The following is a 115,343-nucleotide window of genomic DNA, read 5'->3' on the forward strand; positions in this document are numbered from 1 at the left end:
TAAAGTGGGTATTCTGGTTAGATTCCATTGCAGGAAGCCACAATTTCAAAAATAAGATGGCAAAAAGCCCGATCACCGCCACAATAGCAAAATACAGCCTCCAGTGAAAGGTATGTCCGATATAAGTAACCAGAGGAACCATGGCAAGATTGGCGACTGTGAGCCCTGTAAACATCATGGATATATAAAAAGCTTCCTTCCCTTTTCCTGCCATTCGTGAAGCCACTACCGTTCCTACTCCGAAGAACGCACCGTGAGGAAGTCCGGACATAAAGCGGATCACCAGCATACTGTTGTATCCCGGTGCAATAGCCGAAAGTGCATTAAATAAGGTAAAAAGGATCATAAAAGCCATCAGAACCTTTTTCGGAGGAAATTTTACGGAATAGCCAATCAGAATTGGAGCACCTATAACCACCCCCATTGCGTAGGCAGAAATTAAATGTCCGGCTTGCGGAATAGTAATCTGCAGTGTTTTGGCTATATCCGGAAGTAATCCCATGACAGTAAATTCCGTAGTTCCTATCCCTAAACCACCAATAGCCAGCGGTATTATTCTTTTATCAATCTTCATTGTATCTAAATCTTTTTTTCTGAATTATTTTTTACAAATTAAGAGACAGCCTATCTCTTTTATTTTGAAAGTGCAAAATTCGATAGAAAGTTTGAATTTCACACCTCTTTCAATGATAAAAATTTGCTCCATATTAACCTTTTTATTTACATTTAAATTCAGAAAACATCAAATCAGAACAAAATGAAAATCCAGAAAGAAATTATCGAATTTGAACAGGGAAAATCATTCAAGCTGTTTTCTCCTTCTCTGAAAAACTGTTTTTTCTGGCATTATCATCCGGAAATTGAACTGGTATATGTAGAGGCTGTGAACGGAATACGGCATGTTGGAAAAAACATTTCCGGCTTTACAGACAGCGATCTGTTACTGATTGGTTCCAATGTACCTCATCTTAATTTCGACTACGGTATCCAGACGGAATGCAGACAGCTTGTTTTGCAGCTTCGTGAAAGTTTTCTGCAGGATATTATTCTTCCTGTCCCTGAATTTGAAAATATTAAAACCCTTTTGGAACGGTCATATCTTGGACTTTCATTTTATGGAGAGACCAAAGAAACGGTAGTGCAAAAACTGCAGATCATTAAAGATAAAAATGCTTTTGAATCGCTGGTGGGATTGATTGAAATTTTGCAAATTCTCGCTGACTCTTCCGAAGTAAAAGAGCTGAATAAGGAAGATACCCGTATTAAATGGTTTTTGAATGATAAAATCAGAATGGGAACTATCTACGATTATATTCACGAAAACTACGACAGAAAACCAAACGTCAATGAAGTAGCCCGAATAGTCAGTCTGAGTACTCCTGCTTTCTGCCGGTATTTTAAAAAGCAGACGAATATGACGTTTACAGATTTTGTCAACAATTACCGGATTAATCAGGCTAAAATATTTCTGCTGAAAGATCAGTCTGTTACGGAAGTCTGTTTTCAGGTGGGTTTTGAAAGCCTTTCTTATTTTAATAAATTATTCAAACAGCATACCGGGGAAACCCCTTCTGAGTTCAAGAAGAAACATTTCAGACCCATTGAAATCAATGGAAAGATTGCACCTATTACCAAGGAGACGGCTTGTAATAAATAATTCGAGGAAAGTTATTTTATTTAAAATCTGTAAGCGGAGTAAAACGCGTTGTCAGTGATATCTTGACGGGTACTGTAAAGACCACCCCGGAAATGATAGAGGCCGTTATTGCACCGATTGCAGTTTCTGCTAACCAATCTCTGTCCACCTAAAAAAACAAAAAACCGCTCATTGCTGAACGGTCTGTATTTTAATGAATATGCTTTTCTGCGTGGTAAGAACTTCTTACCAGTGGAGAACTTTCAACGTGTCTGAAACCAAGGCTTCTCGCAAAATCTCCGAACTCATCAAATTCTTCAGGAGTGATAAATTTCTTTACCGGAAGATGCTTTTTAGTCGGCTGCAGATATTGTCCAAGAGTGATGACATCTACGTTGGCATTTCTTATATCTTCAATGGTCTGGAAAACCTCATCTTTAGTTTCACCTAAGCCAAGCATAACTCCTGTTTTGGTTCTTCTCTGTCCTGCTTCTTTCAGGTATCTCAATACTTCAAGGCTTCTTTCATATTTTGCCTGAATTCTTACTTCTCTGGTCAGACGTTTTACAGTTTCCATATTGTGAGAGATCACTTCCGGGGCCACTTCTACCAGTCTGTCAATATGTTTGGTGATACCCTGGAAATCAGGAATCAGAGTTTCCATGGTGGTTCCCGGTGAGATTCTTCTTACAGCATTCACGGTTTCTCCCCAAAGAATAGATCCCATATCTTTCAGATCATCACGGTCTACAGAAGTAAGAACGGCGTGTTTGATCTTCATTAATTTGATGGATCTTGCCACTTTTTCAGGCTCATCCCAGTTGACATCAAGCGGTTTTCCTGTTTTTACGCCGCAGAATCCACAGCTTCTGGTACAGATATTTCCTAAAATCATGAAAGTGGCTGTACCTTCTCCCCAGCATTCTCCCATATTCGGGCAGCTTCCGCTTTGGCAAATGGTATTTAATTTATATTTATCAACCAATGTTCTCAGCTCTCTGTAATTCTTTCCGGTAGGAAGTTTTACGCGGATCCATTTTGGTTTTTGAACGGTAGTGTCTTGAACTGAATTTTCCATTTCTAAAATTGAAGTTCAAAGTTAAGGATTTTTTAATGGAAACCATCAACCGGAACTATTGATGAAATTGATCATTGAAATTTCCTTTGTATATTTATCTCCTCAAATTATTTTTATGAGAAAAACATTGTTTCTTTTATTCGCGGCATGGGGAACACTTTGCCTTGCCCAAAAACAATTTCAGCCCGCAGGTTCCACCATCATCGAAACGGTAGACGGAGATCTTGACGGTGATAAAATTCCTGAAAAAGTAATTATCTATAATACAAAGGATACAACTGATATGGGAAATATCCGCGAAATTCAGATCCTGAAAAAAACAGGCGGAGCATGGACTGTGCTTGAAAAATCCAGAAATGCAGTGATGGAAAGCAGTGCCGGAGGAATGATGGGTGATCCTTACGGAGAAACAAAAATAGAAAAAGGAATTCTGATCATTTCCCAAAACGGGGGAAGCAGCTGGAAATGGGATGTAACGGACAAATACAGGTTTCAGAACGGCCATTTTGAACTTATAGGAACTTCCGCAACTTCAGGAAGACCAGGCGACTACTGGAAGGAGGTGGATTTCAACCTTTCAACAGGACAGTTAAACTATTCAAAAGAGGTAGAAAATACAGCTGAATATGGTAAATCTTTAAAGGAAACCTATATTAAAAAAGGGCTGAAGATCAATTTACAGAACAGAAATCAGGAAAAGCAGCAAAAAATAGTTCTTCCAAAGACAAAAGAAGAAGTCTATTTCTAAGTAATGTCTTTGAAATGTAAGTTTTAGCTAAAGCCTATTTGAATTTTAATTTTTAGCGAACGGGCTTCCTTCGTCTCCGCTCAGGATAATAGCCCATTTTCTATTGAATAGTATGTATTAAGTTATTGAGCTTAATGATCATCAAACTCATTATTCTTCAACAGTTCGGCTAAGACTTTTTTCGCCCGCATGACTCTTACTTTGGTATTGGCGACGGAAATTCCCAGCTCCTCGGCTATTTCTTTGATGCTTTTTTCTTCAAAAAATCTCAGTTTGATAATATCCTGATAGTTGGCATCCAGGGATTCTATTGTTTTAATGATTTTCTTTTGTTCTTCTTCGGAGATCAGAAGCTCTTCCGGGGATTTTGCATATTGATTTTTGACTTCATCAAGGTTTTCAACAGCATCCTCATTATCACGGTTTTTTTTTCTCCAAAAATCAATAACCGTATTCTGGGCAATGGTCAGAATCCAGGTTTTAAACTGAAAATGAGGATCAAACATGTCCAGCTTCGACAATACTTTCGAAAAAACATTCACGGTGATTTCATCGGCATCATTTTCATCTTTCACTTTTTTCATCACAAAAGAGAAAACATCCACCCAAAAAACATTAATGAGTTTAGTCTGGGCCTTCTGGTCTTTATCCTTGGCCTTCTGTATGAGCAGGAATAGCTGTTCGTCGTTCATTAATAACAAATATAGCGTATTTACGATGAAAAACAAAGGATAAAAGGCCAAGCTCTCCTATTTTCAGGGTAGCCTTCAAAAAGTTTTTATGATCCTTTTGTTTAGATTTCTGCCCCATCGTCACATTGCTTTTTTTCCTTAATACTTCTGAATTTACTATCTTTGCCTCTTAAAATTTTAAAGTTAAAAATCAATGAATTCCTTTATAGAAGAACTGAAATGGCGTGGTCTGTTTGCCGATATGATGCCAGGAACCGATGAACAACTGAATAAAGAGGTAACTACTGCATATATTGGTTTTGATCCTACAGCCGATTCTTTACATATCGGAAGTCTTATCCAGATAAAAATTTTAGCGCATTTCCAGCTGCACGGCCATAAGCCGATTGCTTTGGTAGGAGGTGCTACAGGGATGATCGGAGATCCTTCCGGAAAGTCTGCTGAAAGAAACCTTCTGGATGAGGAAACTCTTTTACATTACGTTGACTGTTTACAGAAACAGCTTTCAAGATTCTTAAATTTCGAAGGAAATGAGCCTAACAAAGCTGAGCTGGTGAACAACTATGACTGGATGAAAAATATCTCCTTCCTGGATTTTGCGAAAAATATCGGGAAAAACATCACGGTCAACTATATGATGGCTAAAGATTCTGTGAAGAAGAGACTTTCCGGAGAAGCAGGAGTTGACGGAATGAGTTTCACGGAATTTACTTACCAGTTAATTCAAGGGTATGATTTTCTTCACTTATACCAGAATAACAATGTAAAACTGCAAATGGGAGGTTCTGACCAGTGGGGAAATATCACCACAGGAACAGAATTGATCCGTAGAAAAGCACAGGGTGAAGCTTTCGCATTAACCGTTCCTTTGATTACAAAAGCAGACGGCTCCAAATTCGGAAAATCTGAAAGCGGAGAAAACTACTGGCTGGATAAAAAGAAAACTTCTCCTTACAAATTCTACCAGTTCTGGCTGAATGCTACAGATGAAGATGCGGAAAGATTTATCAAATTCTATACTTTCTTAGGAAAAGAAGAAATTGATGCTTTAATTGAAGCGCATAAAACTGCTGCTCACGAAAGAAAACTACAAAAGAAACTGGCAGAAGAAGTAACCGTTTGGGTTCACGGAAGAGAAGAGTATGAAAAAGCACTGAAAGCTTCTGAAATCCTTTTCGGACGTTCTACAGCAGAAGATCTGGTAAGCCTTGACGAAGAAACCTTCCTGGAAGTTTTTGACGGCGTTCCTCAGAAAGAAATTGCAAAAGCAGATGTTCTGGGAATAAATATTGTGGATCTTCTATCCGAAATGTCTGGATTCTTAAAATCTAAAAGTGAAGCTCAAAGAGAAATTAAAGGGAATTCAATCTCCGTAAATAAACAGAAAGTGAATGATACTTTTACAGCCAATGAAGGTGATCTTATTGACGGAAAATTCTTATTGCTTCAAAAAGGTAAGAAAAGCTACTTTATTGTAAAAGTAGATTAATCTGAAAATACTATAAAAAAACGGGCGCTGAGATGAATCTCAGCGCCCGTTTTTTCCTAAATAAATTTAATATTAAAATGTGTAGCTTGCAGAAGCTGATAAATACTGCCCGCTGGAGGTTCCTTCTTTTTTAAGCTCTCCGTCTACCCAGATCTGAACCTTCAAAGTAGCAGAAGCACCAGGGCCTACAGCACTCACAGCAACATTTGCACTGTATGCTCCCGGCTCTGAAGTAATTTCAGGACTGCTCCATGTTGATCCGCTAAGGCTTGACGCTGTGGTAGGGTTGCCATCAATTCCGTATACTGCTACATCAATATTACTTCCTGAAGAAGCGATTGCTTTAAAAACCACTTTATGGCTTTTCCCTGCCCCATTTACATTATTGTCATCATTGTCTTTACTGCATGACGCTGTAAACCCGATAAGCATTGCTGCCAGTACTGCAACGAATGCGCCTCTTAACAGCTGATTCATTCTCATTTTTTTCATAATCTTTTTGTTTAAATTTTAATTACTATATTGAATATTCTATGATTCGTGATTGATGTTTGCAAAGCTATGAGCATCCTCCATGTGTATCAATCCGGAAAAACCAGTAATTTTTTCTACCTGAATACCGGTATTTTTTATCCTAATATTTTTAATTAAATTGAGCGTTTAAAAAAATATTTTACAGAATTGATCCATAATGAAGAGATTTCTTGTCCTGTTGAGCCTGTTCCTGTCCTTTCAATTACAATCGCAGCAAATCATTCCACTTCACGAGAAAGCTTATACAGACAGCCTGCAAAGCATTACAAGAGGAAAACTCCCTGATCCTTCAAAAGCCAATGCCTTTTTCCTTTTATCTAATTATTACAGAAACAGTGATTCGGTTTTGAGTAAGAAATATCTCGATACCGGAAGAATACTGGCTCAAAACCATCCTTTTTTTACTGCAAAGTATTATTACTACGAAGGACAATACAATCTGGACAGAAATAAAAAGAAAGCATCCGTTTCTTATCAGCAGGCGATCCGGTCTTTATCGAAATTCAAAAATGAAGAGTCTGATTTTCTGCAGGCGCTTGCCTGGTACAGCTACGGAGTTTCACAGAAGGATAAAGACGGCTACGTACCTTTGGTTAAGATGATGCTTGAAAAAAGTATTCCACTGGTAAAAAAATATAAAAACAGCAGAAATTTGGGTTTCCTGTACACTCAGCTTGCTGTGATTCTTACGTATAATGCCCAGTTTAAAAAATCAGAAGAATATAATAATAAAGCTTTGGAGATCCTGGAAAAAAACTACCCGGATTCTGCCGAATTGTTTTTTACCTACCTCAATTCTGCCAACAATTTCTGTTATCAGGCCCATGGTGATGAAGCTGAAAAGTTCTTAAACAAAGCAGAAAAACTCATCAGTCCCTACCCGGAATCTTCATCCAATGCCTTTTATTATTACAGCAAAACCCTGCTTTATATTACCAGACAAAAAAATGCAGAAGCACTGTCTGTTATCGACAAAGGAATTTTCTACGCAAAGAAATTTAATCAGAATCTGCTGGCTCAAATGTTTTATTTCAATAAATATGACATTTTAAAAAAGCTTAAAAGATACAAGGAGGCCAAGGCTACGCTGGAAGATGTTCTCACAGAAAAATCTTTAGCCATTGACCTCAATAACAGAAAAACTTTTTATAAGCAGCTTTCTTTGCTTAATGAAGAACTAGGCAATACGAAAGAAGCTCTTATGTGGGAGCAGAAATACTCCAGGCTGAATGACAGTCTGAATACAGAAAATGTAAAAATTGAAATCAATAAACTGGAATCAAAATTCAATACCGCTGAAAAAGAAAGAAAAATAGCCACATTAAATGCCGAAAAAAATCAAAAAGATCTGGAAGTAAACAAGAAAAACTCTTATTTATGGGGAATGAGCCTCGTTTTACTGCTGGCTTTCAGTCTTTTGATCTTCCTGTTTATTATTTTCAGAAAAAATAAAAAAATAAGTGAGCAAAAAATAAAAGAGATTAAGCAACAGGAAGAATTGTCTTTAACCAAGGCCATTCTTGATGGTGAAGAAAGAGAAAGAGAACGGATCGCAAGAGATCTTCATGATGGTCTCGGAGGGATGCTCGCAGGGGTTAAAATCAATTTTTCTACATGGTCTTCCTCTCACTTACATCCCGAAAAAGATCAGGAATTTTACAGGATCTTAAGCCAGCTGGACCATTCGGTAAGTGAGCTGCGACATGTCGCCAGAAACTTAATGCCTGAATCACTGCTTAATTTTGGCTTAGAAACAGCCTTACAGGATTTATGTGAATTCTACATCAGAAAAAACCTGGACATTGATTTTCAGGCTATTGATATCGAGAGTAAACTACCTTTAAATGTCCAGCTTAATATTTACAGAATTGTACAGGAATTACTGGCCAATGCTGTAAAACATGCCGGAGCCAGCAGTATCTTGCTTCAGTGCTCACAATCCGGCAAAAATTTTATGATCACGATTGAAGATAACGGAAAAGGATTCGATAAAAATATTGAGAAAACCAGCAAAAGTATGGGACTTCGTAATCTTAAAAACAGAGTCAGCTATTTGAAAGGGAAAATGGAAATCAATTCTGACCAACAGGGAACAGCAATTAACATAGAACTCAACATCCATGGAGAATGAAAAAATACATATCGTCATTGTAGATGACCACCCTATCGTCATTGAGGGGCTGAGACTGATGCTGAACAGCCAGCCTGTTTTTAATGTAGCAGGAAGTTTTGCATCCGGTGCGGAAACAATCAGTTTTATTCAGTCTGAAAAGGCTGATATCATTCTTCTGGACATTACCCTTCCTGACGCCAGCGGAACAGAACTTTGCCGGGAAATTAAAAAAATATCTCGGGGCACTTCGGTCATCATGTTCAGCAACCGATCCGAACGAAGCATCATTATGCAGTGTATACAAAATGGAGCCAGCGGATATCTTCTTAAGAATACTTCACTTGATGATCTTATTCTGTCCATTAGAGGTGCACTTTCCGGCGATATTGTTTTCTGTAATGAAACCAAGCAGATCATCAGCCGTCCCAATCAAAAAGACATTCCTATACCGAGGGTTACAAAAAGAGAAAAACAAATTCTACAGATGGTAGCACAGGGAAAAACCAGTAATATGATTGCTGAAGAGCTTTTCTTAAGTCCGCTTACTGTAGATACCCACCGTAAGAATCTGCTTCAGAAATTTCAGGCAAGAAATTCTACGGAACTTATCAATCTCGCGGTACAGCTGCAGCTGATTGAAGGATAAAAACTACTCTGGAAAGTTTTTTATGTATCATCCTGAAAGATCAGAAATATTTATCAGCTGTACGCATTTAAATTTTATTTGAACTCCACATTATATTTTGCAGTGACCTCAAGGTTTTGGCCTTTGGCTATCTCTTCCTGCCTCAAAACTCCATCTATATAAATCTGAACCTTTAAAGTAGAAGTAGCATCTACACCTGTTGCTTTTATAGTCACACTCTTAATCTGATTCATTGTCTTCCCTGCTGGTAATTCTTCCGAATGAGTATATTCCGGACTTGTCCATACCACACCATTAAAATTACTTTCATTAGCTTCACCGTTCACATTATCCAATACATATATAATATTTGAGCCTGCTGATGCTTCTGCTTTAAACATTATTGTATGGTAAATAACATATTCCTCTTCACCAAAAAAATTGTTAATAAGAATATTCTGATGATCTTTTGAAATACTTTTGTCTATTTTTTCTTTCATATAATTTCTAAGCCACTGTCTAATTTTTCGCATCTAAAAACTTATAAAAGTTTATAATGCTTTTCCATTTCTACAGCTTAATACTTTGTGTGTTTTGATTTTGTAATGTTATTAAGATAAGTTTTTTAATGCAAAAAAAAGGCTATGACAAAAGTATTACAGAGAAGTAACACATGATTTTAAATACTATATATCAACATATTAACTCCCAGCAATAAATTTAAACTGTAAATGTATGTTACCTCAATTGTACGTAATCATATGCATGTAATATGTATAAAATAAAAAAATCCGTCTCAATATGAGACGGATTTTATATCAATAATTAAAATAATTTTATGGCTCTAAGAAGCTGTAATCGATAGAAGCAACCAATACTCCTTTCCCTTTTTTCTTCACAGTTCTTGCAACTTCTCCATCTATGTAAAGCGTAATTGTCAATTCAGAGTTATCATCCGGCATTGACGCGTTAGCATCCAGATTCAGCTGTGCCTGGCTGGAGTTTACAAAGAATTCTCCGCTTGTCCACGGTGAAGTCACAGGATTTTGTGGAGTATTGTAAATCGTATTCTGAGCTGTACCTACCTGGGTTACAACACTTATAATATTTCCTCCGGCAGTGGTCTTCACTTCGAATTGAACCACATGATCCTGAAATTCTTCATCATCATCTTTTTTACAAGAATTAACAACGGTAATTACAGAAAATAATAAAACGAATAAAAAAGAAAGTCTAAGTAAACTTTTTGAATTGTAAAATTGCTTCATTTCTCCAAATAGATTTTTTAATGTTTCAAATATAAGTTTTTTATTAATATAAAAATAACTTTTATGAAAAATTTCCAATAAAGATTTCTAATTAATATCAAATCAACAAAAATAAAAACACACCGTTAAAGTCCAAAAACACAGTACAAAGAATTAATCATTACACATACGGTATAACCTATTAAACTTCATTGTACGAATAATAAAAGTGAAGACTTTGGTGGTAATTTAATTATCTTTGCGGTATGAATTTAGATTATCTAGTACGAGAGCCGGAAAATATTACTTCCCAAACTCCCATTCTTTTTATGCTTCATGGCTATGGCAGTAACGAGCAGGATCTTTTCAGCTTTAGGGAAACTCTTCCCAATGACTGGATTATCGTGAGTTTCAGAGCGCCGCATGATACTCAATTTGAAGGATATTCCTGGTATGATATTAATTTCAATGATCCCGAGAACTTTATTGATGTTCCTCAGGCAAAAGAATCTTTACATGCAGTGCTGGAAAGCATGCTGAAGATCATCAATCACTATGGCCTGACGGAAAGCAAAACGCATCTGTGCGGTTTCAGTCAGGGAGGAATATTATGCTATGCTTTAGCATTGAAACATCCTGAACTGTTTACTTATGTTGCGTGTCTGAGCAGCTATCCTGAAGAGAAAATTCTGGATGGTATTGTAAAAGACAAAAAGAAGCTGGAGGGGCTTCGTTTCTTCGTTTCGCATGGTACTGATGATGCTGTGATTCCGTTAGAATGGGGAAGAAAAGCGGCAGATCTTCTTTATGACCTTAGCTGTTACTTTACTTTCAGAGAATATATGAGCGGACATGGCGTTAATCAGAAGAATTATATGGACCTGATGGAATTCTTTTCCAAATAAGGAGCGTTCCGTTTGAAATAAATTCAATAAAAAATACTACTTCATTGTAGTTTATATAAACATTCCAGCTTTTGGAATGTTTTTTTTTATCATAACGATAATTTCAGTAAATTCAGTAAATGAAATTTAAATTGCTTTTACTGGTATTATTTCTTAGCATTTTTATCAATGCCCAGAATTCCTTTGAATTAATTAATACAAAAAAAGCGGTTATTCCTTTTCAGCTTATCAATAATCTTATCTTCATTCCCATTAATGTAAATGGCGCAGAGCTTACCTTTCTGCTGGATACGGGTGTTTCGGAAACGATTCTTTTCAGTCTGGAAAATAAGGAACTTAAACTGAGCAGCGTGGAGAAAGTAAAGTTTTCCGGTCTTGGAGGCAGTATAAGTATCGATGGGTTAAAATCTGAGCGTAACGTAGGCAAAATTGGCAATGAAGTTGTCAATACGTCTATGTCTCTTTATATTATTATTGATGAAGAATTTAATATTTCGCCCCACGTAGGAATTCCTGTAAACGGAGTTATCGGATATCACTTTTTTAAGAATCATCCCATTTACATAGATTACAGTTCAAAGAAAATTACCATCTATGAAAATACGGATGCTGTGAAAAAGAAAATCAAAAGATTTGAAGAATTTCCGATTACCATTGAGAAGGACAAACCTTACCTGTACGGTGGTGTAGAAATGACGAATGAAAAGAAAGATTCCAAACTGCTGGTTGATCTGGGAAACAGTGATGCGATCTGGCTCTTCCCCACCCTTATTAAGAATTTTGTTTATAACAGACCCAATATTGATGATTTTCTGGGCCGGGGCTTCAATGGAGATATATATGGCAAAAGAAGCCGTATTCATAATTTTTATCTTGGAAAATATAAATTTGAAAAACCTCTTACCGCCATGCCGGACGAGTTTTCTATACAGCATGTCAATTTAGTTGAAAACAGAAAGGGTTCCATAGGCAGCGAAATAATGCGTAGATTTACTGTAGTATTTGACTATACCAATAAAAAGCTCTATTTAAGAAAAAACAGGAATTTTGACGATCCGTTTCATTTTAACATGAGCGGCCTCGACTTCAAGCAGGACGGATTGGAATGGCAGGAAGACCGGGTAAAAATTGAAACCCAAAAATCTGCTATGGTAGCTACTGAAGTTTATAAGGATGCTTTTCAGTATAAGTTTAGTTTAAAACCTATATTTTCCATTGCCGGCGTAAGAAAAGATTCTCCCGCTTATAAAGCAGGCCTGCAAAAAGATGACAGAATCCTAACCATTAATGGAGAACGGACCTCGGATATGACTCTGGAAAAAATAGTAGAGCTTATGAAATCCAATGAAGGCAGAAATATTAATATGGTCATTCAAAGAAAAAATCAAAAACTTACATTGAGTTTCGCTTTGGAAGATCCCATTCCCTATCAAGAATAATAATATGAATACTGAAGAAAGCACCTTAGACAGGATCAGAACCAGACCCAGATTTAAAATGTTTACGCATCTTACCAAAGAAGAATATGCAGAAAATCTGAAGCAATATATGGAAGCACATAAAGATGAGTTTTCAGGCAATATTAATAAAGAAGTTGCTACCATCCGGGTAAAAACAGAATATGATAATTACTGGAAACCCTGCCTTGCTTTACGCATTGAAGCGGAAGATGAGCATACAGCCATACGCGGTGTATTTGGCCCAAGCTCTGCAGTATGGACGTTTTTCATGTTCCTGTATTTTTCCTTTTCTATACTTTGGATGACTTTCTTCACCATGTATTATGTAGAAAAACAAATAAAAAGCGCCGAATACCCCTGGGCACTGAGCGCTTCTTTTGTGATGTTATTCTTGATTCTTCTTACATATATTGCAGCCAGATTCGGGCAGCATAAAGGAAAAGAAGAAATGCTTAAGCTGAGAAGATTTGCTGAAGAATCTACACTGCAGTTTGAAAAGAAAATCAATTAGACTGCGGTTCTACAGGTCTTTCGTTCTGAATTGGGGTAGCAGCAGCTTTAGCTGCTTTAATGGAATCTACAACTTTCTCCCTGTTGCTTTGTTCTTTAAGCATTTTCGGAACCTCCGGTTCAAGCAGCCTGGTTAATTCTTCAACAGAAATATTATTGGCGTTAGGATCGTCGAGAAGTTTTCTCCATGGTTTTCTTCCGCCCCATTTATAATCCCCGAATACCATTACCGCTGTACCTCTGGCTTTTGTAGTAGCACCACCGGGATTCAGAATCCAAGTATCTGCATAAGAATACAGCCATTTGGCATCTTTTCTCAGCAATCGTAAACATGAGTGTGAAGCAGGATATCCCGGAAGCGTATATTCATGCCACCCGATTCCACCTAAATTATGAATATTAAAATTATAAGGAAGTTTCCACTCACTGCTCACTGTAGAAATAGCCAGTTCCTTTTTCCAGTTGGCAAAAGTAAGTCCTCTCGTTGTCTGAGCTGTTTTTTTACCCATACTTGTAGGCCCCCATTTCACAAGGCTTCCGTTGGAATATACTCCAAAAGCCTGTATAGGGTAGGAAAAGATGACAAACTTCTTCACTCCGCTCAATATGTCCAGCTGCATCGGAAAAGGTGAATAGGCCATTAGCGTTGTATCTATTTTGGCCGGAACTACCAGGGTGTCAGCATTCCATTTGCTTTTGGAATCCAGTCTGTTTAATGCTAAAATAGCGGTACGTTCTGCTACACTATATTTTTTACTGTATTCTGCATAGATGGAATCCCGCATCTTCTTGTCTTTGGGAAGAACAAAAGCATTATAAAAACCATTTTCCTGCATGACAGGCGGAACAGATTCTTTCTTTACCACAGGAACAGAATCTTTTTTTATAGAATCCGTTTCTGCCTCCTGAACTTCAGAAGAAGAAACTGTATCTTTAAAAGTATCACCTATCTTCTCTATTTCCTTTTTACAGGAAACTAGGAAAATACTACATAAACAAGCATAAAGAAAGGATTTTTTCACAGATATGTTTTTCATAAATAAAATCGGCCATTTAGTTTGGCTACCCAGTACAAATATCAGACCTAAAATTGAATCGTAAAAGACATTATTAAAAATACCGTAAAAAAACGGAGGTAATATCCCTATAAATGAGGAGTTATAGTTAATGAATTTCTTATTATTACTTATTTTAAAGGAATTTTCACATTTTACTGAAACCTCCTCAATTACAAATCTCACCATCTATAAAAGGACCATCAGCAACAACATCAAAACTGAACTTTACGAACATTTTTAGTACTGGATTTTCAAACTGAGATCCGCATTATCAGTCATCGTCACTTCTGAAAAATTCTTGTGCCAAATCACTGCTACACCAGCCCTTCCAATTGCCGTAAAATAGGAATAAGAGATTTTCCTTTTTCTGTAAGATGGTATTCTATATGTAAAGGCTTTTGTTTTATAATGATCCTTTCCAATAAGTCCATTTCTTCCAGTTCCCTCAGAGCAGTTGTTAATGTCTGCTTATTAGATCCTTCAATATCGCGGAGTAAGCTGCTGAAACGTAAAGTGGATTGAGATGCAAGAAGAAAAATTTCCAGTTTTAATTTACCCGAAAGTGCTTTTAACAGCTTCTGTACAGGACATATTTCCGGCCCGTCAGCCGGGCTGTTATTAGTCAGATTTTTTTGACTCATTGTGTGTTTTTTTTAATATCGTAACTTTGCAAACATAGTGGTTAATAAGTAAATTAATATCATATTCACCACACATTTAACAAAAAACATTACAAAAAGCACAAAGATTTTAGTAGAAATTTCTCATTAAAAAACTCATGTTTTTATGATATTTCACTCAATTTTAATCTAATTGCAAGGTTGAATAAAATATAATTTATTATCACTTATATTTTATAAAATCAAAAAAAAACTAAAAACCTAAAACACAAATATGAAAAATGAGATTTTTATCTTCAAATTAGGCTATACTATATATTATTCCACCAGCCTTTTTTTATTTGCAGCACAGCACAAGCCCGAAAACCTGTACTATTTATATCGGAAAGCTTTCAGATAGAAAAGCAATTCCGGCTATTTATCATGGCTGTAACAGAAATAACGATTGTAGTGAACAGTCGGTTTCAGAAATCTGCTAAAGCCTGAAATATCGGATTCTTGTGCAGCGGTTGCAGTACCCAAAGTGCATCTGTCTTTTGTATTCTATTCATTTCTGATAAGTTATAAAAATTGAATAAAAGTTATTCAAAAATAGAATTTAATCATCTAAAAAAACATGCGTATGAGAAAAAAATCAATTTTAACCATCTGGGCTGTATGCTGCTCAGTTGCATCCGTGTACGCCTCCTCAAGAGGTGACACATACCGGCGGTCCTCTGATGACGGTTTTATATTGGAAAGTCGTCTTCCAGTAACCACTCTCACTTATGATCTGGGTCCCGTAATGTCTATTTCACAAAACCTCAATGAAAAAGGAGCGGTTGTGATGAGCGGGCAGATCAACAAACCTGTTACCACCAGCGATGTTCTGATTTCCGTTAAATATCAGAATGCCTTGGGAGAATGGGTTACTGCGTGGTGCAAAACATTATATGCCAGTAATCTGTATAATGAAAATCTTAATGCTACCTTTGAATTACCAGCTTCTGCAAGCAGCAGCACATATAATTTAAAAGTTGTGCTGAGTTCAGAAACAGATAACTTCTCCGGAATCACATGGAATAAAGCGGTGAGCCATTACAAATTCGGAGATTATGCTGCGGCCACGTGTGAACTGGATGAAAATGAATACACGATACTTTTCACTCCGAAAAAAAGTGGTACAGTATTATTTAATCCTAACGGAAGTGTTTCCGGTGTGAAAGACAGGGTAAAATCACAGCATCTGACAAAGAAATTGGATGATATCGTATTATCTGTTAATGCTAACGGTACGCTCGATACCACTAACCCCAACGCGCCTGTCATCAATATTGAAAACCCTAATAATCTCAGTACCATTGCCAGCTCGCAGAAATACATCTATCAAGGCAGTGACACAAGCCCTTTTGAGTTTTCTTACCATGATCCTGTTTACGTGTTTGCCGGTAAATTTTCAAGTTCCGGCTTCTTTATCAACTTCAGTAACTGGTTTTTACCTCCTGAGGAGGGCGGAGAAGCCTGGGGCAGAGGGTACCTGGATTTTACAAACCCTAATGCTTTAGTGAACAGGTATTACAACCTTTATAATTACATCAACGAGAAACTGACCGACATTATTTCGGATCAGGAGCCTGTAGTTATTGTTGTTAGCAAAATAACAGGTTTCAGGGTCTACAAATCTACCGGACAGTATATCACCGTCAATGCATTAAGCAATTATAATACAGTGAATGATTTCGGTTACCCTCCATTATATGATAAACAGAGAGGCCCCGGATCTGAAAATTTCTTTCTGAGCAATACTCCTAAAGCTTCTTTATATGGTATCGGAGCGATCAGAAACAGAAAAGTATTATCTAACTGGAACGGGCCCATGAGACCGCTTTCGGAGGTAGAGGCGGAAATCAAAAAGTTTATCAAATATGTAGGAGTTTTTGGAAACTCAACAGCATATGATTCTGCAGACTGTTCCAATAACTGTTTTACCATTAATGCAGGAGCACAGCCGGATAATACAATATCTGACTGGACAAAAGCTCCTAACAGCTATATTTTCACAGGGAAAGATAACAGTGGGAATAATGCAGACGGATTGTACATTCCTGTAAAAAAAGCCTACGAAATGTGGAGGAACGGAAATTACATGAAAGGAACTGATGTACCTTCCGGAGTAATTACGGCTGATGTATTGTGGGAAGACACAATGGGACTGATAAAATCTAAGGAAAATTATGCTCTTGATATCATCGGCTCCGGAGAAACTGCCAAAATAAAAGTTCCTGTCAACAAAGTAAAAAAGGGAAATGCAGTAGTAGCTTTTAAAGTAGATGGACAGATTTTCTGGTCCTGGCACGTTTGGGTAACAGACGATCCTACCAATGGCTCCACCTATAAAAGTTACGATGATGTAAAAAGACAATTAAGCAACGGTACTGTAGAAACCATTCCTAATTCTGAATGGGGATGGATGGACAGAAACCTTGGTGCGCTCGGAAATTCTCTTAATGGAGAAGGATGGCACAGAAACGGCGGTCTTTTATACCAATGGGGAAGAAAAGATCCTTTTCCATCTTTAACGTATAGTGATGCTACTTTTTATCAGGTGACAGGAAGTATAGGAAAAGTGATCTATGATGATGCTGTTCCAAGACTGAAATTTACCAATAGTCCTTTCAATGATTATAAAAACTTTAATGACCTGAGATTGTTTGTCAATAAATCAACGGCAAATATTACGGATAACATCAGAGCATCGGTTAAAAATCCATTAAGCCTGATGTATGTGAACGATGACGGTACTACTACTCCATCTACTTATGGCACTGTGAGCGGTGTTCCATACTATTATAACTGGTTTGGGCAGGTCCCTGGTTTGCAGACCAGTGAGCTGAGTAAAGTTAATTTATGGTCGGATAACTCGCAGGGAGTGCAGGCAACAGATATTTCTATTCCGCAGCCCTACAGGGATAAGTCTTCTTATGACCCTTGTCCGAATGGATGGAGATTACCTTCCTTATTGGTAGCATCATCCACAAAAAATATGAGAATGGATTTTACTCCTTTTGGAGCGAAAGTAAACAGCCCGTTATCTGCACTGAATGGTGCTCAGTCCAATATTCCGCCGGGATTGTCGAACTTAAAACCCTATCTGGCTGGGATAAAAGTATATCCGCAATATGGGTTTGACATGACCAATGTAGGGGGTAATAATATCGGAATATTCCCCGGAACAGGATGGATTGGAAGAGGAGCAGCCGGTGACGGAAGATACCACACCAAAGCCACCTTTACAGATCAGCTTGAAACCTATTTATGGACATCTACCATGACAAATTTCGGTGGTTATTCATCAATAGCAAGCGCATTACGATTAATCCCGTCTTCTGACCAGATTGTGAATAATTACAGACCGGATGCAGCCAACTATCCTACTGTATACGGCTTATACAATTATAAACCTGCCGAAGATTATCCAACCAATAATGCACAGGCATGCAGATGTATTAAAGATCCGTTATTTGTAAAAAATAACTATAACTTTGAAACCGCTTTCTTCAGTGAAACTGAAACCTATAAAACAGGATTAGACAATCCTAATACATATATGGCCACAAAATCTACTGCAGATCAGATTATTTCGGTCCCGGTAAGCAAAGCCTTCTCTGTACAAAGCAATTATTTGGGAAATACTCAGATCCTGAATACCACAAGCTTTAATGATTTAAAAGCCAATGTACTTTGGACGGATAATCCTGCTTTGGTAACACAATTAGCCATAGATAATACTTCCTCCAAAGATGCCAATATTAACGTAAAGGTAAACGCGAACCAATCAGGAAACGCTGTTGTTACATTACATAATGGATCAATCAGCAATCCTGTATACTGGAGCTGGCATATCTGGGTAACCAATAATGCCGTAAGCTCTTTTACACATGTAAATGATACCCCGGTTACCACAGATAACTACGTAAATTACACCCAGTATGGAACGATCATGAAAACAGCTGTCATGGATAGAAACTTAGGAGCTGTTGAAGCAATGCCGGGTACTTATAACCCAACTGTTGCAGCACAGGTAAGCCAGCTGAACAGCTCGCAGGGATTACACTACCAGTGGGGAAGAAAAGATCCACTGCCTGTTTTTAATAATATCAACGGATCCAAATACAATATATTTCTTGGTACAACGAATAGCAGCGGTGCCGTAACGTATGCTACCTTTACGGAAGCCAATTATAACTCGAGCAGCATCGTTAATTACAACACCTATAAAAGCAGCATTAACGCAGCAGACAAAATAGATGTAAGAATAGAAAAGATTCTGGGATATTCCGTTGCCAATCCATTAAAGCTCATGATGCCGGTAACTGCATACCCCTATCGCGGAGACAATACACCACACTATACACTGGCTTCAGACTGGCTGTTTGATACCCAATATCAGGGATTATACGATGAAAGATGGGGCTTAGGAGGTAAAAAATCTGTATTTGATCCTTGCCCGAATGGATGGAGAATTCCGGAAGTTCTTGGTAAAGGCACAAACAAAACCTCACCATGGAGCCTTAAAGGCAACCCTGAAACACTCCGAGCCATTGACGGTACAGAAGCAGGGTATTACGGAGCTCCTATCTATAGTGTGACGGCACCTAGTTTCTGGGGCAAAACCGTAGGATATTCATTCACAAACAGTTTGTATAACATAGGAAATTATCCAAAAGCCGTTAGCAGGGGAAGCAGAAGCGTAATGTATGCGGGAGCCATCAATACCACTGTTAGTCCATCGGGAGGAGTATGGTACGCCAATCTGAATGGTGAAATGACGGGAAGAGCTTCTTATATGTATTTTGATATTTACAGCAGAAATAATGTGAAAAATGTTGATATAGATCCTTTCGCTTCTCTAAGCTGCAGATGTGTAAAACAGGAAGATAACGGAACACCGAGAGGTCCGCTTCCAGGAATTCCTGTAACGCCAAACTCAGGAGCTCAGGCCAGAACAGCGTTAAACAAAACTGTTATTGAAGAAAAGGTAAAAGATGACAAGGTAATTCTTTATCCTAATCCGGTAAAAGACATCCTGTATATTGACGCAAAAGATGACAAGGATTATTATTATCAGATTTATAATATGTCCGGGCAGCTGATGAAAGAAGGTAAATTTACCAATAAGCAGACAGATGTTACTTCACTATTAACCGGAGCTTATCTGGTAAGAATTAACAATTCTGAAACGATTGTAAAAATTATTAAAAGATAATTACAATACCACTGCTGAAAAGCAATGATGGCCGGAATTTCTTCCGGCCATTTTTATTTTAAAAAGGCTATAAACTCTTAGAGCTTACGCTTGAAATTTGAGGTATTTATTAAATATATTAAAAAAAAGCTGAAAACTCTTTTTCTTAAATCATTTCTCGCAGTTTTATCAAAATTATTATTAGTCAGTTATTTTTGACTACTTGTGCATATATTTCAATACATTAATTTTGCAAACACAATAAATATAAAACATTAAAACCAAATAAACATACCAATTTAACAACATAAGATGTAAAAAAAATAAAAAACCCAATAAAAAAATACAATTAACGCAATGTAGTTCTGTAATATTTTCACTCTAACTGCAGGTTTAAATAATTGTAATATTTGATTATCTATTTTTTATAAAAACTAATAATTAAAAAACACAAATTCAAAAAAAATTATGCCTAATCTCAATCATAACCACAATACCCTTTTATCACATTACCTTATACTTTGCTACTTCATTGCAGCAACATCATAAAAAGGAACAATTGTAATAAGCAGTCGATTTCAAAAATCTGTTACTTCAATATTATCTGATTTTCCTTACGTTTTATTTACAAAATGTGAATCTTATTAATTCCACTCTCCTATTACCCTGATTATAAAACATAAAATTTGAATAATAGTAATTCAACTAAATAAACCCTAAAAAACATGTGTATGAGAAAAACATTAATCCCATCAATTTGGGCTGTATTATGCCCAGGTGCAATCGTCAACGCTTCCGCACGAGGCGACACAAATCTACCACACCATATAGTTATCAAACAATTATTAAAACAAAAGAAAATTAATTAATGAAGAAAAAACTACTAAAGATTTTTATCTTTTTATTTTTTACGTCATGGTTTACAGCCTTTGCACAAAGCAATATCTGTTTCAACCGCTTACATAGTGGTTTTGCAGAAATCATGATCCCCGTAAATGAATGGCAAGGAAATTCTGTAATATTAACGGCTTATAGAACTACAGGAGCTTTTGCATTATCTCCTGTTACATTAAATACAACAGATCTGCCAAAAGTTACAGCCGCCAACGGAACACAATATTATTATATTAAACGTACCTCTGGATATCCCACAGAAGATCTTGTTTTTGAAGTAAGTAGTCCATTAGATTCCACTGTATCCCATGCTTTACCAGCTTTACCACAAAGCCAATGGAATACAGCAGGAACAGCTGATGCCTGTGGAGTAGCTAAAGCTGACGCCTGTTTCACTCGTCTGCATAATGGTTTCGCCGAAATTATGATTCCCATTAGTCAATGGAATGGAAATACTGTAATAGTTACAGCTTATAGAACTACAGGAGGATTTGCATTATCTCCTGTTACATTAAATACAGCAGACCTGCCAAAGGTTATCGCTGCCAACGGAACACAATATTATTATATTAAACGTACTTCCGGATATCCCACAGAAGATCTTGTTTTTGAAGTAAGCAGCCCATCAGATGCCGCCGTATCCTACACCCTGCCGGCTCTGCCACAAAATCAATGGAATACAGCAGGAACAGCTGATGCATGTGGAGTTTCTAAGGCTGATGCATGTTTCAATCGTCTGCATAATGGTTTTGCTGAAATTTTAATCCCTGTAAATCAATGGCATGGAAACACTGTAATAATTACAGCTTATAGAATTACCGGAGAATTTGCATTATCTCCAGTTACATTAAATACAGCAGATCTGCCAAAAGTTACAGCTTCCAACGGAACACAGTATTATTATATTAAACGTACTTCAGGATATGCCGCAGAAGATCTTACTTTTGAGGCTAGTAGCCCATTGGATGCTGCAGTATCTTATACCTTACCGGTTTTACCACAAAGTGAATGGAATGATTTTACACTTCAAAATGCCTGTATAAATAAAGCCAGCGGAGTATGTATAAACCGCAACGGACTTAGCTATACCATATACATTCCTAAAAATAACTGGAATGGAACCGATGCTCAGATTAAATTATACCTTACAAATGGTACGTTATTATATAACCAGGCCTTCACTAATCCTGCAACTGAAATTTACAATGGCATGTTATGCTATAAAATACAGGTAAACTACAATGCATATACCAATGAAAATATTATTGTTGAAGCCTCCAGCTTAAGTAACGGAGCATTACATATGCTACTAAGCCCTATACAAACGTTATGTAATGGCAATGCCTGTACAAATGTAACAACCCCGACATTTATACAAATACCAGCTATTTATCCAGATGGAACATTTAATTTGCCAACTACCTCAAATGAAGGAATTACCGGCACATGGTCACCGGCTCCAAATAATCAGGCAACTACAACTTATACATTTACTCCGGATATAGGACAATGTGCAGAAAGTACAACACTAACAGTAGAAGTTAAAGCCCTTGAATGGGCCAAAGCTCCCAACAGTTATATCTTCACAGGTAAAGACAAAGAAGGCAATGATGTAGATGGATTATATATTCCTGTGAAAAAAGCCTACGAAATGTGGCGAAACGGAAATTACATGAAAGGATCCGAAATACCTTCCGGAACAGTAACCGCTGATGTATTATGGGAAGACAATATGGGACTGATAAAATCTAAAGAAAATTATACTTTGGATATTATAGGCTCAGGTGAAGATGCAAAAATAAAAGTACCCGTAAACAAAGTTAAAGAAGGAAATGCAGTTGTTGCTTATAAAGTAAATGGGGAAATTTTCTGGTCATGGCACGTTTGGGTAACAGATGATCCTACCAACGGTTCTACTTATAAAAGCTATGATGATGTAAAAAGACAGCTAAGCGATGGTACTGTTGAAAATATTCCTAATGCTGAGTGGGGATGGATGGACAGAAACCTTGGTGCATTGGGGAATTCTCTTAATGGAGACGGATGGAATAAAAACGGTGGACTTATGTACCAGTGGGGTAGAAAAGATCCTTTTCCACCATTAACCAATACTGATGCTAGTTTTTATCAGATAACCGGAAGCTTAGGAAAGATTGTTCATGATGATGCAATATCTAGATTACAATTTAGCAATAGCCCTTTTAATGATTATAAAAACTTTAGTGCTTTAATACTATTTATCAATAAATCAACAGCAAACATAACAGACAATATTAGAACGTCTGTAAAAAAGCCTTTAAGCTTAATATATGTCAGCGATGACGGAACAAGTAATCTATCTATATACGGAACAGATAGTAATGTTCCATACTACTATAACTGGTTTGGCCAGGTACCCGGATTGCAAACTAAAGAGTTAAGTAAAGTTAACCTATGGTCGGATAACTCCCAAGGAGTACTGGCAACAACAGATATTTCAACTCCCCAGCCATATAGAAATAAATCTTCTTATGATCCTTGCCCTAATGGATGGAGACTACCTTCAGCATTAGTGGCCTCATCAACCAAAAATGTAAGAATGGATTTTACTCCATTTGGTCCCAAAATAAATAAATCTTTAAATGATTTAAATGGAGTTCAATCCAATATTCCGCCAGGATTATCAAATTTAAAACCTTATCTGGCCGGCATAAAAGTATATCCCCAGTACGGTTTTGATATGACCAATGTAGGAGGTAACAATATCGGAATATTCCCAGGAACAGGATGGATTGGAAGAGGATCTGATGACAGATATCATCCTAAAGCGGCATATACAGACCAACTTGAAACTTATCTTTGGACATCAACAATGACCAGCTTTGCTGGATATTCGTCAATAGCAAGTGCATTAAGATTAATTCCGTCTTCTGATCAGGTAATAAATAATTATAAACCGGATCCTACAAATTATCCGAATGTTTATGGCTGGTACAGTTATAAACCATCTGATGACTATCCAACCAATAATGCTCATGCCTGCAGATGTATTAAAGATCCGTTATTTGTAAAAAATAACTACAACTTTGAAACTACTTTCTTCAGCGAAACTGAAACCTATAAAACAGGATTAGATAATCCTAATACTTATATGGTTACAAAATCAGCCGCAGATCAGATAGTTCCAATACCTGTCAGTAAAGCTTTCTCTGTACAGAGTAACTATTTAGGAAATACTCAAATTCTGAATACAACAAGCTTCAATGATTTAAAAGCCAATGTACTTTGGACAGATAACCCTGCTTTGGTAACACAATTAACTATAGATAATCCATCTTCCAAAGATGCAAACATCAATGTAAAAGTAAATGCCAACCAATCCGGTAATGCTGTTGTTACTTTGCATAATGGTTCAATAAGCAATCCTGTATACTGGAGCTGGCATATCTGGGTAAGCAATACATCCGTAAATTCTTTTACCTATGTAAATGACACTCCTATTGCCACCGATAATTACGTCAATTATACTCAATATGGAAATATTCTGAAAACAACAATTATGGACCGCAACTTAGGAGCTATTGAGGCAATGGCAAATTATTATAGCCCAGATGTTCCCGAACAGGTAACAAGGCTTAACAACTCACAGGGATTAAATTACCAGTGGGGCAGAAAAGACCCATTACCTATATTTAACAATATAAGCGGTTCTAAATATAACATTTTCCTGGGTACTACTAATAATGGGGTTGTAACATATACTAACTTTACAGAAGCAAACTATAACTCAAGCAATATAGTGAATTATGACACCTATAAAAGCAGTATTAATGCGGCCGATAAGATAGATGTGAGAATAGAAAAAATTCTGGGATATTCTGTGGCAAACCCATTAAAGTTTATGATGCCAACTGTTATGTATCCAAAACGTGGAACTGATTCAAAAGGAAATGATATAAATTATTATAACCTTGCATCAGATTGGTTGTTTGATACTCAATATCATAATTTATATGATGAAAGATGGGGAGTAGGTAATAAAAAATCCGTATTTGATCCTTGCCCGAATGGATGGAGAATTCCTGAAATTCTTGGTAATGGTACCAATAAAACCACTCCATGGAGCCTTAAGAGCAATCCTGAAGAATTATCAGGTACCGGTAATTCTGAAGCAGGTTACTATGGAGGCAATATTAGCAGTTGGAGACCTGGAGATACAACATATTCCGGCAAAATAGTAGGATATATTTTCAGTAATAGTGTGTATAATGTAGGCAATTATCCTAAAAGCCCCAGCAGAGGCAGTAGAAGCGTAAAGTTTCCCCCATATCCTACACTAAATGCCAATTTTAGCCTAACGGCTGGAGGAAATTGGTATGCCAATTTAAATGGTGAAATGACAGGAAGAGGAACCTATATGTATTTTGATGATAAATTTAGGATTAATGTAAAAAATGTAGACGTAGACCCTTATGCAGCTCTCAACTGCAGATGCGTGAAACAGGAAGATAACGGTACTCCGAGAGGTCCGCTGCCAGGAATTCCTGTAACGCCAAACTCAGGAGCTCAGGCCAAAACAGCGTTAAACAAAACTGTTATTGAAGAAAAGGTAAAAGATGACAAGGTAGTTCTTTACCCTAATCCGGTAAAAGACATCCTGTATATTGATGCAAAAGATGACAAGGATTATTATTATCAAATCTATAATATGTCCGGACTGTTGATGAAAGAAGGTAAATTTACCAATAAACAAACAGATGTTACTTCACTATTAACCGGAGCTTATCTGGTAAGAATTAACAATTCTGAAACGATTGTAAAAATTATTAAAAAATAATTACAATACCGCTGCTGAAAAGCAATGATGGCCGGAATTTCTTCCGGCCATTTTTATTTTAAATCATTTTAATGTTATATCACTGATAGAAACAGATAGATTTACACACGCTTAGAAAGAATCAATCTCATTGATTCTTTCTTTGCTTTCTTAATAATTTAACAGCAGAAACTAAGACCTTTGTGTTAAATTGAAATAGCTATATTTAAACATTTGATGCTTCCTATTTTGCATCTAAGCTTTATCAAAAGTCTATAAACAAAAAAAGTCTTCTATTTCTAGAAGACTTTTTGCGATCCGGACGGGACTCGAACCCGCGACCTCCGCCGTGACAGGGCGGCATTCTAACCAGCTGAACTACCGGATCAATTTTTTTAAAGAAATTGAGAAAACTTCTGCGATCCGGACGGGACTCGAACCCGCGACCTCCGCCGTGACAGGGCGGCATTCTAACCAGCTGAACTACCGGATCAATTTTTTTAAAAGAAATTGAGAAAACTTCTGCGATCCGGACGGGACTCGAACCCGCGACCTCCGCCGTGACAGGGCGGCATTCTAACCAGCTGAACTACCGGATCAATTTTTTTAAAAGAAATTGAGAAAACTTCTGCGATCCGGACGGGACTCGAACCCGCGACCTCCGCCGTGACAGGGCGGCATTCTAACCAGCTGAACTACCGGATCAATTTTTTAAAAGAAATTGAGAAAACTTCTGCGATCCGGACGGGACTCGAACCCGCGACCTCCGCCGTGACAGGGCGGCATTCTAACCAACTGAACTACCGGATCAAATTATTAAAGAACTTCGTTTCTTTTTCGTGGTTGCAAAATTACACCTTTTTTCCTTACCTGCAAATTATTTTCAAAAAAAATGCCTCCCAATCATGGAAGGCATTCATTACCAAAGTTGTTTTTTTATAAGTGAGCGCTTAATTTTTCAGCAATAACTTCTTTTGGAGCTACCCCTACTAATTTATCCACTACTTCCCCGTTCTTAAAAATAAGAACTGTAGGAATATTTCTGATACCATACTGCATAGAGATCTCCTGGTTGTTGTCTACATCTACCTTTCCTACTACTGCTTTACCTTCAAAATCTGATGCTACTTCTTCGATGATTGGTCCTAACGTTCTGCAAGGTCCGCACCATACTGCCCAGAAGTCTACTAATACCGGTTTATCTGATTTCAAAACCGTATCCTGAAATGAGCTGTCTGTAATTTCTAAAGCCATTTTGTTTCTTTTATTTTAATTAATATTATTTTCTTTTAATCCTTTATCGGATGTTCAAAATTACGATTTTTAAAGCATAAGACTATCTATGCTCAACATTAGTTTTTTCTATAGTGTAATCACTTGAAATTTCTTTCAAAGCATTCACTAATGAATCAATCTCTGCTTTTGTTGTCATATGACTGAATGAGATACGTAATGGCGTACAGTGATCCATATCATCTTCGGAAAGCACCATCATCATCACCATGGAAGGTTTTGAAGCTCCTGAAGAGCATGCGCTCCCCTGCGAGATGGCAATTCCTTTCATATCCAGCTGAAGTCCTATCAATGGGTTTTTGTAAGGTAATAGGGCGCTTAAAACAGTATATAAACTGCTATCCTGCTCAGCACTTCTTCCGTTGAATTTAATTCCTTCAATTTCAGCTGACAGTCTTTCGATCGCGTAATTTTTAATATCCTGCATATGGTTTGTGTATTCATCCATATGATTCAGAGAAAGTTCTAATGCTTTACCTAATCCTACGATACCACACACATTTTCGGTTCCGGCTCTGAGGCTTCTTTCCTGAGGACCTCCGGTGATAATTCCTTTTAAGCCTGTTGCCTTTCTGATAAACGCAAATCCGGCTCCTTTAGGCCCATGAAACTTGTGGGCACTGCATGAGGCAAAGTCTACAGGGATATCAGAGAAATCAAGGTTCATATGCGCCATGGTCTGTACAGTATCCGAGTGGAAAAGCGCATTGTGCTCTTTGCATAGCTGGGCAACTTTTTTAAGATCAATAATATTTCCGATCTCGTTGTTGGCATGCATTAAGCTTACCAGTGTTTTTTTATCTGAAGCTTTAAGGAACTCTTCCAGTTTTGTAAGATCAATATCTCCTTTTTCATTCGGGCGGATATAGTTTACTTCCACTCCTTTTCTGCTTTTCATATCCAGAATACTTTCAGAAACACATTTATGTTCCAGAGGAGAGCTGATGATTCTTTCTACTCCAAGATGTTCTACCGAGGATTTGATGATCATATTGTTGGATTCTGTTCCGCAGGAAGTGAAAATGATTTCAGCGGGAGTTACATGAAGATAGTCTGCAACCTGTCTTCTTACATTTTCAATAAGGATTTTTGCTTCCTGGCCAAAGCTGTGCGTTGAAGACGGGTTTCCGAAATTCATCTTCATGGTACCCACCATTGCATCTATTACTTCTTCTGCAAGCGGAGTGGTTGCGGCATTATCTAAATATACTTTATCCATTATTATTTTGAATATTTTAATTCTACAGAGGTAAACTGGTAACTGGCGGGAACAGTGAAAATAATCCAGGGGTTAGACATCACCTGAATTTCCATTCCACCGGATGGTTCTCCGGCAGGAACTTCTACATAAAGAATCTGATTCTTTACAGATGCATTTTTGATTTCATCAATTTTATGACTTCCGGATCTGAAAGTTCCCAAATTATATAAAACGACTTTTTTATTTTTCGGAAATGAAGGATATTTGATGTAAGATTCTTTATCAAGGTCTACCACACCAAAACTTCCTCTGATTCTATTTCGAAAATCTTTTTCGTCTTTAATGATTGTAAAGCCGGGCGTCTCTGCTCCTCCCTGAGATTCAGAGACAAGAAGTTCAGCGTTTTCCTGCACAGCAGAAGACTTCTGGGATGAAGTGCTTGCACAGCTCATGAAGATTACCGCACATGCAATTAACAGGCTTTTCATTTTTTACAATTTTATCTCCCAAAATTAGTGAAAAAATTGATAATGTCCTTCATTTGCCCATTTCAACATTGGCCGATCTCCTGAAGTATCGCCAAAAGCAATAATTTTATCGTATTTGGAATCGTGGATTTCTTCTTGAATCCTTATTAATTTTTCTTTTCCGTTGCAGTTTTTTCCTACGAAGTTTCCTGTGAAAACTCCGTTCTTAAACTCGGCCCGCGTAGAAACAAGCTCCATTTTAAGTGCCTGAGCAAATGGCTTTACCCATATATCCAGGGAAGCGGTAACCAATAAACTTTGTGTATTGTTATGATCTATATTATTAATAAAGTCGAGTGCATTTTCGCGCACAATTTTAGGATAATGCTGTTCAAAAAACTGTTTAGACTTCTGTTCTATTTTTTCCTGGCTCTGTCCTTTCAAAATAGAGCCGATAAAACTTTTTTTCACCTTTTCGGTTTCTGCGAGCTTCAGCTTGAGCAGAATAAATAGCGGAACATGTCTCAAAAATTGTATACGGTATTTTGTAGAATCGTAGAATTTGAGATACATAAACATAGTATCCTTATACGTCAGGGTTCCGTCAAAATCAAAACAATACAATTTTTTCATTTTTTTAAAGCTTTAATTTTTTAAATATAAATTCAGGGATATTCCTGATAATCATCATGATAATACTCCAAACCGGCAAAACATATGCCACATTTTTCTCCTTTTTAAAGGCTTTGTAAATACATGCTGCAGCCTGTTTCGGAGTAGCGGTTAACTTCGGATTTAAAGGCAGTCCTTCGGTCATTTTGGTTGCCATAAACCCTGGTTTTACCGTAAGAATATGTACTTTTTTATCAAAAAGATAGTTTCTCAAACCGCTCAGATAGGCTGTGAAAGCAGCTTTTGCACTTCCATAGATAAAGTTACTCTGTCTTCCTCTGTCTCCTGCTACTGATGAAAGCCCGATAATTGTTCCTGACCTTCTGCTTTCAAATTTATGAGCAAAATAATTCATCACAGGAACCAGCTTTGAATAATTAATACTTATAATACGTTCCGTATTTTTATTGTCATATAATCCTTCCTCGGTTCCTTCTCCTAAATATCCTACGGCACAAAATAATACATTTGAATTGATATTTTCAAATCTGTTGTAATCAATTTCTTTAGTCAGATCCAGTTCAATCACTTCTGCCTGCTGCAGAAACTTTACATCAATATGTCTTGCAAACCGTTCTGTAGTTTCTTTGTTTGAGGTAAAAAGGTAAATTTTTTCAAATTTTTCTCCTTCCTGAAGTGCCTTTTCCACAAAAGCCTGTGCCACTTCAGATGTGCTTCCCAGAACTATCATTATGAATTATTATTTATGATTCTTTTGTGCTGTAAAGACACAAATTTAGGATTTTGAATATTTTTAAGGTAATTGGTAAGCGATGATCTGCTCATGCTGTCTTTGGTAAGATAAATTCTTCCTCCGAATTCCTGAACGATGGCATCAAGCTGATCTACCAGACTTTTAAGTTTGGAATTCACCTTAAAATCCAGCGCAAGCGTATAGCCTTCCACCGGGAAAGAGTTGTAAGCAGCCGTATTGTTCTTTCCAAAAAGTTTAAGAACAGCCAGAAAAGATCCGTTTCCGCTGTTTGCAATCGTTTCAAGGATTCTTTTCATCCCTTCTTTTCCTGTTTCCTTAGGAATTACCATCTGATACTGTATAAATCCTGATTTTCCGTAGATTTTATTCCAGTCATTAATCGCATCCAAAGGATAGAAAAACGTTTCGTAGTCGATAAAGTTTTTCACCTCTTTTTTGGATTGCTTTTTATAATACAGCCAGTTGAATATTTTAACTGTCAGTGCATTCAATACAAATCCGGGAAAATAAAACGGAACTGTAGGAGAGAACTTTTTTTTCAGTCTTAGAGGAGTTTTTGCAAAATTCTGTGGCAGCTCGTGCTGAAAAGCATGTTCTCCTCTCATCAGGATACTTCTTCCGATGTTATTTCCTTTCTGAAGACAGTCAATCCATGCAACGGTATAGGTCCAGCTTTCACTTTCGTCAAAGAGTTTAAAAATTTCATCCAGATTTTCTGCTTTAATGCTTTCCTGACGGATGTATGCGGATTCTATATTTTTAAGCTTAAATTTTGCCGTAAGAATGATTCCTGTAAGTCCCATTCCACCAATAGTAGCCCAGAATTTTTCAGCATTTTCTTCTCTGGAACAGGTAATAATTTCTCCGTTTTCCGTCATCAGCTTAAATTCGATGACATATTCGGAAAAGCATCCTTCTGCATGATGGTTTTTACCGTGTACATCGGAAGCTATAGCGCCTCCTATGGATACAAATTTTGTCCCTGGAGTAACATACAGGAAATATCCCTGCGGAACTGAAATTTCCAGCACTTCAGAAAGAAGCACTCCGGCTTCGCATTCCATTACTCCGTTTAAGCGGTCAAAATTGATGAATTTATTTAATTTTTTTGTCGAAAATATAGATTCTCCCAATGAAGCATCTCCATAGCATCTTCCGTTTCCCCTTGCGATTACTTCATTATGATTGAGTACAAATTCTTTTATTTTTTTGAAATTGTCCTCAGATCTCATTTCTTTCTCCACTACCGGGAAATTACCCCAGTTTGTAACTTTCTGTGTGAAATTAGGTTTCATTTCTTAAAATAAATTTGAATTAAAAATGCAACTACCCAAAGTAAAAGGGTCACCTGAATATAGCGGTCTCTGTAAACAATCTTAGTAGGAGATTCCGTTCTGTTGTACACCAATGTCTGCTGAAGATATCTCAATAAGGCAAAAACTACAAAAATAACGGTGTAAAATACTCTTGCGTGGAATCTTTCCTGAACTTCCGGTGAAAGGGTAAACATGAGATAACAGATTATAGCCAGTGTGATGGAGATAGATAATGCGATATCCGCAAACTGAACGTTATACCCGTCCAATGCTTTTCTGGTCTTCCCGGAAACCTGTGCATTGATAAGTTCTCCTCTTCTTTTTCCGATGGCCAGCACAAGAGCCAGTACAAAGGTCAGGAGAATAGCCCATTGTGAAATGCTGATCCCTGTTATATAGCCTCCTGCCAGAACTCTCAGAACAAATCCTATTGCAATAATAAAAATATCAATGATGGGAACATGTTTTAGCCTGAAGGTATAGGCAAGATTCATCACCACATAAAATCCTATAATGGTTGCAAATTTCCAAAGATACTCGTGGAAATAAAGTTGGGAGAAAAATACAAGTGCGATATCCGTGATGACTAATCCGATAAGGATTCCTATAGCGGTTGATTTTGAAATGGCTCCGCTAGCCAGAGGTCTTCTTCTTTTTTCAGGATGTTTCCTGTCTGCTTCAATATCGTTATAATCATTCAGAATATACACAACGCTTGCGGCAAGTGAAAATATGATGAATGCAAAAATGCTTTTCACAAGTAAATCCACATTGGTAATATTACCTGAAAAAAACAGGGGGACAAATACAAACAGGTTTTTCACCCATTGCTCCACACGGAGCAGTTTTAAATATTTCTTCATTTATGTTGTTTCAAATGCAAAAATAATAAAATTAAAATTCTCAGCCTAAAAATACAAAAAAAACCGCCGGGGCGGTCTTTTACGAAAATATTTATATATTAAATTAACTATTGCCCTTGTTTGGCATCGTTAATCATTTTTTCATTGGCTGTAATAGCAAATTCTACTCTTCTGTTTTTAGCTCTTCCTTCATCGGTATCATTGCTGGCAACCGGCATATTTTTACCTTCACCTTTCGTGAACATTCTGGCTGATGCCACTCCTTTACCTACAAGATAAGATTTTACTGCATCTGCTCTTCTCTGAGAAAGCGCTAAGTTGTAAGCATCCTTACCTACGCTGTCTGTATATCCGTAGATATTGATGTTAGTGTCAGGATTATCAGTTAATACCTGCGCCAATTTATCTAAGTTAGTCTGAGCAAGAGACGTAAGGTTCGAGGAGTCGAATGCAAAGTTTACAATACTTTCGTTCATTGTTACTTTAATACCATCTCCTACTCTTTCTACCTGAGCTCCCGGTAAAGTTTCTTTAATATCTCTGGCCTGCTTATCCATTTTGTTACCGATAACGTTACCTGCAACACCACCGATAATACCACCAAGCACAGCACCAATAGCTCCGTTTCCTCCTTTTCCTACGTTGTTACCAAGGATACCTCCAAGTACTGCTCCTGAAGCAACACCTACTGCGGTACCTCTCTGTTGGTGATTTGAATTCTGAACCGCTTCACAGCTTGTCAATAATAATGCAGATGACAAGAAAAGGGCTCCTACGTATGTTTTATTGAATTTCATTTTTTTTGATCTTTATGTTGATAATTATTTCATTCCTGTTCTCTCGAAGTTGTAAACTACTTTTACATTACCTCCTTCAAAAGGAACGTCCTGCTGAAGTGAAAACTGATCTGTTGACTGATTGATCAGAGTAAGGCTGTACCCCACAGAATTTTGTTTTGCTTTTGTACCTGCAGCAATTTTTTTAAACATGAACGTATTACCGTCTTTTACTTCAAATTTGATAGGCTGTGTAATTGCCGGGCAATTTCCACCTCCGTTCAAAGTATATGCTCCTGTCCAGTTGTTAGGAATTAATCTCCAGTGGCTTCCTACGAAGCATTGTGCGTCAGCACCTTCGTCAAAAGGTTTGATTTTATAACCTTTATCATAATCTATGCTCACAATCTGCCAGTCTCCTTTCATTTTCAGAAAGTCTGCTCTTTGATTTTGAGATGTAGCTGCTTTGTTTACAGAGGAACAAGACACTGCAAAAAGTGATGTTCCCAACATCCCTGCAAGTAGTAACTTTTTCATTTTGTTGTTTATTATTTTGTTACTATAAAGTTACAAAAAACCGTGCCAAAATTTAAAATAAAAAATAAAAAGTCCGAAAAAAATTCGGACTCTTTATGGTTTCTCCTTAAACACAGGAAGATAAATTATTTTTTAACAGCCTTTTTTACGGATTTCGAAGGCTTAGGATTTCCAGCTGGTTTTCCTTTGTAGAAATTCGTGTAGGCATATTCTGCTGCTTTTTTCAAGTCTATAACTCCTCCGGCCTGGGATTGATCTGCAAATCCGTTTGCGGTGCTTGGATTGCTGCTTTTCACCAATGCTTCAATGATCTGGTAAGGTTTAAGATCCGGCATATAGGCTAATAACACTGCGGCAGCTCCTGCTACAACGGGTGAAGCCATGGAAGTTCCCTGAAGGTATCTATATTCGTTTTTAGGAACGGTAGAGTAAATTTCTTCTCCCGGTGCAAAAACGTTCACCATTTTTTTATTGTAATTAGAGAAATCTGCTCTCAATGCATTATTCTTGTTGGTGCTGGCACCCACTACCAGAACGTTGCTTACAAATGGTTTTTCATCTGTTACATTTTTAAAATTGGTAGGATATGCTAAATGTTCTGCTACATCTTCATTTTCGTTTCCTGCAGCTTTCACTAAAAGAACGCCTTTATCTTCGGCATATTTAAAAGCATCCCATACAACATTTTTACCTGGAGAAACAGGTTTCCCAAAGCTCATGTTCAATACTTTTGCTCCGTTGTCCACTGCATATCTGATCGCATTAGCCACGTCTTTGTCTCTTTCATCTCCATTGGGAACAGTTCTTACAGACATGATTTTGGCTACTTTGGAAGCCACTCCGTACTGAACTTCTTTTCCCTGAGGAAGCCCTGCAATGATTCCTGCTACGTGGGTTCCGTGTTCTGCGTCCGGTCCTTCGTAATGGTTATTACCATAGTTCTTTTCAGCGTAATCATCATAATTATCTCCTACAATTTCTTTTCTCGGATCATACGAAAGATCGTATTGTTTTGCCGCAGGAGCAAAGTGATCGATAGCTTCTTTCATTTCCTCCGTTATCTTTTTTTCAAATTCGGCAGATGATTTTCCTTTGAATTCCGGGCTTTGGGAAATTTGCCCTAAGAAATCCAGTGCGATGGCATCTCTCTGATCCGTTGGTGCTTTTATCGCAGAAATAGTTTCTGCTGTTAACGGCTTACCTCCTAATAGTTTCACCATATTAGGAATCAGCTCATTCAGCATAGAATAGGTTTTATAACTTTGGATGGCCTCGATACTTTTTTTATTGAACATATCTTTGGCCTTCATGTACATATCAAACTCGTCTTTCATCTGAGCCTGGTTAGCTTTATTCTTTGCGGAATCGGTCCCTTCAAAAACGGGTTTGTATTTGGCGACTACTCTTGTCACCTCCATATTGTCGATATCAATATCGCCGTTTTTACCTCCTATAAAGTTCCATCCGTGTACATCATCAATATATCCGTTTCCGTCATCATCTTTACCGTTTCCTGGAACTTCATTAGGATTAGACCAGACATTCTTTACCAATCCCGGGTGGTCTACCTGTACTCCACTGTCCAGCACTCCTACCACTACGGTTTTGGGCTTTAGGCCTTTAGATTCTAAGTATTTATAAGCATTTGCCGTATTTATTCCATATACTTTTGAGGTTGCAAAATCTTTATGATACCATGTCATAAGATCTTTATCTGTATTTGGATCTTTACTTTTAGCTTTAGACTCCTGTGCATAAGAGAAGCTAAAACCTGCTAAAAAAACTGCAGCTAATAATACCTTTTTCATATGTTGATATTTAATTTTTTAAAAGACATATCCCAATCGCCATCTACATTGGTTTTATAATGAGGGTTTCCTTAACAGCGATTGTATGCTATAATTGTTTTATATTTTTAATATATACCAGTGATTCCGGGCCTTTATTACAGATAAGGTCAAGAACCGAAAGGTCTTTCAAAAACCCGAATTTGTCAGAAAAAGTCTGGTAATATTCTTCCATTTCAAATGCTGAAGGAAGCTTTGCCGAAAACTTTTCTCTGAAATCAGGACTTTCAGGATTTTTGATATATTCTTCATTCAAAGAGTGTGCCTTTTCTGTTTTCAGTATCTGTTGGATCACTTCGATGCCTTTAAGGTTAAAATCTAAAAGAAACTTTTCTTTGAGGTCAAATATTTTTCTGAATTTATCTTCATAATATTCAAAATAAGGTGAGCTCTGATAGGCTGTTTTAATGGATTTCCAATGAAGGTTTCTCCAGTCTTCACGGTAAGAGATCTCAATATCTTTATATTCTCTTTTCCCATTATGATTAATCGGGATGATCAGCGATAGCTTTCCGTTGGCTCCATAGATGTTAGCTCTGTTTCTATAGGTTTGTTTGGGAAAGTTTTCAAATTGTTCCAGTACAACTTCGTTCTCAGGATTCAAAAACACTGAAAACCATGAAATTGAGGGCATGTAGAATGCCGGTAATAAAATATTTTGCATAATTATATAATCTAGTTTTTAGGGTAAATAACTCTTCCTACAGCATCTTTTTCATCAACAAAGCCTAAATAACGGGAATCCAAGCTTGCATTACGGTTATCTCCTAAAAAGAATAGTTTTCCACCCGGGACTCTTACAGGGCCAAAGTTATCGGCAGTCCAGTCTTTATGATAAATTTTACGGATATCCTGATCCGCATTGGGGTTGATAAACCTTTCATGAAAAAAATTATCATTAAGTTCCTTATCACTTAACTGAGTAATGAAATAATTATTGTCGATTTGAAAAATTTCATTTTCTTCCGTTCCTTTTAACAGGAGATCATTTGCATAACCTCTGTCTATTTTGTAAGAATGTTTTACATTAAAATGATCAATCAACGTATTATTGACGTATAATTTACCATTCTTAATTACAATCTCATCATTTTCAGTTCCGACCAGTCTCTGTATATAAGTACCTTGAGGATACTCCAAATTAGTCTGATTGTAGGCAATCATTTTAAATTTGTCGTAAGGAAGGATATTGGTCATTACAATAAATGACTTTTTTTTGATGGTAGGTTCATTGCCTGCCGTTGGTACAAAAGCATATTGCAAAACCCCGGAGAGTTTTGCAATAATAAAAAGAGTTACAATAAAGCTGCCTGTTAAAAGGACTCTATTAAATATTTTATTTTTAAACACTATTCTTCGGTTTTGTTTTTTCTGAATAGTTTCACGAAATACTCCCATCCGAAGAATAAGATCAGGATCATTGCTGCAATCCACCAGTAAGATGTTTTATTGGCTTCTCCTGTATTGGTTGCTTTAAACATTCTTTCCCAACGTATTTTGAATGGTGCTTGATAAGTAGAGCTGCTGTCAGCAAATGCTCCCTGTAAGCTCATCCATGTGAACATCGGTTTCCCTACAATATTTTCTTCCGGAACGAAACCAAAGAATCTTGCATCTAATGAAGCATCTCTGTTATCTCCCACCATCATATAATAATCCTGCTGAATTGTATATTGATTTGCTTCTTTTCCATTGATGAAAATTTTTCCGTTTTTCTTTTCTAAGCTGTTGTGCTCATATTCAGAAATAATCCACTGATACGTCGGAAGTGTTTCCTGGTTGATCGCCACTACATCTCCTTTTTTAGGAATTCTTAATGGTCCATACCAATCAGCATTCCAAGGTTTATTAATTGGGAAGATGGATTGAGTCGTATCAATTTTTGTTCTCGCCTCATCTTTATAAGCAACTGCTGATTCTTCTTTTGCAAAAATCTGTTCTTTTATATCTGTAACGTGAGGGAGTTCTTTGATTTCTTTGGCCACTTTATCCGTTAAACCCTGAAAGGCATAAAGATATCCACCGCTATCCTGCTGAAATTCACGAACCGGTAAAAATCCGTATACCTTATATAAAGTTGGAATATCCAATTGAGCATCTGTGCTTACGACGTATCCGTGCTGTACTTCCTGATCTCCTAAAACAGTTTCCGGCTTTCCGTTAACGAAAAGTCTTCCGCCTCTCATTTCAAAAGTATCCCCTGCTGTAGCTACACATCTTTTTACGTAAGGATCTTTTCTGTCAATCGCTGTATGTACAGAATCCTGAGGATAGTTGAAAACAACTACATCATTTTTCTGTGGTTTGTTGAACTGCAGAATTCTTGTGTAAGGCAGTTTTACAGCGTCCACATAAGATTTCGGATCATCTTTAGGGTTACCTTTCTGTCCTGTATCCATAATGGTTCCCTGAAGGAAAGGTATCGCAACGGGACGCATTGGAAGTCTGTAACCGTAGCTCCATTTGTTTACAAAAAGGAAGTCTCCTACCAGTAATGTTCTTTCCATGGATCCTGTAGGGATTCCGAAAGGCTGTGTTACGAAAACGTGGATGATGGTGGCAAAAACTACGGCAAAGGTGATGGAACCCACAAAGGTATCTTTCTTTTTGTCGTTTTTCTCTTCATCTGTAAGGAACAGATCATTTGCATTTTCATCTTCTAACTCTACATCTTTAGAATAGTTGATCACCGCCATATAAATAAACGGAAGAAGTACTGTAAGAATCTGATCTTTGAAAAGTGTTTTCCCGAACTTTTTCACCAGATAAAGATGAAAAACAGACATCATGATGGGTCCTACAATCGGAAGATAAGACAGGATGGCCCACCATTTCGGATGCTTTGTTTCTTTAAGGATGATGAAATAGTTGTAAAAAGGGATAAATGCGAATAAAGGGCTATAGCCCATTTTCTTGAACAGTTTCCAAGATGAAATCCCCATCAATACGGATAGTATGAGGACATATACTGTATAAGTTAAAAAATAATTCATAAATTTTTGTGCCTATTCTTATAATATAAAATGATGAGTAATAAATGATAAAAGCAGTCTGCTGTTTACTATTCACTATTCATCATTATCTGTTTATTGGTCTGCAATTTACAGAATTTGTTACAAATTAAAGTCCCAAAACGTCTTTCATTGTGAAGTTTCCTTTTTTATCTTTAATCCATTCTGCAGCGACTACAGCTCCCAGTGCAAAACCGTTTCTGTTGAAAGCAGTGTGCTTGATTTCGATTTCGTCCACTTCACTTCTGTAATATACACTGTGGGTTCCCGGAACCTCATCTTCACGTACTGCAAAAATTCCAAGCTGCCTGCCTTGCGTTTCTTCCAGCTTCCATGCATCGAATTTCGGATTGTTCTGGATGATTCCTTCAGCAATGGAAATGGCCGTTCCGCTTGGCGCATCTTTTTTATGGATGTGGTGAATTTCTTCCAGCTGGCAGGAGTATTCGTCCACATTTTTCATCAGATCCGCAAGCTTTTCGTTTAAAGCAAAGAATAAATTAACACCTAAACTGAAGTTGGAACCATATAAGAAAGCTGTACCGTTATCTACAGCTAATTTTTCTATTTCAGCCTTTTGATCCAGCCAGCCTGTTGTTCCGCAGATCACCGGAATTTTATTTTCAAGACAAGCTTTGATGTTCTCAAATGCCACTTCAGGCAGTGAGAACTCAATCACAACGTCCGGATTGTTAAGGTTTTCAGCAGTGGGGGTTTCCTTCAGACGGGCAACTACTTCATGACCTCTCTTCTGTGCGATCTCATCAATGATCTTACCCATTTTACCGTAACCAACTAATGCTATTTTCATATGATCTTTTTATTTTTTAATACTGCATTTATCCTCAGAAATGTATGCAGATGTTTCTTTTAGAATCTATAACTTAAACTGAATCCTGTTTTCGGAGCGCTGTACCCATACTGATCCTGAATAACCGATGGTTTAAAAACAAGATCCGGATCATGGCGGCTTTCGTACAGGTGAGCATCTACCACGGCATCTACGATATTGAGAATATAAATTAATCCTGTAATAGCGATGGCGTAATCTCTCTGTCTCTTGGCTCTGTCCTGAGCGTTTCCTAAAGCTTTTTTGTCCAACCAGGGATGACTGTCTACAAACTCATTTGGGGTTCCGTTCAGCTTCGCCACGTAATATTCACGATACTTTTTGTACTGATTATCATTCCATACAGCAATACCAACACCCGCTCCTACGGCTCCCCAAACAATGGGAATCTTCCAGTATTTTTTATTGTAAAACTGTCCTAATCCCGGTAAAACTGCAGAATACAGACCAGCTCTGGTAGGATTCAATTTTATGGTTTTTCCCGTAGGGCCATTTGCTTTTTCCAGATCTTCAATAATCTTTGCTTCTGTTTTACCTGGCTTTACAGTACGGGATTCTTCCTTCGGAGGAACTTCCATCCGAACGGTATCAACAGGTTTTACTTGTGAATAAGCCAGTGCCGCAAAACACAAGAAAAGGGTGAAAAATAGGTTCTTCATTTATTTAATATGGGATAAAATATATTCCAGTTCTTCTTCATTTTTAAAGTCCAGAACAATTTTACCTTTTTTACCATTTCCAGAAGATTTGATCTCTACTTTTACATCTAAGATATCTGCGATGGTCTTCTGGGCTTTTTTATAGTTATTGGAAAGTTCCACTTTTGCTTTTTTTGCAGCGGGAGACTTAGGATTCTTCAATGCAGCAGCAGCCTGCTCTGCCTGACGAACGTTTAATTTTTCTTTGATAATAAGATCAAACAGGACCTGCTGATCTTCTTCGCTTTCAAGACTTATAATGGCTCTTCCGTGTCCTGCAGAAATCTCGCCGCTTCTGATGGCATTCTGAATATCCGGATTTAATCTTAACAGCCTGATAGAATTGGTAATGGTACTTCTGTCTTTTCCTATTCTCTGGCTCAGGTTTTCCTGTGTAAGACCTATTTCTTCTAAAAGCCTGTGATAGGTTAATGCAATTTCAATCGCATCAAGATCTTCTCTCTGGATGTTTTCCACAAGAGCCATCTCAAGAAGCTCCTGATCATTGACTAAACGGATATAGGCGGGAACGGTGGTTAAACCAGCAATCTTACTTGCTCTGTAACGTCTTTCCCCGGAAATGATTTCAAACTTTTCGCCGTCTTTTCTAAGGGTAATCGGCTGAATTACGCCCAGATTTTTAATAGACTGCGCAAGTTCATTTAAAGCTTTCTCATCAAAATAAGTTCTCGGCTGCGTTGGGTTCGGATAGATATCTTCAAGTGCAACTTCTACAATATTTCCTACAAACTTATCTGCTCCTTCATCAGTAGCGGAATTGATAGTTGCTTTGGATTCTGCACTTAAAATGGCGCCCAAGCCGCGTCCCATAGCTCTTTTTTTGTCCTTCATATATATAATTGATAAATGATGTCTGATAAGTGATGACTGGCATTCACTTCCCGGCCATTTATTATTAATTTAATTCTTTATTAAGTTTTCATTCTTTAAAAGAACCTCTTCAGCCAACTGAATGTACTGAACCGCTCCTTTACTTTCTGCATCATAATTCAGGATACTTTCTCCGAAACTTGGTGCTTCGCTCAATCTTACGTTTCTGCTGATAATGGTTTCAAAAACCATTTCAGGGAAGTGAAGATTTACTTCTTCCACTACCTGATTGGATAGTCTTAACCTGCTGTCGTACATGGTAAGCAGAAGACCTTCTATTCCCAGGTCTTTGTTGTGGATTTTCTGAACATTTTTAACGGTATTCAAAAGTTTTCCAAGCCCTTCTAATGCAAAGTATTCACACTGGATCGGAATGATTACAGAATCTGCTGCCGTAAGCGCATTGACTGTAATAAGACCTAAACTCGGTGCACAATCAATGATGATATAATCATAATCATCTCTTACACTGGCTAATGCTTTTTTCAACATATACTCACGGTCTTCCTTGTCTACCAATTCAATTTCTGCAGCTACCAGATCAATATGAGACGGGATAATATCCAGATTCGGAGTTGCGGTTCTTTTGATACAAACCCTTGTTTCTGCACTATGCTCCAGTAAATTATATGTAGAATACTGAACATCTTCCACACCCAGACCGGATGTAGCATTCGCCTGAGGATCAGCATCAATGATTAATATTCTTTTTTCCAATACTCCTAATGCTGCCGCCAGGTTTACAGCGGTAGTAGTTTTACCAACGCCTCCTTTTTGATTAGCAATACCTATGATTTTTGCCATTATTAGAACTTTAAGTTTCAAAAATACACTTTTTTCTTTGCTCTCGGTGAGTGGGGAAAATCAAAATTGAGTTAAAATATTGTTAATAAGCAATTTAACGATAAAAAAAATTATCCACAAAAAAAAATCTTTGTGGATAACTATTAAAATGTGTCTTTTCGTATTAATTATCAAATCTCATTGAGATAGGAAATTTGAAATAACTTCTTACGAATTCTCCTTTTTTGTTTTTGGCAGGAATCCATTTTCCTTTGCTTGAGATGTTTTTGATTGTTCTCACTGCCTCATTGTTAAATTCGGCGTTGGTTCCATTAGCTTTTACCCCTGAGATCGTTCCGTCCATTTCAACAATAAAGGTAACTGTCGTCTTTACAACATCTTCTGATTCGAATCCTGATCCATCGAAGTTGTTCATTACTTTATTTCTAAAGGAGTCTATGCCTCCTGCAAAATTAGCTTCTACGCTTAATTCCGTTTCAATCTTTTTAGGATCTGTCTTTTCCACTACCGGCTCAGTCTTCACCGCAGGCGGGCCATCCCCTCCAATAACACGTGGAACAATCGGAATATAGCTATCTGTGGTAGTTTCTTTACCTTCCGATGTCTGTGTGCTTGCTACTGCATTTGTTTTATCCTCCACCTGCTTTTCATTAGTAACAATTGCTTTAGGCTCCGGTAATCTGTTGTCATATGCTTTTACTGCGGGAGCTGGGGGCGTTGGTTTTACAATCTGCGCAGGAGGATCTTTTTCAGGTGGTTCAACAATTTTAATAATTGTTCTTTCGCCATTATCCTTAATTCGATCTATAACTACATCTGATTTCATTGCAGAAAGCACAAATGGTGTAATAGACACTGCTGCCATTAAACTTGCTCCGATAAAAAGCGCTTTGGTTAATATTCTATCTGATTCGTTTCTTAATACATAGGCACCATAGTCTTTATTGCGGTGCTCGAACAGGACTTCGTTGAACCGAAATTCCTGGTTTTGGTTATGTTGTTTCATCACTACTACTATTTAAACTGTTAAAAAAAAAATTGATTATTAGTTTTATTGTTCTTATCGATAAGTACTATTGTAATATCAAAACATCGGCCAAAATTTTATCAAAACAACATAATATTAGAATTTTTTATGATACTATTTAAATTTTAACACTTATCCGTCGAAAGTTCAGACTGAAAACCCAGCCCACCTATGAAGGAATTAAATAAAAAAAAGAGACCATCCAAGGATGATCTCTCTGTTATTTGATGTCTGAGAATATTAGAATAATTCTTTTCTGATGATGTTCTGACTTCTTTCAGGACCTACAGAAACTAAGTATACATTGATTCCTAAATATTTTTCAATAAACTCGATGTATTTCTGAGCAGTATCAGGAAGTTCATCATAGCTTCTTGCTTTTGTAATATCTTCGCTCCAGCCTGGTAAATCCTGGTAAATTGGTTCGTAGTTGTATAATTTTTCTGTTGAAGAAGTGAAATAATCGATGATTTTTCCGTCTTCAGTTTTGTAGTGGGTAACTACTTTCAGGTTTTCAATTCCTGTAAGAACGTCAAGCTTTGTGATGACAAGGTTGTTGATTCCGTTGATCATACAAGCATGCTTTAAAGAAACAAGGTCTAACCAGCCTGTTCTTCTTGGTCTTCCTGTAGTAGCTCCGAATTCACCACCGATCTGTCTGATTTTTTCACCCAGTTCATTATCTAATTCTGAAGGGAAAGGTCCGTTTCCTACTCTTGTACAGTAAGCCTTCGCTACTCCGATCAGGTTTTGAAGTGAAGTTGGCGGAACACCAGCTCCTGAACAAACACCTCCTGTAGATGGAGATGATGAAGTTACGTAGGGATAAGTTCCGAAGTCGATGTCAAGCATTAAAGCCTGAGCTCCTTCGAACAATACGTTTTTACCGTCTCTGATAGCTTCGTTCAACTCTAATTCAGTATCAACGATTCTGTCCTGAAGCTGTTTTCCGATGGCTAAATATTCGTTGTAGATTTCTTCAACGTCTAAAGTTGGCTTTCCGTAATATTTTTCAAAAAGAGAGTTCTTAACTTTTAAGTTTTTCTCAATTTTGTCTCTTAAAATCTCAGGATTTAGAAGGTCTACCATTCTGATTCCGACTCTTGCAATTTTATCTTCATAGCAAGGTCCGATTCCTTTTTTGGTAGTTCCGATCTGAGTTCCTCCGTGCTCCTCTTCACGGTAAGTATCCAAAAGGATGTGGTAAGGCATGATGACATGCGCTCTTCTGCTGATAAAGATATGATCTGTTCTTAAGCCTTTGCTTTCGATCTGACCAACTTCTTTAATGAAAGATTTAGGGTTTACCACTACTCCATTCGCAATGATACATTTCCCTTTGCATTGAAGAACTCCTGAAGGAAGAAGGTGTAGAACGAATTTCTCATCACCCACATAAACCGTGTGACCAGCGTTGTCTCCACCCTGGAAACGTACTACATAGTCCGATTTTGCTGATAAAACATCCGTGATTTTTCCTTTGCCTTCATCTCCGTACTGAAGACCTACAACTACATAAGTTGACATATTTTACTTTTGTTTTTAGATTCGTGCAAAATTACTTTTAAAAAAAATGACGGCCAAATTATAGAGGATATTTATTTTGTGTTGGGATGAAAATCATGAGGTGGAAGATATTAAAATTATTTAGTTTAAAATAATAAAGTCATGTCGTATAATTTTTTGAAATAAAAATTTGTTTACTTTTGTTTTGTGGAAAAACATGGTCAAATAGAAATAAAAGTTTCTGGAAAAATTGGAAACGTAGATATAAATCCTGATAACTTTGATATCAAGGAAATAGTTTCTATATTAAACAATGTTGATGATTTATTATATTCTGGAGATAAAAAAAATAGACCTTTAATTTCTTATGATATTAAAGAAGGCTCTGTTAGAAATATTTTTAAAACCGGAATACAATATATAGTTAGTTTTAATGCCATATTAGGTTTAATTTCCCAGACTAATACAATTGATTATTTGGATTTAGTAACAGCTAAAGCTATTGAAAACCTTCAAGATTTAGCAAAGAAAAAGGATTTTGCTCTTGATATAACAACATCACTTGAAGGCTCTAATAATATTCGAATTGATAAATTTTCTGATTTTAAAAGAACAGAAGCAATTTGGGCTGAAGCAGAATTTTATTTTTATGGAAAAATAACTAACGCAGGGGGTAAAGATAAAGCTAATATTCATTTATTAACTGATGAATATGGAACAGTTAGAATTCAAACTCCAATTTCATTTTTAGAACGACAAGAAGAAAATATTCTATATAAATCTTTAGGTATAAGAGCTAAAGGTAACCAACACTCCGAAAACGGAGAAATTGATTTTACAAATTTAGAATTTATTGAGTTAATTGATTATAATCCCATTTTTGACGAAAATTATTTGAAAAAATTAAGAGATAAAGCAAAACAATCTTGGCTTTCAAATATTAACCCAGATGAATGGTTAAGACAAATAAGAGGAGGCTATGAAAGTTAATGGAGTTTTACTAGACACAAGTTTCTTTATTAGATTTTTAAATGATGCTGATCCATTATTTAGAAATGCTCTAGAATATTATAAATACTTTTTAAGCAATGATATCAAAATGTATATTTCAACAATTTCAATTGCTGAATATTGTGTTGGGGGTTCAATATCAGAATTACCTTTAAGAAATTTAGCTATTCTTCCATTTAATCTGAATCATGCTACTATAACAGGTGAAATTGCTAAAATAGTTTTTACAAAAAAGGGAAAATTAAAACTAGCTGAAAGAAATATAATTCCAAATGACTCAAAATTATTTTCTCAAGCAGATGTAGAGAAAAATATCATTTATTATTTGTCTTCAGACACCGAGAGTATTAAAATTTATAACCTTCTCAAAGAAGAAGGACAAAAGCCTAGTTTTAGTTTTATAGATTTAAATATTCCTCCAAATGAATATTTTGGATATTTAGATTTATAAATATTTTTAGATTTTTGATTAAAACAAAACTAAAGTATAATAACTACTAACTAACCATTCTACTCACCTCATTTTCAATAAACATAGACACATCATCCAAAGCCGAAATCACCAACAAAGTCCCATGATAATCTTTAATGGATTTTTTGAAAACTATTAACTTCCTGATATTGAGACAAAATAACGCGAAACATAATTTATCATGCCAATATCCCAATCCCCATCATACCTCCCATCAAAAATAAACAGCAATTCCCAGCTTTTCTATACCCTGTTTACTCCCGGAACAGCAAAAGCTACTCTGCTTATCGTTCACGGCATGCAGGAACACAGCGGAAGATATGCAGAGATTGCTGAATATTTTGCCAGTCATGGTATAGCTGTATTGACGTATGATCATCTGGGACACGGAAAATCTGTAAAAAACAAAAAAGAGATTGGTTTCTTCCAGCTTGAAAAACCGGATGAGAGACTTATTGCAGATGCAGAAATGATGGCAGATTATCTTGCAGGGCAGTTTCCGGAGGTTCCGCATTTTATTCTGGGACATTCTATGGGATCTTTTATTACAAGGTGTCTTCTTCAAAAAGCAAGCAGCAAATTTGCAGGTGCCATCATTACAGGAACCGGAGGTCCTTTACCGGGAATAGATGTATTAAGAGGTTATTTATCATTAGCTAATGCCATAGCACCCCGTCATCGTACTTTTTTGAATTCTGTTTTTACGAGTGTCAATAACAAGCATTTTAAAAAGGATAAAGATTTTAGTGATACCAGCTGGCTGAGTGTAAATCCTGAAAACAGGAAGAGGTTTGAGCAGGATGAACTTTGTGGAATTCCGTTCACTCATAATGCTTTTTATACTTTATTCAGCATTTATAAAAAGGCTACGGCAAGAAACTGGGCTTCCTCTATTTCTAAATCGTTTCCTTTTTTATTTGTAAGCGGACATAATGATCCGATCGGTGATTTTGGAAAAGGAGTGATGTATACAGTTGATAATTTAAAAGCTGATGGTTTTCAGAATGTGGACGTAAAGATCTATCCGGATATGCGTCATGAGATTTTGAACGAATCCATACGAGAGGAGGTTCTGCAGGAAATCCATAACTGGATCTTAAAATAATAAGAACAAAATAAAAAATTCCAGATCGCTTTGATCTGGAATTTCTGTATAAATTTCAGCTGAGGCCGACAGTCGTTTTAATTCAGGATTAATTCCTGATCAATTCCGATCTCCTCCAAAAAAACTTCATCATGGGAGATCACCAGCAATGTTCCCTGATAATCTTTAATAGAGTTGGTGAGAATTTCTACATTCTGCAGATCTAAATTATTGGTAGGTTCATCAAGTATAATAAGATCAGGTGCCTGATTACTGATAGAAAGTCCGCACAGAAGCAGTCTCAGGCGCTCTCCCCCACTCAGCATACCACACTTTTTATCCCAGGTCTCTTTACTAAACAAAAACCTTGAAAGTAATGTTTTCACATCGGATTCCTGCATTGCATGGTCATTAAAGGTCTGCACAAAATCGTAAAGAGTAGCGTTATTATCAATCAAAGAATATTCCTGATCAATATAAATACTGTTGAACTCTGCCCTGCTTATTTTCCCTTCTGAAGGTTCAATTTTTCCGAGCAGGAGTCTGATCAGTGTCGTTTTTCCCGAACCGTTCGAACCTTTAATGCAAATTCGATCTCCGCTTCGCAACTCAAGATTACTATTTTCTTTCCAGAGTTTTCCTTTTCCGTAATCGAAATTGATATCTTCAGCAGCAACAAGAATCTTCCCTGAATGCAAATTTGAATCATTAAAATTCACTTTCATCTGATCGAAATTCTTTAAGGAGGAACGGAGATCCCGTAAATCACCTGAGATACCACTTATTTTCTCAGCATGGACACTCTTCAGTTTGGAACTGTTCTTTTCTGCATTATTCCGGAGCGTGTTCATCATGATTCTCGCCACTCCTGATTTTTCCTGCTTTCCTTTCCCTCTTGCATCCAGTTTTTGCTTACGTTCCAGTGTTTCGCGTTCTTTTTCTTTTGCTTTTTTCAGAGCTCTTTCTTTCGAGTGGATGTCATTTTGTAATGCTTCATCCTCTATTTCTTTCTGTTCAGCATAGAAATCATAATTCCCGCCGTAGGAAGCAATTCCCTGATTGCTCAACTCGAATAGGGTATCCATCAGGTTGAGCAGAGCACGGTCATGGCTCACTACAATCACTGTTGAATCTGTTTTTTCAATAAGATCATACAACAGCTTCCTGCCACCGAGATCCAAGTGATTGGTAGGCTCATCCAACACAATTATATCAGGATCATTGATCTGAATACCGGCAAGAAAAACTTTGGTTTTTTGTCCGCCGCTTAGATCCTCAAGCTTCTGGGTTAATTTAAAATTCCCGAGTCCCCAGTATTCCAGAACTTGATGAGACCGTTCTTCAATGTCCCAGTCGTCGTTGAGCGTTTCGAAATAAATTTCATCCACTTCTCCGTCGGTAATCTTTTGAAGCGCATGCAATTTTTGATCTATTTTCAGACATTCCGCAATGGTAAGGTGGTTACAGTTCCCGAATATCTGGGGCACATAAAAAATATCACCATCAATATTAACCGTACCCTCTGAAGATTGTATTTCTCCTGCAATGATTTTCAGAAGGGTTGATTTTCCCGTACCGTTACTTCCTACCAAAGCCGATCTGGAATGAGACTGTATCGTTATATTGATATGATTAAATAGAAGATTTCCTCCCGGAAACCCAAAGGATATATTTTGAAGTAAAATCATGATTTCTTTCTTAAAATAGTTAAACACCGGCAACATTTCCGTTACCGCTTTATTGAATCTGAAAGAAACTATATCCTACATGTCTGTATTTTTGGGTTTGAAAGTACAAAGATAGTCATTTTCCTGAATATTGATTTTTTCATCAGTGGTCAGGATATTTATCACCCTCGGCTTATTTCTTTCTTTCAAACACTTGCATTTTTAGAATCCTTTCAGGCATCTATTTCCACAAGCTGTTACTTTCAAAAGCTTATATCTGTTATTATGTAAACAGGCTTCACTATCCTCTTCCAATCTGTGATCCTGAAACGCACAAACTTTCAAACTGATAAAAACAGGAAAGTATTTTAATCAAAAATCCGTAACTTTGCCTCCTACTAAAAATTTTATGGAAAGCATTAAAGTTCACGACAAAACTTTCGTTCCTTATTTAAAGGATGCCGAAATTCAGGAAATTGTAAAAGAGACAGCATTAAGAATTTATGAAGATTACAAGGATGAAGTTCCTGTTTTCATTGGTGTTTTGAATGGGGTGGTAATGTTCTTCTCAGATCTTTTAAAATATTACCCGGGGGAATGCGAAATTGCCTTCATTCAGATGAGCTCTTATGTAGGAACTGAATCTACAGGGATTGTTTATCAGAAAATGGAGCTTACTAAAGATGTAAGAGACCGTCACATTATTCTTGTAGAGGATATTGTAGATACTGGAAATACGGTTGAAAGTCTTTTCAAATATTTCAAAGAAACACAGCGTCCTAAATCTGTAAAACTGGCAAGTTTTCTATTGAAACCGGAGATTTACAAGAAAGACTTCAAGCTGGACTATATCGGAAAAGAAATTCCTAATAAGTTTGTACTTGGATACGGACTGGATTATGATGAATTAGGAAGAAACCTGCCGAATTTATATCAGTTGGAAGACGGACAAATCAACCATTAAACGCTGTTGGCTATTAGCTGATAGCTTTTAGCTTAAAACATTATATAAAGAAATACATTTAATAATAACTTAAAAAAGCTGAAAGCAAAGAGCAAACCGCCAAAAGCCAGGAGCCAGAAGCAGATGCCCGTTGCCGAAAGCGTATCAACATTATGATAAACATTGTTCTGTTCGGCCCTCCAGGAAGTGGAAAAGGAACACAAGCCCAGAATCTGATCGAGAAATTCAATTTAAAACAGGTTTCAACAGGTGATCTTTTCAGATACAATATGAAAAATGACACTGAACTTGGAAAACTGGCTAAGTCATACATCGATAAGGGAGAATTGGTTCCGGATCAGGTAACAACAGATATGCTGATCGACGAGATTAAAAAACCTACTGATACCAACGGTTTTATTTTTGACGGATATCCAAGAACCACGGCTCAGACCGAAGCATTGGAGACTATCGTTAAAGAAGTACTGAATGACGAGATAGACATCTGTCTTTCATTGGTAGTAGAGGACAAAATTCTGGTTGAAAGACTTCTGAAAAGAGGAGAAACCAGCGGAAGATCAGACGACAGCAATGTAGAGATCATCGAAAACAGAATTAAAGAATATTATACCAAAACAGCAGAAGTTGCCGAGCTTTATAAGCAGCAGGGTAAATATGTAGAGGTAAACGGTGTTGGAGAAATTGATGAAATTTCCCAAAAACTTTTCGCTGAGGTAGAGAAAATTAAATAATCGGGATATGGGCACGGGGTAAAATTTCGTCCCGTAGCCTGTAACTTGCAACACAAACTATATGTCTAACTTTGTAGATTACGTAAAAATCCATTGTAAAAGCGGACACGGAGGTGCTGGTTCTGCCCATCTTCGCCGTGAAAAGTATATTCCTAAAGGTGGTCCTGACGGTGGCGACGGTGGCCGTGGCGGACACGTCATTATGAGAGGAAATGCTAATGAATGGACTTTGCTTCCACTCCGATACACCCGTCACATAAAAGCAGAACGAGGTGAAAACGGAGCAAAAAACCAGCTGACAGGAGCTGACGGTTCTGATATTTATATCGACGTTCCAATCGGAACTATCGCTAAAAATGAGGAGGGTGAAATTATCGGGGAAATCCTTGAGGACAAACAGGAAATCATTTTGATGCAGGGAGGAAAAGGGGGAAAAGGAAACGAACACTTCAAATCTTCTACCAATCAGACGCCAAGATATGCACAACCGGGAATGGACGGTGAGGAAGGCTATGTAGTCTTTGAGCTTAAAATTTTGGCTGATGTGGGACTTGTTGGGTTTCCGAATGCCGGTAAATCTACACTTTTAGCATCAGTTTCTGCCGCAAAACCTAAAATTGCCAATTACGCTTTTACCACTCTGACGCCTAACCTTGGAATTGTAGATTACAGAAATTACAAATCATTCGTAATGGCTGATATTCCCGGGATTATTGAGGGAGCAGCAGAAGGGAAAGGCTTAGGACACAGATTCCTGAGACATATTGAAAGAAACTCTATTCTGTTATTCCTAATTCCGGCTGATTCTGAAAACCATTTTCAGGAGTTTAAAATTCTTGAAAATGAACTGAAGGAGTACAATCCTGAACTTTTGGATAAGGACTTCATTATTTCTGTTTCAAAATCAGACCTTTTGGACGAGGAACTGAAGAAAGAAATTGCAGCAGAGTTCCCGGAAAACAAACAGCCTTTATTCTTCTCAGGGGTTACCGGAGAAGGCCTTATGGAACTGAAAGATGCAATCTGGAAACAATTGCACGGATAAAAAAACATGAACCGGTTTTGTTTTACAATAAAACGGCAATATAAAAAACAGCCTTAGAGAAGATCTGAGGCTGTTTTTCTTTATGGTATTTTTCACAGCAATACTTTAATTTTATATTTAACATAAAAATAAAGCACGGGTTCAATTTTTGGAACAATTATTGGGAGACTCTCCGAAATTGAAAAAACTATGAAATATTTATTAGGCCTTTGTGCATTTATACTATTATTCTCCTGCAATTCTCAGAAAGTAAATTCTCAATATTCCACCATTGAATATGAAGCTACTCCCTGCTTTGGATTCTGTCCTGTTTTCAAAATGACCATCAGTGCGGACAGAACTGCCGTTTTTGAAGCGGAACATTTTAATTTCAATGATAAGCCTTCCAAAGATGAGTTTTCAAAACCTCGGGAAGGGACCTTCAAAGGAACAATTAAAGAAGAGGATTATAACAGGTTAATAACTTTACTGAATGGATTAAATGTAAAAACTTTAAACGACAAATACGGTGAACACAATGTAACGGATCTTCCCACATCGTATTTAAGAATCAAATTGGCTGACGGAACTTCGAAAAATGTGGAAGACTATGGAAAACGGGGAAGCGAAAAGCTTTCGGAACTGTATCAGTTTTTTGAAAACCTGCGAAAAAACCAGCAATGGACCAAAGTGAAATAATTTCATTTACTATGATCTTTTGATCCAGATAAGATTTTACAATAAAACAACTGGCTGCTCGTATACGGGTGGCCAGTGCTATTTTACAGCCATAAAATAAGCTTTATAAAGATGCCAATGAGCAGAATAAAAATCTTAATTTTTTTTAACCTACCTTTGCAGAATGTAATTCTTTCAGACTGAAGGAATTTTTATTTAAATTTTAAAATAATTCATTTGAATTTTACAGACTTAAACTTAATAGAACCTATTGCAAAAGCAATCCAGGAGCAGGGCTATACGACTCCGACTCCTATCCAGGAAAGATCTATTCCTGATATTCTGGAAGGCAGAGACTTTTTAGGTTGTGCACAGACAGGAACAGGAAAAACAGCAGCTTTTTCCATCCCAATCCTACAGAATTTATCCAAAAATAAAATTCCCAATAAACATATTAAAGCATTAATCCTTACACCGACCAGAGAACTGGCGATTCAGATTGAGGAAAACATTAATGCTTACGGTAAATATCTTCCATTAAAACAGCTTGTTATCTTCGGAGGGGTAAAACAGGGAAACCAGGAGGCTGCTTTGAGAAAAGGAGTTGATATTCTGGTAGCCACTCCCGGAAGACTTCTGGACTTTATTGCCCAGGGAATCATCAGCCTGAAAAATCTTGAAATTTTTGTGCTGGATGAAGCGGACAGAATGCTGGATATGGGTTTTGTACATGATGTAAAAAGAATCATTAAGCTTTTACCTCAGAAAAGACAGACTTTATTCTTTTCGGCCACGATGCCCGGAGAAATTCAGAAACTGGCTAATTCTATCCTGAATAATCCCGTAAAAGTAGAAGTAACCCCTGTTTCATCTACAGCGGACACCATTAAGCAATCTGTTTATTTTGTAGAAAAAGACAATAAGCTGAATTTGCTTTCCCACATTCTTCAAAATGACATTTCAGATTCTGTGCTGGTTTTCGCAAGAACGAAACATGGTGCTGACAAGATTTCCAGAAAACTTCAGAAAGACAATATTTCCGCAGAAGCGATCCACGGTAATAAATCTCAGAATGCGAGACAAAATGCTTTGAACAACTTTAAATCCGGAAAAACAAGAGTTCTTGTGGCTACGGATATTGCTGCAAGGGGAATTGATATTGACGAACTGAAATTTGTTATTAATTTTGAGCTTTCTGATGTTTCTGAAACCTATGTACACAGAATCGGAAGAACAGGAAGAGCCGGTGCTGAAGGTAATTCTATATCTTTTGTAGATGGACTAGACCTTCTGAACCTGAAGAATACTGAAAAGCTGATTGGCAAAAAAATTCCGGTCATTAAAGACCATCCGTTCCATACAGATGATCTGGTTGCCCAGAAAAGGGATTCTAATAACAAGCCTGTTCACGCAGGCAGCGAAAAACCTAAAACAGGCGGCAGCAATAACCCAAGGTCTAATAACAACCGTAAAAAGCCTTCTGCGGGAGCTTCGGTAGGGTTCAAAAAACCTAAGAACAAGAATTTCACTAGAAAGAAATAAAAACAAACCCCTTTTCAAATCTGAAAGGGGTTTTTATTTGTCATAAAATAAGCGCTTTACAGCTTTCGGGATAAAAATCGGAAGTTGTCATAGAGTTTGGAAACCAGAACATGGAAATTATTAAGTTGCAGTGATAACTGCCGGAAATTATAAGACTAACGGTAATCTCCAGCCTCTCTCCTACAGCTTACTGCCACTTACTGCTAAATTTCTTACTCCACGCCAGTTTACTTGAAAAGATTTTTTGCATTCTCCGTTGTGATGCGGTCTATCTCAGAAAAATCTTTCCCATAGATGTTCACCAGTTTTCCTGCTACCAGGTCCAGATAGGAGCTTTCGTTTCTTTTTCCTCTGTGGGGAACCGGTGCCAGGTATGGAGAATCTGTTTCCAGAACAATTTTATCCAAAGGAATCTCATTCAGAAACTGATCTATTTTCCCGTTTTTGAAGGTCACTACTCCACCGATTCCTAAGATGAAGTTAAGGTCAACAGCATGCTGCGCCTGTTCGAGATTCCCTGAAAAACAATGGAAAATTCCTCTTAGTTTCGGATGCTTTTTTCGTTCTAACACGTCAAATGTCTCATCAAAGCTTTCTCTGGTATGGATCACAATCGGAAGGTCTCTTTCTATTGCCCAGTCAATCTGCTGTTCAAAAGCTTTTACCTGAATATCCAATGTCGTCTTATCCCAATACAGGTCAATTCCGATCTCTCCAATTGCTGGAAAATGTCTTTGATCGAGATATTTTTTTACAATTTCAAGTTCTTTTTCCCAGGATTCCGGTTTTACATAACAAGGATGTAATCCCATCATGGAAAAAATCTGTCCCGGATATTCAGTTTCCAGTGTCAGCATTTTCTCGTGAGATTCAGAATCAATAGCAGGAAGATAAAATTCTGTAATTCCTTTATCTAATGCTCTTTGAATAGCTTCTTTTCTGTCTTCATCAAATTCTTCTGCGTATAAGTGTGTATGTGTATCAATCATTTTATTTAAAATTTCAACAGATCTTCATAAGGATTTTCAAGCCCCAGCAGCATGCCAAAAGCGGGTTCTGTCTTTATCCCCTGTTTTTTAAGCTCTATTATTCTTTGTTTAAATTCTTCTCCTTTTTGTTTTAATATTTTGTATTCTGCCATCATATGAAGATAAGCTTTCTGCTGTTTTGTAGGTTTATTCTGTCCGAAAATTTCAATGGGAAATCCGTCCAGTATAAAATTTAATGTAATGCATTTCTCACCATTTAAAATTGGGTATTCAACTTTTGTTTCCACGTTGGTAAGCCTGCTGAACATTACTTTGTCTAAAAAATCATCGTCTGATTTTAGATCTACCTCACAAATAATATCCAGATCGCTTCCTTCAATATCAATTTCAATAGGAACAGTTCCTGCTAAAATGGGTGAATAATCTTGTAATTTTTCAAAAATACGATGCTTTGTTAGAATATCATAAGCTTTTTTCTGCCTCTCATTTCCGCTTTTCAAATAGTCAATCTCTGCAAAATCAATCATTTGACTCATTTAAAATTTATTTTATGCAACAACATCTACTGCCGGCTGCTGTGAATTAAAATGATTTAAAACCTCCTGTGTAACGTCTTTTCCACCTGAAAAGTTTCTGTATAACGAAGAGATACTGTAAATGGGTCCGAAAGGAATTCCCCACCAGCCAAAGAAGAAAGTTAGTAAAGAGTACTTCCAGCTATATCTGGCAGATGATTCATCAGCTCTGATAAAATAAATATCACTTCCATTCTTAACTGTTATGAATATTAGGGAAACAGCATATCGAAAGACTACAAATTTTGCACCTCTGTTTAATTCATGATTAATCTGGTCAATGGTTAAGCCCTCCATATTTTTAATAGCGGCCATAGTTATCGTTTTTTAAAATATTTTATGTTTTACCTTTTTTCGCTGAGCTTCAATCCGCTGATCCAGCTTTTCTCTGAATTCGATAAATTTCGGATCTTTCTTATCACTGGTTTTATGCTCCAGTGCTTTGATAATCTTAAAGTTCTCTTTGATGAAATTCTGGGTATCACCCGAGAAATAAGCATTCCCGAATTTCTCAAAAATATAATTAACCGCCTGTGTGCTGGGATGAATCATGTCTTCTTTATAGAAACGGTAGTCCCGCAGATCATCCATTAAAATTTCATAGACAGGCAAATAATGGCAGTCTTCAAACATAGAAATAGATTCATGAATGGCTGTAATCAGCTTGGATTTGCTTAACTGATTTTCTACCATCCCGTCTTTTGTATGCCTTACAGGCGAAACTGTAAAAAGGATCTGTACTCCTTCTTTGCAAATATCTTTAAGATCCAGAATAGTCTGATAAATTGAACCCGTTAGTTCCTGATGGGAGAGCAGTCTTTTTTCAAAAAACTTTTGCGGAATTTTGTGGCAGTTGGCCACCAGCTTTTTCTTAGGAAGAAATTCATAGATAAATGAAGAGCCGTAGGTAATAATGATCCAATCCGCTTCCTGAAGAAAAGAATTTCCTGCTTCAACAGCACCATTAATCTTATCTAAAGTCTGATGAATATAACGGGTATCAAAGCTGGTGTGATGATCCAGAGAAATATACTCTTCATTATAAGTGATCAATTCCTCTTCTTCATAAAATGCGGAATCATGCAATCTGTGTATTGCATAATTAATAGAAAAGGGATTAAAAATGGTTCCGAAAGGGTTATTAAGAGTCTGAAGCTGCCCGTCCTTCAGTAAATCTGTCATCTCAGAAGCAAAACATGAGCCTATTGAAAATATTTTATCTTCAATCTCGATTTTCTTTTCTGATGCGGGGATTTCAACTTCTGTTCTGAATTTCATTGTATAGGGATTAGATGGCATGAAACAGGCGGCAGGTAAATTGCTGCGACCTGCGACCTGCTCCTCTGCTACCTATATTAACTTTCTCTTCTCAACAAATAATTAGCCAGTTCGATAAAAGGTTTTTTCTTTTCTTCCGGAACATCTATTTTCTGAAGATAGCTCTGCCCGATTTCATTATGTTTTTCAATCAGACGCAATGCTTTTTCATCTACTTTCGTTCTTCTGAAAATCTTTTCTACTCCGTATACTTTATCTACGTTTTCAGTTTTTTTAGAATACCAGTAATCCAGTTCTTTTCTTTCTTCGTCTGTAGCATGTTCTCTTGCCAAAAGGTACAGAACAGTTTTTTTGTTTTCGTAAATATCTCCGGCATGTTTTTTTCCAAACTGCGCCTGATCTCCGAATACATCAAGATAATCATCCATGATCTGGAAGGCGATCCCGATATGTTTCCCGAAATTGAAAATAGCTTTTGCATCTTTAAAATCAGCTTTTGCAATCAAAGCTCCGATCTCAAATGAAGAAGCACTTAAAACGCCTGTTTTATAGGTAATCATTCTGATATAATCATCAAAAGTAACATCTTCCTGAGTTTCAAAATTGATATCATACTGCTGTCCTTCACAAAGAAGAAGTCCTGTGTGGGTAAATATTCTGATGCAGGCTTTGAAAATTTCAGGTTCCAGATCCTCAAAGAACTTATAGGCTTTCAGCATCAGCCCGTCTCCGGAAAGAATTCCTACATTAAGACCATGTAAAGTATGAATGGTAGGTTTGTTTCTTCTTAGCGGAGCTTCATCCATAATATCATCATGGATCAGTGTGAAGTTATGGAAAAACTCGATAGCCAATGCAGGCTTGATTGCTTCTTTAAGATCTCCGCCGAACATATCACATGCCATGAGTACCATAATAGGACGAAGACGCTTGCCTCCGTGAGAAATAATATAGTTCATCGGCTCATACAGCTCGGAAGGCTTATCTTTAAAAGTATATTTAGCGATGGCATCTGCAACAATCTGCTGGTATCTGTCTAAAAATTCCATAAAATCTAATAGTTTGAACAAAAATACAATTTTTCAGGGCTTTATAAAACAAAAAACTTTGCCCAAGCGGACAAAGTTGATATAAATATATGATTTGTTTTTTTAGAAAAGGAAGGTTACTACCAGATAAGTAATTCCGGCTACTATTGCAGAAATCGGAATGGTAAGAACCCAGGCCCATAATAAGCTTACTGTGATCCCCCATCTTACGGCTGAAACTCTTTTCGTTAATCCTACCCCGATAATTGAACCTGTAATGGTATGAGTAGTAGATACAGGAATACCGAAATGGTCTGTAATAAACAAAGTAATAGCCCCTGCAGTTTCTGCACTTACTCCTTCTAATGAAGTTACTTTTGTAATCTTGGTACCCATTGTCTTGATGATCTTCCATCCGCCGCTCATTGTTCCTAAACCAATAGCAAGGAAAGAAACCAAAGGAACCCAGATATAGTGCTGCGCAAAATAATCAAAACGTTCTGCAGAAGGGATATTCAGATACTGTGCATCCTGAAGCATATTAACGTGATAATAAATTACAGCTGCACCAATGATACCCATTACTTTCTGTGCATCATTCAAACCGTGTCCTAAGCTGAATAAAGCTGAAGAAGCCAGCTGAAGTCTCTTGAAAGACTGATCTGCTTTGTGCGGGTTTGATCTTTTATAAAGGTGTATGATAATCAGGGTGATGATAACAGAAATGATCATTCCTATAATCGGTGCCATGAAAATGAACAGAAAGATAGGAATTACTTTATCAAACTTTACCACACTCTGATGCGTTACCTGGTTGAAAGCCTCTTTAACGGTACCCCACATGCCAAGTTCCGGCTGTGCTGCTGCCACATCATGATAATCCATCATGAAAGCATGCATAAGCGCTGCTCCCAGGAAACCTCCGATCAGCGTATGTGATGATGAAGAAGGGATCCCGAACCACCATGTGAGTAAGTTCCAGGCAATTGCTGCCACCAGACCGGAAAATATAACTTCGAGGGTGATAAAATTCTCATTAACTGTTTTGGCAATTGTATTACCAATTTTGAATTCTCCAATGATATAAGCAGCAATAAAGAAGGCTGCAAAGTTCCAGAGCGCCGCCCAAAGTACAGCCTGAAATGGAGTTAAAACTTTTGTAGAAACTATAGTTGCAATTGAGTTGGCTGCATCATGGAAACCATTGATATAATCGAAGATCAGGGCCAGCGCAATAATAACTATAAGTAAAATCGGAAATTCCATTTTTGCTGTGTATTAGGCGTATTTAATCATGATGTTCTCGATTGTATTGGCAACATCTTCTGCTTTGTCCGTTACAATTTCAAGGTAGTTCAATACTGATGAAACTTTAATAATGTTGATGGCATCATTGGTTTCAAATAATTCTACCATTGAATTGGACAGCAAATCGTCAGCAATATTTTCAATAGAGTTCACCTTAATACAAGCTTCTTTCACCTGTTCCATATTTTTGAACCCTTTAAGGTTTTTCATGGCATTCTGAATTTCAAGACATGCTTTGTGGATCAGTAAAGAGAAGTCGGAATAAGCCTTCATCTCAGGTGATTTGTAAAGGAAGATATATTTTGTGGAAGCGTAGATATAGTCAGCAATATCATCCAGCCCTGTTGCCAGTGTATGGATATCCTCACGGTCAAAAGGTGTAATGAAGTTTTTTCCTAGTTCTACGAAAATTTCGTGAGTAAGTTCATCATTCTTGTGTTCGAAGTCGCTCATTTTCTTCAGCATTGAATCGTCATTAAGATCGAAATCCTTGATTCCAGCGTTGAATTCTTCTGACATTGCAACTAGATTTTCAGTTACTTTTTCGAAAAGTACAAAGAAGATTTTATCTTTTGGTTGAAAAGCGTGGAAAATATTACCAATTCCCATTTTTTAGTATTTATAATTCGTGTGCAAATTTCTTAAAAAAGGACCGCACGTGAAACTATATGACATTAAGTTTTGTTAACATTCGCTTAACAATTGATTATCAAATAAAAAAACCGGCAATAATGCCGGTTTTGTATGGTAATGATGAGATTAATTTGCTACTTCAGCTCTCATATCTTTTCCTTTGAACTTCATGGATTGAATGTTGCTTAAGACATTGTCTTTAAACGATTTTTCAACTTCGAAGAAAGAGAATTTCTCTAGAATTTCGATATCTCCTATTTCAGCTCTTTTCTTGCTTTTTCCGCCAGCGGTAGCTTTGTTGATGATATCTAAAACGTCAAGTTTCTTCAGATGGTCTTTCTTCCCAAGATTGAAGAAGAATCTTACCATGTTTTCATCTCTTCTTCTTGGTTTTGCACCACGGTCTCTGTCTCTTCCGCGATCTCCTCTGTCTCTGTCACGGCCTCTGTCTCTATCTCTGTCACGTCCGCGGTCTCTTCTGGAGTAATCGTCATCTCTGCTGCTTAATTTCTGCTCCACAAGGTCATGCTTGTCTTTGTAGTATAACGCAAGATCTTTAAGCTGGAACTGTAACAGCTGATGCACCAGTTCTTCTTTTGTAAAGTTGCTCAGATCCGGGATTAAGCTATCGTCAAATTCGAAAAGATCTTCGTGCTCCGTAAACAGTTTTTCGAATACACCTCCTACCTGAGCTTTAATAATATCTTCACCTGTAGGAATGAACTTCTCGTTAATTTCAATTTTTGTTGCAGATTTAATCTGTTTCAGTTTTCTGCTTTCTTCCGGCTTGATTAAAGCCATAGATATCCCGTCTTTTCCGGCTCTACCTGTTCTTCCGCTTCTGTGAACGAATACTTCAGGATCATCCGGTAAAGAGAAGTGAATAACGTGAGTAAGGGAGTTTACATCCAATCCTCTCGCTGCTACGTCTGTTGCTACAAGAATATCAATATTTTTCAGTCTGAATTTCTTCATTACCGTATCTCTCTGCGCCTGAGAAAGATCACCGTGAAGGGCATCAGCCGCATATCCGTTCTGCATCAGGAAATCAGCTACCTCCTGGGTTTCCATTCTCGTTCTGCAGAAGATAATGGAGTACTGATTAGGGTTAGCATCAATTAATCTTTTTAATGCTTCTTTCTTCTGACGGTACCCAACTACATAGTATTCGTGAGTAATGTTCTTCTTCACTTCGTTGATAGAACCTACTGAAATACGGTGTGGCTTTGTAAGGTAATTTTTAGAAATTCTTTCCACTTCTTTATTCATCGTTGCAGAGAATAAGAAAGTTTGTTTCGTTTCCGGAGTTTCGCTTAAGATGGTCTCCAATTCATCTTTGAATCCCATAGAAAGCATTTCATCAGCTTCGTCTAATACTAACCAATGAATAGCAGAAAAGTCCAGTGCCTTTCTGTTGATAAGATCTATTACTCTTCCCGGAGTTCCCACAATGATCTGTGGTTTATCCTTCAAAGATCTCATCTGCTCTACAATACTACTTCCACCATAAACCGCAGTTGTCTTGATGTCTTTCATATACTTAGAGTAATTCTTTATGTCTTTCGAAATCTGAAGACATAATTCCCGTGTCGGACAAAGCACCAATAATTGGATTTTGCGACTCGTATCGTCAATCATATCCAAAATCGGAAGCGAAAACGCTGCTGTTTTGCCTGTCCCTGTCTGCGCAAGTGCGATCAAGTCGCGAATATCTGAAAGAATAAAAGGGATAGTCTGTTTTTGGATTTCTGTTGGGCTTTCGTAGCCCAGTTCGCCAATTGCCTTAAGGATATCAGGACTTAAATTGGTTTCCGTAAATAAATTCATTAACTATTTTAAAATTTTTGCAAAGATACAACAAATATTTGATTTGTTTTTGAATAAATTTTTAAATATTCAAACTTAAATTCACAATCCTCTACTATTTTTTTAATTTTTGGAAAATTAAATCCAAAAAAACGTGCTGTAGATTAAAAAGTTATCAAACATTATTTTTTTTTATTAAATTGGATTGATTTTTTCTTTGTTATTTATGAATTTTCAAAAATAAAGCCCTTAAAAGCAAATTTTTCTCTTGTTATTGTCATTTATCGTCATTGATATATTGCCCTATACTCTATAGTTTTTGTACATTTGAATGGTGAGATTAGATTCGGGTTACAGGAATTTGAGGCCGGAGCCTGGAATCTTTTTTAAATTTCACCTACTAACAATAAAAACACTTTACACAATATGTCTGCAAGTATTTCTCCCACAACATTTGATTTTTTAAAAAAGCTGAATAAAAACAATAACCGCGAATGGTTTAATGAAAATAAAAACCTCTACACGGCATCTCAGCACAATGTAGTTTCATTTCTGGATGAACTGATTAAAGAGATGTCCGGTTTTGATGAAGAGCTTGCTAAAATAGACAGTAAAAAAGCGCTGTTCAGAATTTACAGAGATACCCGTTTCTCAAAAGACAAGTCTCCTTATAAAACCAATTTCGGCGCTTCTTTGGGAATGGGAAAAGGAAACCAGAAAGGAGGCTACTATCTTCACATAGAACCCGGAAAATCTTTTTTAGCAGGCGGAATCTATATGCCGGAATCTTCTGTTCTGAAAGAAGTGCGTAAAGAAATTTCCTTGTACGGGGACGATTTTCTTAAAATTCTCAACAATAAGGACTTCAAAAAGCATTTTCCGGAGCTTGATCAGGATGATAAACTGAAAAAAATCCCTCAGGGTTTCGAAAAAGAAGATCCTATGGGAGAATATCTGAAGCTTAAAAGCTATATTGTGGTTTATAGTCTGAAAGACGAGGAAGTGCTGGACAAAAATGCGGTGAAAAACATGACTAAAGTCTTTAAACTGATGAAACCTTTCAATGATTTCCTGAATACCCCATTTCTTTAATTTCTTTATTTTTTAAGGTCCGCTGATTTTTCGACCACAGATGACACCGATTTCACAGATGATTGTTATTGAGGTCGAATTATACTTTATCGACTTTTTTAACAGAGAAACTTGTGGTAGTTGGGTATCTTTATAAAAAATTCAAAATATATTAAAATTCAATAGTTTACAAAAACAAATTTTAAAGATTTATTCTGAAAATCAAGGTATTATAATTAACATTTTTTAAGAGAAGTTTTACATTTTTCCTTATCTTTGCTGTTCGCCAAAAAGCTTACGATGTCTTTATACCAAAAAATCGCAGAGAAACTACAATACATAACCCCGAATTTCTATAAAAAAAGATATTTTAAAAAGTTAAATAATCTTAATAAAAATAATTTTGCGGAACGTAATGTAGAGCCGGAACTGGTATGGATTAAAGAGTATCTTCCGAAAAACGCTGTAATACTGGACATTGGCGCGAATGTAGGAACTTTCCTATACCAGCTTGAAAATATACTTAACCATGAATATATTTATGGTTTTGAACCTAACAAAAAGCTGTACAGACGATTAAAAAGATTATTTCCCGCTATGCGTATCTTTCCTCTGGCACTTTCTGACGAAAACAGGATTGCCGAGTTTAAAGTACCAATCATTAATGGAAAAACAATTGCTTCCCGCGGGACATTAAATACTTCCTACAAAGAAAAGGGAGAAGAGAAAAGCTATACAGAGAAAGTAAAGGTAATCAAGCTGGACGAATGGGCTGCACTGGAACATTTCAAGAGACTTGATTTCATCAAAATAGACGTGGAGGGAAATGAAATAAAAACCCTTTCCGGAGCCAGAGAAACCATTAGAAAGTTCAAGCCGACCCTAATGGTTGAGATGGAGCAAAGACACCACCAGACACCGATATGGAATGAGATCTCCGAAGTGATGAGCTGGGGATACAAAGCCCGATATCTGAACAGAAACAGCTTTACGCTGGAGAATCTTACAGAGGATATCATCACACAAAATACGAATGACGAAAAAAATAAAACCCAGTACATCAACAACATTATTTTTATACCTAAAAACATTTAAAAACAACTTATGAGTGTAGTAGCGAGACAAGGCTTCAAATATTCCATTATCGGTTATATTGGTTTTTTGCTGGGCACCGTTTCCGCAATATTTATATTTCCGAATGATTTTGAATTTTACGGAAAGCTTCGCTACAGTATGCAAACCGCTGAGATGCTCGTTCCTTTTGTTGTTTTTGGTATTTCTTATGCGAATGTAAAATTTTTTAATGCTTTGCAGAAAGAAGGAAAAAATCAGAATATGCTTTCACTATCTCTGGTGACGGTTCTGCTCAATTTTCTCATTTTTGTTACCGTATTTTTTATTCTCCCCTACTTTTACCCCAAATTTATCCATTCAGAAGCGTGGAAAATTAAGCAAATTATTCTGCCCTTAATTTTAATTTTATCGCTCTGCGCTATTTTCAATAAATACACGTCAAATTATAAAAGAATTGTTGTCTCTAATATCTTTGACAATCTTTTCCCTAAAATAGCAAATCTGGGTGCTTTCTGTCTTTTCTTCTATTTTTCTCTGTCTCAAAATATTGCACTGGCTTTTTTCTTCGGAATATTTACACTCATGCTGTTCGGGTATATTTATTATACCAATAAGCTGGAAAAAATTAAGTTTGACATCAGCACAGACTATTTTAAGAAAAATCATTTTTGGAAGGAGTTCCTGAACTACAGTTTCTTCGGATTTCTGGGAACATTTGGAAACTATCTGGCGATCAACAGTTTTATGATTGGAGAATTTATGGGAATGGAAGAAAACGGGATCTATTCCGTTCTTTATGCGTTAATTTCCCTGATCTCTATACCTCAATTGGGACTATTCAATATTTCGGCTCCTATTATCAGTAAAAATCTGGCAGACGGAGATATGGAAGAGCTGGACAGATTCCACAAGAAAACTTCTTTAACGCTGTATTTCCTTGGTGCTGTTCTGTTCTCCTGCATCATGGTTGGATTCCCGTATCTGACACAATTTATGCCGAAGAACGGAACCATGCTCAGGGAGTATGAGCCGGTAGTGTGGATCTGGGGCTCTGCGGTACTGATAGATCTGGCAACAGGATTTAACGGAAATATTATTTCGCTTTCTAAATATTACAGATTCAATATTCTTGTCATGCTTTTACTGGCGGGATTAACGATAGGACTGAACTATTATTTTATTAAAAACACACATCTGAAACTCATCGGAATTGCTTTATCTACCGCTATTTCACTTACAATTTATAATGTTGTGAAAATTGTTTTCAATTATATTGTATTTAAGGTTTCACCGTTAACCATTGAAATGATTTTCGTTTCTATCATCTGTACGCTGGCGATTACAGTAGCAATTGTTCTCCCGAACTTCAGCAGCAATCTGCTGAACCTCGTTTACAAACCTGCAGTGGTTTTATTACTGATCTATATCGGTAATTATTTTACCAAGATCTTCCCGGTTGAAGACTATCTGAATATGAGATTTATTAAGAGTGTATTTAAGATTAAATAATACTTTTAAGAGAAAAAAGCACCATTATAAAAGAGTTTATCTACAGTAATCCCCTTAGAAATTGTTCCAGCTTTTTCTGAACATCTCTCCTGCCGTATGTTTTATGAAAGTCAAAAGGAGTGTTAGAAATGGTTTCTAACTGTTCAAAAGCATTTTCTTTTTCAGGAATAATAAAAGCCAGTCTGGAAGGATAATTTCCAGGAAAGACAGCCATTTTGCCATAGGCAATAGCATCGCCAAGATTACCTGTCATTTTAGTCCGTCCATAGATTTCCTCCATGCTGAAAAACTCTGTACTCTGCTGTATCGGGCACCATAAAACATCTGCTTTCCGCATCCACTGTTCAAAATCTTCTGAAGAAACTCTTTCTGAAAAATAAGTGATTTTTATGTTTTCCGGGATTTTTTCAGACAGAGATTTGAGTTGTTTTAACTCACTGCCGCCTGCTTTTCCAAGAAATACAAACCTGCAGCGTTTATGGGTACTGAGCCTCTGAATGGTTTTGAAAATATAAGCATAATCTCTCCTTTTCTGCGAAACACCACCAGGAATCACCACTACAAAATCATCATTTTGGGTTTTGGCAAAATCCCTCGTATAAAACAATGGCAGAAACTGGTATTTTTCTGAAATCAGAGCCTCATCCAGTACGAAAAGAGCTCTGGAGGTATGATAAACCCTGGTTTTATAAAACAATCCTTCTTTCAGCCACAATTTCAATCTGAAAATAATATCTCCTTTGAAAACACTTTTCATCAGATCCAGTTTTGAGGCTTTGATAAAATTAAGATTATGGGCAATAACCGCTGTACTGTACTTTTTCGTAACTGCCAGAAATGTATTAAAATAACGGTGCACAGTCCCTATGATCACCAGATCATATCCTTTCCCTTTCAGCTGGTCCAAAATCATAGAGCTATCTGATAAGAATACGGCTTCATCCCCATGAATCACATGATCTTTAATTCTTTTTGAAAAATAATAGTCTACCGAAAAATCCAGAGACCCTTTCATAATATCCATGAAAGCCTGAGCAATTTCTGCATGGGTATCAATTTCTATGTATGCTATTTTTTTCACGTGCTTTGAGGAGTTATATCTTAAGTTCCGGCTACAGCCAATGGTTTTTATTTTTTGATTAGAGACGGGCTAAAGCTTATCCCCTATCGCTTTTCTGATAATAATTGATAAAGCTTTCTATCATTTTACCTTTTCGTAATTTCGTTTTTTGCTTCTATATCTTCAGCCATTTCTTTTTCAACATTCGCCAACGCTGCTCATTAACGGTTTTTTGTTCTTCTCTGGTTATTTTAAGTTCTAATTTCTTGGATCTGCAGTTTTCATAGGATTTAACAATATCAAAGAAAAATGTGGCAGACCTGCTTTTCGCCGCTTCTTTTGAAGAGGCTATATAAGCCAGAAACCTGTTCAGTCCTAAGAAATAAAAATATCTTCCGTAATACGCTGCGGGACGTATCGTGTAGTCGGCTCCTTTCACTTTAATCAGTTTCACGTGAAGCTCCGGAAGAACGACTTCCTTCCATCCCAGATTTTCCAGCAATATGGAATCAATATTATCCCATCCCAAAGTTTCTCTTAAACCTCCAATCTGAATAAAGCATTCTTTCCGATAGGCTTTCATAGGCCCCCTTACATGATGTTTATTGGAGTTTCCTTCATAGACCCAGTTTCCGTTTTTTTCAATGTACAGAAGCCCTCCCACGAGTCCAAAATCAGGATGAGAAGAAAAGGCTGTTTCTACAGCTGTCAGATAGTTTTCCGGAAGGATAATATCGGCATCAAACTTACAGATGATATCAAATTCATCTATGGATTGGGTTTGTAATCCATTTTTAAAAGCATGTACCACTTTGGAACCGGGCTGATGTTCGGATTTCTGAAGGCTGACTGTTTCGAAACGGGAATCCGTTTCTGTATAGTTCCTGATCACCTCAGCGGTTCTGTCTGTAGAACCGTCATTCACCACCACCACTTTAAAATCTCTGCTGTTTTGCTGCTGCAGAGAATCAAGAGTAAAGGGGAGGTTGTCTTCTTCGTTATGGGCAGGAATTATGATTAAAAACCTCACGAATTATAAGTGCTTAATGATGAGTGATCAGTGATAAGAAATTTTTAGGGGATCAATTATCACTGATCATTCATCGTTTATAGAATTTATTTGTTATGCGGTTTCAGCATGTTTTTCGGATCAAGGATTTCATCCAGTTTTTCCTGAGAAAGAATTCCTTTTTCCAAAACAAGGTTATAAACGCTTTTTCCGGTTTCCAATGCTTCTTTAGCAATCTGAGTAGACTGTTTGTACCCGATGTAAGGATTCAGCGCTGTTACAATACCGATGCTGTGCTTTACCATATTCAGGCAGATTTCTTTATTGGCCGTAATTCCTACCACACATTTTTCACGAAGTGTATCTAAAGCGTTGCAAAGGAAGTTGATATTTTCCATGATGGCATGAGAAAGTACCGGCTCCATTACATTCAGCTGCAACTGTCCTGCCTCTGCGGCAAAAGTTACCGTAAGATCATTTCCAAATACTTTGAAACAAACCTGATTTACCACTTCCGGAATCACCGGATTTACTTTGCCCGGCATAATTGAAGATCCCGGCTGCATTGGTGGAAGATTGATTTCAAAAAGACCTGCTCTCGGACCTGAGGAAAGTAATCTTAAGTCATTACAGATTTTAGATAGTTTTACTGCAAGACGTTTTGTAGCTGAAGAATAAATAACGTAAGATCCGGTATCCGGTGTGGCTTCCACCAGGTCCGGAGCTGAAACAATGGGGAATCCTGTAATCTGAGCCAAGTTCTTGGCACAAAGAGCGGCATATCCTACAGGAGCGTTTAATCCGGTTCCGATAGCAGTTGCCCCCATATTCACTTCTACAAAAAGGCTGGCATTGTTATTCAGTTTGGAGATATCCTCCTCCAGGGTAGCGGCATAGGCCTCAAATTCCTGTCCCAAAGTCATTGGAACCGCATCCTGAAGCTGCGTACGTCCCATTTTGATCACATCATGAAACTCCTGTCCTTTCGCACGGAAAGCCGTGATAATTCTCTCCAGTTTTTCTACCAGCCCGATATTCATCTGAAGCAGTCCCATTTTGATGGCTGTAGGATAAGCGTCATTGGTAGACTGTGAGAGGTTGATATGATCATTCGGTGAACAGAATTCATATTCTCCTTTATTTTTCCCCAGTTTTTCCAGCACAATATTGGCGATCACTTCATTCGCATTCATGTTAATGGAAGTTCCTGCTCCTCCCTGAATCATGTCTACCGGAAACTGGTCATGATATTTCCCTTCTACAATTTCATCACACGCTTCTGCAATTTTAAAATACAGGTTTTCGTCTAGAAGTCCTAATTCATAATTGGTTTTAGCCGCTGCTTTTTTTACAAATGCCAATCCTCTTATGAAATCCGGATATGAAGACAAAAGCTGTCCTGAAATTTTGAAATTGTTGATAGCTCTTTGTGTCTGAACCCCATAATAAGCATCTACAGGCACATTCAGTTCGCCTAATAGATCACTTTCTTTTCTGAAATTTTCCATTACAGATATTTTACTGTTTTTGATCGTTTAAAGATAGCAAAAACGCATCTAACCGATGCGCTTTAATTTGAATTATTTTGCTGGATATTTTTGATTTAAAGCCTGCAGTATTGCCCATGTTTCACCATCCATGATCCCGTCATAATTCTGTGGACGGAAATGGTATTGGAAGGCTTCAATGGTTTTCTTGGTAGCATCATCCCATTTCCCGCTCAGATCCATTCCATACCCAAATTTCTGCAATGCCGTCTGTATAAGAAAGATAAAGCCGGCATCATTATATCTTGCCGTAATATCTGCCTGCGCTGCTTCAAGATAAGTCTGCTTCGCTGCTTCATCATACCACATTCCTACCTGATATTCATCATAAAGCTTTTTCCAAGGAAACATAGGTCCCGGATCCTGCTTTCTTGTAGGCGCAATATCTGAATGAGCCAATACATTGGTAGGCTGTATCTGATATCTTGTTACGATATCTTTCACAAGGGCCGCTACTTTTTTCACCTGCTCATCACTAAAAGGAGCAAATGTTCTTTTACCGGCAGCATCTGTGGTATACCCCATATTGACAATTTCAATCCCTATAGAAGTATCGTTAAGATTTTTATCGTTTCTCCAGGCACTTACTCCTGCGTGGTAAGCACGCTTGTTTTCATCTACCAGTTGATAAATCTCATTATCTCCTGTATTATTTACCAGATAATGGGCACTCACCGCCTGTTGGGTAAGAACAGTAACCGACTTATCGTCCGGAAGCGCTGTATAATGTAATATTAAGTAACGTTGTCTGAAATTCTGTGCGACTGCCGGGAAATAAGTTTTTACCACTTTATATCCCATTGGTTTTGCTGTTACTATAGAACCATAACTTGCCGTATTATCATTTTTTGTGGCATCTGCTATATTAGTCGTAAAAAAGTCTACTCCGTGATCAGATACTACTTTGGGTTTTTGAACCACCGGAGGTGTTGGCTTAACGGTCGGTTTGGCCTGTGTTACCGGGGTTTTTGGTTTGTAAGTATTTTTTTTTACATTTTGTTGGGAAGTACAGGAAAAAACGAATGTGCTTAATCCGATGATATATAATGTCTTACGCATCAGTTTGGTTTTTGGATGATTTATTACCTCAAAAATACACAAAATTTTCTTGAATTTTATTTGGTAAATAAAGAAATCTGTTCTATATTTGCACTCGCAATAACGGAACAACGATCATTAAAAAATAAACAAAAAGGAGGGTTGCCGGAGTGGTTAACGGAGCAGTTTGCTAAACTGTCGACGCGAAAGTGTCGCAAGGGTTCGAATCCCTTACCCTCCGCTCTTCTTATATATTCGGGGCGTAGCGTAGTCCGGTCATCGCGCCTGGTTTGGGACCAGGAGGTCGCAGGTTCGAATCCTGCCGCCCCGACTGTTTTCAGTAGTTTTCTCAAAACTACCCAATGGGTGCGTAGCTCAGCTGGATAGAGCATCTGCCTTCTAAGCAGACGGTCAAAGGTTCGAATCCTTTCGCGCTCACAAAAAGACTTACTAGAAATAGTAAGTCTTTTTGTTTTTACATAGTATTCAAACTTTATATTACAGACAATAGGAAATCCGGTTCCACTCCGGTCAGCAACGGGTATGATCTATTTATATTTATAAAAATATTTGCCATACAATCAAATTGTCATAATTTTGTTCTTCCTATTCAAATTCAATGAAAAATTTTAATCTCATTATTGCAGGCTGCCTCCTTGCTTCTGTTATATCATGTACAACGGCGGCTCCGGTTTCAAAAGCTACCACCAAAGAAACACCTTATCAGAACCTTGGACGTGACGGAAAAATATATGCTGCTTTTTATCAGCAAAGGGCGGCAGAGTATGAAGCATTATGCCTTCAGGCTTATAATATTGCAATACTTCGTCTGGACCAGGCTTTAGCGCAGCAATCCGACAAACCTTTAGCCATTGTTTCTGACATTGATGAAACTTTTCTGGATAATTCCTACTATGCTGTTGAGCGCTCAAAGATGGGGAAAAATTACGATCAGAAAACATGGGAAGAATGGACGGCAAAAGGAATTGCCACTCCGCTTACGGGCTCTCAAAAATTCTACCAGTATGCAGCCAGCAAAGGAGTTCAGGTTTTTTATGTGACCAACCGATTGGAGCAGGAGCGAGAAGGAACTGTAAAAAATTTAAAGAAATACAATTTTCCGATTCAAAGCGATAATCACCTTATTTTAAGATCAAAAGAAAGCAGTAAGGAAACCCGGAGAAAAAATATTGCTAAAAATTACAATATCGTTTTGCTCCTGGGTGATAATCTGGCCGATTTCTCAGATCTGTTTGATAAGAAATCCGAGACAGAAAGATCTTCAGCGGTGAAGAATGCTGCGGATGATTTTGGCAAAAAATTCATTATTATTCCCAATGTAGGATACGGAGACTGGGAATCCTCATTCTATAACTACAAATACGATTACACCGATCAGCAGAAAAACTCAATGATGTATGATGCTGTAAAATCTAATCCATAAAATATTTCAGTAAAAATCCCGCCATGCTTTTGCGGGATTTTTATTTTGATAAAGATTCTCCCAGGTATTAAAAAAATTACTCCTTTTAAATGATTATTTTACATGATTTTATTTTATACTTCAACAATATCGATTAAATTAACCATTGATATTGAGTAATATTCTGAATTTTGAATAAAGCGATTATGATCTCCGTAACGAGTACCATTCTTTGAAGAGAAACATTCAGTATATTTGTATAAGACTCATCGTATTTAAAATGTTGACAGATAAATTTGGAAGGCATATCAATTATCTCAGGCTTGCTGTTGTAGACCGGTGTAATCTCCGATGTACGTACTGTATGCCGGAAAAAGGTCTTAACTGGATAAAACAGGATGAATTAATGACTGATGAAGAAATGCTCAGAATATGTTCTGTATTTACAGATATGGGAGTGGATAAAATCAGAATTACCGGAGGCGAACCCTTTGTGAGAAAAAACAGCATTGAACTTATTCAAAAAATATCAAAGCTAAACGGACTCTCTGATCTCAGTATTACAACCAATGGTCTTCTCACCGAACAATATATTCCCCAATTAAAAAAGTATGGAATACAATCTGTCAATTTAAGTTTAGATACCCTTGACAGCGACCGTTTTTTCAAAATTACACGAAGAAACAGTTTCAATAAAGTGATGAAGACCTTCGATCGCTTATTGGAGCATGATATCAAAGTAAAGATCAATACCGTGGTGATGGAAGGGCAGAATATTGAGGATATTATTCCATTGGTCCTGCTTACAAAAGATCTGCCTGTAGATGTCCGCTTCATTGAAGAAATGCCTTTTAACGGCAGCAATACAGAGGTTTCCCTCCAATGGAATTTCGCCCGGATTTATCATCACATTAAAGAGCAGTTCCCTGAAATTCAAAAGACTGAAGACCCTAAGGGCTCAACATCTAACAACTATAAGATTCCTGGTTTTTTAGGCGGTATCGGAATTATTGCAGCGTACACCCGTTCATTTTGCGGAGACTGCAACAGAATAAGAATCACTCCTTCAGGGATCCTGAGAACCTGCCTGTATGAACAAGGCGGAGTGAACCTTAAAAATGAAATCCGTGCCGGAAAAACAGACAAAGAGCTGAAAGACATCATTATCAACACTATACATAAAAAGCCAAAAGACGGATGGGAAGCTGAAAAATTGAATCTAAGTTCTTCCCATATTCATCAGTCAATGGCAACAATTGGAGGTTAATTATGGAAATGATCAGTGTACAACAGGCAGAAGAAATGATCTCTTCTCAAATAAAAGACTTCGGAAATGAAGAAATCTCCTATGAAAATGCATTAGGAAGAATTTTGGCAGAGGATATCAGGACAGACCGTGACCTGCCTCCTTTTGACAGACCAACAGTAGACGGAATTGCGATAAGTTTTGATTCCTATGAAGAAGGAATTAAAACCTTTACCATCAAAGCTGTGCAGGCCGCCGGAGAACATCCTGTTTCCATTGGAAATAAAAACGAATGTATCGAAATCATGACGGGTGCGGCTCTCCATTCTTCGGCGGACACTGTTATCCGTTATGAGGATATTTCGATGAGCGGTACAAGTGCAGTACTTAATACGGATATCAAAAAAGGACAGAATATTCATTTCAAAGGAAAAGATAAAAAAGCAGATGAAATACTGGTAAAAGCTGGTGAAATCATCACTCCAGCGATTCTCGGAATTGCTGCATCTGTAGGAAAAACGCTTTTATCCGTAAAAAAACTGCCCAAAATTGTGATTATTTCTACCGGAGATGAAATGGTTCCGCCGGAAACCACTCCCACTCCATTTCAGCTAAGACGTTCCAATGGAATTACCATCCGGTCTGTTTTAGAAAAATACAGAATCAAAGCAGAGGTGCTGCATTGGAATGACGATTTTGAATTCATCAGAAAAGAGCTCTCCCAATGTATTGAAAAGTATGATATTCTGCTGATGAGCGGCGGCGTTTCGATGGGAAAATTTGATTATCTCCCGAAAGCATGTGAAGAGCTGGGTGTAAAAAAACTTTTTCATAAAATAAAACAAAGGCCCGGAAAACCCTTCTGGTTTGGAAAAAGCCGCAATCAAAAATTGATTTTCGCATTTCCGGGAAATCCTGTTTCGGTATTCATGTGTCTTCACAGGTATTTTATCCCCTGGCTGGAAAGATCTCTGGGAATTTCTGTTCCCGTTAATTATGCCGTTTTACAAAACGATATAAATGTTCCTTTTCCGCTGCAGTATTTTGCTCAGGTAAAGCTTAGTATCAGCCAGTCGGGGCAATTATTGGCAGAATCAATAAACACAAATGGATCCGGAGATTTTTCCCACCTTGCAGAAACTCATGCCTTCATGGAACTTCCCCTGGAAAAAACCGAATTTAAAAAAGGCGAAGTGTATACAATCTGGAAATATAATTTTTGAATCATGACAGACTTTTCACATCTTAATAAAAAAGAGCAGCCAGGTATGGTAAATGTAGGCAGCAAAAAAATCACCCACCGTAAAGCAGTTGCCAAAGCCATAGTTTCACTGCCGGAGAATATTCTTACGGCCCTTCAGAAAGATGATTTCAAAACGAAAAAGGGATCTGTATTTCAAACCGCAATCATTGCCGGAATAATGGCTGCCAAAAAAACAGGTGACCTTATCCCGCTTTGCCACCCGATTGGTATGGATAACTGTGAAATAGATATCGAAGTGAATAGTCAAAACGAGGTTGAGATCTATTGTACTGCTGAAGTACAGGCAAAAACAGGAATTGAAATGGAAGCACTTACAGGAGCATCCGTTGCAGCCCTTACCATTTATGATATGTGCAAGGCCATGAGCCAGGATATTGTAGTAAAAGAAATAAAGCTAATTGAAAAAACAGGAGGAAAAAATGATTTCAAAAGAGACTGATTTACCCCAACTAAACGGATTGGTACTCGCGGGTGGAAAAAGTGTACGGATGGGAAATCCGAAGGACAAAATCAACTGGCATGGAAAAGAACAAAAATACTATGCAGCTGATCTTCTGGCTCCTTTTTGTGATGAAGTTTACATTTCATGCAGACAGGATCAGCTTGAAAATTTCAATTCTGAATACAATGCTCTTACCGACACTTTTTTACAGATGGGTCCGTTTGGCGGCATACTTTCCGCACTACGTTCTCAGAGAGACAAAGCCTGGCTGGTTGTAGCATGTGATCTTCCCCTGCTCGATAAAAATTCATTAGAATTTCTGATACAATCCAGAGATCCGGAAAAAGCGGCAACCACGTATGAAAGTCCTTTTGATGGATTGCCGGAACCATTGATCACCATCTGGGAACCTAAAAGCTACCCCTTGCTCCTTAATTTTTTAGGAACAGGAAATACATGTCCGAGAAAAGTACTGCTCAATAGCGATACATTGATTCTCAAACCTGCTAACCCGGATGCTTTAATGAATGTAAATACTCCTGAAGACATGAAAAAGGCTCAGGAACTTTTAAGAAAATAAATTGACTTATGAGTGAATCATTTGAACGCTATCATTGTCAGATTGCTTTACCAGGATTTGGAATTTCCTCTCAGGAATCGCTTAAAAATGCCAGGATACTGATTGTTGGCATGGGTGGTCTGGGCTGTCCCTCGGCTCAATATCTTGCTTCTTCAGGGATAGGAACCATTGGTATTGCGGATGATGATACCGTTTCAGAAAGTAATCTTCACCGGCAGATTTTATATACCCCTAATGACATCGGCATGTATAAGGTAGATGTTGCAGCAAAAAAACTGCTACAGCAAAATCCTTCTATTGCAGTCATTCCCTATCGTATTAAAGTTACCTCTTCCAATGTAATGAACTTAATATCCGAATTTGATCTGATTATTGAAGGTACAGATAATTTTGAAACCAAATGTTTACTGAACGACGCCTGTGTATTAACCGGAAAACCTTTGGTTTATGGTGCAATCTATCAGTTTGAAGGACAGGTAAGCATCTTGAATGTTTTGCAGGAAGACGGTTCCTATTCTCCCAACTACAGGGATATTTTTCCTGATGCAGAAAATTCGCAGGTGCCCAACTGCAGAGAAGGCGGAGTAATTCCTACACTGGCTGGAATGGTAGGATGCATGCAGGCCAATGAAGCCATAAAATATCTTACCCGATCCAATGATCTCTTAGCCGGGAAGCTGTGGATGATCAATATGATGAGTGGCAGAACACAAGTCATTAAGTTAAAAAATTCATCTTTTCAGATTACAGACCTACCTCAAACTGTTGAGCTCATTACTTTTGAAGAGCTGAGTCAGTCAAAGGACGATTTTGAGATCATTGATGTGCGGAGCCTGGAAGAACATGAGCATTTCAATATCGGAGGAAGCAATATCCCTGTTGAACTGTTAGAGCAGCATCTTGATTCAATTTCCGGCCGGTCAAAACCTGTTTTATTCTATTGCCAGTCTGGAAAGCGCAGTTCGGAGGCAGTACGAAAAATAAAAAAAGTTTTCCCGGATAAAGAAGTATTTTCTTTAAAAGGAGGAATCCGGAGCATCAGTCAATAATATTCTGAGTTACTTTCTTAGATACGGCTATCTGATCTCCTGCTATTTCATGAATGGTTTCGTCAATCATAATGCACATGCTGTTCAGAGCAAGATCATTTGCATCAGTTCCAAAAGGCTCTTCAATCTCGTCGGCAATTGCCTCAAAAGCGACAAAGGTGTAAGCTACAAATACAACAATAAGCGGTGTAAACCACCCTAGTGAATCTACGAGCCCGAAAGGTAACAGAAAACAATAAATATACACTGTACGGTGCAGCAAAACTCTGTAGCTGTAAGGAATCGGGGTTGAGATGATTCTTTCACATCCTCCCAATATATCAGAAAGCTTATCCAGGTTCTCATCAAAACGAGCCTGCAGGATAGAATCTATGCAGCCTTTTTCTTTTAACTCCTGCACCCATTCACCCAAAAGCCGGAGAATGACTGCCGGTTTATATTTTGACGAAGCAACTGTTTCCAGATGGTTCTCATCGAGTCTTGATTTTAAATCATCATAAGAATCTGTTCCTCTCAGCTGATGCTTTAAAGCAAAAACAAAAGCAGCCAGAAGCTGAACAAACCTGTACACAGAAATCTGATCATCATCTTTATTTTTCAAAGTCATAGCCTGGCGGGTCAATGCACGTGCCGTATTCAACAAAGCTCCCCAGAGCTTGCGCCCTTCCCAGAACCTGTCATAGCTGGCATTGTTCCTGAATCCTAAAAACAGAGCCAGTACAAAACCAAACAGGGTAAGCGGTGCGGGATTTAAGGGAACTTTAAATGATAAAATAGTTCCATGGAAATAGGTCACCAGTAGAGAAAGCAGTAAGAGCAATCCCAAACGGGGAAGCAAGGCCGGCAAAACAGAGCCGTGCCATACAAATAGCATTCTGAACCAGTGTTCCTTTTTTCTTATGATCATTGCTAATTATAAAGACAGATAAGTTTTCCTGTCATTTTTTACAAATTTATCACATTCTTCAGGATTCTGAAGCAGAAAGCTCTTTTTTCAAAGCATTTATATTTCTTTTCATGAATAACGAAACAATAAAAGCGATCACAAAAAGCCCGGAGAAAACCTGTAGTGTTGTAGTAAGAGAACCTGTTTGTTCTTTAACAAAGTCGTAGATTGAAGGCCCGGCCACTCCTGCCAAGGCCCAGGCTGTAAGTACCAAGCCATGGATTGCTCCCAGCTGCTTTGTTCCAAACAAATCTCCCAGGAATGCCGGCAATGTAGAAAAACCTCCGCCATATATTGTAATAACCATAAAAAGAATAATGAGAAAGGCCACTTCGATAGAAATCTGTGGTAAAAAGTAATAGGCCGGTACCTGAAGAGCAAAAAACAGAATATAGGTGTTGGAACGTCCCAGATAATCAGATAAACTTGACCATAATAGCCTTCCCACCCCATTAAAAACTCCGATTAAGCCAACAATACCGGCCGCCTGTAAAGCCGTGTACCCCAGCTTTTCCTGAGTCATAGGACTTGCCGCTGCAATAATTGCAATTCCGCAAGTGATGTTGATAAACATCATGATCCAGATGTAATAAAAGCGTTTGGTTTTCAGCGCAGTTTTCGCATCAATATAAGCAATGTCTTTTTGTACAGTTTTGCTCTCAGCTAAACTGAAACCTTCCGGAACATAGCCTTGCGGCGGTCTTTCAATATAACTGGAAGACAGAAGAATAACGATGAGATAAATTGTTCCCAAAATATAAAAAGCTTTTGCAACGCCTACTTTTTCAAACAAGATCTGCATGAACGGTCCAAATATCAGTGCCGCAAAGCCAAAACCCATGATCGCCATTCCTGTTGCCAGCCCGCGCCTGTCCGGAAACCATTTAACCAAAGTACTTACAGGAGTAATATATCCTATTCCTAAGCCAATTCCTCCAATAAAACCATAGCAAAATAAAAATAAAGGAAGTGATCCGAGTTGTACAGCCAATCCGGAACCTAATATTCCGGACCCATAGAAGATTCCGGCAACAGTTCCGCTTCTTCCGGGGCCTACCTTTTCAACCCAGGTTCCCATAAATGCTGCGGATAACCCGAGCAGTAAAATAGCAATTTTAAATGCCCATTTTATGGTTCCTTCATCCACATTAAGGATTTTTCCTACAGGATTGGTCATTACGGAATAAGCATAAACGGAACCAATAGAGATATGGATTCCTACGGCTGATGCTGCAATCAGCCAGCGATTTTTGAGTTTTAATTTTTTCATATTTGTGTTGTTTTTTTAAAAAATTTCATCTGCCAAACTCCATACAGACTGTACGAATGCTGAATATTATCAGCACCCGAGGGAACATCATTTTCATCTTATAACTACTGTTTACTACTGCCTATCACAATTTCTGTAACCTGATAAGAACTTCTTGCGGGCTTTTTTTCGCCTTCTGCAATCATACGGAGCGGACCTTTGCCTTCCGGCAATGGTTTTCCGTCTATGGTGTCAGCAATAATAACATTTTTATTCTGAATGGAAGGGTCAAGCTCTGCAAGGGAAAACAGAACCTGATAACCATCTGAAGATTTTATCACTACATATTTTGAAAGATTGTCTTTCCCGTGAAGTGCTTTTCCTGACGGAACTCCTGCTTTTTCCAAAATTTCAATAACCGGAACTCCTGTAAAAGTATGAGGATTTCCTTCTTTATCCTTCATTACAGCTTCTTTTCGGGTCATTTTTGAGAGGTCTGACAAACGCAGCTCCAATGGTGTTGCAGCTTCACCTGAAATCTTCAGTGTAAAGCCAGTTTGCGCGGAGACAATACTGCACAAAGAGAATGCGGAAAGAAAAAGCAGTTTTTTCACTGACATACTTAGTATTATTGTAGATTAGTTCCTGCTGCAGCCATGATATGTTCATCAATTCTTTTAAAAATATCAGGACTGTGCTTACGGATTTTAATGCGTACATACTTGGAAGCGGGCATATTAGCACCATTCACTACATTATTGATGGATACCAAAACATTGGTTTCCGGAAAATAAGTCATTGTACTTTTCTGTGGAATAGGATATTTCACAACAATGAAGAGAGGGGCAATTCTTTCAATCCCGTCATCATAGTTGAAAAGATCTACGTGATCTCCTTCATTAAGTCCGGCTTTTTCAATATCCTTTTCATTCATCATCACAATTCTTCTTTCATTAAAGATACCGCGGTACCGGTCATTCAAACCATATACAACTGTATTGAACTGATCATGGGTTCTGGTTGTTCCCATTAAATACTCGTCCTCAGCAAGCGAATTATCCGGCACAGCTGTTATATTGAAAGCGGCTTTTCCTGGATGAGATTCACTGTTGAAGACACCATCCCTTGGACCATTCGGAAGGTAAAAACCTCCTTTCTGAATGACTCTTTTATTATAGTTTTCAAATCCCGGAATGCATTGTTCTATATCATGACGGATAGCATCATAACTGTTGATGAATTTATCCCAATTGATCACGGAGCGTTTACCTAAAACGGCTTTTGCCATTCTGCAGGCAACATGAGCCTCGTTGATGAGATGTTCTGAAATAGGATCCAGAACGCCTTTGGAAGCTTCTACAACTCCCATTGAGTTTTCTGTGCTTACATGTTGGATTTCTCCATTAATGATATCTTTTTCGCTGCGGGAAATCACTGGCAGAATAAGTGCTTCTTTACCATGAATCAGATGGTTTCGGTTCAGCTTTATAGAAACAATTACCGACATTTCCAGGCTGCGCATTGCTTCTGCCGTAAAGGTTGTATCCGGTGCGGCTGAAAGGAAATTACCTCCCATACAGAACATAAATTTCACTTTTCCCTCATGCATCGCTTTAAGCGCATTGACAACATCATATCCTCCTTTTCTTGGTACTTCAAAACCGTAATACTCCTGAAGCTTATCCAATTGCGCGGTAGTGGGATGGTGATTAATAAGTAATGTTCTGTTACCCTGTACATTACTGTGACCACGAACAGGGCATGCTCCTCCTCCACGGATTCCTATGCTTCCTTTCATTAATAAGAGATTCACAATATTATAGATCATTTCCACACCATTATGCTGCTGCGTAATTCCCATGCCCCAGCACACAATCATACGTTTTCTGGAAGCGATCATTTGTGCGGCTTCCCGTAAGTTCTCAACGGGAATTCCGCATTCTTCCGATAAAAAATTAAGATCGTACCTTTTTAATTCTTCCGTCAATTCGTTGAAGCCCGCTGTTTTATCCGCTATGAAATCCTGATCAAGAACTTTTCCGGGATTTTTCGCTTCTTCTTCCAATACCAGAATTTGAAGGGCTTTTAAAAGCGCCATATCTCCATTGATCCTAACGGGCAGATAAAGGTCCGACAGTTCAAAAGGTTTATTAAGTAGAGCACGGACTTCCTGAGGGTCTTTGAAACCTTTTAAACCTGCTTCAGGAAGTGGGTTGATAGCTATAATTTTTGCACCGTTCTTCTTCCCTTTTGTGAGTGCGGAAAGCATTCTTGGTGAATTGGTTCCCGGATTCTGCCCTATAATAACGATAAGGTCCGTATCATAAAAGTCTTCCAGTTTTACAGTTCCTTTTCCTATACCTATGCTTCTTGACAGTGCATAGCCGGAAGTCTCGTGGCACATATTGGAGCAATCCGGAAAATTATTGGTTCCGAATTCCCGGGCGAACAGCTGATATACCCAGGTTGCTTCATTACTTGTTCTTCCCGATGTATAAAATATGGCTTCATCAGGTGAATCCAGCGCATTTAACTTTTCCGAAATTTTGGAAAAAGCATCATCCCAGCTTATTGGCTGATAATGCGTTCCTCCTTTTGGCAGATACATGGGTTCTTCAATCCTTCCCAACTGACTGATTTCAAAATCTGTCATTTTTGCCAGATCATATACTGAATTTTCTTTAAAAAATGCTCCTCCAATTTTTTTTGAAGTGGCTTCTTCAGCCAGGGCTTTTGCTCCGTTTTCACAGTATTCGCCCAGACGGGAACGCTCGTCATCCGGATCGGGCCATGCACAGCTCGGACAATCGAAACCATCAAACTGATTCATACTGAAAAGCGCCCTTCCGCCACGGAGAACCGATGCATTAAGTACGAGCTGATCCATTGAGTGAATCACAGCAGGAACTCCTGCTGCCCAGCTTTTTGGAGGTTTCAGATTCAGATTCAGCAGCTTATAGGGAGGTTCTGCCGAAGGTAACTGATTGTTTTCATTTTCTCTTTTGAATACCTCTTTTTTTTCCATGATGTGTATATTTTTAAGAAATGACCATTAGCATTTCATGTTGGGATTCGGGTAGTTGTCACTTTGATCTTCTAATGTATTATCAATGCATACAAAATCTTTTTCTATTAAGAGTTTAATGTTTCCAGCCTGTCCTTCAAAACCTACCCTGTCTGTTGAAATCCATTCTTTTATCATTGTTTCCGGCATTTTCAGCACAATTCTGTTGTCAATAAATTCCGCAGAAAGTTCTTTATTTTCTGTTTGTTCCAGAGAATAGATAAACGGTCGGTTCACAAATTCAGTAACGCTTGAAATTGTTCCGTCTACTCCCAGTTTTGCTACTTCAGATTGGGTGAGACGAAATCTTACTGAGTTATCTTTGATTCTTATTTTCATAATAGATTTTCAATGTTAAAATGGCTTCCTGAATGGTATATATTCAACCGGTTATCCCGTAAAAAGCCTACTAATGTAATATCAAATTCTTTTGCCAGATCTACCGCCAGGCTTGATGGAGCACCTATTGCTGCAACAGTGGAAATCCCTGCCATTACAGCTTTCTGTATAAGTTCAAAGCTGGCTCTTCCGCTTAACACCAACATTTTGTCATGGAGCGGAAGCATATCTGCTGACAATGCATGTCCTATGAGTTTATCCAATGCGTTATGCCTTCCTACATCTTCCCGTAGTGCGAGCAAATTGCCTTCTGCGTCAAATAAACCTGAAGCATGTATTCCGCCTGTAGCGCTGAAATTATTCTGGAAAGCCTGCAGCTTGCCGGATAACTGGTACAATGTTTCCAAAGTGACCGTTGTATTTCCTTTTTTATGGTGCTGAAAAGCGCTTACTGTTCTTATAGATTCTATGGATCCTTTTCCGCAGACCCCGCAACTGGAAGTGGTATAGAAATTTCTTTCGGTCTTCATCAAGTCCGGTATGAAGCCTTCTGTAAGCTCAACTATGATAATATTTTCTTTATTCTTTGCGCAGGCCTCGGAGAAATATATATTCTTAATCTGCTGCTTGCCGGAAATAATTCCTTCCGTAAATAAAAAACCGGCTGCCAGTTCCTCATCGTTGCCTGGAGTACGCATGGTTACCGATATATTTTTGAATTCCAGCTGACCTCCTTCATGATAGGAAACTCTGATTTCCAAAGGTTCTTCTACAGAAACATCATCGGTATAAGCAAAACTGAGGTTATCCTTAACTTTGATGATTTCTATCTGATTTATAGCTCTATGTGGCAATAGATTCGTTTTCATACTATAATGACTGGCCTAGTAAAGGTACAAAATTTTATTCCTAATTATGGATGTGCAGAAACCCATTCTTCACCATCTTCAAAAATTTCTTTCTTCCAGATCGGAACGGTCTTCTTAATATTTTCAATCATATAACTGCAGGCATCAAAAACGGTATTTCTATGCCCGTCACTCACTACTATCATAATAGCTGCGTCACCGGGATATAATATTCCGGTACGGTGATGCACCACAATATTCTTTACCGAAAACAGGGAAATTGCTTGATCTGCTATTTTCTGTATTTCTTTAATGGCCATAGATTCGTAGCATTCATATTCCAGACGGGTAACGGGTTTCCCTTTGGTATGATTGCGAACGGTTCCTACAAATGATGCCATCCCGCCGCATGCTGCATCGGAAGCAGCAGTAAAGCAGGTAACAAGATCTAGTGTGTTTTCTGTTATTTGTATATCTATCATGTTTTTACCCACCGCTTACCGGAGGAATTATTGCTATTTCGTTAGAGCGTGTTATTACCTGATCATCATCCGCATATTCATCATCTACGGCAATAAAGTAAGATTTTAGTTTTTTCAGCTCCGGAAAGTCCTTTTCCAGAAGCTCTTTGAGTGCTTTAACTTGTGATCCTTCATTGATTTCTATCTCTTTTTCTGAAGCTCCGAAAATATCTTTCGTAATTCCGAATGCCAATATTTTAACTATCATTTCAATTTACCAATATTTAATTACAACATTAATTCCTGCTGCCAGAACCAGAACAGCCGTCATTCTTTTGATCACTAGAGGATTCCATTTCAGAGACATTCTGGCACCAATTTGCCCGCCCATAAATACCGCAAAACACAGGCTTAAAATCCTGGAATAGTTCATATCTGCTGAAAGTCCTGACAATTGACCAAAAATCCCGGATATAGAATTGACCAGAATAAAAACACTTGAGGTGGCTGCAATTTTTCTGGGAGTATCCCATTTCATAAGATTTAACAGTGGAGACAGAAAAATTCCTCCTCCAATACCCACTAATCCGGATAGAAATCCGATTCCTCCTCCTAAAAATCCATTCTTGATTAAGGAACTTTCTGTATTTTCTGAAATTTCACCTTCATATTGGGTTTCTGTTTTGATCCAGAGTAATAATGCTGCGAGGATTAAAGTAATTCCAAGAATAAGAAAAAATGTTTCCTGGCTTATTTTTAGGACAGCTCCAAGATAGGCCATTGGAACACTTATAAGAGCCAGCGGAAGTATTTTTTTCCAGTTGACCTGTTTGTTTTTGATATAAATAATTACACCTCCCATTACTACAATAACATTACATACGAGGGCCGTTAAGCGTATTTCCTGATAAGGCAGGCTGTACATCGCCAGTACTGCAAGGTAGCTGGATCCGCCGCCGAACCCTACGGAAGAGTAAACAAAAGCAATGAGTAAAAAAAACAAAAACACCTCCCAATGTCCCATACATTTTCAGAATTAATCTTCTTACAATAATAGTCTTTTTTAAGGCTCCATCGAGTTTTATATACAAAAATTTTTGTCCTATTTTCGGGAATAGAATATTATAAATGGTTTAATTTGAATCGTAAAATATCTTTTGTTAAACTCTATCAATTCTCTTATTATTTCTAAGCTCCTGCTTCATTTTACGGTATTCCCACGGAGCCACTGCATTTTTATCCTGCCAAAGTCCGGCCTTTTTAAGCTTTGCGTTCTCCTGAATTTTGCCCAACGATGCATCTTTAGAATAGGAAAAATACCACCAGCCCATTCCAGCCTTTATCAGTTCTCTGGAAAGGTATTTTCCGCCATCATAGTACACTTTCGCAACAGATCTTCCGTAGCGGTCTGTGTTTGTTTCAACAAAGCTTACTGTTTTTCCAAATACCTGGGCAGCCGTAAACTGTTTGGCATTTTTACCGAACGCCTGCCCACTTTCCGGACAATCGACTTCGGCAAGTCTAAGTTTCTTTTGCTGATTTCCTTTTAGCAATAAAGTAATGGTATCTCCGTCTGAAATTTTAATCACTTTTCCGGTAGTCTGTGAGAATAAGAATACAGGGAAAAGTAAGTACACCAACATTAATCGTTTCATGGGATAAAGATAAGCTTTATAAAAGATAAAAATTCATGAAACATTGTGTTCAGAGGATAAAATGTTCGGCATCAGAGATTAAATTTTACAACGAAAAATTCATTTACGGAAAATTAAGTCTGCAAAAGAAACGCTTTGGTAATTGGGGAGAAGAATCCTTTATCCCAACAGGTATGAGAAAAAAAGTATTTTTTTTCCTTTTTTTTATGAGATGGTAAATCCGTGATTATAAATAAAATAACGACAAACAAAGAGGTTTAACAAAAAATTAATTAAAAATTATTCTTCATTTTATTTTTTTATTTGAAAAAGTATTGTACCTTTGCAACCGCAAAAACGAAGTAAATATCGTTACTGATGACACCCTCGGGGCGTAGCGTAGTCCGGTCATCGCGCCTGGTTTGGGACCAGGAGGTCGCAGGTTCGAATCCTGCCGCCCCGACTGTTTTAGTAGTTTTTTCAAAACTATTTAATGGGTGCGTAGCTCAGCTGGATAGAGCATCTGCCTTCTAAGCAGACGGTCAAAGGTTCGAATCCTTTCGCGCTCACTTAAAGAGACAACTTTTTAAAAGTTGTCTCTTTTTTTATACCCATAAAAATTACATAACCCAACTTTGCACCTTGGATATTTTAAGCTCATTTGATGCTATTTTACTGATTAAGGTGATAAAGCAATCAGTTAAAACTTCCTCTGAATTCCAGCGGGCTTTGAGCCGTCTTGCTTTTAAACAGCTTGCTGAATGACTGAGAATGTTCAAATCCCATTTCATAAGCGATTTCACTGACAGATAAATTGGTGGTGGATAATTTTTCTTTGGCTACTTCTATCAATTTGTTGTGTATATGCTGCTGTGTATTTTGTCCGGTCAGGGTTTTCAGTAAAGTGCTTAAATATTTGGGGGAAATATTGAGCTCATCTGCAATAAACTGTACGGAAAGCAATCCTTTCTCTGCAATTGTATGTTCAAAATATTCATCCAGTAGTTTCTCCAGCCTTTCCAGAATCTGGTGGTTGCTTTTTTCCCTTGTTATGAACTGACGATTGTAAAATCTTTCTGAATAATTAAGCAGGCTTTCAATCTGTGAAATGATAATCTGCTTGCTGAACTGGTCTATATTCGTCTGATATTCCTGTTTAATATTATCAATAATGCTATTCAGCGTTTTTTGTTCCTTTTCGGAAAGAAACAGTGCTTCATTCACTGAATAATCAAAATACTCATATCTCCTGATGCCTTTAGCCAGTGCAGTGTTCCACAAAAAATCTGGATGAATGAGCAACAGCCAGCCTGAGCGTTCTTCTCTGGCCGCAGGATCAGATTGAATCCTGAAAACCTGGTTGGGCTCCATAAATGCCATGAGCCCGTCATCAAAATCAAATTCCTGTTGTCCATAATACATCTTTCCGCCAATACCTTTCTTTAAGGAAATCATATAGAAATCTAAAACCAGATTTACTTCATCAATGTTAGCTGGTCTTTTGATAGAAGAATAATCTATAATACTGACAAGCGGATGCTCAGGATTTGGCAAACCACGCAGTTTATGGAATTCGCTTATTGTTTTTATTCTTTGTGTCTCTCTTTGCTCCATACACAAATTTAATTTTATTTTTCCGGTTAATGCTTATACATTCAGTGTTTGTTTTACCAGGGCAATTCGTCTCCGTTTCTGTCAAAAAATTTACCGGTGGGAACATCAGATAAAGTGCAAAATTTCACAATTATACCTGCTGCCTGTTCTGCTGTTTGTGTTCCCTGATACTGATTAAGATTAGTGGCCGTATAGCCCGGTTCAACGCTTACTATTTTAAAACGGGTATCCTGTAATTCTTTGGCCAGCAACAGCGTAAAAGCATTCAATGCTGTTTTAGAAGAGCTGTATGCATCATATATCCTATAATTAGGATTTTGAGAATTACTTTGAACAGACAGCGAACCTAAGGGACTTGAAACATTAATGATCCGAGGTTCATCTGACTTTTCCAGCAAATCAATAAACTGTTGGGTAGTCTGCACGGCACCAAAAAAATTGGCTTCGAAAACATTTCTTAAATTATTGAGATTGTTTGAAGACATATTCTGGGGCTGTTCGCCTACAATAGCTGCATTGTTGATCAGCACATCCAGCTGCTGTGCCTTAGCTTCCAGTTTTTCTTTGGCAGATCTTACTGAATCAATATCTGTGACATCCAATTGAATAAACTCTACATGCTCCAATCCCATTTCGTTTAATGTATTTTGGGCCTCAATTCCGTTGGCTTCATTTCGGCTTCCGAGATATACATAATAGCCTAATTGTGACAACTGTTTGGCGGTTTCGAAGCCAATCCCCTGATTGGCTCCTGTAATGAGTACTTTTTTCATTTTTGATTTTTAATTGATTATCGTGCTCCGATATGCACAAAATGGTTAAAAATAATTTTGTTTCATATCATCTGTAAGGCTGATATGTTCAGGTTTCCAGCCTAAGAGTTCCGTCGTTTTAAAATGGGTTGCAGGGCTGTCAAAAGTTATAAATCTGCTCAGCCATTCAAAATGCTTTGCGGTTTCTTCTTCAGACAGTGATGCAGCAGGTAAATTTAGCTGTGAGCCAATCAGTTCAGCAATTTCTTTCATTTGAATTCCTGTGTCAGCCACGCCATTGTATACTGCTCCTTTGATTCCTTTTTCAAATGCCAGACGGAATAATCTTGCCGCGTCCAAACGATGAACAGCCGTCCACCGATTCAACCCCTCACCAGGGTAGCCTGATAAGCTGTTGAGACGGGCCTGCCCAATGATGAACGGAACAAAACCTCTGTCACCTTTATCATGAACAGACGGTGCCAAGCGGATAACGGAAGCATTTATACCTTTTTCAGCCAATGCCAAAGCTGTAGTTTCGGAAGATCTCGGAAAACCAGATGAAAGGCTCTCCTCTGTAATATTTCCGTCAATAAGGGGTAATCCTAAAATCCCTGCTGTCACTACAATAGCCTTGTCTGTTCCCATCAGTACCTCTCCTATTGCATTTATTGCATTTTCGTCAATTTCCACAGCCTTTGCAAATTGAGTAAAATCATGGAAAAAACCCGCATGAATAATACCGTCTGAATCTCTGGCACCCTGCTTTAAAACTTCCCTGTCTTCAAGATCGCCCCTTAACACTTCTGCACCTTCCTTGCGAATTACTTCTGCTGACTGTTCTGAACGTGCCAGGCCTACTACCTGATGTCCCGAAGTAATCAGTTCTTTAACGATTGCAGAACCAATGAAGCCTGAAGCTCCTGTTACAAATACTTTCATTTTATGATTTTTTTTGATGGTACAAAGTTCCAATGAATAAAGAAAACAGGTGTAATCAAATGTCAGATTATTGTATCCAAAAAGGAAAAATTCTTTTTTGTTAATCATACCCATCCAACTTATTTTTCTACGAGAGCTCTATCACATCCATTTTCAAATGAAGCTCCTGATTGAATTTTTGTAATGAACTTTTTAACAATATAAAATTGAACCCTCCAGCAACAGGTAATAAAGCGAGAAACTGGAAATTTGCGTAAACATAAATTTTAATGAAAAAAGAAAGTATACTTGCAATTTTCCTATTTGCCATGACTTCTGCTCAGGTAGGAATTAACACGAAAAATCCAACAGAAATTCTGGATATTAACGGAACAGAGAGAGTTAGGGACCTTCCGAAACATCAAGCAGCAAATGCTATTTTCACAAAGCCGGATGGATCTTATTCAGGAAATAAAGATCAAACATTCATCGCTACCAGGAGGGTTGTAGCAGATGCTAATGGTGTACTGGGATATATGGACGGATTGTCCGGCGAAACCGGTAATTCCCGCAGAAACATCACAATTGGCTATTCAGCCGGTTTATGGGATGGAAACCTTTATGCAATCGGTGGTTCTGGCTTCCCTGCGTTTAATTCTCAACTTCAAAATAAACTTAATTACGGAGCCAATGGGATTTATAATAAAATATCTGGTATTGACTTCTTACAATTCGAAGGACAGATTAATAATTATACCGCAGCCCAATTAAAAAGTATAGTGGATGTTTTCTGTATTGGTGTGACGCCCGGAGCAGAATTAGATACTACAGTACTTACCAAGATCAGGGATTTTGCAGAGTTGGGTGGCGTGGTAATCATTCTTCTTGATTCTGGCAGAAATACCCAGGCTCTTCAGGTATTTGGCGGAAGTGGAAACGTAGGAAACGGTACAGGAGTTTCTTATTCCACAACCGGAACCACAGGCAGTAATGGCATTTTCGGAAATGTAGCGGGAAACACTGCTATTTTCGGAGCTCAAACTGCGGGAAGAGTTTCCTATTCTCAACTTCCTCCTGCCAGCACCATCTTAGCTACCGAAGGAGGAGCAGGAACATCTTTTGCCGGTATCTGGACAGCCAGGACTCATGGAAGAATACTTTTCTTTTGGGATGAAGGCGTATTTAGATATTCCGGTATTAACGGCACTTACATCGATACGGATCAGGAAAAATATTTGCACAATATCATGGCATATGCACTAGACAAATTAAACCTATAATTTTCCAATTGTATAAAAGCTGCAGTCTTTTTTGAATAAAAACATCAGGCAAATTTATGATACAAGTGTCATAAATTTGCTTTTTACCGGTCTATAACATTTTCTACATTTTGACAAAATTTGTTTTTTTGTCGAAAATATTTTATTTTTGCATTCATATTTCAGAACTTTTCAGACATGTCATCTCACACGGAACAAGATCAGCTTTCACAACAAATCCTGGAAACCGCTTCAGGACTGTATTTGAAATATGGTTTAAAGAAAGTGACGATGGATGATATTTCAAAAGCAGTGGGAAAAAGCAGGACTTCCATCTATTACTATTATAAAAACAGAGAGGAGGTATTTCAGGCTGTTCTGGAAAACTTAATCCGCGAAGTTATTTCTGAGATTGATTCTAACATGAAGAAGAAAAAAACTTTCGAAGGAAAAATTCAGCAGTTTTGTCTGTCGAAGGTAAAAACATCGGAAGAAAGATCTTCATTTTTCAGAGCAATAGAAGCCGGGATGGATAATGAAGAGAAATCAAAACATATTACCGATGCCCACAACCGGATGATGGAGGCAGAAAGGAATCTTCTTCTTAATTTATTTTCAACGAGCATCAACACTGGCGTTATCCCCAAAGTTGCTATTGAAGAGCAGGAAACCATTATTTTTATTCTGCAGAGCAGTATTAGAGGAATAAGGCGCGAGATGAGTCTAAAAAACAGTTTTAAAAGTTTAAACAATACAGTGAGCACCCTGACCTCTATGGTCATCAGATATATCGGGTAAAAATTTTTTATAAAATTTTTGACATTTTTACAATTTTCGTCAAAAAGTCTATTTAAAAAGATGAGTAAAATAAGTAATATCAGTACATTCCGCGCTTTCAGAAGCACCAACTATACTTTGTATTTTTTCGGGCGTTCTGTTTCTCAATTTGGGACATGGATGCAGCGTACAGCAGTGGTATGGGTTGTATACAGCATGACGCAGTCTGCATTTATGCTGGGATTAACTATTTTCGCAGAACAGTTTCCCTCATTTTTGTTCTCAGCATTCGGAGGCGTTGCTGCAGACCGCTATAACCGGTATAAAATTATACAAATCACTCAAATTCTATCATTAATTCAGGCTTCTCTGCTGGCTTTTCTTGTTATGACCGGTCATCAGAATATCTGGAGCTTCATTGTACTCAGTGTTTTTCTCGGCATTATCAATGCTTATGATATTCCTGCCCGGCAGGCGATGATCAATGAGGTGGTAACCGATGACGAAGATCTTCCAAGCGCTTTGTCTCTGAGTGCTGCAATGGCAAGTATAGCCAAATTAGCGGGCCCTGCTCTTTCCGGTATTATTCTGCAAAAATTCGGAGCGGGAACATGCTTTCTTATAAACGCAGCCAGCTTTGCAGCAGTAATGGTTTCCATTTCTCTGATGAAAATAAAAATCATTCCTAAAAAGCCTGTTAAAAAAGGAACTTTTACAGAATTGGCTGAAGGTTTCAGATATCTGAGAAAAGAACCATCCATTAGCCTGGTTATCATTATGCTGAGTATTACAGGTTTATTGATTTTACCATATGATACTTTAATTCCTGTGTATGCAAAAGAAATTTTTAAAGGTGATGCTGAAACATTCGGCTATATATCAAGTTTCATTGGGATTGGGGCAGTTCTTGGAACCGTGTTTCTTGCTTCTCTGAAAAAGGGCGCTTCCATGAGAAATATTCTTATCCTGAGCACTGCTATTCTGAGTATCGGACTGATCTGCTTTTCATACGCCACTAATTTCTACTGGTCTATGTTCTTTGCAGCGTTAACAGGTTTAGGTGGTGTAGCACAGTTTACGACCTGTAATATCATCGTGCAGTCTGAAGTAATTCCCGAAATGCGTTCAAGAGCGATCAGCATTCTGCTGACCGCCATATTCGGGATGCTGCCTGTAGGAAGTGTACTCATCGGATTTGTTTCTGAGAAAATAGGAGCCCCGAAAACTTTGCTGCTGGAAGGCTTGGCAGGGATTTTAATTGCGGTTGCCTTCAGACGCTTATTGTTCAAAAAAAATAAGACCCTAGCCTTAAACAGTCAGCTTTTAGAAGAATCAGAAGAACAGTTCATCAATAAAATACCCTAAAATGAAAAACATGAAAACAGCGTTATTAGTGATGGATATGCAGACCTCTTTACTTTGCAGGCTGCCAGATACAGAAGAACTGGTATCTCATGTAAGAAAAGCTATTAAAACTGCCAGAAACCATCAAATTCCGGTTATTTACGTTACGGTGGGGTTCAGGCAGAGAATGCCGGAAATAAGCTCGCACAATAAAGCATTTTCAGGAATTAAACATCATATGGAGGATGTGGATATGAAAGAATGGACAGCTATTCATCCTGATCTTAGTCCTGAAGAAACAGATATTGTGATTACTAAGAGAAGATTCAGTGCTTTTACCGGAAGTGATCTTGAAGTTGTTCTCCGGGGGCTTGATGTTCAGCATCTGGTACTCGCAGGGATATCTAGCAGCGGAGTTGTTTTATCTACGGTGAGAGAGGCTTCTGATAAAGATTATCAGCTAACCGTTATTGAAGACGGCTGTAAGGACGGAGATCAGGAAGTACATGAGGTGCTGATGAGAAAGGTTTTTCCAAGACAAGCTGATGTTATAAAGGTTAATGACTGGTTACAATAAGATGCAGAGCCTTTCTTTCTCTGGTTGAATTTATAAAAAAACCGCTGTATTGACAGCGGTTTTATATATTCGGAATTTATTGTTATTTCAACTTGTAGGAACTTCCGTTCCAGAGATAAGTTTTGGAGGAGCTTTTCTTTTTCTCTCTGTCATTCTCATCCACTTCCATATCTTCCACTTTCAGGATAAATGCGTTGGAAACTCCACCTTTATCATTAGGAAAAACATATTTTTCACTGTGGTAATAAGCACCTGCATCCCCTACGTTCATGAGCTGCGGAAGGGCAATCAGTTTTTTATCTTTAAAAAGAACGTACTGATCATAGCCTGCAATTCCACATGCTTCTCCCGAAACTATTGCTTTTAAGGTAAATTCAACATTTTGCAGTTTATGGCTGCTTTCCATATTGAATGAAGCAAAACTCAATTCTTCTCCTTTTCCGGTATCAAAATACACCTCATCAATGCGTGTATTTCCTTCCATTACTTTTATGCCGGCAATATTCTGTTTTTCGATCTCACTGAATTCTTTATTCTTCCTGTCAATGGTTTTCGCAAGGCCGAAAAGGAAATCATAGCCGTTTTTGCTATGGTATCCTACGCAAAGATTACCGCCCCAGACGTATCCTTCCATTGTGCTTCCTCCTTTCTGATAAGAGATTTTATACCAGTTAGCATTTCTTTCTCCCAACTTCAGGGCTGTATTTTCTTTTTTAAGAATCATGACCTGCTGATTGGCCTGCAGTGAATCTGCAATACGGGCATTTACGCCGGGTTCTGATCTCACGCGGGTCCAGTCTGTAAAAACCTTCTGAATTTTATTTTCTTCAAAATTAAAAACGCCATCTGCATACACTTCATTTTCCTGAGCTGTAAACCACTGCAGCATCAGTAAAAATAAAGCGGTCCATAAAGTTTTCATAGGTATATTTTGTTTTTTGTGTTATTTTTCGAGCAGAAGACTTACCCATTCTTCACGCTGTAATTGCTTTTTCAGCTCCAGCCCGCTCTCTCTGCACACTTCCAGAATATCATCCACATCGAAGAAACACAGCCCGGACAGCAATAGTTTTCCTCCGTCATTCAATACTGAAACATACGTTGGGATATCTGAAATCAGGATATTTCGGTTGATATTGGCTAAAATGATATCAAAGTTTTCTTTTCCCAGGTTTTCTGCAGTTCCCTGTTCAATATCGAGTTCTACATTGTTTCTTACTGCATTTTCTTTAGAATTTTCCACTGACCATTCGTCAATATCAATAGCTTTTGTATCTCCGGCTCCCTGCTGTTTTGCATAAATGGCCAGTACGGAGGTTCCGCATCCCATGTCCAATACTTTTTTACCATTGAAATCAATATCCATCATCTGCTGGATCATCAGGTGAGTGGTAGGATGATGCCCGGTTCCGAAAGACATTTTCGGCTGAATGATTATTTCATGCATTCCCGGTACAGATTCATGAAATTCTGCTCTGATCAGGACCTTATCATCAATATTGATAGGAGAGAAATTCTTTTCCCACTCTTCGTTCCAGTTGATGTTCGGCATTTCTTCGAAAGAATATTCAATTTTTACATTTTCATTTTCAAAGATCGGCAGTGCTTTCAGCTGATCTTCGTTAAACAAATCTGTCTGGATATATCCTAAAATTCCGTTGATTTCTTCTGTAAAGCTGTCAAAACCTATTTCGATAAGTTCTGCCATTAATATCTCATTCCAAGGCTGCAATGGAGAAATCTTGAAATTGAATTCTAAATAATTTTGCATGTGACTAATTTGCTGCAAAAATACTAATGTTATTACGGTTAAAAAAATGATGGGGGAATTTTTGGCTGAAACCGGGGAGTTTTTTGATTTTTACCCACAGATTTTTTGAAATATAATCTCAAAAGTCAGATTATTTGGCTTTTGTCATTCTGAACACAGACTGAAAGTCTGCGAACGTAGTCCCTAAATGCTGTGAAGAATCTCATATTTTATTATCTATTTTTTCCCACAGATTACACGGATGACACAGATGATTGCGTATACTATATTCAATAGGGACGGGCTTTAGCCTGTCTTCAAAATCAAGACAAATTCCATTGGCTTTAGCCAAAATTTATTATAAAATACCTGGAAAATAAATTTCCGTATTGTTTTTCTTGAAATGTGAAAAATTCCAGGTTTTGGCTAAAGCCATATAGAACTTATGAAAAGAAAAAGCGGGCTAAAGCCCGCTCCTATTGAATTTTAAATTTTAAAACTTATTATGGATTCGTAGAGAAAATAGAACCGTTGGCAATTAATGCTCTTCTGTTCATTTTCAGGATATCTCTTACCCATTCTGCGAAATCTTCCGGCTGCAGTACTTTATCAGGATTTCCGTCAGTAAGTCCTCCCTGGATGCTCATATCAGAAGCAATGGTACTTGGAGTTAAAGTGATAACACGGATGTTCTGTTTTCTCCATTCTGCCATCATCGACTGTGATAATGATACCACAGCTGCTTTTGAAGCGGCATAGGCAGACATATTCGGTCCTCCTTTGAGACCTGCGGTAGATGCTACATTTACAATATCTCCTTCTCCTTTGGCTTTCATGAATGGGTGAGCTGCTTTAGCAGCATAATATACTCCAAATAAGTTGGTTTTAATAACCTGCTCCCAAGTTTCAGAAGGCATTTCTTCGATGCTTCCGAAGTCTCCGATTCCTGCATTGTTGATCAGGATATCAATTCCTCCCAACTGCTCTGCCAGAGATTCTATTCCAGCTTTTACCTGAATTTCATTGTCTACAGAGAATACTGCGTAGGCTGAGTTTACGCCGAGTTTTTTGATCTCTTCAACCGTCATTTTAAGGTTTTCCTCGTTTCTTCCTGTAATGGCAACGTTTACTCCTTCATGAGCCAAAGCAAGCGCCACAGCTTTTCCAAGTCCTCTTCCGCCACCTGTTACGATGGCATTTTTTCCGTTTATATTCATAGTAATGATACTTTTCTTATTACAAAGTTACGAAACAACATTTTTATGGGAGGCTGAAAACATGGATTTAATAGTTTTTTAATGGTTTTTGAGAAAGCTCCGACAGAAATTAAAACCGGCTCATAGAACCGGTTTCAAAATCTAAAAAAGGTATAGTAAAAAAAATAAAATGCTTAAGGAATCTGGATGGCGTTCTGAACTTCAAACTCTTCTGAAGCTGAGAATTCATTGCCATACATGTCTACAGCTTTCACCTCAACGGTGTGCTTTCCTAATGATAATTTCTTAGGGAAATCTGCTTCCCAAATATGTTTTGACATTTCGGGATTGGATGGTCTTCTTCCCGGAAGAATTTTCTCTGTAGCATCCCATTTAAAAACGGAAAGAGCAAAATTCGGGTCTATGGTTTCATCATATTCCATTTCCTCCCATTTTCCGCCGTCTATTCGGTATTCTACTTTGTCTTTTTTGCTTCCCATGAAAAAGTTGGCCAATACTTTTGCAGAAGTTCTTGATGAAGGAATTACTTTCGGAACATACAATCTGATCTGATACTCTTCCGGCTTTCCGGCTGTTTTATATTTTACTTTGTACTGATTGTCTGTAAAGCTGATGAATGAATATCCTTTTGCCGTTCCGTCTCTCATGGTTGAGGTAGGAAGCCCTGCTTCATCTGCTGTTCCGGAATACCAGTCTCCGCAAGTGGTTCCTACGTTATATTCGTGCAGTTCTTTCATTCCGTTCCAGCCTGCTTTTTTTCCATAGAAAATCTGCTGCTGGATGTGTGTATGTGCTGATAATAGCAAAACATTCCGGAAAGGATATAAGAAATCAAATAGTTTCTGACGGTCCGCATTTCTGAAGCTGTCTTCATTGTTGTGCTCCAAAGGGATATGGAAGGAAACGACAATCAGTTTATTTTTATCAACCAGTTTGAGATCATTTTCAATAAACTGAAGCTGGTCTTCACGGAATCCTCCCCAATATCCTTTGCCGTCCCTGGGATCGGGATAAAGAATATCATCCAGAATGATGAAATGCACATTTCCATAATTAAAAGAATAATTGGCCGGGCCAAAATTGGATTCAAAGGTTTCGTCGGAAAACCTGTCTTCTTTCGCATCATAGTTCATGTCATGATTTCCCATTACATTATACCATGGAAGTCCTACTTCCTTCATTACATCTGCATATGGTTTCTGAAGGCTCAGATTATCTCCGACCAGATCTCCCAAACTGATTCCCAGGACTGCATTTTTTTTAGTGCCCTTCACTTCATTTACAATTCCTCTCTTGAAATAATCCAGCTCTTTCTCTGTGTAAGGCTGCGGATCTCCAAAGACGAGAATGTCAAAGTTTTTGTCTTCTTTTTGAGGGTAAAGCGGGAAATTCAGTTCTTTAGGAAGGTCTCCTGTGGGTGCTACTCCTTTGTATTTAAAATCTGCCGGAGAGCCGTTAGGTTTATGATGATAATAGAACTGCGGAAGATTGTTTGCATTTAAAGCCGTCTGATAACCTGAAGGCTTGATCACAAAAATGGTCTGCTCTTCCTGAACCGGCAGGCTGTATCTTCCGTTTTTATCGGTAAGAACCACCTGAACACCATTGGAAACAGCTACTCCTTCTATTCCTTTCTCGCGGTTTTCTTTCTTTTGATTTTTGTTGCTGTCTTCGTAGATATATCCTGAAACAGAAGCTTGTGAAAATGCCATTGCAGAAATCAGCACACAAGGCATTAAGAATTTTATATTGATATTCATAAGTTTTAAATCTTTAAATTATTTCCAATTTTTTAATTCAGTTTATTTATTCCACCACATTTTTACATTAATATTGTCACCTCCCATGGACTGTACGGCTGCATTATAATTATCCGTATTCATTACCTTTGTTGTTGTTGGATACATAAATCTTACAGGCATCTTCCCGCCATTCTGAAGTCCGCCGTTATTAGGCAGTGCAGGTAATTGTGTACGTCTGTATTCATACCACTGCTGATGATCTACAAAAAACAGGGAAATGTATTTCTGAAGCATTAGCTTTTCCAGAGAGCCATCATACGCTACTTTAGGGTTACTGAAGTAATTGGCAGGAACTGCAGCCCCCCATTGCTCAATGATAGATTTTACGCCTGTTTCATAGTAAGTTTGCTGATTTCCCGCGATAATTCCTCTGTTAACCAATTCTGCCAAAATAAACTGAACTTCAGAATAGGTCATGATTAATATCTTTAAAGGGGCTTTTGCCAGATTTTGATTAAGATTAGAGGGCTGATAGCTGAAAGCTGTTCCCAACGCATATCCTGAAGGAGCTCCCTTATAACCGAGATCCTCTCCTGTGGTTGCTTTGGCTTTGGTAAAAAACATGCTCAGCCTTGGATCGTTATTATCCTTCATTGCATTCACAAAGAACTCACCTGCTGATCTGTACGCTGTAAAATCCTGTGGACGGGCTATTGGCGGAAGGTAGGGAGATACCCCTGAAAGCGGGAGCACAGCGCTGTCTGTATTATTCTGGAAAACAGGATATTGAGCCGGATTGCTGACGATTTCCTGAATTCTTTCATACACATTCACTTCTCCGTTTCTGCTGAGAATTCTGGTCAGTAATCTTAGTGACAATGAGTTACAGAACTTCTTCCATCCTAAAATTCCGGTCTGGCTGTTGCTATTGGCATTGTAAAACAAATCTGTTTCTGTAAGAGCCTGTGCTGTATTGAATAGTGAGTTGGCGGTTTTCAGATCATTTAAAAGCTGAATGTAAATATCTTTCTGCTTATCATATTTGGGTCTTAAAATATTTTCTTCAATTCTTACAGATTCAGACAAAGGGACATCTCCAAATGCATCAGTAAGATTGGAAGCAATCCATGCATTTAGAACCATGGATATCGCCAGATAATTATTATTCTGCTCCTTTATAGCATATTTTTTAAGATCGCTTACCTGCTTAAGCCATTTATAGGAGGTGTTCCAGTAGCCGTTACCGCTTTTTTCGTCCATGTAATATCTGCTGTACGTATTTCCTTCATTCGGAAAGTCCAGAGCAATCTGCATGATATCGAAAGTAAAATCATCCGCTCTGTTATATCCGTAGCTTCCCATTTCGTATTGGATGGGAGCTAGAAGACTTCCTACTGACGGATCTTTGATTTTACTGGTATCGGTATTGATTTCTTCAAACGTTCTGTCGCAGGACTGAAGCATGAAAACGCAAACAGCCAGTGTAACGCGTATGATTATTTTTTTCATTTTTAAAGATTTTAAAATTTAAGATTTAACTGAAAACCGACGGTTCTTGCTGTAGGCAGCTGTCCCATTTCGACTCCCGGAGTGATGGTTGTATTATCCAGTGTGGCGACTTCAGGATCAAACATCGGGAACCTGGTCCACATCCAGAGATTCTTTCCGAAAATGGCAATCGTAAGATCATCCAGCCCTAAAGACTGTATGGTTTCTTTCGGGAAAGAATAGGCAATTCTGGCATCTCTAAGCTTAATGAAATCTGTACTGAAGCTATTGGTTTCCACATTGGCTCTTCTGTAATAATCAGCATAATAAGAAGATACGGTTACTCCTTTTGTATTGGTGCTGTAAGATCCGTCTGGATTCTGAATAACTCCTTCCCCCACAATCATTCCACCGGGATTATCTCTTCCCGGAAGCGTAGATTTTAGCTTCCCCTGCTCGGACATTTTATGATGGGACTGCGAATAGGCAATACCACCATACTGACCATCGAATGAGAAGCTTATGGTAAAGTTCTTGATTCTGAAATCATTCTGAAGACCGGCTCTCCATTTCGGGAATGCATTTCCGACTTTTTCGATGTCTGCCGGCCTTCCCGGAAGTCCGTTATCTCCGTAAATTACTCTTCCATCTGGTGTTCGCAATAATTTGAATCCATACATGTCACCAAGTGAACCTCCAACTTCCATTTTATAGAAAACCACATCTCCTACGTTGGAAACAATTCCGTCAAAGCCTTCAGGTAAGGTCATTACCCTGTTTTCGTTCGTAGACCAGTTTCCACCTACTTTCCATGAAAAGTTTTTGGATTTAACAGCAAAGATGTCTGCTGAAAGTTCAATTCCTCTGTTTCGGATTTTTCCGGCATTGATCACTCTTTTGGAGTATCCGCTTTCGTAGGGAAGAGATACAGGAATAATCTGGTTTTCACTGATGTTCTGATAAGCGGTAAGATTAAGATTCAATCTGTTTTTGAAAAAGCTGAAGTCCATACCCGCTTCAATATTGGTATTTTTCTCTGGTTTTAGGCCGGGATTGTTAAATGTGGTGGGAGCTACCACACTTCCTGTGATATTACTTGCTGTATAATAGTTATCCAGAAGATAAGGATCACTGTCTATTCCAACTTTGGCCCATGAAGCTCTCAGTTTCCAGAGGTTCAGATTATTACTTTTCAGGTTAAACAGGTCTGAAAGAATAAAACTTGTGCTCACCGAAGGGTAGAAGAAAGATCTGTTCTGCTTGGGTAATGTAGAGCTCCAGTCGTTTCTTCCGGTAACATCTACAAATATTTTATTGTCATATCCCAGCGTAAGTAATCCGTAAACACTGTCTACATGCTTGTCTCTTGGCGCGGGATATTTAACCGGGATAAAAAGTGCATTGGTAAGACTGTACTCACCGGCAGTTTTCAATCCGATAGCCTGATAATCTGTCATCAGATATTCGTTATAGCGGATGCTTCCTCCTGCTGAAGCAGAAATACTGAATTTATTCCAATCTGCTTTATAAGAAAATAAAAGGTCGTTGTTATATTCCTGATTTTTGATAAACTGTTCTCTGTAGAACCCTTTCAGATAATTGGCCGAGCTCCAGGGTCTTTTGGTGGTTCTTTTTTCGTTCAGAACTTCAATACCAGACCTCAGCATTAAGCTGAAATTTTTATTCATCTGATATTCTGCCGTAATATTTCCTGTAATGGTTTTCTTTCTTACCCCATTCAGCATTTCGTAGGCGATCATGTAGGGGTTGTCTATATAAGAACTGAAAGGATGTATCTGATCTACCTGCTCCTGACCGGGTTTCCAGATGGGTCTGTACCATTCCAGATCTACGTTAGGATTTTGAAAAATCATGAAATAAGAGATTGACTGGTTGTTGTAGCCCGTCGCCGGAAGATTGTCACTGGCAGTAGTGTTATAAGCAAATTTTGTGGAGATTTTCAGTTTTTGAGTCAGCTGATGAGCAAACGATAAGGCGAAATTGAACCTGTCAAAGCCGGTATTAGGCATCATCCATTCGTTATTAAGATAAGTAAGCGAAGATCTGAAACTTGATTTCTCATTGGAACTTTCAACGGAAATACTGTTGGAATAAGTAGAACCTGTTCTCCAGAAACCTTTGATGTTATTTTCGTATGGTCTCCACAGTTGTCTTTCTTTACTTTGTCCCATTACATTAGGATCATATTGGAAATAGTACTGTCCGGCAAATTTAGGTCCGAAGGCACTGCTGGTACCGCCGGTGCTGGGTCCATCTGCGGAAAGGCCGTAAGAATAGTAAAAGTTTCCTGAAGTGTTGGTAGCCAGGGTTCCCTGCCCGTATTCATATTGCCAGTCCGGCCATTTCAGTACAGAATCAAAGCTTGATGAAGAATTAAACGTTACTTTCAGTTTTCCGTTTTTTGTCTTCCCCGACTTTGTTGTGATCATTAATGCTCCGTTGGCAGCACGTGATCCATACAATGCAGCGGCAGAAGCTCCTTTCAATACAGTTACTGATTCTATATCATCCGGGTTAATGCTGTTCAGTCCGTTTCCAAGGTCAATAGGAACATCACCTCCGGAACCTGCTCCGTACGCTGCTGTACCGGAACCTGTGGTGGAATTTCCCAAGGGCACTCCATCTACTACGATCAGGGCATAATTGTGATCCATCATAATAGATTTTTCTCCTCTCAGGGTAATTCTTGCAGTTCCCAGCGGTCCTGCTCCGGCTGTCTGAACTTTAAGACCCGCCACTTTCCCTTCCATGGATTGTGCCCAGTTATTGTTTTGGGTTTCTTCAAATGTTTTGGCTTCTACTTTTTCGGCAACATATCCCAAGGCTCTGTCGTGCCTCTTGATCCCCAAGGCAGTAACCACCACTTCATCAAGCGCTTTAACGGTGTCTTTCTTTGCTTTCTGCTGGGCGGCCAGATTGACGCTGACGAATCCTAACAGCGACAAAACCAATAGTTTCTGTGTCTCTTTACGCATTTCCTTTTTGTTTGCGCAAAATTAGACCTACATAACAAGGATGACCTTAACATAACTTTAACGTTTCTTAAAAATTTATTAAACCATATATTAATTCAGCTTTAATAACATTCGATAAACATCTAATTAACAAACATTTAAGCAATTAAGTATTATTAATACCATTACACACGCAGATTTATGTATCTTTATTGTCTTGTCTTGGGATAATACCACAAAAACTAAAACAAACATCTGATTTACAACCAAATAAGCCAAATGCATTATTTAAAAAAGTGGTTAGGGTCTGGAAAAAAAACAGTCTGTCCCTTTCAATGAGACAGACTGTGTAAATTATGATTGTTATTGATTTAACCGGATTGTCTTATTACACCACCCCGGTAAAAATTCTTTGAATTTTTGCCATCCCTCCAAGGGAGGGGAATATTCCGTTCTTCAGTTGTACTACTGGTGAAGGATATTTATCGTTATTTATTCTTCAACTGATCAGGAATATTGGTTGTTACAAACCCTATTCCCTGCTTTTTCAGCTCATCGAAAACGGCAACGTCATTCACTGTCCAGGCATTGGTGATTAGTCCTAAAGCTTTTGCTTCGGCAATCCAGGCCGGATTTTTCTGGAAAACGCTGTAGTGGTAATCCATTCCGTCCAAACCTTCCTTTTTGATCTGTTCGGGGGAAAGTTCACCGTTCAGATACTGCACTTTAAAAGCAGGAGCCAGTTTTTTGATCTCTTTACAGATATTCAGGCTGAAAGAGATAAACTCACTCTGAGATTCCAGCTTCATATCTTTGATCATTCTGATCGTCTTCTGAGTGATTTCATTTTCAATTTCCGGTGTTTTGGCCGGCTTGATTTCCACAATCAGCTTCAGGGATTTATCTTTTTTCCCCTGTTTTAAATACTCTTTTAAAGTAGGAAAATTTTCCCCGTTGGATAATTTCACAGCTTCCAGGTCTTTGAAGGCAGTGTCTGAAATTTCCATATTACCGTGATGCTCATCATGATTGATCACCAATACGCCATCTTTTGTCATTCTTACATCAAATTCAGACCCGTATATTTTCAGCTTCTGGGCATTTTCCAAAGATCGAAGTGAATTTTCTGTTGTAGGAGGCTGAGCCTGGAAATACCCTCTGTGGGCAATAATTTGGGTTTGTGCTTTCATCATAACTGTACTTAAAACTGCTAACCCTAAGATAAAATTTTTCATAATATAATTTAAATTATTAAAAATAAAGCCGTAAAACTTCCTGATAAAGGTAGTTATTACCAAATGAAAACCACAAAGACATAAAAGATTTTCTGATTACTGCTAACAGAACGCTGCTATAAACAATTTATTTTCTTTTATGTCTTCAGTGGTTTAAAAACAGATATTAGAAGGAATACTTCGCTCCGATCTGTATCTGGTATGGATTTCCGGATAGAGGAACCAAACCTCCTCCACTCACGTTTTTCGTGTATTCGTACTGCATGGTATCCTTGTTAAACTTAGTTACTTTATACAAAGAAGTATTGCCGTATGATTTGTTTACGCCCCATTCTTTGTTAAGAAGGTTGGCTACGTTGAAGATATCGACAGAAAGTTCAAAAGCACCTACTTTATCAAATTTTATTTTCTTCGCTACACGTACATCCCAAACACCATAGAATCCGTTTTTACCTCCGTTACGCTCAGCAATTTTACCGTTGTACTCGTTGATATAATCTTTCAGCGCCTGTCCTACCTGAGGATCGTCCAGAATAGCTTTGGTAAGATTCGGGAAGATAAAAGCAAGATCATTGGAATCTACGAAATCTCCGTTGATATTTCCTCCTGTGGTTGCAGAGAAGCGGGTTCCTCCGATTCCTGAATATCTTATTCCTAAAGTAAATCCGGCAATGGTAGGAGAGTTACCATAGATCACTACTTTATTACGGAACTGATTGTCAGAATAGGTCATTCTTAAATCTCTTGGGTCACTTTGTATCATGGTAGACAATGTAGCGGAATTAGCAACGTTTCCGTTGTATGAAGTATTGTCTTTGATGTCAGACCATGTGTAGCTTGCTGTGATTTCTCCATCTTTCCAGTAACGGTAACTTGTATCAATAACGAAAGAGAACTGGTTTACCTTACCATCACTTACCAACTCCAGTACTCTACCAAAATTGTTATTGATTCTTCCTGCTTTCCAGTCGAAACTTACACTGTTATTGGCGTTATTGGTAATGGCAGTTGTAGGAATGAATACACCTCTTCCCCCTTCATTCGATAATGTAAAGAAAGGATTGGCTACCATGTTTCTGTCATAATAATAGTAGTTATTTCTACCTAAAGCCATATATCCTGCAATTCCTGCTCTGAACCTTTCATTGAAGAAATGAGTATAAGAGATATTTGCTTTATAAACAATTGGAATTTTTGCATCTTTCCCTGTATAGTTAATGGTTGGAATCTGGTACTGGGAAAGTGACGGAACTGATCCATAATCATTTCTGTAGCTGTTAAAATCGGGAGTAAGACCAATTGCTGTAGGATTTACATCCACTGTAGCAAGGTGCTTCCCATCGAATACAAGGTTATTGATGATCATATAATTGTTGATATCGGAAGAGAAAATTCCGGCACCGAACTTCAGGAAGTCCTTATTTCCTTCATTGATGTTCCAGTCAAACTGAAATCTTGGCTGAATAACGAATGATTTGATTTTATTATCCGTTCGGATTCCCATTTCATCAAATAATTTCTGGTTGAATTCCGCTTTCGGATAGCCGCCGTAGTCTAATCTTAAACCAGCCATTAAGTCAAGACCTTTTGCCACTTTAGTCTGAAACTGACCATATACTCCGATATTCCAGATATTGGATCTTACGGACGGATCTGCCATCAACGGAACTTCTCTGTAGAATCTGTAAGGCGTCATCGCATCAAAGTTATTCATTCCCTGAAAATGGAATCTTCCGTTCACTTCACTACCGTACACCGATTTTGCAGTTGTGTACATTAAATCTGCTCCGAAAGTATATTTTACCTTATCTGTATTGTAATATAAGTTGTCTACCACCTGAAATACATTATTTCTGAAGCTTTCCTGCGCAAAACGATGTCCCCCGATCTGGATATTGGTAGATCCGGCACTGGAAGAAACTCCTTCAACAATGGCTCTCGGTACAGGTTTTCCTAACTGATTGTTCTGGTAACTGTCCTGAAAGGTGTACAGGTACTGAGCCTTTAATTCGTTGGTGAGGTTAGATTTCAGGTTGGATCTTAAGGTTAACAATAAGCTGTTATCCAGGTTTTTATCATTTCCATAAGATTCAAAGAAATTGATATTGGTATTGTCAGCAAGACCGTTTTTATTAAGGTCGTACGTAAAGTTATTTCTTAATGTTAATAGGTTTTTTTCATTGATCTGCCAGTCTAAACGCAAAAATGCAGCATCAGAATTTCTCACTTTGTCAAACGTTCCGAATTGCGGGCTGCTGCCTACCCCATACTTGGCTCTTGCAATATCCAGAAACTGATTAAGCGTCTGCGTAGTCGTATTGAACCTCTTCTCATCATCCGGAGACTTGATATCCGCAATCACCAAGGGTCTTGAATCCAGCTGATGATCCCATGCTGCGAAGAAATGCAGTTTATTTTTAATAATGGGTCCTCCCAATGAAAATCCGAACTGCGACGTAGAGAAATCATTATCTCTTTTGTTTCCCCTGATATCATATGGGCTGGAAAGCCAGTTGGTTCTTAAATACTCCCATGCACTTCCGGAAAACTTATTGGTTCCTGATTTGGTAACGGCACTTACAGTTCCACCACCGCTTCTTCCTAATGTCACATCATATTGGTTGGTGGTAATTTTGAATTCACGTACCGCTTCAATGGAGATTGAGAAAGGGGCACCGCTGCGGCTGGTTGTCGCTCCTGCGGAGGTAGGGTTTTTGGCCGTCATTCCATCAATTGTAAAATTGGTGGAAGATCCCAGCTGCCCGGAAAGGTTTCCTCCTTTTCCGCTTAACGGCGACAATTCGGCAAGATTGGCAAAGTTTCGTCCGTTCACCGGAAGCATGCTGATGTTTTTAGCAGAAATAGCAGTAGCCGCTCCCAGGTTCCCGATCTTGTTTTTAAGGTTTCCGGTAATCTTTACTTCTTCAATATGTTTCTCATTTCCCAGATCCATATTCACGGTCACCTGATCACCGAAGTTGACATTGTAGCCTTCTTTTTTATCATCGTTTACAATAACAGTGTAAGGGCCTCCCAGAGGAATCTCTTTAAAAATATACTCCCCTTTTGAGTTCGTTTCAGTTTCGGTTCTGAATCCTGTGGACTCATTCACGATCGTTACTTTCACTTTTTCCTGAGCCGTACTTCCCGGCCCGGTCACTTTCCCTACAATAGAAGCCTGCGTGGTCTGTGCATATGCCATTGTCCCAAGCCCTAAAAACAATAATCCCAGTACAATCTTTACTTTTTTCATTTCTTCCGAAGATCTATATTATTAATTTTTTGATGTTAGCACAGAAACCTCTTTGATTTTCATGATGATAGATGATTATGAGGTTTCTTTCAATCAGATGTGCAAAGGTATCCTGACTTTAAAGGCGGGGTGTTTAAGGAAGTTTTAACATTTTTTTAATTAAATCAGAACAATATGTTAAATTACTTTAAACACATGTTTTATTTCCTGTACAATCAGGCTGTTAAGGTGTATTACGGATTTTTAACTTTCCCGTACTATTTTATTCTGTTATTTTTTAAATGCGATTACTTTAGTTATTTTTGCTCAAAAGATAGAAACCCAATGTCTGAAAACATTCAACAAAAGATAGAACAGCTCCGCAAAGAGCTTCACCAGCATAACGAAAACTATTACCTACTGGATACTCCTACCATCTCGGATTTCGAATTCGATATGCTTCTGGAAGAGCTCCAGAATCTGGAAGCCCAATACCCGGAATTTTATGATGAAAATTCTCCTACAGTACGTGTAGGCGGTGGTGTTACTAAGGTTTTCCCTACTATTCAGCATAAATTCAGAATGTATTCTCTTGACAATTCTTATGATTTTGACGATCTGGAAGACTGGGAAAAAAGAATCATCAAAACCATTGATGATCCGGTAGAATTTGTTGCTGAACTGAAATATGACGGTGCTTCTATTTCTATTCTTTATGAAAACGGAAAGCTGGCTCAGGCAGTTACCCGTGGTGACGGCTTTCAGGGAGATGAGATTACTCCGAATGTACGTACCATTTCAGATATTCCTTTGACTTTAAAGGGCGATTTCCCAAACCATTTTTTCATGCGTGGAGAAATTTATCTGACCCGAAAAAACTTTGATAAAATCAATAAGCTGCGTGAAGAAGAAGGTCTTGATCCCTTCATGAATCCTAGAAACACTGCCAGCGGAAGTTTGAAAATGCAGGACAGTGCTGAGGTGAGAAAGCGCGGACTTTCTTCTGTACTGTACCAGTTTATCTCGGATGAAGTGCCTGCAGAAACGCACTGGGAATTGCTTCAGAAGGCCAAGAGCTGGGGCTTCAAGACATCACAGCAGGCCAAATTATGTAAAACGATGGCTGAAGTACAGGAATTTATCACGTTCTGGGATACGGAACGTCATAATCTTCCTTTTGAAATTGACGGTATTGTTTTAAAAGTGAATTCATTACAGCAGCAGAGACAGCTTGGTTATACAGCCAAATCTCCACGTTGGGCAATGGCTTACAAATTTAAAGCAGAAAAGGTAGAGACAGAACTTCAAAGTGTGTCTTATCAGGTGGGAAGAACAGGCGCTATTACTCCGGTTGCCAATCTTAAACCTGTTTTACTGGCCGGAACAATTGTAAAACGAGCTTCCTTACATAACGAAGATATTATCAAAAAGCTTGATCTTCATGAGAATGATTTTGTTTATGTAGAAAAAGGAGGTGAAATTATTCCTAAAATTGTAGGGGTAAACACAGATAAAAGAACAGAAGAAAGCAAAGAAATTGAATACATCAGAAACTGTCCGGAATGTGGTACTGAACTGGTAAAAATTGAAGATCAGGCCATTCATTTCTGTCCGAACGAGCTTCACTGCCCGCCACAGGTGGTAGGAAGAATGATTCATTATGTTTCCCGAAAAGCGTTGAATATTGATAATCTCGGAAGTGAAACCATTGAACAGCTGTACAGAGAGAGACTGATTGAAAATCCTGCTGACTTTTACGTTTTAACAAAAGAACAGCTTCTTCCATTGGAAAGAATGGCTGAAAAGTCTGCTCAGAATATCATCACAGGGATCGAGAAATCCAAAGAAGTTCCTTTTGAAAAAGTCTTGTACGGCATCGGGATTAAGCATGTGGGAGAAACGGTTGCTAAGAAACTGGTCAAAAACTTTCCAACCATTGAAGAACTAAAAAATGCTACGGTTGAGGAGCTTTGCCAGGTAGAAGATATCGGGGCTAAGATTGCGGTAAGTATTGTTGAGTTTTTCCAGAATTCTGAAAACGTACTGATGATAGAGCGTTTAAAATCATATGGTGTACAGCTTGAGAAAGGAGAAAGCACGAATGAAGTTTTATCCAACGTTCTGGAAGGCAAAACTTTCCTCTTTACCGGAAAATTATCATTATTCACCAGAGAGTCTGCCGAGGAAATGGTGGAAAAACATGGCGGGAAAAACATTTCTGCCGTTTCGAAAAACCTCAACTATCTTGTGGTAGGTGAAAAAGCAGGAAGCAAGCTGAAAAAAGCTCAGGATATTGGAACTATTCATATTCTGGATGAGCAGCAGTTCCTGGATCTGATTGAAAAACAATAAGATTTACCCTATTTTCAATAAAAAACCATTGATTTTTTTCAATGGTTTTTTATTATCATGAAATGAGCTAAATTAAGAGTTTCTCACTTTTTATTTTCTCTTTTTCCATCCCAAATAGAAAGGATAATCAGTTCAGAACTTGAGAACTCATAAAATATGAGATAATCTCTCACTATTTTTACTCTTACCTTTTCAACATCTGTTTTTCTTCCTATTGTTGGATGATCAGCTAGTAGTCCAACATTATATAAGATCAGCTTATTGAGTTTTATGCTAAAAATTTTAGAGTTATTTCTGAGAATCCAATATTCAAGAATTTCTTTTCTTTCTTTATTGGCTTTAACGGTCCAGATTACTTTTCTTTTAGCCATTCCTCAATATCCTGGTTCGCCTGATCTTCTGAAAGGTATGCTTTATTCTTATATTCTTCTCTTCCTTCAGCAATTCTTTCTTTTTGCTCAGCGTTGAGAATATATTCATTCTGATCCAATTCAAAATCCAGAATCTTTTGAATTTCTTCAATAATTCTGACTTCCTTTAATTGGGTTATCCTATTAATTAAATCAATTTTTAAATCTGATGTGTTCATCTTATGTGATTTAAGATCAAATTTAGAAAAATTTATTTATTTAAAAACAATAATAGTATATGGAGCATTTTCTCCGGATTTTGGCAGAATCATTCTGATGTGTTCTTTATTCCTATAGTAATCTGCATAGGGTTCTTTGGTAATGATCTTTCCTTTTTCTGTTTCCTTATATCCGGCAGCTAATATCAACTTAAGATATTGGTCATACTCTTTTTTATCTTTAAACTCAAATTCAATTCTGTCTTCTGATTTTTCTTCTGCATATTCAAACTTTCCGATTTTCGAGGTGTAATCTAGAGCTTCGTATTCGGTTAAAAGGAAGCCTAAGCCTTCTGTCCTGTCGTAAAATTTGAACTTCAGCTGTTTCATTTCTTTTTTAAACTCATTCATGGTAAGTTTGTTGAAACCTTTAAGCTGTTCTAATGTGAATGTCTGAGCAGAGACCTGAATATTCAGTAAAACTGAAAATAATAAGAGTCCTAAAGTTTTTCTCATTTCTATTTATATCACAAATATAAAGAATAGGATTATCAGTTTTGTAATCTCCAGTTATGAAGGACAATAGTAATAATAACATCATTCCATAATTCAAAGCCTGTCAACTTAGGTTTTATTGGAAGAATGGAAGTTTCAACCCATTTAGGTTCTCCTACAGTATACATTGTCGCATCATATAAGAGATTGCTATCAAAGGGATTGCTTACCTGAAGGACCATTCCTTTATGTTTTCTATCTTCAGTATCCTGTGAAAACTCTACTTCTATAGTCTTTGACGGGTTTACATTTTCTTTAACCACCTTCATTGATTCCAATTTCCCTTCTTTAAGTTCTGTTTCTATAAATACATGTTCACCAGGATAAATTTGTAAAGTATTTTCCTTCACAAAATAAGGGGATTTTTTGACTTCCTGCTGATAATACCTCACAGAATCAACCGGAAGTTTTAAAGTAAAATCCTCACGAAATTCTTGTTGACCAAAACAAAAATCAGCCATTATAAGTCCAAAGAAGAAAGCAATAGTTTTGATATTCACCGTGATAAGTTATTGAATTTTATACTACTAAAATATAAAATAATTATTAGGATATCAGCTGATAACAATAATATTTAAATTACGATTCTTTAATCAAAGCTTTCCGAAATAATAAAATTTCTTCCTTATTTAGCCCTTCCAAAGAAATTGTACGTTTTGTATTAGGCATCCAGTCAGGATAAAGAATCAATTCCACATAATTATCATGTATATGAAACTCTCTCAGAACTTCCGGCTTTCTTGTGTTTCTGCGATCTGACCCAAATCTCAGATTAATACACTTACCAGGAACAATGTAAAAATCTTTAGGAAACAAAAACATAGAATTCTGATTCATGAAAATTTCAAAACTACACCATTGAAAGCTTTTACTATAGCTAAGACTTCCTTTACTTACTGAAACAATGGTACCATGGATATTTTTTAAAATTACCGCATCCGGCTGTTGATATTTTTCAATAATTTTATTTTTTTGGGTATAAAAGAAAACTCTTGAAATGATAAAAAATGCTATAACTGCCAATGGCCAATAGAAAAAAGGATCCATGAATTTAAAAGAATAGAATGACACGTTTTTAAATAAGAAAATCAGCTATTTTCTTATTCAAAGATATAACAATAATCCTTACGAAACCGGCAGTCTGAAATAAAACGTACTTCCATTATTCAGAGAACTCTTCACGCCTATTTCCCCGTTCTGTTTTTCAATGAAGTTTTTTGAAATAGCCAAGCCTAAGCCTGTTCCATTCTGATGTTCTCCCGGCACCTGGAAGTAACGGTCAAAGATCTGGCGATGGTATTTTTCATCAATCCCGCTTCCGGTGTCAATAATACTGAACTGGATAAAATCATCCAGTTTTTCTACCACAATCTTGATATTTTCATCCTGAAAAGAGTGTTTTACGGCATTGGTAAGAAAGTTATTCATGACCCAGACTGTTTTATCAAAATCCGCAGTCACAGCGTCATTATCTTCCAGAAGGTATTCTGTACTGATGGAGATATTTTTCTGTTCGGCCAGCTTTTCAACATTCTTTACAGCGGCCTGTACCATTTCCTTAGGAGAACATCTTTCTATGGTCAGTCTGATATTTCCGGATTCTACCTGAGAAAGATTAAGCAGTTCTCCTGTGATATCCAGTAAACGCTGTCCGTCTTCATTGATGCTTTTCAATAATTCCTGCTGCTGCTCATTCAGTTCCCCGAATTTTTGATTTCCAAGAAGCTGGACGCCCATTTTGATTGCGGAAATCGGAGTTTTCAGTTCATGGGAAATGGTTGCAATAAAGTTGGTTTTGGCAAAATCCAGTTCTTTGAAAGGGGTGATATTTCTTAATAAAATTACTTTCCCGATATATTTTTTCTCTTTTTCCCCTGTTTTTACAATATTGATGGGGACAATATCCTGCTCAAAATAATTTTCTTTATTATCGCGGACAATTTTAATGGGTTCTTTGACGGGATGATCTATATTTTTCAGCAATTCGCGCATCAGATCGTTATTAACCGCTACTTCATGGGCTGTTTTTCCGATAATGTCTTCCTTATGAAGATTCGTGATTTTCAGTGCTTCATCATTGATCATGTAGATAAAATGGTTTTCATCCAGGCCAATAACGGCATCATGCATATTGTTAACCAGTGTTTCGATCCGTTTTTTATCCATCAGCTGCTTGGAAAGCGTACTGCTTTCGTACTCCTGAAGTTTCTCCGCCATCGTATTGAATGATGCTGCCAGACTGTTGAATTCTTCACTTCCTTTGAAATGAACTCTTTCATTATAGTTTTTATCGGCAATCTGTTTAATGCTGAAAGTAAGCTGATTGATAGGCTCAGCGATGGTTTGGGGTAAATTGAAAAGCAATATAAAGGCAATCAGAAAACATACGGTTCCCAGACTTACAATCCAAAAAGTAGCATTTTCTGCTGTAATAATCGCGATATCGCTCTTCCGTTCTATCCCTTTCATATTCAAAGACATGATCTTTGCCAGATCCTCGCGGATCAATTTTTCTTTAAGGATATCAGGGGCTTTCAGATAGCTGCTGAAATGCATATTAAGATTCTGAGTGGCTTCTTTTTCTCCAAATTCCGTAAGGTTTTTTTCCTGCAGCTTGTTGTTTTTTCTAAAATCCGCTATCGCAACGGTACTGTCTGTACTGATGTTGTCCAGTGCAAGAAGCATATTTTTGGAAAACTCCAGGCTGTTATAGTTGGCTGTAAGGATCTTTTCAGTATCGGATTTTAATTTATTGATGTATACAGAACCTATCACTGAAAGCAGAACAATCAGCAGAAATAAAAGGCCCACGCCTAAGGTAAGTTTCGTTTTAAGTTTCATTATTTTTATGATAAAATAATAATATCTATCTGTCTTTCATTCAGCCTGTTCATCAGGGTATAGATCCAGCTGTAGCCTAATATTCGCTGCCAGAAACTGGCATGAGGCTTTCCAATGCAGACCGTGGTGATATTATGAGCGATCACATATTCCAGAATTCCGTTGTGGACACTAGTTTCTTTAATCCGGACTACTTTGGCACCCAATTCCTGTGCTAAATTAAAATTATTAATTAAATACCGCTGTTTATCGAGCGCTATTTTTTCAGGATTTTCAGAGGGCTTCTGAACGTACAAAACAGTCCACGGACTGTTATAGTAACTCGCTAATCTGGCTGTTTTACGGATTATTGTCCTGGCGATCTTCTCGTTGCTGCTGATACAGGCCAGAAATTTTATGGGTTTAAAATTTTCTGTCTTGATTTCTGTTTCTACCTTTCTTTCCACATGGGTGGCTACTTCTTTTAAAGCCAGTTCACGAAGCTGAAGGATATGCCCGCTTTGGAAGAAATTACTGAGCGCCGTCTGGATTTTTTCTTTTTTATAGATTTTTCCTTCTTTTAAACGGGTCAGCAGCTCATCAGCGGTAAGGTCAATATTTACCACTTCATCTGCCAGTGCCAGAATTTTATCCGGAACACGCTCTGCCACTTCTACTCCCGTGATTTTCTTCACTTCTTCATTCAGGCTCTCGATGTGCTGGATATTCATAGCACTGATGACATTAATACCGTTATCAAGAATTTCCAGCACATCCTGCCATCTCTTTTTATTTTTGGAACCTTCTACGTTGGTGTGAGCGAGTTCATCTACCAAAACCACTTCAGGATGTTCATTAATAATGGCCTGAAGATCCATTTCTTCAAGATTTTTTCCTTTATAAAAGACAGATTTTCTTCCAATTTCAGGAAGACCTTCAACAAGGGCTACCGTTTCTTCCCTGCCATGGGTTTCTATATAGCCAATCTTTACATCAATGCCATTTCGCAAAAGAGAATGGGCCTCCTGAAGCATACGGAAAGTTTTTCCTACGCCTGCACTCATCCCAATATAAATTTTGAATTTTCCTTTTCGGGACTTTTGAATCAGTTCTAAAAAATCTTTTGCTGATGACATTGATTTTATTCTTTTTAATTTTACTTTGAACACTTTTTAATGAGGATTTCGCTGATTATTAAAACCAGGCGGCCAGGCTGGCCGTAATGAAAAAATTACCCTGTTTCATTTCATTATTCCGAACAAATACTGCGTCTTTAGAGGTTAAACCTCTGGCTTCTGTACGTAATATGACATTCTTCAAAATAGAGTAATCTAAATTTAAAGAATATCCGAAGGTCTGGAATCCATCCGCCGTTCCGGTATTGATAATCACTCCATTTTTATCACTGTAATATTCTAATCTTCCTGCCAGTGCCCATTGGCTGTCCAACTGATATTTCATCAGGACATTCGGAGTATACCAAATATAGTAGTGTTCGCTTCCTTTTGATTTCTGCTCTGCTCCAATATCAAATCCTGCCACTGCTGAAAACTGCTTTGTCACATGGAAAATCCCATGCAAATCATGGAAATAGCGCATTCTTTTATCTTCTTTGGCCTTATCATTCCCGATAAATGAACTGCTGTTCAAAGTCATTTTATCATTAGGTTTGTAGGTCACCTGATGCCCGAAGGAAATACTCTGATTGCCCTCTGCCTTTGCGATACGCTGCCAGCCATTCAATACCAATCCGCTTAAGAACCATTTGCCGTTATCTGAAGTGTATGAAATTTTAGCACCGGTCTCAAAATAAGGAGAATTTTCGGCAGCAAGACTTCTGGTCAGGTTGATATTATCTTTTCCTATGGCACTTTCCCAACCGATATGGGAAGGCATGATTCCTGCATCAATCCACAGATTTTTATTTTTGGAAATTTTGATTCCGATATTGGCTTCATTTACATACCGCAATGCGTTTTGTTCTGCAGCCATATTATCCTGAGCATAGGTTCCGGCCATTAAAGCTACATTTGCCCTGAGGCGTTCGTTTTCGTAGGAAGCTTTTATCAAACCTAAATTGAGATTTATTTCATTATGTCTGTTGTACGAATACAGAAAATTTTGTCGGATGTGGTTGGAGGGTTCATTAGAATCATAGGTATAAAAAAGCTCCGCATAGGCAGAAAATTGTATTTTAGGACTCTGTTTTACAGAGTCTGCGGTTTGGGCTTTTGGAAAAAATATCCCTGATAATATCCCTGCAACAATATATTTTTTCATGGCGTTTCAATCGTTATTTGGTGAATACTCTCATTATAATCTGAACATTACGGCTAGCGTAAACCTGCTGTCCGACTTTCTCAGATCTGGTCTCCAGGATTCTACAGGAGTATCTATCCATCCATCCGGGCTGGTAGTTCCTTCTCTTCCTGCAAAATAAGGGATATTGCTTTTTCTGAACCCATATTCTAATCTAAAGGTAACAAATTGATTGGGCATAATATCCACTGTTGCAGTTCCCTGAAACATTTTAAGCGTTTCTCCTGCTGCAATGGCATCATTAAAATCATTGCTGGCAACAGGTGAAGGCGTAAACGCAAGATAAGCTCCTGGGTTGGAAACTGCATCGGCTCTTAAAGTTAAAGCAATTTTATTTTGATGAAACCATAGTCTGTTGGCAACAGAAGTACCGATCATATAGTTATCTTTAGCTTTTACTCCTCCCCCGCTCTGAAATCCGTAATGATTATTGATGCTGAAGGCTGCTTGTGAAAGCCCGTTACTGTCTTTATTTTTATAGTATCTGGCAACAATACTGTGGTCATGGTGAAATCTTCGTACTCCTGGATTATTTCTGGTATCCTGTCCGTTAAGATAAAAGTTCGCGACAAGCTGTAAGTTTTCATTAGGACGATAGTAATTGGAAACGCCCAATCCCAATCCTGTATTCCAGGAATTATAAGTCTGCCATCCGTTCAGCACCCAGATCTCTGTTTTGAACTTTTTAGACGGATAAGCCTGAATTCTTGCTCCCTGAAAATAGAAAGGAGTAAAATCACAGACCAAACTTCTCTGATAGTTCCAGTTTTCTCCCAAAACATAACTTTCCAGACCAATATAGCTCATAAAAATACCTGCTTCCACATTCAATCCGTGCATCACATTGAAATGATATCCTGCGGCAGCTTCACGAATGTATTTTAAGTTATTTCCACTGGTATTTTTCCCGTGGTTTACTGTTCCGTCGAGGTCCTGAACAATAGAACCCATCTGGCCGAACTGCAACCATAAACGGCCAATCACATTTTTATAACTGGTTTCTAACCCAATGCTTGCCATATTAATCGTTACTTCATTAGAACGGCCTATTGCTGCGGAAATAGTATGGGTATTATCTTTGGGCCGGTTAAAATCATAATTATAATACGCATCCACATAGGTTACCCCTGTAAGTATAGTTTCTCCATTTTTATCTTTTAAAGTTAAAGGAAAGTCTGTCTGGCGGTTCTGTCCATTGATCCATGTAAGATCATAACCGTCAAAAGGAATTTTAGAATCTGTTTTTGCTACTAAGGAATCTATGGAGTGAGCAGTTACTGAGTCTTTTTTTATTTCCTGAGCATTGATAAAACTTAAAGTGCTAAGTCCAAGAAAAAATGCTGCCTGAAAAATTTTTGATTTCATTATATAAATATTGATAATAATATAGTAATTGAGTGATGGGGAATTCTATCTCCTACTGATTTTGAAAAATGAATTCTGTAGTCTGTAATCTTTTAGGGATTAAAAAACAGGGGCTGTTTGTACCTGATCTTTTTTACAACATACAGTTCAGAATGCCAGAAACAGAATCCATTTTTAACTGATTTCTCTTTTATTCTGTGTTTGAATTAACGTATTGAAAAAGAGATTCTTTTTGATTTTATATTGAATTTATTTTAGCTGATCCAAAGCAATATTAAGCTTGAGAACATTTACTTTTGATGGCCCGAAAAGCCCTAGCAAAGGCCTTTCAGTCTGGTCACTGACTAATTTTCTGACCTTCTCTTCTGAAATATTTCTCACCTTGGCAATTCTCTTCGCCTGATAAAGCGCTCCTTCCTCAGAAATATCCGGATCCAGTCCGCTTCCGCTGGCCGTTACCAATTCTACAGGTACTTTTCCATTTCCCATTTCAGGATTGTTCATTTTTAAAGTATCCATTCTTTTCTGTACAATTTCCAGATATTCTTTATTGCTTGGGCCTTTATTACTGCCTCCACTTCCTGCTGCGTTATAATTAACTGAAGAAGGACGGCCGTGAAAATATTTCTCAGACTTAAACTCCTGCCCGATATTGGCATAAAACTTTTGTCCTTTATTGTAAACAATTTCTCCGTTTCCCTTGTTGGGAAGAATTTTAGAACTGGCATATACAACT

Annotated in this window: 103 protein-coding genes and 10 tRNA genes (2 of these 113 only partly in view); 37 read left to right on the forward strand and 76 right to left on the reverse strand. The window is 37.8% G+C overall.

Going from position 1 to position 115,343, the window contains the following annotated elements:
* A protein-coding gene (locus BLW74_RS16085) for an MFS transporter (RefSeq protein WP_185116366.1) crosses the window boundary here: on the reverse strand, nt 1-574 show its 5' portion. 626 nt of this gene lie to the left of the window's left edge; 574 of the gene's 1,200 nt are visible here — the first part of the coding sequence; its start codon is at nt 572-574; its stop codon lies beyond the left edge, outside the window.
* A gap of 183 nt (nt 575-757) precedes the next feature.
* Here BLW74_RS16085 and BLW74_RS16090 point away from each other — a divergent pair, with 183 nt between their 5' ends.
* The gene (locus BLW74_RS16090; RefSeq protein WP_089693948.1) at nt 758-1,657 is read left to right on the forward strand and encodes an AraC family transcriptional regulator; all 900 of its coding nucleotides are present in this window, start codon (nt 758-760) and stop codon (nt 1,655-1,657) included.
* A 190-nt stretch (nt 1,658-1,847) separates the two neighbouring features.
* Here BLW74_RS16090 and lipA read toward each other — a convergent pair whose 3' ends face one another.
* Complete coding sequence (gene lipA, locus BLW74_RS16095; RefSeq protein WP_089693950.1) at nt 1,848-2,714, reverse strand: lipoyl synthase; 867 nt, start codon at nt 2,712-2,714, stop codon at nt 1,848-1,850.
* A 115-nt stretch (nt 2,715-2,829) separates the two neighbouring features.
* Between lipA and BLW74_RS16100 the strand changes: the two genes are divergently transcribed.
* Nucleotides 2,830-3,462, forward strand: coding sequence for a hypothetical protein (locus BLW74_RS16100; RefSeq protein ID WP_228424935.1), 633 nt, complete (start codon nt 2,830-2,832; stop codon nt 3,460-3,462).
* Nucleotides 3,463-3,593: 131 nt separating this feature from the next.
* Here BLW74_RS16100 and BLW74_RS16105 read toward each other — a convergent pair whose 3' ends face one another.
* A complete protein-coding gene (locus tag BLW74_RS16105) occupies nt 3,594-4,154 on the reverse strand; it encodes an RNA polymerase sigma factor (RefSeq protein ID WP_089693954.1) in 561 nt (186 codons plus the stop codon).
* Between the two features lie 193 nt (nt 4,155-4,347).
* On the opposite strand from BLW74_RS16105, the gene tyrS reads away from it, so the two are divergent.
* The gene (gene tyrS / locus BLW74_RS16110; RefSeq protein ID WP_089693956.1) at nt 4,348-5,643 is read left to right on the forward strand and encodes a tyrosine--tRNA ligase; all 1,296 of its coding nucleotides are present in this window, start codon (nt 4,348-4,350) and stop codon (nt 5,641-5,643) included.
* A gap of 72 nt (nt 5,644-5,715) precedes the next feature.
* On the opposite strand, the gene BLW74_RS16115 is transcribed toward tyrS, so the two are convergent.
* Nucleotides 5,716-6,135, reverse strand: coding sequence for a hypothetical protein (locus BLW74_RS16115; RefSeq protein ID WP_089693958.1), 420 nt, complete (start codon nt 6,133-6,135; stop codon nt 5,716-5,718).
* A 199-nt stretch (nt 6,136-6,334) separates the two neighbouring features.
* Between BLW74_RS16115 and BLW74_RS16120 the strand changes: the two genes are divergently transcribed.
* Complete coding sequence (locus BLW74_RS16120; RefSeq protein WP_089693960.1) at nt 6,335-8,308, forward strand: tetratricopeptide repeat-containing sensor histidine kinase; 1,974 nt, start codon at nt 6,335-6,337, stop codon at nt 8,306-8,308.
* The gene (locus tag BLW74_RS16125; protein WP_089693962.1) at nt 8,298-8,936 is read left to right on the forward strand and encodes a response regulator transcription factor; all 639 of its coding nucleotides are present in this window, start codon (nt 8,298-8,300) and stop codon (nt 8,934-8,936) included. Before BLW74_RS16120 ends, BLW74_RS16125 begins: the two co-directional genes overlap by 11 nt.
* Nucleotides 8,937-9,010: 74 nt before the next feature.
* On the opposite strand, the gene BLW74_RS16130 is transcribed toward BLW74_RS16125, so the two are convergent.
* Both BLW74_RS16130 and BLW74_RS16135 read right to left on the reverse strand, forming a co-directional pair.
* A complete protein-coding gene (locus tag BLW74_RS16130) occupies nt 9,011-9,415 on the reverse strand; it encodes a hypothetical protein (RefSeq protein ID WP_089693964.1) in 405 nt (134 codons plus the stop codon).
* A 336-nt stretch (nt 9,416-9,751) separates the two neighbouring features.
* Nucleotides 9,752-10,183, reverse strand: a complete 432-nt coding sequence (locus BLW74_RS16135) for a hypothetical protein (RefSeq protein WP_227413259.1) — start codon at nt 10,181-10,183, stop codon at nt 9,752-9,754.
* A 245-nt stretch (nt 10,184-10,428) separates the two neighbouring features.
* Here BLW74_RS16135 and BLW74_RS16140 point away from each other — a divergent pair, with 245 nt between their 5' ends.
* From BLW74_RS16140 to BLW74_RS16150, 3 genes are all read left to right on the forward strand, one after another.
* A complete protein-coding gene (locus BLW74_RS16140) occupies nt 10,429-11,067 on the forward strand; it encodes an alpha/beta hydrolase (RefSeq protein WP_089693968.1) in 639 nt (212 codons plus the stop codon).
* Nucleotides 11,068-11,186: 119 nt separating this feature from the next.
* Nucleotides 11,187-12,506: a PDZ domain-containing protein gene (locus BLW74_RS16145; protein ID WP_089693970.1), complete on the forward strand. Its 1,320-nt coding sequence runs from the start codon at nt 11,187-11,189 to the stop codon at nt 12,504-12,506.
* A gap of 4 nt (nt 12,507-12,510) precedes the next feature.
* Complete coding sequence (locus BLW74_RS16150) at nt 12,511-13,038, forward strand: hypothetical protein (protein WP_089693972.1); 528 nt, start codon at nt 12,511-12,513, stop codon at nt 13,036-13,038.
* Here BLW74_RS16150 and BLW74_RS16155 read toward each other — a convergent pair.
* The gene (locus BLW74_RS16155) at nt 13,031-14,074 is read right to left on the reverse strand and encodes a L,D-transpeptidase (RefSeq protein WP_089694182.1); all 1,044 of its coding nucleotides are present in this window, start codon (nt 14,072-14,074) and stop codon (nt 13,031-13,033) included. The two genes, BLW74_RS16150 and BLW74_RS16155, sit on opposite strands and share 8 nt — an antisense overlap.
* A gap of 335 nt (nt 14,075-14,409) precedes the next feature.
* A complete protein-coding gene (locus BLW74_RS16160) occupies nt 14,410-14,736 on the reverse strand; it encodes a winged helix-turn-helix transcriptional regulator (RefSeq protein WP_089693974.1) in 327 nt (108 codons plus the stop codon).
* Between the two features lie 601 nt (nt 14,737-15,337).
* On the opposite strand from BLW74_RS16160, the gene BLW74_RS16165 reads away from it, so the two are divergent.
* A complete protein-coding gene (locus tag BLW74_RS16165) occupies nt 15,338-19,960 on the forward strand; it encodes a T9SS type A sorting domain-containing protein (RefSeq protein ID WP_167358451.1) in 4,623 nt (1,540 codons plus the stop codon).
* 847 nt (nt 19,961-20,807) lie between these two features.
* Nucleotides 20,808-25,649 carry a T9SS type A sorting domain-containing protein gene (locus tag BLW74_RS16170; RefSeq protein ID WP_139265757.1) on the forward strand — a complete coding sequence of 1,614 codons (4,842 nt, stop codon included), beginning with the start codon at nt 20,808-20,810 and terminating at the stop codon, nt 25,647-25,649.
* A 293-nt stretch (nt 25,650-25,942) separates the two neighbouring features.
* Here BLW74_RS16170 and BLW74_RS16175 read toward each other — a convergent pair.
* The 24 genes from BLW74_RS16175 to BLW74_RS16290 form a co-directional block, all read right to left on the reverse strand.
* Nucleotides 25,943-26,016: transfer RNA gene (locus BLW74_RS16175), tRNA-Asp, on the reverse strand.
* 31 nt (nt 26,017-26,047) lie between these two features.
* Nucleotides 26,048-26,121 (reverse strand) — tRNA-Asp (locus BLW74_RS16180).
* 32 nt (nt 26,122-26,153) lie between these two features.
* A tRNA-Asp gene (locus tag BLW74_RS16185) sits at nt 26,154-26,227 on the reverse strand.
* Between the two features lie 32 nt (nt 26,228-26,259).
* Nucleotides 26,260-26,333: transfer RNA gene (locus BLW74_RS16190), tRNA-Asp, on the reverse strand.
* A 31-nt stretch (nt 26,334-26,364) separates the two neighbouring features.
* A tRNA-Asp gene (locus BLW74_RS16195) sits at nt 26,365-26,438 on the reverse strand.
* Nucleotides 26,439-26,564: 126 nt separating this feature from the next.
* On the reverse strand, nt 26,565-26,882 hold the full coding sequence (gene trxA / locus BLW74_RS16200) for a thioredoxin (RefSeq protein WP_027374941.1): 318 nt from the start codon (nt 26,880-26,882) through the stop codon (nt 26,565-26,567).
* 82 nt (nt 26,883-26,964) lie between these two features.
* The gene (locus BLW74_RS16205) at nt 26,965-28,140 is read right to left on the reverse strand and encodes a cysteine desulfurase family protein (RefSeq protein WP_089693980.1); all 1,176 of its coding nucleotides are present in this window, start codon (nt 28,138-28,140) and stop codon (nt 26,965-26,967) included.
* Between the two features lie 2 nt (nt 28,141-28,142).
* On the reverse strand, nt 28,143-28,610 hold the full coding sequence (locus BLW74_RS16210; protein WP_089693981.1) for a hypothetical protein: 468 nt from the start codon (nt 28,608-28,610) through the stop codon (nt 28,143-28,145).
* Between the two features lie 24 nt (nt 28,611-28,634).
* Nucleotides 28,635-29,222 carry an HAD family hydrolase gene (locus BLW74_RS16215; RefSeq protein WP_089693983.1) on the reverse strand — a complete coding sequence of 196 codons (588 nt, stop codon included), beginning with the start codon at nt 29,220-29,222 and terminating at the stop codon, nt 28,635-28,637.
* Between the two features lie 4 nt (nt 29,223-29,226).
* A complete protein-coding gene (locus BLW74_RS16220; protein WP_089693985.1) occupies nt 29,227-29,952 on the reverse strand; it encodes an SDR family NAD(P)-dependent oxidoreductase in 726 nt (241 codons plus the stop codon).
* Nucleotides 29,952-31,271, reverse strand: a complete 1,320-nt coding sequence (locus BLW74_RS16225; protein WP_089693987.1) for an FAD-binding oxidoreductase — start codon at nt 31,269-31,271, stop codon at nt 29,952-29,954. The genes BLW74_RS16220 and BLW74_RS16225 overlap by 1 nt, the downstream gene beginning before the upstream one ends.
* A complete protein-coding gene (locus BLW74_RS16230) occupies nt 31,268-32,155 on the reverse strand; it encodes a decaprenyl-phosphate phosphoribosyltransferase (protein WP_089693989.1) in 888 nt (295 codons plus the stop codon). The genes BLW74_RS16225 and BLW74_RS16230 overlap by 4 nt, the downstream gene beginning before the upstream one ends.
* A gap of 107 nt (nt 32,156-32,262) precedes the next feature.
* Nucleotides 32,263-32,952: a YiaD family glycine zipper/OmpA-like lipoprotein gene (locus tag BLW74_RS16235; RefSeq protein WP_089693992.1), complete on the reverse strand. Its 690-nt coding sequence runs from the start codon at nt 32,950-32,952 to the stop codon at nt 32,263-32,265.
* A gap of 24 nt (nt 32,953-32,976) precedes the next feature.
* Nucleotides 32,977-33,468: a lipocalin family protein gene (locus BLW74_RS16240; RefSeq protein WP_089693994.1), complete on the reverse strand. Its 492-nt coding sequence runs from the start codon at nt 33,466-33,468 to the stop codon at nt 32,977-32,979.
* 125 nt (nt 33,469-33,593) lie between these two features.
* Nucleotides 33,594-35,276, reverse strand: a complete 1,683-nt coding sequence (locus BLW74_RS16245) for a S8 family serine peptidase (protein WP_089693996.1) — start codon at nt 35,274-35,276, stop codon at nt 33,594-33,596.
* Between the two features lie 88 nt (nt 35,277-35,364).
* Nucleotides 35,365-35,979: a WbqC family protein gene (locus tag BLW74_RS16250; protein WP_089693999.1), complete on the reverse strand. Its 615-nt coding sequence runs from the start codon at nt 35,977-35,979 to the stop codon at nt 35,365-35,367.
* Nucleotides 35,980-35,990: 11 nt separating this feature from the next.
* A complete protein-coding gene (gene lepB / locus BLW74_RS16255; protein WP_167358452.1) occupies nt 35,991-36,665 on the reverse strand; it encodes a signal peptidase I in 675 nt (224 codons plus the stop codon).
* Complete coding sequence (lepB, locus tag BLW74_RS16260) at nt 36,665-38,308, reverse strand: signal peptidase I (protein WP_089694003.1); 1,644 nt, start codon at nt 38,306-38,308, stop codon at nt 36,665-36,667. Before lepB (BLW74_RS16260) ends, lepB (BLW74_RS16255) begins: the two co-directional genes overlap by 1 nt.
* Before the next feature lie 127 nt (nt 38,309-38,435).
* Nucleotides 38,436-39,137, reverse strand: coding sequence for a 4-hydroxy-tetrahydrodipicolinate reductase (gene dapB, locus BLW74_RS16265; protein WP_089694005.1), 702 nt, complete (start codon nt 39,135-39,137; stop codon nt 38,436-38,438).
* Nucleotides 39,138-39,196: 59 nt separating this feature from the next.
* Nucleotides 39,197-39,835, reverse strand: a complete 639-nt coding sequence (locus BLW74_RS16270) for a DUF5683 domain-containing protein (protein WP_089694008.1) — start codon at nt 39,833-39,835, stop codon at nt 39,197-39,199.
* Entirely contained in the window at nt 39,836-40,726 is an 891-nt protein-coding gene (locus BLW74_RS16275) for a ParB/RepB/Spo0J family partition protein (protein ID WP_089694010.1), read from the reverse strand.
* Nucleotides 40,727-40,795: 69 nt separating this feature from the next.
* Complete coding sequence (locus BLW74_RS16280) at nt 40,796-41,569, reverse strand: ParA family protein (RefSeq protein ID WP_047420649.1); 774 nt, start codon at nt 41,567-41,569, stop codon at nt 40,796-40,798.
* Between the two features lie 163 nt (nt 41,570-41,732).
* Nucleotides 41,733-42,575, reverse strand: a complete 843-nt coding sequence (locus tag BLW74_RS16285) for a hypothetical protein (protein WP_089694012.1) — start codon at nt 42,573-42,575, stop codon at nt 41,733-41,735.
* A gap of 261 nt (nt 42,576-42,836) precedes the next feature.
* Nucleotides 42,837-44,123, reverse strand: coding sequence for an adenylosuccinate synthase (locus BLW74_RS16290; protein WP_062676417.1), 1,287 nt, complete (start codon nt 44,121-44,123; stop codon nt 42,837-42,839).
* 186 nt (nt 44,124-44,309) lie between these two features.
* Here BLW74_RS16290 and BLW74_RS16295 point away from each other — a divergent pair, with 186 nt between their 5' ends.
* The 3 genes from BLW74_RS16295 to BLW74_RS16305 all read left to right on the forward strand — a co-directional run bounded on the left by BLW74_RS16295 (nt 44,310) and on the right by BLW74_RS16305 (nt 46,690).
* Nucleotides 44,310-45,092 carry a hypothetical protein gene (locus BLW74_RS16295; RefSeq protein ID WP_089694014.1) on the forward strand — a complete coding sequence of 261 codons (783 nt, stop codon included), beginning with the start codon at nt 44,310-44,312 and terminating at the stop codon, nt 45,090-45,092.
* On the forward strand, nt 45,082-45,564 hold the full coding sequence (locus BLW74_RS16300) for a type II toxin-antitoxin system VapC family toxin (RefSeq protein WP_089694016.1): 483 nt from the start codon (nt 45,082-45,084) through the stop codon (nt 45,562-45,564). Before BLW74_RS16295 ends, BLW74_RS16300 begins: the two co-directional genes overlap by 11 nt.
* 202 nt (nt 45,565-45,766) lie before the next feature.
* On the forward strand, nt 45,767-46,690 hold the full coding sequence (locus tag BLW74_RS16305; RefSeq protein WP_089694018.1) for an alpha/beta fold hydrolase: 924 nt from the start codon (nt 45,767-45,769) through the stop codon (nt 46,688-46,690).
* A gap of 77 nt (nt 46,691-46,767) precedes the next feature.
* Here BLW74_RS16305 and BLW74_RS16310 read toward each other — a convergent pair whose 3' ends face one another.
* Complete coding sequence (locus tag BLW74_RS16310) at nt 46,768-48,357, reverse strand: ABC-F family ATP-binding cassette domain-containing protein (RefSeq protein WP_089694184.1); 1,590 nt, start codon at nt 48,355-48,357, stop codon at nt 46,768-46,770.
* Nucleotides 48,358-48,745: 388 nt separating this feature from the next.
* Here BLW74_RS16310 and BLW74_RS16315 point away from each other — a divergent pair, with 388 nt between their 5' ends.
* From BLW74_RS16315 to BLW74_RS16335, 5 genes are all read left to right on the forward strand, one after another.
* Entirely contained in the window at nt 48,746-49,300 is a 555-nt protein-coding gene (locus BLW74_RS16315; protein ID WP_047374145.1) for a phosphoribosyltransferase, read from the forward strand.
* Between the two features lie 152 nt (nt 49,301-49,452).
* Nucleotides 49,453-50,031, forward strand: coding sequence for an adenylate kinase (locus BLW74_RS16320; RefSeq protein ID WP_034697446.1), 579 nt, complete (start codon nt 49,453-49,455; stop codon nt 50,029-50,031).
* Nucleotides 50,032-50,092: 61 nt separating this feature from the next.
* The gene (gene obgE, locus BLW74_RS16325; protein ID WP_089694021.1) at nt 50,093-51,076 is read left to right on the forward strand and encodes a GTPase ObgE; all 984 of its coding nucleotides are present in this window, start codon (nt 50,093-50,095) and stop codon (nt 51,074-51,076) included.
* Nucleotides 51,077-51,265: 189 nt separating this feature from the next.
* Nucleotides 51,266-51,754: a DUF6438 domain-containing protein gene (locus tag BLW74_RS16330; RefSeq protein WP_089694023.1), complete on the forward strand. Its 489-nt coding sequence runs from the start codon at nt 51,266-51,268 to the stop codon at nt 51,752-51,754.
* 216 nt (nt 51,755-51,970) lie between these two features.
* Nucleotides 51,971-53,275, forward strand: a complete 1,305-nt coding sequence (locus BLW74_RS16335; protein ID WP_089694025.1) for a DEAD/DEAH box helicase — start codon at nt 51,971-51,973, stop codon at nt 53,273-53,275.
* A gap of 227 nt (nt 53,276-53,502) precedes the next feature.
* Here the strand turns inward: BLW74_RS16335 and BLW74_RS16340 are convergent, their stop codons facing one another.
* The 8 genes from BLW74_RS16340 to BLW74_RS16375 form a co-directional block, all read right to left on the reverse strand.
* The gene (locus tag BLW74_RS16340; protein ID WP_089694027.1) at nt 53,503-54,264 is read right to left on the reverse strand and encodes a TatD family hydrolase; all 762 of its coding nucleotides are present in this window, start codon (nt 54,262-54,264) and stop codon (nt 53,503-53,505) included.
* A 5-nt stretch (nt 54,265-54,269) separates the two neighbouring features.
* On the reverse strand, nt 54,270-54,800 hold the full coding sequence (locus tag BLW74_RS16345) for a DUF4269 domain-containing protein (protein WP_228424937.1): 531 nt from the start codon (nt 54,798-54,800) through the stop codon (nt 54,270-54,272).
* A 12-nt stretch (nt 54,801-54,812) separates the two neighbouring features.
* Nucleotides 54,813-55,154 (reverse strand): hypothetical protein, encoded by a 342-nt coding sequence (locus BLW74_RS16350; protein ID WP_089694031.1) that lies wholly within the window; start codon nt 55,152-55,154, stop codon nt 54,813-54,815.
* Nucleotides 55,155-55,166: 12 nt separating this feature from the next.
* The gene (locus BLW74_RS16355) at nt 55,167-56,117 is read right to left on the reverse strand and encodes a GSCFA domain-containing protein (RefSeq protein ID WP_089694033.1); all 951 of its coding nucleotides are present in this window, start codon (nt 56,115-56,117) and stop codon (nt 55,167-55,169) included.
* A 77-nt stretch (nt 56,118-56,194) separates the two neighbouring features.
* Nucleotides 56,195-57,166 (reverse strand): polyprenyl synthetase family protein, encoded by a 972-nt coding sequence (locus tag BLW74_RS16360; RefSeq protein ID WP_089694035.1) that lies wholly within the window; start codon nt 57,164-57,166, stop codon nt 56,195-56,197.
* 102 nt (nt 57,167-57,268) lie between these two features.
* Nucleotides 57,269-58,411, reverse strand: coding sequence for an inorganic phosphate transporter (locus BLW74_RS16365; RefSeq protein WP_089694037.1), 1,143 nt, complete (start codon nt 58,409-58,411; stop codon nt 57,269-57,271).
* 12 nt (nt 58,412-58,423) lie between these two features.
* Nucleotides 58,424-59,062, reverse strand: coding sequence for a DUF47 domain-containing protein (locus tag BLW74_RS16370; protein ID WP_065393534.1), 639 nt, complete (start codon nt 59,060-59,062; stop codon nt 58,424-58,426).
* A gap of 150 nt (nt 59,063-59,212) precedes the next feature.
* Entirely contained in the window at nt 59,213-60,913 is a 1,701-nt protein-coding gene (locus tag BLW74_RS16375) for a DEAD/DEAH box helicase (protein WP_089694039.1), read from the reverse strand.
* 405 nt (nt 60,914-61,318) lie between these two features.
* Here BLW74_RS16375 and BLW74_RS16380 point away from each other — a divergent pair, with 405 nt between their 5' ends.
* The 3 genes from BLW74_RS16380 to BLW74_RS16390 all read left to right on the forward strand — a co-directional run bounded on the left by BLW74_RS16380 (nt 61,319) and on the right by BLW74_RS16390 (nt 64,546).
* Nucleotides 61,319-61,984, forward strand: a complete 666-nt coding sequence (locus tag BLW74_RS16380; RefSeq protein ID WP_089694041.1) for a DUF2461 domain-containing protein — start codon at nt 61,319-61,321, stop codon at nt 61,982-61,984.
* A gap of 279 nt (nt 61,985-62,263) precedes the next feature.
* Nucleotides 62,264-63,058 (forward strand): FkbM family methyltransferase, encoded by a 795-nt coding sequence (locus BLW74_RS16385; RefSeq protein WP_089694043.1) that lies wholly within the window; start codon nt 62,264-62,266, stop codon nt 63,056-63,058.
* 9 nt (nt 63,059-63,067) lie between these two features.
* The gene (locus BLW74_RS16390) at nt 63,068-64,546 is read left to right on the forward strand and encodes a lipopolysaccharide biosynthesis protein (RefSeq protein WP_089694045.1); all 1,479 of its coding nucleotides are present in this window, start codon (nt 63,068-63,070) and stop codon (nt 64,544-64,546) included.
* Nucleotides 64,547-64,586: 40 nt separating this feature from the next.
* Here the strand turns inward: BLW74_RS16390 and BLW74_RS16395 are convergent, their stop codons facing one another.
* From BLW74_RS16395 to BLW74_RS16410, 4 genes are all read right to left on the reverse strand, one after another.
* On the reverse strand, nt 64,587-65,627 hold the full coding sequence (locus tag BLW74_RS16395) for a glycosyltransferase family protein (protein WP_089694047.1): 1,041 nt from the start codon (nt 65,625-65,627) through the stop codon (nt 64,587-64,589).
* Nucleotides 65,628-65,781: 154 nt separating this feature from the next.
* Nucleotides 65,782-66,636 carry a glycosyltransferase family 2 protein gene (locus BLW74_RS16400; protein ID WP_089694049.1) on the reverse strand — a complete coding sequence of 285 codons (855 nt, stop codon included), beginning with the start codon at nt 66,634-66,636 and terminating at the stop codon, nt 65,782-65,784.
* 86 nt (nt 66,637-66,722) lie between these two features.
* Nucleotides 66,723-68,123, reverse strand: a complete 1,401-nt coding sequence (gene aspA, locus BLW74_RS16405; RefSeq protein ID WP_089694051.1) for an aspartate ammonia-lyase — start codon at nt 68,121-68,123, stop codon at nt 66,723-66,725.
* A 72-nt stretch (nt 68,124-68,195) separates the two neighbouring features.
* On the reverse strand, nt 68,196-69,221 hold the full coding sequence (locus BLW74_RS16410; protein ID WP_089694054.1) for an N-acetylmuramoyl-L-alanine amidase: 1,026 nt from the start codon (nt 69,219-69,221) through the stop codon (nt 68,196-68,198).
* A 135-nt stretch (nt 69,222-69,356) separates the two neighbouring features.
* Here BLW74_RS16410 and BLW74_RS16415 point away from each other — a divergent pair.
* The 9 genes from BLW74_RS16415 (at nt 69,357) to BLW74_RS16455 (ending at nt 75,204) form a co-directional block, all read left to right on the forward strand.
* Nucleotides 69,357-69,441: transfer RNA gene (locus tag BLW74_RS16415), tRNA-Ser, on the forward strand.
* A gap of 15 nt (nt 69,442-69,456) precedes the next feature.
* Nucleotides 69,457-69,531 (forward strand) — tRNA-Pro (locus BLW74_RS16420).
* A 33-nt stretch (nt 69,532-69,564) separates the two neighbouring features.
* Nucleotides 69,565-69,638: transfer RNA gene (locus tag BLW74_RS16425), tRNA-Arg, on the forward strand.
* A gap of 181 nt (nt 69,639-69,819) precedes the next feature.
* Complete coding sequence (locus BLW74_RS16430; protein ID WP_089694058.1) at nt 69,820-70,644, forward strand: 5'-nucleotidase, lipoprotein e(P4) family; 825 nt, start codon at nt 69,820-69,822, stop codon at nt 70,642-70,644.
* 259 nt (nt 70,645-70,903) lie between these two features.
* A complete protein-coding gene (gene moaA / locus BLW74_RS16435; RefSeq protein WP_089694059.1) occupies nt 70,904-71,890 on the forward strand; it encodes a GTP 3',8-cyclase MoaA in 987 nt (328 codons plus the stop codon).
* 2 nt (nt 71,891-71,892) lie between these two features.
* Entirely contained in the window at nt 71,893-73,092 is a 1,200-nt protein-coding gene (locus tag BLW74_RS16440) for a molybdopterin molybdotransferase MoeA (protein ID WP_089694060.1), read from the forward strand.
* 3 nt (nt 73,093-73,095) lie between these two features.
* Nucleotides 73,096-73,572: a cyclic pyranopterin monophosphate synthase MoaC gene (moaC, locus tag BLW74_RS16445; RefSeq protein ID WP_089694061.1), complete on the forward strand. Its 477-nt coding sequence runs from the start codon at nt 73,096-73,098 to the stop codon at nt 73,570-73,572.
* On the forward strand, nt 73,553-74,155 hold the full coding sequence (locus BLW74_RS16450) for an NTP transferase domain-containing protein (RefSeq protein ID WP_089694186.1): 603 nt from the start codon (nt 73,553-73,555) through the stop codon (nt 74,153-74,155). Before moaC ends, BLW74_RS16450 begins: the two co-directional genes overlap by 20 nt.
* Before the next feature lie 8 nt (nt 74,156-74,163).
* A complete protein-coding gene (locus BLW74_RS16455; protein WP_089694063.1) occupies nt 74,164-75,204 on the forward strand; it encodes a HesA/MoeB/ThiF family protein in 1,041 nt (346 codons plus the stop codon).
* Here the strand turns inward: BLW74_RS16455 and BLW74_RS16460 are convergent.
* The 10 genes from BLW74_RS16460 to BLW74_RS16505 all read right to left on the reverse strand — a co-directional run bounded on the left by BLW74_RS16460 (nt 75,194) and on the right by BLW74_RS16505 (nt 83,766).
* Nucleotides 75,194-76,111: a bestrophin family protein gene (locus tag BLW74_RS16460; protein ID WP_089694065.1), complete on the reverse strand. Its 918-nt coding sequence runs from the start codon at nt 76,109-76,111 to the stop codon at nt 75,194-75,196. The genes BLW74_RS16455 and BLW74_RS16460 overlap by 11 nt on opposite strands.
* A 58-nt stretch (nt 76,112-76,169) precedes the next feature.
* Nucleotides 76,170-77,420 (reverse strand): L-lactate MFS transporter, encoded by a 1,251-nt coding sequence (locus BLW74_RS16465; RefSeq protein ID WP_089694067.1) that lies wholly within the window; start codon nt 77,418-77,420, stop codon nt 76,170-76,172.
* Between the two features lie 104 nt (nt 77,421-77,524).
* Nucleotides 77,525-78,019 (reverse strand): molybdopterin-dependent oxidoreductase, encoded by a 495-nt coding sequence (locus tag BLW74_RS16470; protein ID WP_089694069.1) that lies wholly within the window; start codon nt 78,017-78,019, stop codon nt 77,525-77,527.
* Between the two features lie 8 nt (nt 78,020-78,027).
* On the reverse strand, nt 78,028-80,424 hold the full coding sequence (locus BLW74_RS16475; protein WP_089694072.1) for an FdhF/YdeP family oxidoreductase: 2,397 nt from the start codon (nt 80,422-80,424) through the stop codon (nt 78,028-78,030).
* Between the two features lie 27 nt (nt 80,425-80,451).
* Nucleotides 80,452-80,802, reverse strand: a complete 351-nt coding sequence (locus BLW74_RS16480; RefSeq protein ID WP_089694074.1) for a DUF7009 family protein — start codon at nt 80,800-80,802, stop codon at nt 80,452-80,454.
* A complete protein-coding gene (gene fdhD, locus BLW74_RS16485) occupies nt 80,799-81,671 on the reverse strand; it encodes a formate dehydrogenase accessory sulfurtransferase FdhD (RefSeq protein ID WP_089694076.1) in 873 nt (290 codons plus the stop codon). Before fdhD ends, BLW74_RS16480 begins: the two co-directional genes overlap by 4 nt.
* Before the next feature lie 44 nt (nt 81,672-81,715).
* Nucleotides 81,716-82,132 carry a molybdenum cofactor biosynthesis protein MoaE gene (locus BLW74_RS16490; RefSeq protein ID WP_089694078.1) on the reverse strand — a complete coding sequence of 139 codons (417 nt, stop codon included), beginning with the start codon at nt 82,130-82,132 and terminating at the stop codon, nt 81,716-81,718.
* A 4-nt stretch (nt 82,133-82,136) separates the two neighbouring features.
* Nucleotides 82,137-82,379 carry a MoaD/ThiS family protein gene (locus BLW74_RS16495; protein WP_089694080.1) on the reverse strand — a complete coding sequence of 81 codons (243 nt, stop codon included), beginning with the start codon at nt 82,377-82,379 and terminating at the stop codon, nt 82,137-82,139.
* A 6-nt stretch (nt 82,380-82,385) separates the two neighbouring features.
* A complete protein-coding gene (locus BLW74_RS16500) occupies nt 82,386-83,135 on the reverse strand; it encodes a sulfite exporter TauE/SafE family protein (RefSeq protein WP_089694082.1) in 750 nt (249 codons plus the stop codon).
* 136 nt (nt 83,136-83,271) lie between these two features.
* Nucleotides 83,272-83,766, reverse strand: coding sequence for a thermonuclease family protein (locus tag BLW74_RS16505; protein ID WP_089694084.1), 495 nt, complete (start codon nt 83,764-83,766; stop codon nt 83,272-83,274).
* Between the two features lie 367 nt (nt 83,767-84,133).
* Here BLW74_RS16505 and BLW74_RS16515 point away from each other — a divergent pair.
* Nucleotides 84,134-84,208 (forward strand) — tRNA-Pro (locus BLW74_RS16515).
* Between the two features lie 32 nt (nt 84,209-84,240).
* A tRNA-Arg gene (locus BLW74_RS16520) sits at nt 84,241-84,314 on the forward strand.
* 127 nt (nt 84,315-84,441) lie between these two features.
* Here the strand turns inward: BLW74_RS16520 and BLW74_RS16525 are convergent.
* The 3 genes from BLW74_RS16525 to BLW74_RS16535 are packed head-to-tail and all read right to left on the reverse strand — an operon-like array spanning nt 84,442 to nt 87,053.
* On the reverse strand, nt 84,442-85,359 hold the full coding sequence (locus BLW74_RS16525; protein WP_089694088.1) for a helix-turn-helix domain-containing protein: 918 nt from the start codon (nt 85,357-85,359) through the stop codon (nt 84,442-84,444).
* Between the two features lie 53 nt (nt 85,360-85,412).
* Entirely contained in the window at nt 85,413-86,132 is a 720-nt protein-coding gene (locus tag BLW74_RS16530; protein WP_089694090.1) for an SDR family NAD(P)-dependent oxidoreductase, read from the reverse strand.
* Between the two features lie 45 nt (nt 86,133-86,177).
* Nucleotides 86,178-87,053, reverse strand: coding sequence for an SDR family oxidoreductase (locus tag BLW74_RS16535; protein WP_089694188.1), 876 nt, complete (start codon nt 87,051-87,053; stop codon nt 86,178-86,180).
* A 269-nt stretch (nt 87,054-87,322) separates the two neighbouring features.
* Between BLW74_RS16535 and BLW74_RS16545 the strand changes: the two genes are divergently transcribed.
* The 4 genes from BLW74_RS16545 (at nt 87,323) to BLW74_RS16560 (ending at nt 90,989) form a co-directional block, all read left to right on the forward strand.
* Complete coding sequence (locus BLW74_RS16545; protein ID WP_139265759.1) at nt 87,323-88,312, forward strand: hypothetical protein; 990 nt, start codon at nt 87,323-87,325, stop codon at nt 88,310-88,312.
* A gap of 177 nt (nt 88,313-88,489) precedes the next feature.
* On the forward strand, nt 88,490-89,089 hold the full coding sequence (locus BLW74_RS16550; RefSeq protein WP_089694096.1) for a TetR/AcrR family transcriptional regulator: 600 nt from the start codon (nt 88,490-88,492) through the stop codon (nt 89,087-89,089).
* 60 nt (nt 89,090-89,149) lie between these two features.
* Complete coding sequence (locus BLW74_RS16555; RefSeq protein WP_089694098.1) at nt 89,150-90,433, forward strand: MFS transporter; 1,284 nt, start codon at nt 89,150-89,152, stop codon at nt 90,431-90,433.
* Nucleotide 90,434: 1 nt separating this feature from the next.
* The gene (locus BLW74_RS16560; RefSeq protein ID WP_089694100.1) at nt 90,435-90,989 is read left to right on the forward strand and encodes a cysteine hydrolase family protein; all 555 of its coding nucleotides are present in this window, start codon (nt 90,435-90,437) and stop codon (nt 90,987-90,989) included.
* Between the two features lie 82 nt (nt 90,990-91,071).
* On the opposite strand, the gene BLW74_RS16565 is transcribed toward BLW74_RS16560, so the two are convergent.
* From BLW74_RS16565 to BLW74_RS16600, 8 genes are all read right to left on the reverse strand, one after another.
* Nucleotides 91,072-91,911, reverse strand: coding sequence for an SH3 domain-containing protein (locus tag BLW74_RS16565; protein ID WP_089694102.1), 840 nt, complete (start codon nt 91,909-91,911; stop codon nt 91,072-91,074).
* A 21-nt stretch (nt 91,912-91,932) separates the two neighbouring features.
* Nucleotides 91,933-92,760, reverse strand: coding sequence for a 50S ribosomal protein L11 methyltransferase (gene prmA / locus BLW74_RS16570; RefSeq protein WP_089694104.1), 828 nt, complete (start codon nt 92,758-92,760; stop codon nt 91,933-91,935).
* Nucleotides 92,761-93,242: 482 nt separating this feature from the next.
* Nucleotides 93,243-93,956, reverse strand: a complete 714-nt coding sequence (locus BLW74_RS16575; protein ID WP_089694106.1) for a 3-ketoacyl-ACP reductase — start codon at nt 93,954-93,956, stop codon at nt 93,243-93,245.
* A gap of 173 nt (nt 93,957-94,129) precedes the next feature.
* Entirely contained in the window at nt 94,130-95,692 is a 1,563-nt protein-coding gene (locus BLW74_RS16580) for a calcineurin-like phosphoesterase C-terminal domain-containing protein (RefSeq protein WP_089694190.1), read from the reverse strand.
* Nucleotides 95,693-95,758: 66 nt separating this feature from the next.
* Nucleotides 95,759-97,207, reverse strand: a complete 1,449-nt coding sequence (locus tag BLW74_RS16585) for a SusD/RagB family nutrient-binding outer membrane lipoprotein (RefSeq protein WP_089694108.1) — start codon at nt 97,205-97,207, stop codon at nt 95,759-95,761.
* A gap of 11 nt (nt 97,208-97,218) precedes the next feature.
* A complete protein-coding gene (locus BLW74_RS16590; protein ID WP_089694110.1) occupies nt 97,219-100,182 on the reverse strand; it encodes a SusC/RagA family TonB-linked outer membrane protein in 2,964 nt (987 codons plus the stop codon).
* A 467-nt stretch (nt 100,183-100,649) separates the two neighbouring features.
* Complete coding sequence (locus BLW74_RS16595) at nt 100,650-101,396, reverse strand: glycerophosphodiester phosphodiesterase family protein (RefSeq protein ID WP_089694112.1); 747 nt, start codon at nt 101,394-101,396, stop codon at nt 100,650-100,652.
* 166 nt (nt 101,397-101,562) lie between these two features.
* Nucleotides 101,563-104,649, reverse strand: a complete 3,087-nt coding sequence (locus BLW74_RS16600) for a TonB-dependent receptor (protein ID WP_089694115.1) — start codon at nt 104,647-104,649, stop codon at nt 101,563-101,565.
* A 324-nt stretch (nt 104,650-104,973) separates the two neighbouring features.
* Here BLW74_RS16600 and ligA point away from each other — a divergent pair, with 324 nt between their 5' ends.
* The gene (gene ligA / locus BLW74_RS16605) at nt 104,974-106,980 is read left to right on the forward strand and encodes an NAD-dependent DNA ligase LigA (RefSeq protein WP_089694116.1); all 2,007 of its coding nucleotides are present in this window, start codon (nt 104,974-104,976) and stop codon (nt 106,978-106,980) included.
* A gap of 83 nt (nt 106,981-107,063) precedes the next feature.
* Here the strand turns inward: ligA and BLW74_RS16610 are convergent, their stop codons facing one another.
* From BLW74_RS16610 to kdpC, 10 genes are all read right to left on the reverse strand, one after another.
* Nucleotides 107,064-107,351, reverse strand: a complete 288-nt coding sequence (locus BLW74_RS16610; protein WP_089694118.1) for a type II toxin-antitoxin system RelE/ParE family toxin — start codon at nt 107,349-107,351, stop codon at nt 107,064-107,066.
* Entirely contained in the window at nt 107,333-107,569 is a 237-nt protein-coding gene (locus BLW74_RS16615) for a hypothetical protein (RefSeq protein ID WP_089694121.1), read from the reverse strand. Before BLW74_RS16615 ends, BLW74_RS16610 begins: the two co-directional genes overlap by 19 nt.
* Before the next feature lie 36 nt (nt 107,570-107,605).
* On the reverse strand, nt 107,606-108,064 hold the full coding sequence (locus BLW74_RS16620) for a hypothetical protein (protein ID WP_089694123.1): 459 nt from the start codon (nt 108,062-108,064) through the stop codon (nt 107,606-107,608).
* 35 nt (nt 108,065-108,099) lie between these two features.
* Nucleotides 108,100-108,603 carry a hypothetical protein gene (locus tag BLW74_RS16625; RefSeq protein ID WP_139265760.1) on the reverse strand — a complete coding sequence of 168 codons (504 nt, stop codon included), beginning with the start codon at nt 108,601-108,603 and terminating at the stop codon, nt 108,100-108,102.
* A gap of 79 nt (nt 108,604-108,682) precedes the next feature.
* Nucleotides 108,683-109,150 (reverse strand): hypothetical protein, encoded by a 468-nt coding sequence (locus tag BLW74_RS16630; protein ID WP_089694128.1) that lies wholly within the window; start codon nt 109,148-109,150, stop codon nt 108,683-108,685.
* 78 nt (nt 109,151-109,228) lie between these two features.
* Complete coding sequence (locus tag BLW74_RS16635; protein WP_089694130.1) at nt 109,229-110,944, reverse strand: ATP-binding protein; 1,716 nt, start codon at nt 110,942-110,944, stop codon at nt 109,229-109,231.
* Nucleotides 110,945-110,949: 5 nt separating this feature from the next.
* On the reverse strand, nt 110,950-112,059 hold the full coding sequence (locus BLW74_RS16640) for a histidine kinase (RefSeq protein ID WP_089694192.1): 1,110 nt from the start codon (nt 112,057-112,059) through the stop codon (nt 110,950-110,952).
* 58 nt (nt 112,060-112,117) lie between these two features.
* Complete coding sequence (locus BLW74_RS16645; RefSeq protein ID WP_089694132.1) at nt 112,118-113,203, reverse strand: porin; 1,086 nt, start codon at nt 113,201-113,203, stop codon at nt 112,118-112,120.
* A 33-nt stretch (nt 113,204-113,236) separates the two neighbouring features.
* Nucleotides 113,237-114,607: an outer membrane beta-barrel protein gene (locus BLW74_RS16650; RefSeq protein WP_089694134.1), complete on the reverse strand. Its 1,371-nt coding sequence runs from the start codon at nt 114,605-114,607 to the stop codon at nt 113,237-113,239.
* A 249-nt stretch (nt 114,608-114,856) separates the two neighbouring features.
* On the reverse strand, nt 114,857-115,343 hold the 3' portion of the coding sequence (kdpC, locus tag BLW74_RS16655; protein ID WP_089694136.1) for a potassium-transporting ATPase subunit KdpC. The gene runs 71 nt beyond the window's last position; the window shows 487 of its 558 coding nt (coding positions 72-558); its start codon lies off the right edge, out of view — the gene reads right to left on this strand; its stop codon occupies nt 114,857-114,859.

This window comes from Chryseobacterium culicis (assembly GCF_900108365.1).
Taxonomy (GTDB): Bacteria; Bacteroidota; Bacteroidia; order Flavobacteriales; family Weeksellaceae; genus Chryseobacterium; species Chryseobacterium culicis.

Coding starts and splice junctions, on each gene's coding strand:
- moaC (WP_089694061.1), top strand. CDS start 73,096: ATGACAGACTTTTCACATCTTAATAAAAAAGAGCAGCCAGGTATGGTA.
- BLW74_RS16615 (WP_089694121.1), bottom strand. CDS start 107,569: ATGAACACATCAGATTTAAAAATTGATTTAATTAATAGGATAACCCAA.
- BLW74_RS16480 (WP_089694074.1), bottom strand. CDS start 80,802: ATGAAAATAAGAATCAAAGATAACTCAGTAAGATTTCGTCTCACCCAA.
- BLW74_RS16640 (WP_089694192.1), bottom strand. CDS start 112,059: ATGTCATCAGCAAAAGATTTTTTAGAACTGATTCAAAAGTCCCGAAAA.
- BLW74_RS16275 (WP_089694010.1), bottom strand. CDS start 40,726: ATGAAGGACAAAAAAAGAGCTATGGGACGCGGCTTGGGCGCCATTTTA.
- BLW74_RS16145 (WP_089693970.1), top strand. CDS start 11,187: ATGAAATTTAAATTGCTTTTACTGGTATTATTTCTTAGCATTTTTATC.
- BLW74_RS16470 (WP_089694069.1), bottom strand. CDS start 78,019: ATGTCAGTGAAAAAACTGCTTTTTCTTTCCGCATTCTCTTTGTGCAGT.
- BLW74_RS16135 (WP_227413259.1), bottom strand. CDS start 10,183: ATGAAGCAATTTTACAATTCAAAAAGTTTACTTAGACTTTCTTTTTTA.
- BLW74_RS16125 (WP_089693962.1), top strand. CDS start 8,298: ATGGAGAATGAAAAAATACATATCGTCATTGTAGATGACCACCCTATC.
- BLW74_RS16330 (WP_089694023.1), top strand. CDS start 51,266: ATGAAATATTTATTAGGCCTTTGTGCATTTATACTATTATTCTCCTGC.
- obgE (WP_089694021.1), top strand. CDS start 50,093: ATGTCTAACTTTGTAGATTACGTAAAAATCCATTGTAAAAGCGGACAC.
- BLW74_RS16320 (WP_034697446.1), top strand. CDS start 49,453: ATGATAAACATTGTTCTGTTCGGCCCTCCAGGAAGTGGAAAAGGAACA.
- BLW74_RS16105 (WP_089693954.1), bottom strand. CDS start 4,154: ATGAACGACGAACAGCTATTCCTGCTCATACAGAAGGCCAAGGATAAA.
- BLW74_RS16450 (WP_089694186.1), top strand. CDS start 73,553: ATGATTTCAAAAGAGACTGATTTACCCCAACTAAACGGATTGGTACTC.
- lipA (WP_089693950.1), bottom strand. CDS start 2,714: ATGGAAAATTCAGTTCAAGACACTACCGTTCAAAAACCAAAATGGATC.
- BLW74_RS16120 (WP_089693960.1), top strand. CDS start 6,335: ATGAAGAGATTTCTTGTCCTGTTGAGCCTGTTCCTGTCCTTTCAATTA.
- BLW74_RS16215 (WP_089693983.1), bottom strand. CDS start 29,222: ATGAAAAAATTGTATTGTTTTGATTTTGACGGAACCCTGACGTATAAG.
- BLW74_RS16585 (WP_089694108.1), bottom strand. CDS start 97,207: ATGAAAAAAATAATCATACGCGTTACACTGGCTGTTTGCGTTTTCATG.
- BLW74_RS16150 (WP_089693972.1), top strand. CDS start 12,511: ATGAATACTGAAGAAAGCACCTTAGACAGGATCAGAACCAGACCCAGA.
- BLW74_RS16130 (WP_089693964.1), bottom strand. CDS start 9,415: ATGAAAGAAAAAATAGACAAAAGTATTTCAAAAGATCATCAGAATATT.
- dapB (WP_089694005.1), bottom strand. CDS start 39,137: ATGAAAATAGCATTAGTTGGTTACGGTAAAATGGGTAAGATCATTGAT.
- BLW74_RS16465 (WP_089694067.1), bottom strand. CDS start 77,420: ATGAAAAAATTAAAACTCAAAAATCGCTGGCTGATTGCAGCATCAGCC.
- BLW74_RS16285 (WP_089694012.1), bottom strand. CDS start 42,575: ATGAAACAACATAACCAAAACCAGGAATTTCGGTTCAACGAAGTCCTG.
- BLW74_RS16555 (WP_089694098.1), top strand. CDS start 89,150: ATGAGTAAAATAAGTAATATCAGTACATTCCGCGCTTTCAGAAGCACC.
- BLW74_RS16590 (WP_089694110.1), bottom strand. CDS start 100,182: ATGCGTAAAGAGACACAGAAACTATTGGTTTTGTCGCTGTTAGGATTC.
- BLW74_RS16270 (WP_089694008.1), bottom strand. CDS start 39,835: ATGAAGAACCTATTTTTCACCCTTTTCTTGTGTTTTGCGGCACTGGCT.
- BLW74_RS16210 (WP_089693981.1), bottom strand. CDS start 28,610: ATGAAAAGCCTGTTAATTGCATGTGCGGTAATCTTCATGAGCTGTGCA.
- BLW74_RS16155 (WP_089694182.1), bottom strand. CDS start 14,074: ATGAAAAACATATCTGTGAAAAAATCCTTTCTTTATGCTTGTTTATGT.
- BLW74_RS16375 (WP_089694039.1), bottom strand. CDS start 60,913: ATGAATTTATTTACGGAAACCAATTTAAGTCCTGATATCCTTAAGGCA.
- BLW74_RS16545 (WP_139265759.1), top strand. CDS start 87,323: ATGAAAAAAGAAAGTATACTTGCAATTTTCCTATTTGCCATGACTTCT.
- fdhD (WP_089694076.1), bottom strand. CDS start 81,671: ATGAAAACGAATCTATTGCCACATAGAGCTATAAATCAGATAGAAATC.
- BLW74_RS16090 (WP_089693948.1), top strand. CDS start 758: ATGAAAATCCAGAAAGAAATTATCGAATTTGAACAGGGAAAATCATTC.
- BLW74_RS16635 (WP_089694130.1), bottom strand. CDS start 110,944: ATGAAACTTAAAACGAAACTTACCTTAGGCGTGGGCCTTTTATTTCTG.
- BLW74_RS16495 (WP_089694080.1), bottom strand. CDS start 82,379: ATGATAGTTAAAATATTGGCATTCGGAATTACGAAAGATATTTTCGGA.
- BLW74_RS16365 (WP_089694037.1), bottom strand. CDS start 58,411: ATGGAATTTCCGATTTTACTTATAGTTATTATTGCGCTGGCCCTGATC.
- BLW74_RS16505 (WP_089694084.1), bottom strand. CDS start 83,766: ATGAAACGATTAATGTTGGTGTACTTACTTTTCCCTGTATTCTTATTC.
- BLW74_RS16535 (WP_089694188.1), bottom strand. CDS start 87,053: ATGAAAGTATTTGTAACAGGAGCTTCAGGCTTCATTGGTTCTGCAATC.
- BLW74_RS16380 (WP_089694041.1), top strand. CDS start 61,319: ATGTCTGCAAGTATTTCTCCCACAACATTTGATTTTTTAAAAAAGCTG.
- BLW74_RS16645 (WP_089694132.1), bottom strand. CDS start 113,203: ATGAAAAAATATATTGTTGCAGGGATATTATCAGGGATATTTTTTCCA.
- BLW74_RS16305 (WP_089694018.1), top strand. CDS start 45,767: ATGCCAATATCCCAATCCCCATCATACCTCCCATCAAAAATAAACAGC.
- BLW74_RS16440 (WP_089694060.1), top strand. CDS start 71,893: ATGGAAATGATCAGTGTACAACAGGCAGAAGAAATGATCTCTTCTCAA.
- BLW74_RS16620 (WP_089694123.1), bottom strand. CDS start 108,064: ATGAGAAAAACTTTAGGACTCTTATTATTTTCAGTTTTACTGAATATT.
- BLW74_RS16160 (WP_089693974.1), bottom strand. CDS start 14,736: ATGAGTCAAAAAAATCTGACTAATAACAGCCCGGCTGACGGGCCGGAA.
- BLW74_RS16390 (WP_089694045.1), top strand. CDS start 63,068: ATGAGTGTAGTAGCGAGACAAGGCTTCAAATATTCCATTATCGGTTAT.
- trxA (WP_027374941.1), bottom strand. CDS start 26,882: ATGGCTTTAGAAATTACAGACAGCTCATTTCAGGATACGGTTTTGAAA.
- BLW74_RS16580 (WP_089694190.1), bottom strand. CDS start 95,692: ATGCCTTGTGTGCTGATTTCTGCAATGGCATTTTCACAAGCTTCTGTT.
- BLW74_RS16560 (WP_089694100.1), top strand. CDS start 90,435: ATGAAAAACATGAAAACAGCGTTATTAGTGATGGATATGCAGACCTCT.
- BLW74_RS16460 (WP_089694065.1), bottom strand. CDS start 76,111: ATGATCATAAGAAAAAAGGAACACTGGTTCAGAATGCTATTTGTATGG.
- prmA (WP_089694104.1), bottom strand. CDS start 92,760: ATGCAAAATTATTTAGAATTCAATTTCAAGATTTCTCCATTGCAGCCT.
- BLW74_RS16500 (WP_089694082.1), bottom strand. CDS start 83,135: ATGGGACATTGGGAGGTGTTTTTGTTTTTTTTACTCATTGCTTTTGTT.
- BLW74_RS16595 (WP_089694112.1), bottom strand. CDS start 101,396: ATGAAAAATTTTATCTTAGGGTTAGCAGTTTTAAGTACAGTTATGATG.
- BLW74_RS16310 (WP_089694184.1), bottom strand. CDS start 48,357: ATGATTTTACTTCAAAATATATCCTTTGGGTTTCCGGGAGGAAATCTT.
- BLW74_RS16230 (WP_089693989.1), bottom strand. CDS start 32,155: ATGAAGAAATATTTAAAACTGCTCCGTGTGGAGCAATGGGTGAAAAAC.
- BLW74_RS16140 (WP_089693968.1), top strand. CDS start 10,429: ATGAATTTAGATTATCTAGTACGAGAGCCGGAAAATATTACTTCCCAA.
- BLW74_RS16245 (WP_089693996.1), bottom strand. CDS start 35,276: ATGAAAAAGGTATTATTAGCTGCAGTTTTTTTAGCAGGTTTTAGCTTC.
- BLW74_RS16565 (WP_089694102.1), bottom strand. CDS start 91,911: ATGAAAACTTTATGGACCGCTTTATTTTTACTGATGCTGCAGTGGTTT.
- BLW74_RS16240 (WP_089693994.1), bottom strand. CDS start 33,468: ATGAAAAAGTTACTACTTGCAGGGATGTTGGGAACATCACTTTTTGCA.
- BLW74_RS16610 (WP_089694118.1), bottom strand. CDS start 107,351: ATGGCTAAAAGAAAAGTAATCTGGACCGTTAAAGCCAATAAAGAAAGA.
- BLW74_RS16115 (WP_089693958.1), bottom strand. CDS start 6,135: ATGAAAAAAATGAGAATGAATCAGCTGTTAAGAGGCGCATTCGTTGCA.
- BLW74_RS16220 (WP_089693985.1), bottom strand. CDS start 29,952: ATGATAGTTCTGGGAAGCACATCTGAAGTGGCACAGGCTTTTGTGGAA.
- BLW74_RS16530 (WP_089694090.1), bottom strand. CDS start 86,132: ATGAAAAAAGTACTCATTACAGGAGCCAATCAGGGGATTGGCTTCGAA.
- BLW74_RS16630 (WP_089694128.1), bottom strand. CDS start 109,150: ATGGATCCTTTTTTCTATTGGCCATTGGCAGTTATAGCATTTTTTATC.
- BLW74_RS16360 (WP_089694035.1), bottom strand. CDS start 57,166: ATGGAATTTTTAGACAGATACCAGCAGATTGTTGCAGATGCCATCGCT.
- moaA (WP_089694059.1), top strand. CDS start 70,904: ATGTTGACAGATAAATTTGGAAGGCATATCAATTATCTCAGGCTTGCT.
- BLW74_RS16455 (WP_089694063.1), top strand. CDS start 74,164: ATGAGTGAATCATTTGAACGCTATCATTGTCAGATTGCTTTACCAGGA.
- BLW74_RS16430 (WP_089694058.1), top strand. CDS start 69,820: ATGAAAAATTTTAATCTCATTATTGCAGGCTGCCTCCTTGCTTCTGTT.
- BLW74_RS16385 (WP_089694043.1), top strand. CDS start 62,264: ATGTCTTTATACCAAAAAATCGCAGAGAAACTACAATACATAACCCCG.
- BLW74_RS16290 (WP_062676417.1), bottom strand. CDS start 44,123: ATGTCAACTTATGTAGTTGTAGGTCTTCAGTACGGAGATGAAGGCAAA.
- BLW74_RS16650 (WP_089694134.1), bottom strand. CDS start 114,607: ATGAAATCAAAAATTTTTCAGGCAGCATTTTTTCTTGGACTTAGCACT.
- BLW74_RS16300 (WP_089694016.1), top strand. CDS start 45,082: ATGAAAGTTAATGGAGTTTTACTAGACACAAGTTTCTTTATTAGATTT.
- BLW74_RS16475 (WP_089694072.1), bottom strand. CDS start 80,424: ATGGAAAAAAAAGAGGTATTCAAAAGAGAAAATGAAAACAATCAGTTA.
- BLW74_RS16170 (WP_139265757.1), top strand. CDS start 20,808: ATGAAGAAAAAACTACTAAAGATTTTTATCTTTTTATTTTTTACGTCA.
- BLW74_RS16235 (WP_089693992.1), bottom strand. CDS start 32,952: ATGAAATTCAATAAAACATACGTAGGAGCCCTTTTCTTGTCATCTGCA.
- BLW74_RS16205 (WP_089693980.1), bottom strand. CDS start 28,140: ATGGATAAAGTATATTTAGATAATGCCGCAACCACTCCGCTTGCAGAA.
- BLW74_RS16225 (WP_089693987.1), bottom strand. CDS start 31,271: ATGAAACCTAATTTCACACAGAAAGTTACAAACTGGGGTAATTTCCCG.
- ligA (WP_089694116.1), top strand. CDS start 104,974: ATGTCTGAAAACATTCAACAAAAGATAGAACAGCTCCGCAAAGAGCTT.
- aspA (WP_089694051.1), bottom strand. CDS start 68,123: ATGGAAAATTTCAGAAAAGAAAGTGATCTATTAGGCGAACTGAATGTG.
- BLW74_RS16410 (WP_089694054.1), bottom strand. CDS start 69,221: ATGCGTAAGACATTATATATCATCGGATTAAGCACATTCGTTTTTTCC.
- BLW74_RS16340 (WP_089694027.1), bottom strand. CDS start 54,264: ATGATTGATACACATACACACTTATACGCAGAAGAATTTGATGAAGAC.
- BLW74_RS16550 (WP_089694096.1), top strand. CDS start 88,490: ATGTCATCTCACACGGAACAAGATCAGCTTTCACAACAAATCCTGGAA.
- tyrS (WP_089693956.1), top strand. CDS start 4,348: ATGAATTCCTTTATAGAAGAACTGAAATGGCGTGGTCTGTTTGCCGAT.
- BLW74_RS16250 (WP_089693999.1), bottom strand. CDS start 35,979: ATGCAAAATATTTTATTACCGGCATTCTACATGCCCTCAATTTCATGG.
- BLW74_RS16165 (WP_167358451.1), top strand. CDS start 15,338: ATGAGAAAAAAATCAATTTTAACCATCTGGGCTGTATGCTGCTCAGTT.
- BLW74_RS16345 (WP_228424937.1), bottom strand. CDS start 54,800: ATGAGTCAAATGATTGATTTTGCAGAGATTGACTATTTGAAAAGCGGA.
- BLW74_RS16575 (WP_089694106.1), bottom strand. CDS start 93,956: ATGAATATAAACGGAAAAAATGCCATCGTAACAGGTGGCGGAAGAGGA.
- BLW74_RS16525 (WP_089694088.1), bottom strand. CDS start 85,359: ATGGAGCAAAGAGAGACACAAAGAATAAAAACAATAAGCGAATTCCAT.
- BLW74_RS16100 (WP_228424935.1), top strand. CDS start 2,830: ATGAGAAAAACATTGTTTCTTTTATTCGCGGCATGGGGAACACTTTGC.
- BLW74_RS16370 (WP_065393534.1), bottom strand. CDS start 59,062: ATGGGAATTGGTAATATTTTCCACGCTTTTCAACCAAAAGATAAAATC.
- BLW74_RS16355 (WP_089694033.1), bottom strand. CDS start 56,117: ATGAAATTCAGAACAGAAGTTGAAATCCCCGCATCAGAAAAGAAAATC.
- BLW74_RS16315 (WP_047374145.1), top strand. CDS start 48,746: ATGGAAAGCATTAAAGTTCACGACAAAACTTTCGTTCCTTATTTAAAG.
- BLW74_RS16350 (WP_089694031.1), bottom strand. CDS start 55,154: ATGGCCGCTATTAAAAATATGGAGGGCTTAACCATTGACCAGATTAAT.
- BLW74_RS16280 (WP_047420649.1), bottom strand. CDS start 41,569: ATGGCAAAAATCATAGGTATTGCTAATCAAAAAGGAGGCGTTGGTAAA.
- BLW74_RS16600 (WP_089694115.1), bottom strand. CDS start 104,649: ATGAAAAAAGTAAAGATTGTACTGGGATTATTGTTTTTAGGGCTTGGG.
- lepB (WP_089694003.1), bottom strand. CDS start 38,308: ATGAATTATTTTTTAACTTATACAGTATATGTCCTCATACTATCCGTA.
- BLW74_RS16490 (WP_089694078.1), bottom strand. CDS start 82,132: ATGATAGATATACAAATAACAGAAAACACACTAGATCTTGTTACCTGC.